Here is a 115,343-nt window from a genome sequence, read left to right as displayed (position 1 = left end):
AGGCTTTGCTAAGAAACAAGTTATTGAGCGGATCGCCAACACAATGGACAAGCCTATAGAAGATGTTGAAAAGATCGTTGATGATCCTAAGGCTATTGGGCTACCTGATGAAGCTCAAGGGAACGCAGAAGGTTGGTTAGCTCCAGCTACCTACACTGTTCGAACCAATGCTACTGTGCAAGAAGTTGTTTCAGATATGGTTGCTAACCGTATCCATGGTTTAGAGAAGATTGATCTTCCACGAGACCAATGGCAACGTACAATTATTGTGGCATCGATTGTGGAGCGTGAAGTTAATTGGCCAGACTATTACGGCCAAGTCGCGAGAGTTATCGAGAATCGTTTAGTGGATGACAGCCAAGTCAATGGCAAGCTCCAAATGGATTCGACTACGTTGTATGGAGTTGGCAGATTTGGTGGCATTCCTACCGAAGATGAGCTAAAAAATGACAATCCTTATAACACCTACTTGAATGCTGGTTTACCGCCAACACCCATTTCGAATCCGAGCTTGAAGGTTATCGAAGCAACTGCAAATCCGCCAGCGGGTGACTGGTTATTCTTTGTTACGACTAATTTAGACACTGGCGAAACTCTATTTGCCAACAACATTGACGATCATTCGAAGAACGTTGAAGTGTTGCGTAAATGGTATTCGGAGCATCCGCATAGCTAATGACACATGGATTTATTGGCCCGTCCTGGCTATACGATATTTTTAGTAGCCTTGTTTCTGGTAGTCGGCATGTTGATTTTAGTGAGCTTAATGCATGCGCAATAGATCCGAATATTCAGTCTATTTGGGCTCCTACAAGAGTGCTAGGCAATGATAAAGCTGATCTTTTAGACGGTATGGCGAAACTTACGGGTGCTTGTGATCTGTTGGTCCGCCAGCCCACTGGTAGCAGCTCAATGCTTATTGGCTTCTCCGTCGTTTCGCGGGCAGTGTCTTCAGCACTCCGTGGCTTAGCTATTGCTGATGCGGACCGTATTTTAATCCTCGGTGGTGGTTACAATGCAGGGGCAACAATAGCAAGCGCCGTTGAACTAAGCTATGACGAAATTGTTATCGTTAGCGACCCATGTGGTGGGCCTGGCTCTGCTGTTGCGGCTGCACACAATATGGGCGTCGACGTTCAATTTCGGCGTCCAGAACAGGTTCAAATCCGCGATACCGATACTATTGTCGACACAGATTGTGCCGTTGCTGAACGCATCCCTATGCTTCCGGCGTCCGCATCTGTTCTCCGGTTGTACCGACATTCTTTAACTGCACACAACAGCTTGCTATTTCCCCAGTTTTTAGTGGGATATTTGCGAGAAGTGATTCTACTTTCTTCGGGAATCGACCTTCCTTTCCACATAATCCAAGAGACTGTGGATAACAAAATAGGGTGATTTTTCTTTCGTCTTAATATGTGTCCTGTGGACAAGAAGATGATCCAGTTTTCGAATTATGCTGGAATGTTTAGCGCTTGTGTGAGTATTGGTCTCGCTATTCTCAGCGATGGTTACTCAATATCTGCACTAGCAATTGGCGTGTTTTACGGTTTGCTTTTCGCAAATGCCGTCGTCGATGCGTATACCCATACCCTTATTGTTTGGGTTACCAACGCCGCGCTAGTAGCTGCGATAGCTTATGGGCTATGTATTTATGGTCTCGACTGGTCATGGTGGCAACAGGTTGCACAATCTTTGATACTAGTATGCGTTCCGCTAGGGCTTGCATCCGTGATTTCAGGTGGACGATATGTGGGGAGAGGCGATGTGCGGCTTTTGGTTGCTATGTGCTTCTTTCACGGACGTGAGGCGGTAGCGTGTTTCGTTGTAGCTACTATATGTGCCGGGGCTATCAGCCTGGTTGGACTGGTGTTTCGTAGACTGCATTTTGACTCATCAGTGCCCTTCGGACCGTTTCTTGTAGGTGCTTCATGGAGCGTCTGGGCAAGCATGAGTTCATTATCTTTGGCACAATCGGTTATATGATGCGTTGGAGTACAGCAGGTGAGTCACATGGTTGCCGCCTCGTCGCAATTATAGAAGGCATGCCCGCGGGGATTGAGATTTCTACCGTTGGGCTAGCAGCGGAGTTGCGACGACGGCGGACTGGATATGGTCGAGGTGCGCGACAAAAATTTGAGCAAGATTCCTGCCGAATAATTTCGGGAGTTCGGCATGGGAAAACTCTCGGGAGTCCGATTGCTATTGAAATAGATAATAGTGAGTGGCCGCGTTGGGAAACTGTTATGAGTCCCGACGTCGTAGACCCGGCCGAGTTGCGAAAGTATTCTGGTAGTGGAGACTCTCACGAACTAGCAAGGAATAAAAAGCTAACTCGTCCGCGGCCCGGTCACGCTGATTATGCTGGGGCAATAAAGTTCCGCTTTGACGATTTACGAAATGTGTTAGAACGCGCGTCCGCTCGTGAAACTGCTGCCCGGGTTGCACTCGGCTATGTTGCGAAAGAATTTCTGCGACAAGTAGCTGGTATTGTGATTGCTGGGCGTGTGGTGGCTTTAGGGACTGCTACCGCGGTAAACAAGACGATTACTCTAGCTGACATCCAGACTATCGAGGCTTCGCCAGTGCGAGCTTCGGATCCGCATTCCGAGCGGCTTTTTATGGAACAGATAGACTACGCTCGAAAAACAGGGGACACTATTGGTGGCATAGCCGAAGCAATTGCTTGGAACGTGCCGCCAGCTCTTGGCACATACACTGTGTGGAGTGAACGGCTTGACGGCCAAATAGCACAAGCGATGATGTCTATACCTGCAGTTAAAGGTGTTGAAATAGGGGATGGATTTGCCAATGCTATAAGGGGAGGTTCTATCGCTCATGACGAACTCGCACTAGAACATGGGATGATTACTCGTGAATCGAACCATGCCGGGGGAATAGAAGGCGGGATGACTAACGGGGAACCAGTTGTTGTTCGTATTGCTGTTAAACCTATCCCGACCGTCCCACACGCCCTAAAAACCGTTGACCTTGCAACGGGAGAGCCAGTAGCGGCTAACCACCAGCGCTCCGACACTAGCGCAGTTGTACCTGCAACAGTTATCGCAGAGTCTATGTTGGCATTAACACTGGCATCGGCAGTGTTAGAGCGAGCGTCAGGTAACCATCTACAAGACATCCAGATACATCTGGAAAATTTGGCTGACCAGCATGGGGCTTTTTTTGAAAACGAGTTGGGGTTATGAGTCTGCGCGCTGTTATCGTGGGCATGCCAGGTGCCGGAAAGACTACCGTTGGTCGAATTGTTGCCAACCGTTTGCACGAAGAGTTCACCGATTCCGACCGTTTGATAAGTCAACGCGCAGGCATGTCGATTTCTGATATTTTTGCAACTTTTGGAGCAGACCATTTTCGTCAGCTTGAGCACGAGGTTATTAAAGAGGCTTGTGAGCTACGCACTGGAATCCTGTCTATCGGCGGTGGCGCTCTGCTGAATTCTCAGACGCGACGGATATTAACTCGGGAGCGTGTTTTTTATATCGATGTAGCGGACGAAGTCCTTGTTTCGCGACTGCGTCGTTCCCGCACAGTCCGGCCAGTTCTCGGTGATGATATCGCAGCCTCAGTTGCACGCCTGCGTCAAGAACGTAGTGAATTTTACTATGAGGTTGCGTCAGATATCGTGATGTCAGATGAACGTGGGCTGAATGTTGTGGTAGGAAACGTATTAGATAAACTCGGACAATCACAAACACAGATAACAGTTGATGGACCAAACCCTTACGATGTCGTTGTTGGGACTGACCTAGTGCCACGGATAGTCCGCGCGTTGCGTCCAGCAAGTAAAGTCATGCTCATCCATAGTCCTCATCTGACTAGCTATGTTGGCCGGATTGATGAACAGATCACGTTAGCTGGTTTGCATTCTGTCGCCGTTGAAGTCCCTGATGGTGAAAAAGCAAAATCATCGGACACAATCGAACAATTATGGGATATCGCAGGCCAAGCACATCTTGGCAGAGATGCCGTGGTGCTGGCAGTTGGCGGTGGGGCAACAACCGACGTTGCTGGTTTTTTCGCTTCCACCTGGATGCGCGGTATTCGGTTGGTTTCCGTACCGACGACGATTTTGGGAATGGTAGATGCTGCGGTCGGGGGAAAGACAGCTATCAATACGGCTCAAGGAAAGAATCTCGTTGGTACATTCTGGCCGCCGTCGTATGTATTCTGCGATCTCGATGTACTTGGAACATTGCCGGAAGAACAACGTCAGAGTGGGTTAGCTGAAGTCGCCAAGTGTGGTTTTATTGCCGACCAGAATATCTCTACAATGCTGGCCCAGCCTAGCTATGATCTTCACGAACTCATTGCGCGAGCTATTCGAGTGAAGGCCGATGTGGTAAGTCAGGATTTACGTGAATCAAGTTTGCGTCAGGTACTCAATTATGGGCATACTTTGGGGCACGCGATTGAGCTGGTAGAAAACTATTCTTGGAAACATGGTCAAGCCGTAGCGGTAGGTTGTATTTTCGCGGCTTCGCTGGCCGTTAGTGCTGGTTACGCAACGCCAGATTTCGTGACAGAGCACAGGTGCATCTTAGAGCAGTTAGGATTGCCGACGACGTACCCCGCTGATAAGCGAGAACAGATCGAGCGCGCAATGCGCAGTGACAAAAAAGTTAGAGACGGACAGTTGCGCTTCGTCGTCGTCGATACGGAACGAAATATGCATATTATTCGTGAGCCTTCCCAAGAAATGCTAGATTCTGCATGGGAGAGTATCCGACCATGACCGCTATTGTGATTATTGGCCCTGACGGTGCCGGGAAAACGACACTCTTAGCTGGTCTGGAAACCCATGGTTACACAGTGGCTGATGCTGATACGATTGTGGCTGAGCAACTTGGCGTGTCAAACGAAGATCTTTTTACTGAGATTCCGTGCTCACAGAGACACGTTCTCGTTGGCGACCTTGTACGGGACTTATTCACCGATATTGCAGCAGAACCAGAAACAGACTTTGCGGTAGCCCTCCCGGCTGATTTTTTCGAGCATGAATATTTATCATCGATGGTGTTTGATGTTAAACGTGAAGAACGTGTTTTTGTTTTGAGTTTAGAGTGTTCTGTTGCAGAACTGGTCAAACGATTAGGACTATTCGGGCCACGAGCAACGAACATCGTGTTACCTCGGAAAGAACTGAGAATGTGGCTCAATGAGCGAATGCCGCAGTACCAGAAATACGCCGATTGGACGCTAGACACTACAGGTTATACTCTTGCAGAGATGGTAGATGCGGTGCCTAAACACGTAATTATGCTCATAAATAGCGCATCTTCACCAAGTTAGCCAAGAAAAACAGTTAAAATCCAAAAGGAATCATTGACGCTACAGATTGGAAAAACGTGGCAACCACAAACGATCTCAAAAATGGTATGGTGCTTAAAATCGACAACCAGCTTTGGCAAGTTGTTGAGTTTCAGCATGTGAAGCCGGGTAAGGGCCCAGCATTCGTTCGTACGAAGCTGAAGAATGTGCTTTCCGGTAAGAATGTTGATAAGACATTCAACGCTGGCGTGAAAGTCGAGACAGCTACCGTAGACCGTCGCGATATGCAGTACCTATACAACGATGGTAGCGACTTCATTTTTATGGATCTCGATACCTACGAGCAACTCCCCGTAAGCGCTGAAGTCGTTGGTGACGCGAAGAACTACATGCTCGAGAACTCCAACGCCATCGTTGCTATGCACGAAGGTGCTGTACTGTTCATCGAATTGCCAGCTTCCGTTGTTCTAGAGGTAACTTACACGGAGCCAGGTTTGCAGGGCGACCGTTCTAATTCCGGCACCAAGCCAGCAACAGTAGAAACCGGTTACGAACTACAGGTTCCTCTCTTCCTAGAGCAGGGAACCAAAATCAAGGTTGACACCCGTACCGGCGAGTACATTAATCGCGCCTGATGACTGCTGAAGAACGTTCTCATGACCGGCGGAATAAACGTCGGAAAGGTCGCTCATTGCAGCGGCAACGTGCGCTTGATGTTCTTTATGAAGCTGATGTGCGGGACGCTGGTGAAGATTTAGCTACTTTGTTAGCTGAGCGTAGCCAGATTTCTGCTTCGCAACAACCGATTCAAGAATATGGGCAACTCATTGTGTCCACCTATGTTGAGTGGGCAGATGATGTCGATTCAATGATTGAGGCTGCTTCGCCGCAATGGTCGCTTTCTCGTATGAGCATCGTAGATCGTAATCTTTTACGAATTGGTGCGACTGAGATAATGTACCTGGATGTGCCAGTAGCAATCGTTGTTAAGGAAATTACGTCACTTGTGCGCGATTTCTCCACAGATAAAGCAGTAGGTTTCACGATGGGAGTACTTAACCGAATCGCAGAGATTCGTGCTGAGGAAACATCGGGGCGGTAAACGTCTTTTGTACGTAAAGTGAGCCAAGAACAAATCTGTTCTTGGCTCACTTTTCATTGCGGCTAGTCGATAGGTAACCAATCACACCACTTAGCCACGCATTGGTGTCGTAATCAGATTCTGGCACGATAATAGCTATGACTGATTTTCACGGTAAAGCATTTGTCGTTTGTGGGCCTACTGCGGTGGGTAAAGGTACTGTCCTTAAAGAAGTTTTGGCAAAAGATCCTAGCCTTTGGTATTCCGTATCTGCTACAACACGGGCTCCTCGTCCCGGCGAAATCGATGGAACTCACTATTATTTCGTGACGCCAGAAGAGTTTGATGAGTTGGTAGCTAATGACGGCATGCTGGAGTGGGCCATAGTGCATAAAGTTCACCGGTATGGAACTCCCAGAAAGCCGGTAGAAGAAGCAATGGCCAGAGGGCAACATGTCATTCTCGAACTCGATTTGGATGGCGCTCGGCAAGTGCGCAAAGCGATGCCAGAAGCTCAGCAAATATTTATCGCACCACCATCATGGGAAGAACTTGAACAACGCCTTAAAGGGCGTGGCACGGAAGGCGAGGAAGAACAGGAACGACGCCTGGCTACTGCTCGTACTGAGTTAGCCGCCCAAGATGAATTCGACTACGTTATTATTAACGATACAGTGGCTAATGCCACCGAAGCGCTACTGCAAATTTTGTTGCAATCCGCGGTAAAATAAGAACCTGTATAAGAACCCGGCTGATCCAACCATAGAAGAGGTATATATGTCTGGAACCACCGCCAACCCAGAGGGCATCACGTCCCCGGCAATCGACAACTTGTTAGAAAAGGTTGATTCGAAGTACACGTTGGCTGTTTTTGGAGCCGCTCGGGCACGCCAAATCAACTCCTACCGTCAAGAACTCAAGTCTGGTGATGGCAACATCACGAGCATTGGTCCGCTTGTCTCTGCTTCACCCGAAGACAAGCCGTTATCGGTGGCGCTCCAAGAAGTTGCTGACGATAAGCTTAAGTTCACCCGAGAGTAATGATGGGCGGTAACGTCAATCTACGAGCCTCCCAATTGGGAGGCTTGTCTCATACGCCTCGAATATTATTTGGCGTTACGGGAGGCATCGCTGCTTACAAAGCAGTAACTGCTGTTCGTAGGTTGCGGCAGTGGGGTGCGGACGTCGTCGTCGTTCCTACTCCCGCTGCACTGGAGATGGTCGGTATAACAACTTGGGAAGCAATCTCCGGAAATCCCGTACATGTGCACGTATCGGAAGATGCTCATGCAGTGGTACATGTTAATACTGGTGCACGTGCTGACCTTTTCGTGGTGGCTCCAGCAACGGCAAACACAATTGCTAAATTCGCCCACGGTATTGCCGATAACTTGTTAACGGCTTCAGCACTTGTCGCAACATGCCCGCGATTAATTGCGCCAGCAATGCATACCCAAATGTGGGAACATCCAGCAACACAAGCAAACGTTGAACTCTTGCGTCAGCAAGGATGGGAATTGATTGGTCCAGAAGCCGGACAGCTCACCGGTAAAGATACTGGTGTCGGGCGTATGAGCGAGCCGGAAACAATTGCGGAACGCGCGATCGCGCTATTGCAAGACCGTAGTTTCGACGCAGAACGGGGCAATACAGATGCCGATGGGACATGGGTTATTTCTGCTGGCGGGACCCGGGAAGCTATAGATCCAGTGCGCTATATTGCGAACAATTCTTCGGGGATTATGGGGGTCGAACTCGCTAATGCGGCTTATCGCAATGGACACCGCGTCATCCTCGTGGGCGCCAATTTAGCTACCGATGTCCGTGCACGGTGTCAACCAGGAATTGAGATTGTCTCCGCGGTAAGTGCACATGACGTTCAAGTTGAAATGCAACGGTTATCTCCAACAGCCGATGTCATGATCATGGCCGCTGCGATTGGCGATTTTCATGTCGTGCAGTCCCAAACGAAGATCAAGCGTAGTGAAAATTTCCAGCTCGAATTAAAAGCTAATCCTGATATTTTGCGTGAGCTTGCGGCACATCGCCAGAAATCTGGGCAATACATTGTTGGTTTCGCTGCTGAGACAGGTGACGAAAATCAGACATATATCGAGTACGGTATTGCCAAAGCCCGCAGAAAGGGTGCCGATTTACTCGTCATCAATCAAGTCGGTGAAGACATCGGTTTTGGTGATGTACATACACGGGTTTCAGTCGTAACCGGCCAAGGAAAACTGGTAGACACTCATCAGGGGAATAAACCAACGGTTGCTCAAGCCATTGTGTCTACGATAGAAAACCAGATAACGAAATAGCTTGTTGACATCGCAACCGGACGGTTTGCGCAATACTATAAGGAAGAAAGAACACTCGAATGACGCTACAGCCTTTTACTTCGGAATCGGTGACCGAAGGTCATCCAGACAAAGTATGCGACAAAATCGCTGATTCAATCCTTGACGCCCTGTTGGCTCAGGACCCTCAATCGCGAGTAGCTGTTGAGACTATGGTGACGACGGGACTTGTTCACGTGGCAGGTGAAGTGACCACTGAAGGCTATGTTGAAATTCTGGATATTGCGCGCGCCGCGATTAAAGATATCGGCTACACTTCGTCGCAAATTGGTTTTGACGGTGCCTCGTGCGGTATTTCTGTCTCAATTGATCAGCAGTCGCCGGACATCGCTGGATCAGTGGATACCTCACTCGAAGTTCGTTCCGGCGAGGAAACCGACGAACTTGATCGGCAGGGTGCGGGAGACCAAGGCCTCATGTTTGGTTACGCATCCAATGAGACGGCGACCTTAATGCCACTACCAATTTTCTTGGCGCATCGGTTATCTGAGCGACTCACTTTTGTTCGTAAACAAGGCATCGTCGCTGGGTTACGCCCGGATGGTAAAACTCAGGTCACTGTTAATTATGATGGTGTAGTCCCAGTAAGTATCGATACGATTGTTGTGTCGACTCAGCATGACCCGGATATTACGTTGCGTGACATCCAAGAGGCGGTCATTGAACATGTTATTCGTCCAGTTTTGGCTGAGCATGCTGGACATGTATCCTACGAGAATGTTCAGTTCTTGGTCAATCCTTCGGGCCGGTTTGAAATTGGTGGTCCGATGGGAGACGCTGGTGTTACCGGGCGCAAGATTATCGTCGATACATATGGTGGTATGGCGCGGCACGGTGGCGGTGCTTTCTCTGGTAAAGACCCATCGAAAGTTGATCGATCTGCATCGTATGCTGCCCGTTGGGTAGCGAAGAATGTTGTTGCTGCGGGTCTTGCTGACCGGTGTGAGGTTCAGGTTGCCTATGCGATCGGAAAAGCTCGCCCAGTCTCTATTCGGGTAGAAACATTTGGAACAAATAAGGTCGCTGAGAACGTTATCTCTGCTGCAGTAAAGAGCGTGTTCGATCTGCGCCCAGCTGCCATTATCAAAGACCTTGACCTCCTGCGTCCGATATATGCGCTCACCTCAAACTATGGCCATTTTGGTCGCGAATTGCCCGAGTTTACGTGGGAAAAGACTGATCGCGTTGAGCAGTTACGGGCGGCTGCTGGACTGCTGTAATGAGATGTTTTGTTGATGCACCTAGCCTTCGCTAGGTGCATCAATCTGTTTACATCATGATGGTGGAGGCATATGATTGACTATTAATTATGAGCGACTTGTTTTCTTTACCTGAGTATTCACAGCAAAATGAATTGTTGCACCTAGAACGTCATTCGGTAACGATTACTTCTGGCGTTCCGAAACCTGTTGCGCGCGTTGTTGTGGATTCACCGCATGTTCATGGTGACTCGTTGTTCGATTATGAGATTCCGGAAAAGTTTGCTGATGTCGCGGTTGGTAGTCGAGTCATGGTTGATTTTGGATCTGGCCGGGTACAAGGATTTATTGTTGATCGTACAGATAGTACAGAATATGTTTCGACTCTCCGGCCGTTGCGTCGGGTGGTTTCTCCGCATCCAGTGCTTGACCCAATGGTCTATAAGTTGGCGCAGTTAGTGTCTCGGCGTCAAGCATCGTCAGTGTCAAGCTGTTTACGGCTCGCTATTCCACAGCGCCATGCACGAGCCGAGAAGAATTTTTTAGAAACTGAGTATGTCCAGTCAACAGCTGTAAACAACGAGCAGACCTATCCGTGGGACGCCTATACCGGTGGCCTAGATTTTTTGGAAAATTTGCGCTCTGCACACTCGTCTCAAGCTGTTATTTATATGCGAAGTATTGATCGCGTACTTGATACTATTGAGCAACCCTTGCGGACGGTGCTTAGCCAGGGACAAGGAGCAATTTTTGTTGTTCCGACTGCTCAACAAGCAAAAACGTATGCATCAGCGCTAGCGCGTTCACTAGGTATTCGTGTCGCGACCGTACTTTCGGAGCAGAATCCTGAAGAACGTTATCGCCAGTTTTTAGAGATCAAATCTGGTGTGACGAAGCTCGTCATTGGGACCCGTAGCGCGGCCTGGATGCCAGTTCAAAATCTTGGTTTGGTTGCTCTTTTAGATGATCATCATCGTGCACATATCGAGCCCCATAGCCCGTATATTCATACTCGCGATTTACTCGCGTTACGTAGCTCAGTAGCAGATTGTAGTTTCCTCGCTTTGAATTATGGGCCATCAGTTGAATTAGCGTATATGACGACGACGCACATGCAGGCGATTGTTCCGCAGGCGAGGCGTGACCGCAGTGCGGGACCTCAGGTACTGCCTGCATCTTCGTTAGCCTATGAAGGTGAGCACTGGTCGCGGATGCCGTCGTCGGTTTTCACTGTTGCACGTGCTGGGCTGGAACGCGGAGATGTAGCTATTATTGTTCCGCGCACTGGCTATATTCCCATCATCGCATGTGCGCGATGTCGGGAACTCGCTACGTGTCATGTCTGTGACGGAACGTTGACGATTTCTGGTCCAGATCAGCCACCGCGCTGTTCTCGCTGCGGTACTCTTATTGCTGATTTCACTTGCCGCCACTGTCACAGTCATCGTCTTAAGCCAGCTCGTATTGGTTCGCATCGCACGGCGCACGAAATTGGTCGCGCTTTTCGTGATACTCCAATTCATGTCGCTGGTGTAGGCGAGTCATTTTCGCCGTCCAGCGCGGAACACCGAATCGTCATTTCGACCCCAGGACAGATTCCGAAACCAGAACATGGATATGCGGCTGGAATTGTATTAGATGCGGGATTCATGTTGCGCTCTGAAAGCTTGGATGCTGAGGTCCATTTCCTGCGCAAACTTGCACATATTTCGACGACGATTCAGCCGTCCGTTGCTGGTGGCCAGTTGCTCGTCGTTGGCGATGTTCCTGCTTCACTGCTACTTACGGTAAAGAATTGGGATATGCATGGGTGGGGAACACGTGCCTTGCGGGAACGCGAAGAATTATCGTTACCGCCGGCATATGTCTGGGCTCAGGTGACGGGATCAATTGATGCATTGCGTCATTTTTTGGCGATTGTACAGGCGTTAGCTGGGGACGCTGGATTAGCCAGCCAACAACAGTCGCTTGCCGTATTATTAGGAACAGGTGCTGAGGAGCTTATCCCTGGAATGCGAATTGTTGGGCCTTATCCAGGCGAACAAGATGGAGATAGGCAGTTGTATCTGTCATTTCCCGAGCATGATAGATCAGTTATTACAGAGATACTGTCTCGCGCTTATCGAAACGTATCACTGAATAAACTCGGCCGAATCATTATCAAGATGGACACATCAGTGTGAACCATTGAGGTTACTTACTAAAGAAAGATAAAATAGCGACGTGCGTATTATTTTTGCTGGAACTCCTGCTACTGCCTTACCGTCTTTGCATCGGCTTATGGAAGATCATGAGGTTGTTGCTGTGCTCACTCGGGCCCCGGCTCCAGTGGGGCGGAAGAAAATTTTAACCCAATCACCAGTCCATCAGGTTGCCGAGCAACTCGGCATTCCGGTTTTGACACCGAGATCGTTACGCGGTGACGATATTGAAGAACAACTCACGGCACTTGCTCCGGAAGCGATCGCCGTCGTTGCCTACGGATTGTTGATTCCGCAAAATCTGCTTCAACTGCCAACCCATGGCTGGATAAATTTGCATTATTCTTTATTGCCACGTTGGCGTGGGGCAGCACCGGTTCAGTATGCGATAGCAGCGGGCGATACCGTTACTGGCACATCAGTATTCCAGATTGAGGCTGGTCTTGATACTGGTCCAATTTATGACGTTGAAGAACACGAAATCGGTAATCATACCGCCGGCGAACTGTTGGATATTCTTTCGGATTCCGGTGCTCATCAGCTTGCGCGGGTATTCCAATCCTTAGAGTCTGGCACAGCACAATCGCACGTGCAGCAAGGCGATGTTACCTTAGCGCCACAGTTATCGACGAAACATTCGCGGGTCGACTTCACCATGCCGGCCCACGTGATTGATTCTCGTATTCGTGGCTATACTCCTGAGCCTGGTCCGTGGACTCGCTATAACGGTCAACGAATTAAGCTTGGTCAGGTTCGAATAACGTCAGTGGACGGAATAGAACCTGGCAAGATCGTCATTGGCAAGCAGATACTTGTTGGAACATCAACAACTGCGATCGAGCTCACCACAGTTACTCCAGCAGGGAAGAAGACCATGCTGGCAACAGCCTGGGCTCGTGGCTTAAATGATGACGATCCAGCTTTTGAAACGGGAGATGATCACGAGTGAACTCGCACCGCCCAACAAATTGGAAACCCGGACGTGGTAAATCTGATCGTGCCCGGCTCGTCGTTTTTGATGTGCTCATGGCAGTTGAAGAAGAAGAGGCATACGCTAATCTAGTTTTGCCTCGTGAAATTCGTCGTGCTCATCTGAACAAGCAGGATGCAGCTTATGCGACTAATCTCTGCTACGGCACTTTGCGTCTGCAAGGACGATGGGATGCCATACTTTCCCATTGCATTAGTGATCGTTCGATTGCGGATCTTGATAGTGCAGTTCGTGTGTTGCTTCGCATGGGGGCCCACCAGTTGCTGGATTTTAGTACCCCGGCGCATGCCGCAATTAACGAAACAGTTGTGATTGCTCGCAATGAGTTGTCGCAGGGCGTTGCTGGTTTTGTTAACGCTGTTCTACGACGAGTAAGCGAACGCTCGCTAGCTCAGTGGAAAGAGCAGCTCAAGGCGGATGCTGGAGGCAAAGTTAATACAGTTGCTTTCTTGTCTACATGGTATTCGCATCCGCAGTGGATCGTGCGTGCTCTCGATAAAGCCTTGCGCCATCACGGTAGAGCGCATAAGGACATTCTGCGGGTTCTCGAAGCTGATAACACCCCAGCGGCTGTGACCCTTGCTGCTCGCGGTATCAGCGTAGAAGACCTGCGTGAAGACATTTCTCGTGGCCACATGGGGTCTGCTGAAGGCCAGTTGGTCGACTCCTCTGTCGTTTTGCATGGCGGCGATCCTTACCGGGTATTTGCGGTTAAGGATCGACTTGCGGGGGTGCAAGATGAAGGCTCGCAGCTTGTTGCTCGTGCGCTAGCTGGTGCCCCTATTGAGACAGAAGACGATATCTGGCTTGATATGTGTGCTGGTCCAGGCGGTAAAACTGCGACGTTAGCTGCGTTGGCAGTGGACCGCGGTAGCCAGATCCATGCCAATGAGCTTCATCCGCATCGGCTAGTGCTTGTGCTTGATTCGATTCAGCCATGGGACGATATTGTCTCTGTTCGCCAGGGAGATGGGCGAGATTTCGGTTCGCCGGAACACACGGATCTAGTGCCGACCAACGGTTATGCTCGTATCCTGATCGATGTGCCGTGTACCGGTATTGGTGCGTTACGACGTCGTCCTGAAGCTCGTTGGCGTAAACAAGCCGGAGATGCTCTGGATCTGGCAGTCATTCAAGCTGAACTACTGGAAGCTGGATGGAAAGCATTACGGTCTGGCGGAGTACTCGGCTACTCAACCTGCTCGCCGTATTTGACTGAAACATCAGCAATAGTTGAGGAATTTATGGCAAACCATCCGGACGCGGTCAAACTAGATACACCAGCGATCGCATCTGGGGAGTCGCTGGTTGAACTATCTGGCAGTAACGGGGAACTTCAACTCTGGCCGGATATTCATAACTCGGATGCAATGTTCCTTAGCCTTATTGCAAAACAACCCTATTCGTCATAATCCGCTTAGACCTGCTCACCGAATAATGGAGATATTATGGGAATCCGAATCAGCCCGTCAATCTTGAACTGTGACTTCTCGCAGTTAACAGCTGAACTAGACAAAATCTCGAATGCCGATTGGGCGCATGTTGACGTGATGGACAACCACTTTGTGCCAAATCTGACCATGGGCGCACCAATTGTGGAAGCTATTTCTCGCGTATCTCCGATTCCGATTGATACTCATTTGATGATTGAAGATCCCGACCGCTGGGCGCCTACATTCGTTGAAGCTGGTGCACAATCGGTGACGTTCCATGCGGAGGCTGCTCAGGCACCGTTACGTCTAGCTCGCGAGTTGCGGGCAATGGGAGCTAGGGCAGGACTCGCAGTAAAACCAGCAACTGCAATCGAGCCGTATCTGGAAATTTTAGATGAGTTCGACATGATTCTGATCATGACCGTAGAACCAGGATTTGGCGGGCAATCTTTCATTAAGTCGATGATGCCTAAGGTGGAACGGACTCGTGAAGCAGTGCGCAAATCTGGTTTAGACGTATGGATTCAGGTTGATGGCGGAGTATCACGTTCTACCATCGAGCACGCTGCTAAAGCTGGAGCAGATACATTTGTTGCTGGTTCAGCGGTGTATCGATCACCAGATACGCATGCGGAGATTGATGCATTACGTTCCCTTGCTTCAGCGCACGTTCACTGAGCATAGCTATTGGCTCTTAAACGAGAAACGTGGAATAATAGTAGTTACGTGCTCCGGGGTCAGTGTAAGTCTGAACCGGCGGTTATAGTCCGCGACCCACGAAAGTGGTTGATTGGGTGGAATTCCCAAACCGACGGTTAAAGTCCGGATGGTAGGAGCAACGTGGATGCCTCAATGAGGTGTATTTGCGTTATCCCCGGTGCCTACTGGGGAAGGAAGATATGCGAGGCAATAGAGTTATTGCGCCGCTAGCGGTTGCGATACTACTTCTTGTGCTGTGGCTATGCGTTTCCTATTTTGAACTCGTTAGTACGTTTGCGTTGCCCGATCCGAGCGATGTCTTTGTCCGTCTTATCCACGGGCTAAATGACGGATACTTGTTATCGTCAGCTTGGCAAACGCTACATGTCGCAGTTATTGGATCTCTTATAGCTGCGCTTATCGGCATTCCCGTAGGCTTTGGCATTACCCATTTTGCGCCATTCAGCGCTGCTTTAGAGCCATATCTGGCTGCGTCACAAGCAATTCCTGCAGTTGCTTTTGCGCCGTTACTAGTTTTGTGGGTCGGATACGGAACGACGCCGATTGTGATCTTATGTATTTTGATGGTTATTTTCCCCATCATTATCAATACCGCAGTAGGTGTTCGCGACGTAGACACAGACATTATTGATGCCGCTAGGTTAGACGGTGCGCATGGTATTCGGCTAATGAAGGATATTGAGTTTCCACTTGCATTGCCCGGAATTCTCGCTGGTGTCCGTACCGGTTTTACGCTGTCAGTAACCGGGGCAGTCGTTGGCGAATTTGTCATCGGTGGGCAACGGGGACTCGGTATCGAATTATCCACTGCGCAACACCTAACTGATGCGCCAGGAATGTTTGCCACAATCACATTATTGGCTCTGCTAGCTGTTGGCATATATCTCGCATTACGGGCTGTTGAAACCCGTGTGCTTGCCATAGTTTCATAAAAGGAAGCACCATGAAAAAATTATTAGCCCTCATCAGCGCAGTCACTGCTGCGTTAATTATGACTGGCTGCAGTCAAGCACCTGCTGAGCAAGCTCAACCAAAAAACACTGAGCCCGATAAAGTGACCATCGGACTGACATACATTCCCGATGTACAGTTTGGACCGCTCTACGTGGCACTGGATAAAGGATATTTTGCAGACGAAGGCCTGGATGTAACCTTGCGGCATCACGGTGCACAAGAAGCCCTCTTCGGAGCGCTTGAGGCTGGAGAAGAAGACGTTGTTTTTGCTGGGGCTACCGAAATGATGCAAGCCAGGACTCAAGGTCTTGATGTTGTTAACTGGGCGACGCTCTATCAGAAATATCCGGTGACGCTGATTACGACAGCCGATTCAGGGATTAAAACGCCAGCTGATTTGGTTGGCAAAAAAGTTGGGCTTCCTGGTCCGTATGGCGAAAACTATTACAGCCTGCTGGCAATGGAAGAAAGCTACGGCCTGAAAGACAAGATGACCGTGGAATACATCGGTTACACGCAAGCAGCTGCAATGGCTGGTCACCAAGTTGACGCTATCATCGGCTTTAATAACAATGATTCAATTGCGATAGAAAACGCTGGTCTCGACGTCGTCGAAATTCCGATGGTTAAAGGCGGCCAGATGCCACTAGTAGGAGTGGGCTTAGGATCGTTGAAGTCGAATCTTAATCCACAAGTCTATGCTCGTGTGCTGTCTGCGATCGAACGTGGTGTCAACGAATCAATAAAGGATCCTGATGCTGCAATGGATATTATTGCTAAGCATGTTCCACCTCTAACAGACCCAGATCAACGTGCGTTGGGCCGTAAAGTTTTTGATGCCACCCTCAAGTTGTATACCAGCGACAGCGAATTTGGTCACCAAGATTCTCAGCTATGGGAAAAGATGAGCACTTTCTTAGCTGAATCTGGGATTGTTGACAAAGCAGTACCACCACTAAGCACATTCACCGCTGAGGTTGTTAAACTCAGCTCTGCAAACAAGTAGTCATCAATCTGGCTGGATCATACCAGTAGCATAACGACCAGCGGCCGCTGCTGCGATGAAGGATGAAACGTCCTCATCCAGTGTGCGGCCCATTGTGCGCAAACCAACTGGCGAATGTGTCAGAGCCTCGTATAAACCGTCACAGTTTACGCTAGCGAGTGTGACATGCCGATATGATTCCAGTTCGCGGGTTTGAGCATCGACGACGTCAAACCAGGATCGCGGAATCAGATCCTTAGGCAAAGTGGTGGACTGGGGAAGTGGCACATAGCAATTGACCTTTACGACATCACGCAGGACTCGCAGCGTATGGTGTGAAACTCCGTAGTGTCGTCCGCGTTGATCGGCATTCGACATCCGTACGCACGCAATTGGAATTCCGCCTAAAGTTTCGACAGCGTTCAGGGCATCGCCGCAGGCGACTCCAGAGAATCCCCAACGCGTTCCAGTTCCAAGGTTTCCGGGTCCCTGTGCCACGATGGCTATGTCTGCTTGCCAGACGTGCCGGGCAGCTAAGAGTGCACTGTGTACATTGACTGCTTCTAAGTCACCGCCAAAAGCTTGACCGCACGTGATCGTGCCTACGATATGTCCTTCTTGGCGTAAACCAGCGGCTGCCATAGAGAACCATGCTGGTAGTGCACCACCGTCGGTCATAATGTAGGCGATTCGGGCTTCTGGCTTACGTGAGCGAATACCGATAGTAATTGCAGGTAGCGCAGAATGTAGGTCAGCTACGACGACGGGCATACTGTCAATCGAATCGGCGTTTTCCAGTAGATCATGGTGCGGAGATTCTTGTTCATCAACCCCTTGTACCATGAACTGTTGCGGCAGATAGCGAGCTTTAACGATGTGACCCGGCTGCGGCGGGGGATCTGCAGGCAAGTGTTCAGGGGCTAGGACGATCATCATATATCCACCGGTGCCCAACCCACGTTCATAGGCGGAGGCAGATAAAATAACCCGATCGCCGGCTGATAACTCACCGACGATTGGTACATAACCTAATGCTTTGACTTCGCGTCCGTCATCTAGTTGTACGAGATATTCGGCCGCCGCACTCCAGCTGCGACGAAGTGTGAGAATAACGCCTTGTCTGTAGATCATCATGTCTTAACCATAGTGCACTAGAGTAGGAGTATGCCTACGTCTGCTGAAGAACGTCGTTTTACTCTTCTCACTTTGTTGTCTCGCTCGGCAGTTTCGGCTGCCCGCATTGCTGAGCTTCCGGCATATCGTGAGCACTCAGGAATTGCCTTACAACGCATGATTGAGCGCGATATTCAGATACTCCGACAATCTGGAAACGTGATTGTGGTGGATTCTCAGTATCGCTACCAGCTCGATAAGTCCGGGACTATCCCTATTGATTTGTCTGGAGTTGATGTAGGCGCGTTGCGGAGAGTCCTAGGCACCAAACGGCGGAATAACGTTGAGGCATTCGCTCAGTTCGGCGCAACAAAAGCACTGGGGAATGGGCTAGTTTCTGGTGCTATTAATCCATATCGGATCAAGGTCCCCGTGGGGGACAGCGTTGTTGATGTGGCTCAAGCTATTGTGACGCGGCGTCAGATTCGATTCAATTATTCTCGGCAAGGCTCACCAGCCCGTTATGTGATTGAGCCGTGGCGCATTGAAGTACATTTTGGTGCCTTTTACGTCTCTGGGGCAGTTGTTCAACGAAATAAGTCTAAAGCGGATGGCGACGTACGAACGTTTAGACTTACCCGCGTTATCGGTTCAGTTCGAGTTCTCGAATCTGGCTTTCTCTATGACCAGCAACCAACTATTGATTCTGACCTCAATACGATTGATGTCCGGCTTTTTGTTTCCGATCCGGCGATGCCGTTAGCTCGCCGTGGCCGTATTGTTGGCCGTCGTAACGGTGGTGTTATCGTGGAGTTCTTAGCGGTTGATCGTTGGGATATGATCGACGACATCGTTTTCCACGGCTCGGCGGTTGACGTTCTAGAACCGGAATGGCTACGCGACGATATCGCTGATCGGTTAGCCCATGCGCAGGAGGTTCTCGATGAGCTTCGGTGATCTATCATTAGCCCGCAAGCGTGCTCTTGCGGATTTTTTGCTACGCGAGCCTAACGTTACAGTGGGCGAATTAGCAGACCGGTTCGGGATATCGTGGCAGGATATGGCGCAAGAAATTGCGCAACTATCGACGGTGGAGCTGGTTGCCGGTTCATTTTTTGAAACGCCTTTCGACGTCTGGATCGACGACGAAGACGTATCTGTCGACTCGTTGGTACGGGTTTCTCAAATTGACAGTGAGCCGTTGTCCGGGCTGTCTTTACCAGAGGTAGTGGCATTACTGGGAGCGACGGACGTGGCTATGTCCTCGTCCTCGCGATATGAGGCGGAGGCACTTGCTGCCGTCCGCGAGCGCATTGCTGAGGCTGTTGAGGCGCACGGCTATGGTTCTGTCTTATGGCCTGCTCCGCAGTTACAAGCTCCACCAGTAGTTCTCGATGCCGTGCACGAGGCGTTGGCCACGCAGCACAAGATCGCTATAGATTATTGGAAGCGTGGAAAAGATCAGCCATATATGTCGACTGTTATTGTTTCGCCTGTTGATATTTCCTATGTTCCGTACCCTTTACTTATCGCGGCAAATGAGGCAGGCGAGGTCCGGCGGTATCGGTTTGACCGGATATCAGATGCGCAACTGTGTGATGACCGTATTTCGGCTCGCTTTGCGCGCCGAATGAAATCTACAGCTGAAAAAGATACTGAGGTCGAGGGCTATCATATTCAGCTATGGTGTCACTCTGGGGCACGCTGGGTAGCAGAAGAAGTACCGGGGGCAACTCTTCGCCAGGAGGATGACTACGACGTTATTGAATTACCGGTACGCTCAGAACAGTGGCTGTTATCGTTGCTTGTTCGGCTCGGGCCAACTGTAGAACGTATTGAGAAAGTTTAGGGTTAATCTGTGTTAGATCTTGTTGTTAAACATATCGTCGATCAATATGCTGATCGGGGGATTTTCCTTGATGACTTTCAGCTTCAGGCGCTAAACGCTCTCGCTCGGGGAAAAGACGTTTTTGTTAGTGCGCCTACGGGGGCCGGTAAAACTGTTGTTGCCGAATGTGCTGTTGAGTGCGCATTAGCGACCTCCTCGCGGTGTATCTACACAGCTCCGATTAAGGCGTTATCGAACCAGAAGTTTAAGGATTTACAGCAGCGCTATGGCGAAGAATATGTCGGTCTGATTACCGGTGACGTGGTGATCAATCGGGATGCGCAAATCCTCGTGGTTACCACCGAGGTCGTTCGCAATATGCTGCTCACCCGCGATTCCGACGTCGATGATATCGGTTACGTGGTGTTGGACGAAGTCCATTTCCTTGGTGATCCATTTCGTGGTCCGGTATGGGAAGAAGTCATTCTGCAGTTGCCGCGTTCGGTTCGGCTCGTATCGCTTTCGGCAACCGTAGCGAATATTGACGAGTTTGCAAGCTGGCTTCGCTCTATTCGTGGAACTACTGAAATCGTAACAAGTACGGTACGTCCAGTGCCGTTAGAACAGTTTGTTGCGACCAACCGATCGCTAGTCCCGTTGTTCGAATCTGATGGCACGGTTGCGTACGTTTCGAATAATCGCCAGCCATCTGATCCGCGACGACGTCGTGGCAATGCTGCTGGACGACGTCGGAAGGTATTACGCACATTAAGCGAACGCGATATGCTTCCTGTGATCCATTTTGTGTTTTCGCGTAAAGGATGTGATACCGCAGTCTCCGATTTGCTGGATGCTGATGTAGTTCTAACATCCAAAGCTGAGGCGGCTGAGATCCGGCGTCGTACCGATATACTTCGGAAAAATCTGAGTAGTACTGACGCTCGAACAATTCGGTTAGGATTTTGGGCGAAGGCGATGAGCCGCGGATACACAGCTCACCATGCCGGTATGTTTCCTGCGTTAAAGGAACTCGCAGAACAACTCATGGATGCGGGCCTCCTGAAACTGGTGTATGCCACGGGGACGCTTGCTCTAGGGATCGATATGCCGGTACGGACCGTTGTTATTGAAGATCTCATCAAATGGAACGGCGAAGATTTCGTTCCGCTCTCAGCCACGGAATATACCCAATTGATTGGCCGAGCTGGGCGACGCGGTAAGGATACGCACGGTAACGCCGTCGTCGTGGCAACTCCAGAACTAGATGTGGACTATCTAGCGCATATCGGTTCGGGACATGTAGATCCGCTGGTTTCGAAGTTCTTCCCCTCATATAACACCGTGGTCAATCTGCTGAGCTACCACAGCATCGATGAAGCCCGTGCCATTATGGGACGTTCTTTTGCGCAGTATCAGAAAAATGCGGATTTAGGTGAGATTGAAGCAAAACTGGCGCGGGTTGAAGCTCGACTAGCGACCGAGGAACACGAGCTGGACGGGATATGCGAGCACGGCTCAGTGACAGACTATGTGACAGTGTTGAAAGCTGCCGGGCGGGCGTCTAAGGCGCAACGTCGGCGCGCCAAAGAAGCGTACAAACGTGATATCCAAGACTCGTGGAATAACGTGGTGACGGGAATGCTTTATGCATTTGCGGTTGATGGCGACGTGAATTATGGAATTGCGCTATCTGTATCCGGTCGACGAATCCGGATTATTGATGTCTACGGTGATCTTTTCTGGTTGCGGCAAGATGATTTGTCCTCGCAAATGCGCGAGATTGGGTTTATCGATGTACCGTTCGGACGTTCGATTCGAGACTGGCGAGTACGTGAAGATTTTGCGGTGGCGATTAACGCTGCAGTTGAAGAACGAGTAGATCTAGGGCTTGACGAAGATCTGCAAAAGTCCTGGGACAAATACGCAGTGAACGCCACTCCTATAGTAGAGGCACACCCGGTTCATTCATGTCCGGATCGCGCTGTACATCAGCGACAAGCTGCGCAGTATGTTACCTTGATGGATCGACGCCGTGAGCTGATGGAGTTACGCGACTCGTATGACGGGTCCGTAGCACGAGAATTCGATGCTACGCTCAGCGTGCTCACTAAATTAGGTTATCTCCACGTCAAAGAGGGGCAAGTGCGGCTTGGACCTGGGGGAGCACTGCTCCGTGGTATTCACAGCGAAGCAGATGCGTTGACGGTCATGTGTATGTCTGAGCCTATTTTCGAGCAACTATCGCCCGCTCAATTTGCCGGAATATGCTCTGCATTGTTGTGCGATCGTCGCTTTTCTTCCCGGGCGCCCGGCAATCCTCAGCTGAGAGCTGCATGGCGACGCATCGAGGCTAACATGGAAGATTTGGTTAGCCGCGAATCGGCAGCTGGGATCGTTCGCACGGGGATACCAACGTCAGGCGGAATCGATGCCTTTACCTTGTTGGCAAGCGGAGCTGATTTGGAAACCGCTGTCAGTCTTTCTAAGGTAGCTGTGGGCGATTTGATCAATGCTAATCGACGGTTAATTGATATTTTGGGACAGCTGGTTGAGATCGGCAAAGATATCTGGTTAGGGGAGAAGGCATATCAAGCACGAGAACTATTGCGCCGCTGGGACTGGAACTAAGTTATGTGTGAAATATGGCACAGTATTGGGAATTAGGGCGAAACTGATAACAGTAAAATTTGACAACTTGTTGAAGTTGGATGTCAGTAATCTTGTCAATTAGGCTGATGCTTATACACTTCAGATGTAAGCAAGGCTCTCATTTGCGTTCGATAGAAAACGACTCTAACGGTCGGTCCGAGGTTCGCGGATGGGAGCCTTTGCCTATACTCAGAGTGTGGAGAATCGGATGTCTTTTCTAATACGTGCTGTGCTTGCCAGTGGTAGTGGATTGCTCATGTGGCTAGCACAAGCTCCAGTATCGTGGTGGCCACTAGTTTTTCTGTCCCTTGGAACGCTATGGATCAGCGTTTATCGAACGACTATTCCGCGTTCAATAATCTTCGGATTTCTATGGGGCTTGTGCTTTTTTATACCGCACCTAGATTGGGCAGCAACATCAGCTAATTCCACGTTGGCTTTGATAGCTCTCGCAGTGAGCCAATCTCTGTTCCTAGTTGTTCTTTCGGTGGTTTGGAGTCAAATCTCTTATTTACCCCATATTTATGCGTGGATTAGTGGTGCCGTAGCGTGGGCTAGTATCGAACATCTTCGCGGGATAATGCCATTTGGCGGCATGCCATGGGGGAAGATTGCCTTCGCAATGAACGACAGTCCATTTATTCGTTTAGCACCCATCGGATCCACGTTATTAGTTGCATTAGCAGTGAGCGCAGTATCAATTTTGATAGCAAGTTCCATTTGCACGCTTAGAAAGAATCCGTATCGAGCGGCTTCTTCGCTTGCTTTGGCATGCCTGCTTTTTTGCGCACCGTTGTTTTCGCCGATCGGCGGTAAACCAGAAGCAACCGTTAACGTTGGTATTGTTCAAGGAAACTCGCCTACAAAAACTGAGATTCCGGATGGATGGCTCAGAGCACTACAAGTGACACGTAATCACGCTCAGATGGCAAGAACTCTCAATAAAGCAGATCTCGTCGTCTTCCCAGAGTCGACGTCCGATAGAGACATTAGAACAGACCCAGAAGCCCAAGAACTCATCAACGAGATGTCCCACCAGTTGGGCGTACCAATCGTTTTAGGAACGCAACAGTATCTGGATAATGGCAGATACAATGATTATCTCGTTGTTGAGCCAAGCGGTTCCATTACCGCGCGATATTCAAAACAGCATCCAGTACCATTTGGCGAGTATATTCCGCTACGATCATTCTTATCCGACCTCTCAAACACTACCGCAGAGCTGATCGAACAAGTTCACATTGACATGCTGCCAGGGGAGAGCTTGGCGCAGTTGGCTGTTACCACGGCTACTGGCGAGTTGCGTATGGCTACTCCAATTTGCTTTGAGGTTGCTTATGATGACATCGTTGCTGCTGGTGTGATGGGAAATTCTGCACCGGCAGATATTATCGTTGTTCCAACGAATAATGCATCATTTGGGGATTCTGGAGAGCCGTACCAGCAGTTTGAGATGACACGCTTTCGAGCGGTCGAGCATGGCAGGAGCGCCATCCAAGTGTCAACTACTGGTGTTAGTGGTTTAATAGATCCGAATGGAGTGGTCAGATATACAACGAAATTGGCTGAACAACATGCAGTCACGCTGCCAGTAATGCTTCGGCACGAGCTAACTTTTGCAACGCGCACAGCAACATATCGCTACTACTGTGGTCATATACTGGCAGTTCTCACGTTTGTATTAGCGGGTTTTTCACGCCGGCGCAATAATCGCTAGGATGCTGCGCCGGCGTAATGAATTACGAATGCCGACGAGAATAAAGACGACCAGTGCGTAGTAACTCAAGCCGTTCGTTTAACAAGACTTGTAGTTCTTCTTCAGAGCGTCGTTCCAAGAGCATATCCCAGTGAGTACGAGCTGGTTTAACAACTTTTTCTTCACCATCTTCGCCGTGGTCACCAACTAGTTTCGCTTCAGCGCCGCATCTGCATTCCCAGGTGGCTGGGACTTCGGCATCCTGTGCAAGGGTCACTGTGAAGCGATGTCCACGTTCACACAAGTATGTTTCGTCATGGCGTTCGACTAGCGCTACGCCGATATCTGATTCGAGTGAGTTAGCGCCGATTTTCATTCCGCGTAACGAACGTTCTACCATTATTAGCCTTTCAGAGATTGTTGAATATAGTTTATCAGGCGGTACAAGAGGGGTATTTAATGCTTGATAGGGCGCGATATCAGTTGTAGCGATGATCCGATAATGTACATTATGTCAAATTAAATGGGTGGGAATATTGATAGTTGTTTCCCACTCCTCTTACACTTGTTTATTGCTTTACCTGTTGACACGTGTGCCAACAAAAAGAAATACCCCAGCACTCCGTGTGCTGAGGTATTTCTGAACGCCATTAGTTTGCGGAAGCGAGCCGTGCTTTGCGCCGAGCAGCAAGTTCGTCAACAACTTCATCGTGTGCGCGCATCGTTGGAATTTCACTCAGCGAACCTTCAACTTCGCGCCATACCTTGCCTAGCGCAATACCGAATACTCCCTGGCCGCCATTGATCAGATCAATGACTTCATCGTTTGATGTGCACAAGTAAACCGATGCGCCGTCGGACATTAATGTCACTGATGAAAGATCATCAACACCATATTCAGCAAGCTGTGTTATTGCTACGCGAATCTGTTGCAACGAAACGCCGGTATCTAGCAACCGCTTAACGATCTTGAGAACAAGCACGTCACGGAACGAATACAAACGCTGTGACCCAGAGCCAAGTGCATTTTGGATTGACGGTTCAACTACCCCAGTACGTGCCCAATGGTCTAACTGTCGATAAGTAATGCCGATAGCTCGGCATACCGCCGGACCTCGGTAACCTGTTTCAGTGTCAAGATCTGGCAATGTGTCCCCGAACAGCATTTGTTGTGCACGCTGTGGGTGTGTGCTGTGTGCAGTTCCGTCAGTCACGGACCCTCCTCATGGAATGTTACTTCTTATAGACTATTCCTCTGCGAGGCATTTGCCAACGACATCCTTGAAGTTTTTTCGGCGTGTCGCTGTGCCGTGTCTCAAGTTCTCCTTGAACTTTTGGTTATCGGAGCTCGACGTCTATACTTTCCAGCAATAATGCTCGATAGAAGTTTGTAATTAATGTTGCAAATTCACCAGATTCTGCAATAACTCGCTCTTTCGCCAGTGGAGTGTTCTTCGCCCGCTCGGTAGCAAGCATTGAAACCACGTGAGCTGCGTGAGAATGAGCGGAATGACGAACAGCACGCAATTGACGAATATCCATCCCCTTCTCTTCTAATAACAGGACATATCGAACAATATCCACTGCCTGCGCTGTCAGCCTGCCGCGTGAATCAGGTGTTAGAACCTTCGCATCAATCAAACGCTCAATATCTGAATACGAAGCACCAACTAATGCTGCAAGTTCATGGATATGCAAACGTGTTCCGGGACTCGGCTTAGAAACTTCGTTCTCACCTACTGCTCGCATTCTGCCAGGATGATCTGCACTCCCCTCGCCCATATCAAGTTGACGTAGCATCTCTTTGATCTGCGGCAACGCTACATAGCGATCGCGCTGTTCAATAAGAATGAAACGTAAGCGTTCGACGTCGGCCAGCGAAAACAACCTCTGATTAGAGGCAGTGCGCTGCGGCTCAATCAAGTTCTGGGACTCAAAATAGCGAATTTTTGATGCAGCCAGAAACGGGAACTCGCGAGAAAGTAAATCAATAACCTCCCCAATTTTTAAGGTTCCCTCATGCGAAACATCCTGCGGCCACGATAATGTTGTAGCCGGCGAAAGTTCAGAATGCTGTGCTCTATCAGCGCTCATTGAGCCGCCTTTGGTGAGCTATAGAAAGTAAGCTGGTATTTGCCAATACGAACTTCATCCCCATCGCACAGAGCCGCTTCATCAACCTGCTTCATGTTGACGTACGTGCCGTTAAGCGAGTTTTGATCACGCACTACGAAACCTTCTGGTGTACGGGCGAAGAGAGCGTGTTTACGCGAAACAGTAACGTCATCAAGGAAGATATCAGCCTTAATGTGACGACCGACAAGAACGTTATCAGCGTTGAGCAAAAAACGTGCGCCAACATTTGGTCCGTTCAATGCGATAAGAATAGCAGACGACTCCGGTAATGCATTGATGGTTGCAATGTCTTCGGCGTCTAGGCCACGGCCAGCAAGTGGAGCATCAGGATGCTGCGAGATAGCACTGAATCGTGACGTCGCAGTTGGATCTTGCCACTGATCTCGGGTGTTGAACTCGTTATCCATCATCTTCTCCTTGTGTCACATTTATATAACATATCTTAGCTTAGGTTTGTTCCTAGAGTCATTCCCAGATGAATAATCTCAGTGTGCTTGATTGCGTAACGAACGGATATGGAAGTCACGTTTATCTAGGATGATTTTACGAAGTGCGGCAGGGGCTTGCGAAGCTTTGTCTAGCCATTCTGTAGCAACCTGAATATCTGCATTATTTTCTGGGAGTGTTCCTGGCTCTAGATCGGAGTGCGGATATAAACCGTAGATAAGCCGTTCAGCCAATTCTTGGGACTGTGTGCGCCAGATATCCTCGATCCGATCGAAATAATCAGGCAAAGCAGTGCGTGCTTCATCAGCATGGAGATACTGCGTAAACCCATCAATCAGAGCAGACAGATGATCATTGGAGAGCTTAGTATTGAGGAGTTTGTCGAGCGTCTCCTGACGTGTTCCTGGGCGTGAAGCCAGTGCGCGTAGATGCGCGACGACGTCGGACGCTGTGCCGGTACGTTCAAGTTCAGCATCCAGTTCTGCCGCATCAATTGCACCTGATGCAGCCCGCGCCGTCAGAAGCATCCATCGCAGATCGGTATCGCTCGTTTCCTTCAACGTCTTGACAATATCAGCATCGCGGTGTGGCAACATCGCGCCAATGGTGGCAAGGGTGCGAGTCCAGATTGTGAATGGATCCGAGCCCTCTGCTGCTTGCGCGCGTGCTGCTAGCGCAATATCGAAGAATTCATTAAGTGACTCATCGCGTTTGCGTCCGGCAAGGAAATAACGCATTGCCTGCATGACGGACATAGTGCGTTGCGATAACAACGAAGCTGAGGATAATAGCGGCTCGCGGGCAACAAAGGCCGCGTAGCTTCCGGGCTGTAGTAAGCCGTCGTACACCATTTGCCACAGCTGTCCCGAGACCACGGAACGTGACAGTGGTTCACCGATCTTGTTATGCAACGCTGAGTCGAGTGAACGCGCATCGAATGCTACTTTCAGATAGGACAGGGCATCATCGTTCGGCAAAATAAGATCGACGTCTTCTCCCCCGATCTCATTCCAGGAGACGACGACGGAGTCGCGCAGATCGACGTCGTACGAAGAAACCCGTTGTAAGATGCCATCGGTGAGCGCAAAACCAGATACGCGGATCCGGTGAGGGCGACGAATCGGCTGTCCAGATACGCTGTCGGTTCCGATCTGGGACAATCGTGCACCTTCCGTAGTGCGCTCAACCATCACGGTGGAAACGCCGGTGGTGTGCAACCATTCATCAGCCCACTCATGTAGATCGCGCCCTGATGAGGATTCGAGAGCCGTAAGAAGATCGTCCAAAGTCGCGTTAGCAAAAGAATGCTGAGCAAAGTACTCACGTAGCCCGGCAAAGAACTTATCTTCGCCCACGAACGTCACGAGCTGGCGCAACACAGCGGCACCCTTGGCGTAGGTAATACCGTCAAATGCTTGGTCAGCCGCTTCTAGGTCTGGGATGTCGGCCACGATCGGATGGGTTGTTGGGAGCTGGTCGGTGCGCAACGCCCAATTGAGCCGAGCCCCAGCGAAATCAACCCAGGCTTCGGTGTACTGAGTTGCTTTAGCACTCGCCCACGCACCCATAAATTCGGCAAACGATTCCTTGAGCCACAGATCGTCCCACCATACTGGTGTGGTGTAGTCGCCAAACCACATGTGCGACATTTCGTGCAGGATTGTGTTTGCGCGGGTTGCGCGTTGAGCACGGGTTGCTAGGCCCTGGAAAATGTAGTGATCTTCGGAGAAAGTAACGCAGCCTGGATTTTCCATGGCGCCTAAGTTGTACTCTGGTACGAATACCGAATCATATTTGCCCCATGGATATTCGCACCCGAATGCGGCCGGGAAGGTGTTGAGACCCTGCTTCGTTACAGTGGAGATATCTTCTAAGTCAAAATGCTCCGCTAAGGTTGCCCGGCAATAGAAACCGAGATCAATTGTTCCTTGAGCAGTGTCAGCGGTGTCGCGGAAAGCGGTGTATGGTCCGGCGATGAAAGCTGTTAAATATGTAGATTGCCGTTGCGTTGGTACGAAAGTGACTTCAACGCATTCAGTTCCGAGCGAGTTTGCGCCGATGGCCTGGCGATGATTTTCTACGCTGTTGGATAATATAGTCCATTCAGCCGGGGCCGCGATAGAAATATGGAAGTGAGTTTTCAAATCTGGCTGCTCGAAGTTAGGGAATACTCGACGTGCGTCTGCCGGCTCGAATTGCGTGTAGAGGTAGGTCTGGCCATCTTGCGGGTCGCGGAAACGGTGTAAACCTTCCCCGGTGGTTGAGTACTGTCCCACGCCGTCAATAGTGAGTCGGTGAGTGCCTGGTTGTAGCTTGGGCAGGTAAACGCGCGCGCCGTCGAATCGTGGATCAACTGCTTCCCCATCGATGCTTAGACGCGCTTGAGTACCGATAAAGTCAACGAATGTTTCGATCGGCTTGCGCACAGTGATATCGATGCGCGACGTAACTGTAAACGTATCTGTTTGTGCCGGCGCCTCCGTTACGTTGAGGTCAATAATATGTTTAGTGACCTCAAGGGCTTCAGAGCGCGCACGAGCTTCGGAACGAGAGAGATTTTCGGTATTCATACATCCCATTCTGCCACTGCCATGGCTGGGAACCTAATTATTGACGACGACGATATCGTGGTTTTCTCAGGCGTGTCATTGGCGTAGAACCGGTCTGTGTTGTAATCTTGAAACGTTGCATTTAAGCGACCGGGCTATAGCGCAGTTTGGTAGCGCACTTGACTGGGGGTCAAGGGGTCGTGGGTTCAAATCCCGCTAGCCCGACATAGAGAAAACGGCTCCACCACAACGAAAACTGGTGGAGCCGGTTTTACTATATTTCTTGGCAGAATCCCTAGTAAGGAAGTGATATAGGATGCCAACCCAACAACCAGCTGGGAGCGCGCCGGTGTCTCCTAGCAGTCAAAGTAGCCCTAATACTATACGAAATTTGTTGTTGGCAATCCTGGCGGTATTGGTTGCTTGTTCAGCTCTAGCTGTCTGGCTAAACTCAGTTTCTTCTCGAGATGGTGACAAGGAAAGTAACTCATTACAAAGAGAACCAGTAAAGGTCGAGAATGATGGCCAACCAACCGATCCAGAAGCTCGTGTCTTTGACTCTGAAGCATTAGCAAAGGGAGACTTTTCATCTGCCCAGGGACGGTGGATTGGAAAACAAGGACGCGAAATTGTAATTAGCGGTAATATCCTGCGTTGGTATGAGGATCATACGCTCTATCTGGAACTTGACGGATTAACCGTAACAACGCAGTCGTCTCAATTGCCGCCCGAAGTCAATGACGACAACCGTACCGCCTTTGTACATCACGATAGCAATAGCGTCTCATTACAATGGCCTCCAGCAGAGTCCGGTGCGGTGCACGGTACTGCTCTCATTTTGATCCCTAAGAATACTCAACCAGACAATCCTTTGGTTAATAGTTCCATCGGTTTAGACCCCGATAATGATCGTATTGTGATGCTTGCGGGCATTGGAGTTGGTCGATTAACGCCGGTGGATGTCACTCCATATGTTGCAGTGCGAGAAAATGCCGTCAGTTCCGGCTCATCACAGGCGGAAGCACGCAATAATCCGCCATCGGAACATTCTTCTGTGTTAGCAGGCGGACCGCGTCCAGCTAATGCGCAGCCAGCTGAGTCAGTAATTGAGTCTCCATATGGAGGGATGAAGACTGCGTCCTTTGTTACCCCGAGTAAAAATATTGGATGCGACATTATTGTTACTGATAATGAACCCGACCTTATGAATTGCAATGTTTCTTCATGGAAAGATAATCCTCCAGTCCAGCCAATAAATATAGATCCGGTGCATGGTGGTTCCCCGATTATTTCTTTTGGCTACGGCGATATGATTCCTGAATATGGTGGAGCTAAACATGATGGTTTTTGCTATATGGAAGGATATTGCGAGCCCGGGAGTAAACCACAAATTCTTAACTATGGTCAAGTATTATATTTTGGAAACTTTGTTTGTGCATCGGAAGAAAGCGGACTTAGCTGTTGGAATGAGGAAACTGGTCACGGAGCATTCATGAGCCGAGAACACTTCGAAGCGTACTGATTTCCATGAGTTTTCGTCGGAACTATCAAGAATCACCGTGTTTGCAGAGCACATAGTTCAATGTAGCGAAATTGTGCGTCACTTAGATTCGTTCAAGTTAGTTGTCGTAGTGGGTGGGGGCGGTTAGCGAGTTCAAATACGCGAGGGCTTGCGGGTTATTGGCATAAAACTCTTGATGCGAAGTATGCTGGGCTTTTCCGTTAGGTGGACGAGGAAGTTTGGGCTATGTTTACGAAATATGATAAAGAGACAACGGATCGGATTATCGCAGAGGGACTCTCAATGAATGTTACGTGCTAGAATGTGGCTCTGAAACTACTGGTCTCGCTATGCTCGGCTTCCCAGTGAGCTCGAGAACCAGACAGGCAAGTCGGAATTCTGGAACTAAAGAAGATCTGATTGTATTGCATTCAAGGCTACAGTGAGAAAACTAGGAGTTGCACGATACAAACAAGTTCTCGAAGACAACTTCGACCTTTTCACATCGGAACTGGAACTTAACTGTTGAAAATGATCCAGTTGGTTGATTAGTGTAGGTATCGTTTTTCTATTGAGTTCATGCGTGTGATGTTAACTGCCCAAAGTAAGTGAGGATTCGGCACTTTCCTGGGCATAGGGATTGAAAAATGATATACGCTTGTCCTAGCTGAGTTCAAGATTACAGGGGACAGACATTCAGACTCGCGTGCTGAGTGGAACAATCGGGTAAGAGCTAAAGCCCGGGTTGCTGATCGCGCCTTGTCAAGGAGAGCTGAAATAGACCGGTCTGAGCCCTATTTGTTGGGAGTTTCGCGCCAGTAGATCATGCCGGTTGTGGGTTTGCAGATATAACCTAGATGGACGCCTTTCAAAGCCATGTATCTGCTACTTTCGTTACTGACGTAGTCTTACGCAAGATTATGGAAAGGTCGGTGTGGATTTCATGAGCACTGAAGTCTTGGTACGCAGCAGTTCACAAAGCGATCGTCAGGACGAGTGAAACAAGAAGGCTAGTACACTATTCCGATGATGATCGCTAGTACGTGTTAACTCGTTTATAATGAGTGGGTATCGGATGTGATTATTGCACCATCGAGAAGAATAGTTTGGGATTGTTACTGTAGTGCGTTGGCTAAGATAGTCGATGGCTCATAGGGGAACGCGCTAATCCGCACTCGCAAGTGGTGCGATGTACTTGATATTGAGATCTTGACTTTTTTGAGTGGACTGCCTGTGACGGAACCCAGTCGTCTCAACCATTGTTTCCCGCTCGAGACAGAAAATGACGCTGACACTTCCAAAGCTAATAGGAGCTGGAGTAAACGACTAGGAAGCAAACCTAGGGCATCTCAATTATGTGTTACGTATTGTAGATTTTGGAATTCGCTTAAAGAGTTGCAACAGGCGATCTTCGAGCTTTTCATCGCATCTAGTGGCAAGTAAATGTTTAAAAGGTCTTAGTATTCGTTAGAGCGCAACCTCAGCACTATTATTACGGGCCGGATTAACTATCGTACCAATCAATTTAGCATACATTAACGAAAGTGGACATTATTCCCACTTCCTAATTAACTATAGCAAAATTCTATAGTCGCACAGAAGTGCTGCTTGGTTAGTGACTTGACGGTTCTATTTGCCCTTAGTTTACTCAATTGGCCGACTTAACGGTATAGTTCACGTTATAGCTCCTTAGGTGATCTTCTCTTTTAAAATATAATAGTTGTAATCTCTATTACGAGGAAATAGCGCATTTTGTAGTGTATAGTTTAATTGTTTCTATTATTCTGCTAAACAAGGATGTAAATATGGAAAATGCATGGGTGGTTAGAGCTGGCGGTGCGGGCGAAAACGAAGAGAATTCTCTTAATTCGGGTAGGATTTACGTTAACTGGCCCGGAGTTGGTGATATTTCACAGGCTCGAAGTTTTGACGAGGTAAGGGATATTGTCAGAAATTCCTTCCCGGAGGAAAGCAATCATTTAATCGGCAACTGGGCGGGGCAGTTGAATAAATTTAAAAACGAAATGCAGATTGGTGACCTAATAGTCCTGCCACTCAAGAATTTAGACAAGTACGCAATAGGGATAGTCTCAGGGGAATATATATATGACGAAAGTGATGATATAAGTGGTTTTCGACACTCCAGAAAAGTTGAATGGAAGGATAAAGGAGTTGATAAAAATAGAATTAAACCAGACTTAAGGCAATCGCTCGGGACTTTGCTTACAGTGGCTCGTATCGGTAGGGTTAACGCGTATAAACGATTACTAGCCGTGTCTCTCGGGGGGATGGATGCTGGTCGCGGTGGGGACGATCAGTATACTATTAAATCCTTAAAAGAAAGTGTGCCAGTTGAAATTCCTATTCGGAGTCTTTTGGAAATATTTAATTTAGAGCGACGTAGTCCAAGTGCTATTGCTGATATAGAGTCTGTCCTCACAGATAATGATTTAACTACAGTATCGCCGATAGCAGAAGGCACTCTAGATTCTCTTATTGGAATCAAAACGTTAAATTCTCATGCAGCAGAGAGCCTTAAGGAGGATCAGCATGAAGAATCCAAATCTTCGCAGTTTACGAAATTTACATTTTCTGTTATTCCAAGCGCAACGACTAATGTAATATCGGTCTCACAAGAAACCTTGCTCAAGGAAGCGATGTTCTTGATGATGAGATATAACTTCTCACAGCTACCCGTTCTTGATGAAGGCGCACTACGCGGTACCATTTCATGGAGATCAATTTGTAATAGCCTGTCTAATAGTGACCCAAAGCTTGTAAAAGATGTGATGGAAGCGGATACTCCACTCGTATATCTGCATAATGATTTACAGAGTAAGGTAGAAGAAATCTCTGATCGTGGATTTGTACTTGTTCTAGGTGATAATAATGATCTTTCTGGCATTGTAACTGCTAGTGATTTAACGGATTTCTTCGGAAAAGAAAGAGAACCACTTTCGCAGATAGAGGAAATAGAATTACGAATTAGAAGACAGTATAAACAGAAAGTCCTGTCCGAGTTGGAGACAGGGCAATCGTCACGTAGTAATCCGTCTCTTGGATATTATGTAAATAATCTAAAAAATCAGCAACAATGGGAACTTTTCGGTTGGAATAGTGTGCCACAAGACATGTTTACAGACATGCTTGATAGAATACGCGAGATACGGAATGAACTAGCTCACTGGTCCCAAGATCCAATTGAGGAATCGAAGCGTGAAGAAATTCGGCAAATGTTGCGAGTGGTCAGAGCTTTAGATGGCGCTGACGATGATGACGACGAGTGACTTCTGCGTTTGCCTTAGGTGTGAGGGGCTGAAAATTTGCCCCTCACACTAGCATACCTTACTTCTTTCGTGCTCGCTTTTGGCGTGGGCGCACCGATATTTCTACCGGCGAGCCAATGAATCCGAACTCGCGACGTAACCGGTTTTCGATAAAACGACGGTAGCCGTGATCGAAGAATCCGGAAGTAAACAGCACGAAGCGTGGCGGACGATTAGCGACCTGGGTCGCAAACAAGATGCGCGGCTGCTTGCCCGAACGCACCGGATGCGGATTCGCTGCCTGTAGTTCTCCTAAAAATGCGTTGAGCTTTCCAGTTGGGATGCGCTTATCCCATGATTCGAGTGCAGTGTTCATCGCTCTAGTCAGTCGGTTAGTATGCCAACCAGTTTTTGCTGACAGGTTGATTCGCTCCGCCCACTGAATCTGGACAAGTTCGCGTTCGAACTCACGATCAAGCTCTACGCGTCGTTCCTCTTCAACTAGGTCCCACTTGTTCATGACGACGACGACGGCGCGTCCAGTATCAATCACTTGTTGCAACACGCGAATATCTTGTTCCGCAATAGGTTCAGAAGCATCCATGAGTACGAGGCCAAGTTCGGCTTTTTCAATTGCAGACTGGGTGCGCAAGGTTGCGTAATAGTCGGCACCTTTAGTGAGATGAACGCGACGACGAACGCCTGCAGTATCGACGAAAGTCCACGGTTGACCATCTAGCTCGATAACTTCGTCGACTGGGTCGCGCGTTGTGCCAGCTAACTCATTAACAACAACGCGGTCAGCACCAGCGAGCTTATTCAGGAGCGATGATTTTCCAACATTTGGTCGTCCAACGAGTGCTATCCTGCGCGGGCCTTGATCCGGGCGAGCAAGCGCCACTTCAGAGACTTCAGGAAGCATCTTGACAGCAGCATGGAGTAAATCTCCGGTACCGCGTCCATGCAACGCAGAAATCGGGTATGGCTCGCCTAAACCTAGATTCCATAATGCCGCCGCGTCAGCCTCACCTTGCGGAGAATCCACCTTATTCGCTGCTAAAATGACTGGCTTACCACTGCGGCGAAGTAACCGAACCATGCGTTCATCAGTATCAGTGGCACCCACTGTTGCATCGACGACGAGCATGACGACGTCGGCTTCATTGATCGCCATTTCTGAAGATTCAGAAACTGACTTATCGATACCCTCAACAGCGGCTTCCCAACCACCAGTATCCATAATTGTAAAATCAACACCTGCCCACTCAGCGTCGTACTTGACGCGATCGCGGGTGACACCTGGAGTGTCTTGAACAACTGCTACCCGCTTGCCGACGATACGGTTCACTAATGTTGACTTACCAACATTGGGTCGTCCAAGAATAGCTAAGACCGGCTTGCCCCATTGCTCGGTAACTGGAGCAAGCTCAACCTCGCCATCTAGGAGGGCACGGTCTTCGTCGTCGAGCTCAAAATCGTCCAAGAACGAGCGCATCACATCGGCTTGGTTCGCTTCCTCGACGTCGTCCTCAGTAACCTCGGTGAATTCTGCGTTAATATCAAAGGAATCGTCAAAAACGTACTCGTCGCTCATGAACGTGCCTCCGCAACCAGCTGCAACACTGCAGAGACAACGTCATCGATCCCTAAGTTTGAAGAATCGATCGTTGTAACGCCGTCTTGTGCCGTCATAAATTCTGAAACTGTGGAATCATCTCGATCGCGGCGAATTACTTCATCGCGTGTTTGTGCAAGTGCGGTCGCGTCAGCACTACCCCGCACTTCTAATGCACGCCGCGCCAACCGTGCTTCCTCAGATGCGGTTAGTAGAACACGCACCTGTGCATCCGGCGCAACAACCGTTGTAATATCGCGACCTTCAGCAACAATGCCTCGTCCAGCTGAATACGAATCTGCGGAATCCTGAGACTCAATAATTGCGCGCTGGCGACGTAGCATTTCCTTGCGCACTGGAATATTCACCGCAACTTTAGATACGACCTTAGAAAGGTCAGATGTTCTAATAGCAGAAGTAATATCCTCTCCACCGCACACAAAACGTTGGGCTTGTGGGTCAAGCACAATCTCTAACGGCATGGACTGAGTTGCGGCAAGTACCGCGTCAGGGTCATCCAGATTAACGTTCTCGTGCAGTGCCCACCAGGTAGCGGCCCGGTACATAGCACCCGTGTCTAAATAGCCTAACCCAAGTTCTTGAGCGACTTTGCGAGCGACCGTTGATTTACCAGAACCAGACGGTCCATCAATTGCAATACGTAAAGCTGTCATCACATACCTACCATCGACATCAACGCACCAAGTTCCGATCCAGCAATCTGGCGAACCTGGCCTGGCTTCAAATGTCCAGCAACAATGTTGCCGAACTGCATACGTACGAGTTCCATCACCGGGTGCCCAACTTCTTCCATCATCCGGCGCACAACCCGGTTGCGTCCCGAATGCAGAGTGATTTCCACGATCGAATTCTTTCGAGCTACCTCGCGGATGATAAAACGATCTGCATGAACTGGCCCGTCTTCCAAGGTGATTCCTTTTTCCATCACCTTTTGCAAACCGCGAGTAACAGAACCTTCAACTCGGGCAATATACGTCTTGGGCACCTCGTAGGATGGGTGAGTCAATCGATGAACGAGTTCGCCGTCGTTTGATAAGAGAATAAGACCCTCAGTGTCAATATCGAGTCGTCCTACATGAACTAAGCGTTGCGGATAATCCTCAACATAATCTGCCAATGTCTTACGCCCTTGGTCATCCGACATCGTCGAAACAACCCCCGGTGGTTTGTACAAGGCAACAGTAATTAAATCTTGATCCAACTGAACGCGATCACCATCAACGTGGATAACGGCGGACTTTGGATCAACTCGAATACCGAGCTGGCGCACAATCACGCCGTCAACGCTGACGCGGCCAGCTTGGATCATATCCTCAGCTGCGCGGCGGGAAGCCACACCTGCGTGGGCCAACACCTTTTGTAGACGTTCGCCGGTTGGATCGTGAAGATCTTGGGTTTTTCGGCTCATGCCATCTCCTTTACTACATCGTCAAACTCTTCATCATCAGGCAAATAAGGTGCCAATGGGGCAAGTTCTTCGAGGGAATTCATTCCCATTTTTTCTAAAAATAATTCTGTTGTTTCATACAAAACTGCGCTGGAATCTGGGGCTGTCCCGGCTGGACGAACAAGGCCGCGGGTTTGCAACGTACGAACCACAGAATCGACATCGACGCCTCGGATAGCAGCGATTTGCGCGCGAGTCACTGGTTGGCGGTAGGCAATAACGGCCAATGTTTCTAAAGCTTGCACCGACAGTTTGGCTGAGTGACCAGAAGTGACAAACTTACTAACAACGTCAGCGTATCGTGGGTCTGAATAAAAACGCCATCCGCCGCCAACTTTCCGTAACTGAAAACCTCTAGGCGGCTCATCATGCGAATACTCAGTAGCCATTGAGGCGAGCATTGATTCAATATCTGCTGGGCTCGCATCTAATACTGATGCCAGTTGTACGGCGGTAACTGGTTCGGAAACAACCATTAAAATCGCTTCAAGAGCGCCACGATAGTATGTATCGTCATTCATTAAGTACTCCGTTCTGCATCACTGCGATCGATAGATTCCCAGCCTACCGCATTATCCAGTGCAACGCGAACGATAAATAGGGGCTGCAAAGGACCTTCTTGGTCTATCTCCACTTCCCCATTACGTAGCATCTCTAAAACCGCCAAGAAGCGTGAAACCACCGTCGGCACATTTCGGGCATCCGCGCATAGCTGTGAAAATGAAACGCGTTCGCCATGAGCAAGACGTTCCCGAATCACCGTAATTTGAGAAGCCACGGGAACAAGTGGATCGTGAATATGATCAATCATGACCTCATCGGGCCGGCGGAACAGCGCTCCTGCAGCCAAAATAGCCAGATCCACTGTCCCCAGACGCAGATCAACCTCTGGCAAAATACTACGGAAAGACTCCTCAAGCGGTACATCACGCGGAAAACTCAACGATTGTACACTCATCTTCTGAGCCAATTCCGCGGCGACCTTTTTGAACGCGCGGTACTGCAATAATTTCGCGAATAATAGGTCGCGAGCTTCAAATATAGCCTCGAGTTCGTCGTCGTCATCGTTGGTACGAGGAAGTAACCGAGCAGCTTTAATATCAAGGAGCGTTGCAGCAACGACGACGAATTCACTCATGTGTTCCAAAACTGCACTGTCTTGGCGCTGAATAAACGCGATAAATTCATCTGTAACCTGAGACAACGCAACATCTGTCACATCGAGTTTATGCTTACCAATCAACGACAAGAGTACGTCAAACGGGCCAGAGAACACGTCTAAATTGACCGCGAAGCTCGACCCGTTTGAAAAAAGATCCTCGTGTGCAGACATCAGCGTTTAATCAGGCGCTACCGCCACGAGAAATCAGTTCACGTGCCAGCCGCAAGTACGCTTTCGCGCCAGCATGACCAGGAGCAAACGTCGTGATTGGTTCGGCAGCGATCGTCGCATCCGGGAACTTCACTGTACGGCCGATCATGGTATCGAACACTTGGTCTCCAAAGCGCTCCTTGATAAGCGAAATGACTTCGCGCGCATGCAAAGTTCGGGTATCGACCATAGTGAGGAGGACGCCGTCGATATGCAATCGAGGATTCAAGCGGTCTTGAACCCGTTCAATTTGCTCAACTAGCAAAGCCACTCCACGCATCGCAAAATACTCGGCTTCCAACGGAATAATAACGCCATGAGCTGCAGTCAATGCGTTAACGGTCAACAAACCAAGAGACGGTTGGCAGTCCACAATGATGACATCATAAACATCCATCACAGGACGCAACACTCGCATCAAAGACTGTTCGCGTGCTACCTCGTTAATGAGCTGAATTTCCGCAGCTGACAATTCGATATTTGCCGGTGCCACATCAAGATTAGGCGTTGAAGTATGGTGAATAATTTGGGTGATATCCGGCTTCGTAGCGACCATTTCATCGTAGATCGTGCGATCTAACGCCATCGCATTCACGCCCAAACCAGCCGATGCTGCACCTTGCGGGTCAAAATCAACTATCAGCACTTTACGGCCGTATTCTGCTAGGGCCGCGGCAAGATTGATTGATGTTGTTGTCTTGCCGACTCCGCCTTTTTGGTTGCACATAGCAATAATCCGTGCCGGGCCGTGGGCATGCAATTCCTGCGGAAGAGGGAAATCCCGTTCCGATCCGATATTAATCAATGATGGTTGTTCTGCAGTCACAGTACTAATCTACCGGAAAATCACTCGTGCCATGCACGTGGATGGGCTGTTGCATAGATTTCTTTCAGTGTCTCCCGCGTCACCATTGTATAAATTTGCGTTGTCGTCACCGAAGAATGCCCGAGCATCTCTTGAACAACACGCACATCTGCCCCGCCCTGCAACAGATGAGTGGCGAAAGAATGCCGGAACGTGTGCGGAGTGATATGCGGTAACTGGGCTTCCTCGGCAACCTGTTGAATAATTCCCCATGCGCTTTGCCGGGACAACGGCTTACCTCGTTTATTGAGGAATAACGACGACGAACCGATGGAACTACGGGCGGCCAGCGACGGCCGACCTCGCACAAGATAGCTCTCAATCGCATCTATTGCGTATTTGCCCAATGGCAAAATTCGTTCCTTGCGTCCTTTGCCAAAAAGTCGAATAGATGCGTTATCCAGATCGATATCGTCCGCAGCTAGGCCTACAGCCTCTGAGATTCGTGCACCTGTGCCGTACAAAATCTCTAGGAGCGCGTGGTCTCGAAGACCAATCGGATCGGTCGCGGAAGCCACAACGTCAAGTAAATGTTGCATGTCCGAAACGCTGATTGCTTTGGGTAACCGCATTCCAATTTTGGGTGGATGAAGGTCAATAGTCGGGTCCGTCGTCGTTATGCCTTCGGAAACCAGAAAAGCATGAAAACGACGGATAGAGGTCACCATTCGGGCAACCGACGTTGTTGCCATGGCTTTGCCCGCACTACCATCGCGCAAAAACTCAACAAAAGAGGCGGAATCCTCAGGACAAATATGGCCAATTGACGTTACCTGACGCGATTCCAAATGCTGCTGGTAGAGTCCTAAATCTCGGCGATACGCGGCAACAGTATTGCTGGAGAGCGCGCGCTCGACGCTCAAGTGAGCAAGATAATTGTCTACCGCCCGCGTGAACTCATCAGTAAAGGTCACATTCGCCTCCAAAAATAGGTACCAACCATAAGCCCCTGGCACGCTAAAAACATATATCCTATATATGAATAGTAATTCACAGGAGAAAGATGAGTCAGATGACATCACTCAAATGGACAGACTTAGATGAGCAAGCCGTGCGATATGGGCGTGTTCTTGCCGCTGATGCTGTACAGAAAGCCGGTAACGGTCACCCCGGAACTGCGATTTCGCTTGCCCCGTTGGCGTACATGTTATTCCAGAAAGTTATGCGCCACGATCCGCAAGATCCACATTGGCTTGGTCGCGATCGGTTTGTGTTATCGATCGGACACTCATCATTAACTCTTTATACTCAACTTTTCTATTCGGGTTATGGTCTAGAAATGACAGACCTAGAAGCCTTGCGAACCTATGAATCTAAGACTCCCGGGCATCCGGAATATGGGTGGACGCCAGGCGTCGAAATGACTACTGGTCCACTCGGGCAAGGGGTTGCATCAGCTGTCGGTATGGCAATAGCTGCACGACGCGAACGCGGTTTATTGGACCCGGATACAGCGCAAGGTGAAAGCCCCTTTGACCACTATGTTTACGCAGTGTGTGGAGAAGGCGACCTCGAAGAGGGTATTACATCAGAAGCCTCCTCGCTTGCTGGCACCCAGAAACTAGGGAATCTGATTCTTTTCTTTGACGATAATCAGATTTCGATCGAAGATAATACAGTCATTGCTTTAAGTGAAGACGTATTGGCACGTTACGAAGCATACGGCTGGCACACCCAGCACGTGGCATGGCGGCAATCGGGCAGAGACTATAAGGAAGATCTTGATGCGCTTTACGAAGCTATCGTACAAGCCCAAAATGTAACGGACCGTCCTTCCATTATTAAGCTATCAACGATTATTGCGTGGCCGAGCCCCACCAAGCAAAATACTGGAGCTTCACATGGCTCTGCTTTGGGCGAAGCTGAGATCCGTGGGTTGAAAGAAAATCTTGGTTTAGATCCGGACGAAAACTTCCAGATGCCTGCTGAGGTCCTAGAATACGTACGATCCAACGCGGCGCAGCGAGCTGCAACTGCACACGAAAGATGGGACCACGATTTCGCACAGTGGCAGGAATCAAATCCGGAAAACGCAAGACTACTTGAGCGGATGCTTAAGCGCCAATTGCCATCGGGGTGGGAGACTAAGCTACCGTCATTCGAAGCGGGTGCGTCGATGGCGACACGTGCTGCCTCCGGCAAGGTCTTGACAGCAATTAAAGACGTGTTACCTGAGCTGTGGGGTGGTTCAGCTGACCTTGCTGGTTCTAATAACACAACTATGGTTGGCGAACCGTCATTCCTGCCTGCTGGTCGCTCATCCAGTTTGTTTGCCGGCAACGAGTATGGCCGTACCCTACATTTCGGTATTCGTGAGCACGCGATGGGAGCTATCCTTAATGGTATTTCTCTACACGGCTTAACCCGACCATACGGCGGAACCTTCTTCGTGTTTTCTGACTATATGCGTCCCGCTGTCCGCCTTGCAGCACTCATGCATGTGCCATCGATTTTTGTTTGGACACACGACTCTGTTGGAGTTGGCGAGGACGGTCCAACGCATCAGCCAATTGAGCACTTGTGGTCCTATCGTGCAATTCCTGGTCTAGACATTGTTCGACCCGCAGATGCGAATGAAACAGCATACGCATGGCGCGGAATTCTGGAGCGAGACAGCAACCCAGCGGGTATTGTGCTATCGCGCCAAAACCTTCCGGTTCTTGATCGCGACGAAGTCGCTTCTGCAGAAGGCGTTTTGCGTGGTGGATATGTATTGGCTGATAGCGAAAAAGTAGATGTCATCTTGATCGCAACCGGTTCTGAAGTGGCAGTTGCCCTTGAAGCTCGTTCGCTATTAGCTACTGAAGGCATTGGAGCTCGTGTTGTATCTATGCCATGTATCGAATGGTTTGAGGCTGAAGGGTCTGAATATCGCGAGTCGGTTCTCCCCCACAGCGTAAAAGCTCGTGTCTCGGTTGAAGCTGGCTCGACATTCGGCTGGCGTTCACTCATTGGAGATGCTGGCGTGGCAGTCGGTATTGATCATTACGGTGCATCTGCCAACGGCAATTTCTTGCTGAAAGAATACGGGATGACTCCAGAAAATATCGCGGCTGCCGCAAAGAAGTCATTGTCGCAAGTAGGCTAAAAGTTTAGTGCGGTGCTGATTTGATTACGTTTCAGCACCGCACACAGAACGCGAGTAATAGTTGGGGCTAGGTCAGTTATGACCTAGCCCCAACTATTAAAACAAATACGGGTTTAGAAATTTACTTTGGTAATCAAGCCAAGCAAGATTACGCAGGTAATCCACACCAATGCCACAATAACCGTGATTCGGTTAAGATTTTTCTCGGCGACTCCAGATGAACGCATTGCGGTTGAAATACCACCGCCAAACATATCTGAGATACCGCCGCCGCGTCCTTTATGCAAAAGGATCGAGCCGATAAGCAATAGACTGGAGATAACCAGCAAAACGGTGATGATAATTTCGAGAATCGCCACGATATGAACTCTTTCTAACGAATAAGGTACCTGTTACAGCATACAAGAATGCGCGGGTAAGAAGAAAGTTCTTACCCGCGCGATTCGTCACGAAAACGACTACTTAACTGTATAAGCCGAAATCATGCCTGCTTGTAGGTGACAATCTTGGCAAATTCTTCTGCCTTGAGAGAAGCACCGCCGACAAGTGCGCCGTCAACATCTGGCTGTGCCATGATCTCAACAACATTCGAAGACTTGACCGAGCCACCGTACTGGATACGAACAGCTTCAGCTGTTGGGGCATCAAACATCTCAGCGATCTTACCGCGAATTGCACCGCACACTTCTTGCGCGTCAGCTGGCGTTGCAACTTCACCGGTGCCGATAGCCCAGATTGGCTCGTAAGCAACAACAAGCTTTGCTACTTCTTCTGCAGTGAGCTTTGCAAACATGGCTTCAATCTGACCGAGGACGTAGGCAACGTGCGTGCCTTCTTTACGAACTTCGAGGGCTTCACCACAGCACACGATTGGGGTCATGCCAGCGTCGAGAACCTTCTTAGCCTTCTGGCCGATCAATTCGTTTGTTTCACCGTGGTACTCGCGTCGCTCAGAGTGACCAACGACGACGTATGTGACGCCTAGCTTGTTCAGCATACCGGTTGAGATTTCGCCGGTGAAAGCGCCTTCGTCGTTGATGGAAACGTCCTGTGCACCGTAGGTGATCTTGAAGTTTTCTGCCTCAACGAGAGTCTGGACGGAGCGGATATCGGTAAATGGTGGAACAACAACACACTCAACTGACGAAAAATCGTGCTTGAGATCGTTGAGAGTCCAGCCAAGCTTCTGAACCAGAGCGGTTGCCTCGAGGTGATCGAGGTTCATCTTCCAGTTGCCCGCCATAATTGGGGTACGTGTCATAATTATCAGTCCTCCAGAACTGCAATACCAGGTAGCTCTTTACCCTCGAGGTATTCGAGAGATGCGCCACCGCCGGTGGAAATGTGGTTAAACTTTGTCTCATCGAAACCGAGGAGACGAACAGCAGCAGCAGAATCGCCGCCACCAACGATTGTGAAGCCAGCTGCTGACTCGAGTGCAGCAGCAACAGCCTTAGTGCCTTGTGCGAACGCTTCGAACTCAAAAACGCCCATTGGGCCGTTCCAAGCTACCGTCTTCGATGATGCGATGGCATTCGCAAAGAGTTCCGCAGTCTTCGGACCGATATCTAGACCCATCTTGTCTGCCGGGATAGCGTCAGCTGCAACGACAGTTGCAGGAGCATCTGCCTTGAATTCTGGAGCAACGATTGTATCAATCGGCAACAGGAACTCGATACCCTTTTCAGCTGCCTTATCGATGAAAGACTTGGCGGTTTCAACTTGATCTTCTTCTAGAAGAGATGCACCGACTTCGTAGCCCTTGGCCTTAAGGAAGGTGTAGGCCATTCCGCCACCGATAATCAAGCGATCAGCTTTTTCCAGTAAGTTAGCGATAACGCCAAGCTTATCCGAGACCTTAGCACCACCGAGAATGACTGTATATGGACGCTCTGGTTCAGCTGTTGCCTTGGATAGCGAATCAATTTCCTTGAAAACGAGTTCGCCGGCTGCTGATGGCAAGACTTTAGCAATGTCATAAACCGAAGCTTGCTTGCGGTGTACCACGCCAAATCCGTCAGAAACGAAGGCATCAGCAAGTTTTGCGTATTCGGCAGCTAGCTCTTCGCGTTCAGAGTCGACCTTAGAGGACTCGCGAGGATCGAAACGGACATTTTCTAAAAGAACGATGTCGCCATTTGCCATATCTGCGGTGACTGCATGTGCGCTTTCGCCGATTGTGTCGGATGCGAGTACAACGTCCTTGCCGAGCAACTCGCCGAGGCGCTTAGCTACGGGAGCAAGCGAGAAATCAGGATTAACTTTGCCCTTCGGACGGCCGAGGTGAGCAGCAACGATAACTCGTGCACCTGCATCGGCAAGACGCTTAATTGTAGGCAACGCTGCCTTGATACGGCCATCATCTGTAATGTTCTTATCGGCGTCGAGCGGAACGTTGAAATCCGATCGCACAAAAACCTTCTTGCCGGCGAGATCGCCAAGCGTGTCAATAGTCCTCATAAATGTCCTTCTGTGGTGAATCGATGATGTCGCAATGGACATCGGTTGTAAATTCGAGGGTCTGATATGGCAACTGCAAGGCCCGGGCACACTCACGTATGCCCGGGCCCGCTAGTCATTACTCAATCAATTCTTGAGAAATCAGAACTTGGAAGCAACGAGTTCGGCAAGGGAAACGAGGGCGTTGGAGTAGCCCCATTCGTTGTCGTACCAGGAGATGATCTTAACCTGACCATCGATGACCTTGGTGAGGCCAGCATCGAAGATCGAGGTGTGTGGATCGTGTACGATGTCAGTGGAGACGAGTGGCTCTTCGGAGTATGCAAGGATACCCTTGAGTTCGCCTTCAGCAGCTTCCTTGATAGCAGCGTTGATTTCTTCAACGGTGACATCGGACTTCTCGGACTCGAAGGTCAAGTCGACAGCGGAACCTGTTGGGACTGGAACGCGCATTGCGAAACCGTCGAACTTGCCCTTGAGCTCTGGGAGAACGAGAGCAACAGCAGCAGCAGCACCGGTCTTGGTAGGAACGATGTTGATAGCAGCTGCACGTGCACGACGAAGATCCGAGTGAGGAGCATCGAGGATGCGCTGATCACCGGTGTAAGCGTGAACGGTGGTCATGAGACCCTTGACGATGCCGAACTTCTCCTGAAGAACCTTAGCTACTGGAGCCAAGCAGTTCGTGGTGCAGGAAGCGTTCGAAATGATGTTGTGCTTTGCCGCATCGTAATCGGTGTGGTTAACACCCATGACGAAGGTAGCATCTTCGTTCTTGGCTGGAGCGGAAATGATAACCTTCTTTGCGCCAGCTTCGATGTGTGCCTTAGCCTTGGTTGCGTCGGTGAAGAAACCGGTGGACTCGATAACGATGTCGATGTCGAGTTCGCCCCATGGAAGATCAGCAGGGTTGCGCTCTGCGAAAGCCTTGATCTTACGACCATCAACAACGATTGAATCCTCGTCGTGGGAAACTTCGTGATCCCAAGCGCCGAGAGTCGAATCGTGCTTAAGTAGGTGAGCGAGGGTCTTGTTGTCGGTCAAATCGTTGACTGCAACAACCTCGAAATTAGCTCCACGCTTGTATGCTGCGCGGATAAAGTTACGACCAATACGGCCAAAGCCGTTAATAGCAACGCGAATAGTCACTGCGTATCCTCCTTGTGTACACAAGTACACATTGTAGATTTTTCAGCGAGCTGTACTCGCTGACTCACGAACGCACCTTCTTTTCAAACACGTGGCGTTCGATCCTTTTCTATTGTACAAGTTTTTCTGCCCCTATTGTCTAGGTAACTTCGCGCGTAGGGGAAAATTTCTGGAAAGTTTTCACAGAATAGTAGATATTCCAGTGACTTTGGGCCCGCCTTAGAGTGTGCGATCCGTGACACCTGTCTGCTCGCGTACGGCATCCATCGTGGTAGGAATTCCTAATTCACTAGCATGCTTATCTGCCATAGTATTGAGGCGGCGCAACCGCCCAGCTACTGCATCTTTTGTAGCTGGTGGTGTTAGTCGTTCACCAAGCAGATTCAAAGAATCTTCGGGATACTTAATTCTAAATTCACCGGCTTGTCGCAGATTATCAGGAATATCATCACCGAGTATCTCAAATGCTCGTTTTACTCTAATGACGGCTATGATTGCCGCATCAGCACTGCGCCGCATATTTGCGTCATCAAAATTAGCTAGCCGGTTAGCTTGACCATGTACCTCGCGTTCAGTGCGTAGTTCTTCCCACTTCAGCACAGCATCATGAGCGCCGATTCTCGTGAGCATTGTAGAAATAGCGTCGCCTTCTCGAATATCTGCACGGAAAGCACCTCGTGATTCACGCGCTCGATACGGCACATCAAGACGGCGCGCTAAGCCGCCAATCGCATACGCCGCTTCCATCGATGGGCAAGTAACTTCTAAAGCGGCATTTCGGCCAGGCTCTAGTAATGTACCTCGTGCTAAGAAAGCACCACGCCAAGCGGCCGCTGCGTCAGCTTTCGATCCACCGACAATCTGTGGAGCTAAACCACGAACTGGGCGACCTCTAAGATCCAGGAGGCCGGCGCGTCGTGCTAGCCGCTCCCCCTCATTTACAACTCGCAATAAATACGTATTTCCTTGTCGCATGGGCTTGTTAATTGCTACGACATCGGGCTCAATTGAGTACACCCGTCGCACTAGCTCTGAGAGATGATGAGTAGCACCGGGGTGTGTCAGCTCAGCTTGGAGAGACACAATTCCGCTATTAATCTGCAGACCACCAGCAAACCGAAACATTGTAGATAGCTCAGCCACCATGGCAGACAAGTTTGTTGGATATACTGCTGAGATTTCGTCCTTTACAAACGTTGTCAAAGCTGGCATATGTTCCGCCTTCCCTGCTTTCGTTAACAGCATTGAATAATTCTGGCATTTTACACTTAGTAAAACTTACTTTTTGATGGTACAAGCATACCCACTATCTGCGGAGCTATTGCGGAAAACTATCAATAACCTCACGAAAAGCGGTTGCTAGGAATAACGGATCGTGAACTTCCGCATTGCCGTTTTTCGCTACGTGATAATAAAAAGGTTCTGCGCCTAATCCATAAGCTTGTGACGATAACGCTGTATCGCTGGTCGCCGAAGTCGGATCAACGATAACTCGGTCAATCATGAAGTCCGGCGCATACTTCTTAAAAGCTGCGATAAGTTCGCTGGGTAATAAATGCGATGTTTCAGCGTCTGGTGCGAGATTCATGACCAAGATCTTTTTGGCCTTTGTACGGCACAATGCCGAATATATTTCGGGCACTAATAAATGCGGAATAATCGAAGTAAACCAAGATCCTGGACCGAAAATGATCCAATCGGCTTCTTCGATCGCTTCCAGTGCAGCCGGATGAGCAGGTGGATTAGACGGCAGTAACCCCACACGTTCTACACAAGCATGAGCTTTTGCTACTGCAGCTTGTCCACGAATGCAGGTAGTCAATCCCGAATCGTCACGAACGTCCGCTTCAATTTGCAGTGGAGCAGTAGACATTGGCACTACGCGACCGTGTATTCCTAAAAGTCGTCCTACTAGATCAAGTCCGTCAAGCTGATCGTTCAGCAGATGCCAGGTAGCAACAATGAGTAAGTTCCCGACTGCGTGCCCACCCAAGGGTCCTTCCGACTCAAATCGATACTGTAAAACATCTCGCCACGTTTGTCCCCACTCGGTATCATCGCACAGCGCGGCCAGCGCCATACGTAAATCTCCCGGAGGTAGGACATCCATTTCTTCACGAATACGACCAGACGACCCACCGTCATCGGCAACCGTCACCACAGCAGTAATGCGTGGCGTTAAAATGCGTAACGCCGATAGCGTTGCATACAAGCCGTGCCCACCACCTAGGGCAACGACTTTAGGCCCACGTGTTGGGCCATCGTTGTATATTGCCATTACTCACGTCCTAGATCGCGGTGGATGGTACGTACCGAATGGCCGAGAGCACGAAGTTGTTCGGATACGAATTCTGTCATAGCGACGGAGCGGTGTTTGCCTCCAGTGCATCCGATTGCGATCGTGACATAAGGTTTCAGCTCACGAACATACCCATCCAAAATTGGGTGAATGAGCTCAACATATTTTGTCCCAAACTCTTTGGCGCCATCAATACCTAGAACGAAATCACGCACTGGAGCATCACGGCCGGTTAAATTACGCAACTCAGTTACCCAATAAGGGTTCGGCAAAAAGCGTACGTCAGCCACATGATCGGCATCCATCGGCAAGCCGTACTTGAAACCAAAGCTCATGACCGTTACGTGTGGGTCAGTATCCGAAACAGATGCGACAGCTTTCCGGATTTGGCGTGATAAATCGTGAACTGAGAGATCACTGGTATCGATAAGGGTATCGGCACGACGGCGCAATGGTGCAAGTATTTCACGTTCTTGCGCGATGCCGTCGAGCAACCGGCCATCTCCTTGCAGCGGATGTGGACGGCGAACTGACTCGTAGCGTTGAATCAACGCTTGGTCGGAAGCATCGAGAAAAAGAATACGGTAATCCACTGAGTGATCTTGAAGTGTTTCCATAACACCTTCAAGTTCTTGAAAGAATTCCCGGGAACGCACGTCAACCACAGCGGCCAGACGTCTTACACCGGAAGTTGGTGACACCAGTCCTGCAAGAGCAGACAGAAGCCGGGGAGGAAGGTTGTCAACGACATACCAGCCAAGATCTTCCAGGGTCGCAGCAGCTTTTGAGCGGCCTGCGCCAGACATACCAGTGATAATAAGTATCTCTGGGATCTCAGCTACCGGGAGCTTAGCTGTGGCATCGTCAATCATGATGCCAAGGGGAATATTTGCGGTGTCGTTGATGTTGTCCATATCACTATCCTGCCAGTTCTTAATCATTTTTGGCTAGTTGCGAGCACAACGCATCAGCCAGAGCTGGGCCGATGCCCGGTGCCCTAAGTAATTCTTCTCGTGAGGCTGCCTTAATCTTCGCAAGCGATCCAAAATGCTTTAATAATGCTTTCTGCTTTGCCGGTCCCAGGCCAGGCACATCATCAAGTGCCGATCTGGTCATCGCCTTGCTTCGTTTTTTGCGATGGAAAGTAATCGCAAAACGGTGAGACTCGTCGCGCAAGTATTGCAACAGTCGTAGAGCCGGCGACGAACGCGACAAAATAACCGGGAACTCCTCCCCTGGTATCCAGATTTCTTCGAGTCGCTTTGCCAGCCCAATAATCATGACGTCTGCCCCGAGTTCATCGACTACTCGTTGAGCCGCATTGACCTGTGGCAATCCACCATCAACTACGATCAAATCAGGACGGTAAGCAAATCTGCGGGGCTTATTGTCGGTGACATCGTTACCAGATGTCAGTGGCTCATCATCTGAGGCGTCATCTGCCGGTGCACCTGCAGTTAAGCGACTGAGCCGACGTCGTAAAACTTCGTCCATGGCGGCAGTATCGTCGCGGGCGCCGTTACCGTCTGGACCACGCACGATAAAATGCCGGTAGTCTGATTTTTTCGCTAACGCATCTTCAAAAACCACCATTGAGCCGACTTGGTGGGTCCCTTGAGTATGCGAGATGTCATAACATTCGATCCGTAATGGAGCACGCTCAAGTCCCAGACCATCTCGCAGCTCTTCGAGGGCCTGCGAACGTTCCGTAATGTCACCAGCGCGTTGTATTTTATGCCGTTGCAGCGCTTGGACCGCATTGGTATGAACCGTTTCAGTTAGTTGTGCTTTGGGCCCGCGTTGCGGAGTCCGGATACGCACTCCAGCTCCACGCAGTTCGCTGAGCCAAGCCGTGAGTGCTTCACTATCGGTTGGTTGTGACGGTACCCAAATCTCACGTGGGATCGCATCTGTTGCGGTGTGTTCGACGTCGTCCACTGACCGCGCGTGGCTACGTTTTGACGACGACGGCGACGCCGCATACATGCCGTAGACCTGCAATAACAGCTGATTCAACAGCTCGGGCTCACCGAGGTCTTCTACCGTGGTGACCCAGCCGCGCTGTCCACGGATCCGCCCGCCACGAACGAAAAACACTTGAACTGATGCCTCAAGATCGTCAAACTCCAAACCGAAAATATCGGCGTCGACATCGTGCTCAAGAACAACAGTGTTGCGTTCGGCAACAGTAGTCAAAGCCGAGATGTCATCTCGTAACCTTGCTGCGCGCTCGAAGTCGTAATCTGCGGCAGCTTGATTCATCTCAGCAGTCTTTTGCTTAATCAGTTTTTCGCCGCTGCCGTCTAAGAACGAGATCATATCCTTGGCAATTTGGCGATGCTCTGTTTCGCTAATCCGTCCAATACACGGAGCTGCACACTTGTCTATGTAACCGTTGAGGCAGGGACGCCCCGTTCGATGAGCACTATTAAAAACGCCTTTCGTACATGAACGCATGGGGAAAACACGCAAGAGAAGATCGAGGGCTTCGCGTACGGCCCAGACTTTCGTGTATGGACCGTAGTACTTGTCTTTTCGCCGATGAGCGTTACGGGTAACAAGCACACGTGGAAACTGTTCGCTCATCGTGATGGCTAAATACGGATAAGATTTATCGTCGCGGTACATCACGTTGAAGCGTGGTGCGAATTCCTTGATCCAGGCGTATTCGAGGGTTAGTGCCTCGATTTCCGAGCCGACGACAACCCATTTAACCTCGACGGCGGTAAACACCATCGCCCGGGTACGTGGATGTAGCTGCGCGGGATCCTGGAAATAGTTACTGAGCCGGTTACGCAATGACGATGCTTTACCGACGTAAATAACTCGACCTTCGTCATCGATAAAACGGTAAACCCCAGGGTTAGAAGGGATATCCGTTGGTCGATAGCTCTGTGGATCTGCCATTGTTATCGTTCAGAGGTGGCCGATTCGAGGATCGGTTTTAAGAACCGACCAGTGTGAGATTCGGGAACCGCGGCAACGTCTTCCGGAGTGCCTTCGGCAATCACCAAACCGCCGCCTTTTCCGCCTTCTGGACCAAGATCAATAACCCAATCTGCTGATTTGATGACATCAAGATTGTGCTCGATCACAATAACCGTATTCCCCTTGTCAGTAAGCGACTGCAACACGCTCAGGAGTTTGCGCACGTCTTCGAAATGAAGCCCGGTTGTTGGCTCATCCAGTACGTAGACGGTACGTCCGGTTGAACGACGATGAAGTTCGGACGCGAGCTTCACTCGCTGTGCTTCACCGCCGGAAAGCGTGGTGGCCGGCTGACCTAGCCTGACGTATCCCAAACCGACAAGCTCAAGCATATCGAGATATTTTGCTATACGGGTGACATTACCGAAGAACTCACGTGCCTCGGAAATCGTCATATCGAGGACTTCGGCAACGTTCTTGCCCTTGTAGTGAACCTGGAGAGTCTCGCTGTTATAGCGCGCACCATGGCACACTTCGCAGGGAACATACACATCCGGCAGGAAGTTCATTTCGATTTTAATAGTGCCATCGCCGGAGCATGCTTCACATCGCCCACCTTTGACATTGAACGAAAAACGTCCCGGCCCATATCCGCGTACTTTTGCTTCTTGGGTTTCGGCGAATAGTTTACGGATAGGATCCCACATTCCGGTGTAGGTAGCAGGATTCGATCGCGGTGAACGGCCAATCGGCGACTGATCCACGTGCACGACCTTATCGAGGTCCGCTAAACCGCTGACTTTCTTGTGCCGGCCAGGCAATGACCGGGCGCGGTTGAGCTGATTGGCCAACACTTTATACAAAATTGTGTTGACGAGCGATGACTTGCCCGACCCAGATACCCCAGTGACCGCGGTAAACACGCCAATTGGGAACTTTACCGTCACGTTCTGAAGATTGTTCTCCTGTGCTCCGGTAACGGTAATCTGGCGCTTTTTATCAACCTTACGCCGTTCTTGCGGGACTGCAATAACGCGTTTACCTGTTAAATACTGACCGGTAATAGAACGCTCCGCATTCACGATATCTGCGGGCTTACCAGAGAACACAATCTCACCGCCGTGCTCCCCTGCGCCTGGTCCAATATCAACAAGCCAATCTGCTTGTCGAATGGTATCTTCGTCGTGCTCAACCACGATTAGGGTATTGCCTAAATCGCGCAATCGAGTCAAGGCTTCTAATAATTTTTCATTGTCACGCTGGTGCAGCCCGATCGATGGTTCGTCGAGAACATACAGTACACCAACGAGCCCAGAGCCAATCTGGGTAGCTAGCCGGATTCGTTGAGCTTCACCACCAGACAAGGTACCAGCCGCGCGAGATAATGTTAGATAGTCCAACCCAACAGAAACCAGGAATGTTAGCCGTTCAATAACCTCACGCAAGACTTGTTCCGCAATTTTTTGGGATCGTTCCGAAAGCTCAATATGTGTAACGTAGTCCAGAGCTTCACCGATCGGTAAGTCCGTGAGTTCGGCGATATTGAGTTCTCCAACTCGTACGGCTAAAACCTCAGGGCGCAGACGTGCACCATGGCAAACAGGGCACGCAACTTCACGCATAAAGCCAGCAAACCGCTCTTTAGACCACTCGGATTCAGTCTCATTGTGCTTGCGCTTGACATAGTTCAAGACGCCTTCAAATCCCGAGGAGTAGACTTTTTCGCGTCCCCAGCGGTTCCGGTACTTCATTTTTACTTTGAAATCCCGGCCCCGCAATATCGCTTCCTTTGCAGCTTTGGGAAGCTTCTTCCAGGGTGTAGAGAGCTCAAATCCCATATTTTCTGCCAGGCTAGCAAGCTGACGTTGATAGTAGTCACGTGCCGATGCTGAAGCCGTAACCGACCATGGAACGATTGCTCCGTCCTCGATCGAAATGTCCTCATCTGGGATAACCAAGTCCGGATCAACTTGCAATTTGAAACCAATGCCGTCGCATTCGGGACAGGCACCATAGGGCGCATTAAATGAAAATGTGCGGGGCTCTATTTCTTCTAGTTCTAATGGATGATCATTCGGGCAAGCACGATGCTCAGAGAATCGCCGTTCCCGAGTTGGGTCATCGGCATCGCGATCAACAAATTCCACGACGGTAACGCCTTTTGCTAACCGCAACGCATTTTCTACCGAGTCATTCAGACGGGAACGGATACCATCGCGAATAGCTAAGCGGTCTACAACGACGTCGATATCGTGCTTATATGTTTTAGCTAATGCTGGTGCTTCATCCAAACGATAAACAGTGCCGTCAATGCGGGCACGCGAATATCCATCAGTTTGCAGCTGTTTAAGTAGTTCAAGATGTTCGCCCTTGCGGCCACGAACAACTGGGGCCAAAATATGCAACCGGGTTTTATCTTCTTCTTCCAGCAGTCGGTTGACAATCTGTTCGGCTGACTGCGCTTCAATTAGCGCACCGCATACCGGGCAATACTGCGTACCAGCACGGGCATAGAGTAAACGCAAATAATCATATACTTCGGTAATCGTTCCTACGGTAGACCGTGGATTACGATTTGTAGATTTCTGATCGATCGAAACAGCCGGTGACAGTCCTTCAATAAAATCAACAGCAGGCTTATCCATCTGCCCTAAGAACTGGCGAGCATACGCTGATAAAGACTCGACGTAGCGGCGTTGCCCCTCGGCAAAAATAGTATCGAATGCTAAGGACGACTTACCAGAACCTGACAGGCCAGTGAACACAACCATCTTGTCCCGCGGAATATCTAGCGTGACGTTACGAAGATTATGCTCTCTAGCACCTTGAATATGTATTGAATCATGCACGTCTACGATAATACCGACCACATCCGACACGTTTCCATATCAGTTTTCGGTTAGCACAACGTAAGATAGTACACATGAGTACATTTGCTGTTATTTATACATACGATCCAGCCCAAACTGCTCTCACGACGGAGGTACGTCCACGTCACCGTGAGTTCTTAAAAATGCTCTTCGATAAGGGCGCTCTCAAGGCTTCTGGTCCAATGGCGGGCGGACGCGCACTGATCGTCGTCGACGCCGAATCAGAGAACAAAGCACGGGAGCTACTCGCCGATGACCCGTTCAACAAAGCTGGCGTCTTAGCCAACGTTGAGATAGGTGAATGGACTGTCATTTACGGCCCGTGGGCGTAATGTGCGCAAAGATCCGCTGATTATCGGGATAATTCTTGCGCTCTGCGCGGGATTGTTTATTCCGTTTTCACGTGAAGTCGCAAACGGGTTTGGAATTGCTGCCGATATTGGAGTTGCACTTGTTTTCCTCTTATATGGGATGCGGTTGCCTACTCGCGAGGTTCTGAGCGGTTTAGCTAATATCCGCCTGCAAGGTTCGATTCTGTTGGCGACGTTCGCGATTTTCCCGCTGGTAGGGTGGGGAGTCGCTTCGCTTGCGTCTCCCCTGCTCGGCCCGGAACTTGCTCGCGGGATTTTTTACCTGTCATTATTGCCGTCTACGGTTCAATCTTCGGTGACATTCGTGTCTATCGCGAACGGTAATGTTGGTGCCGCAATCGCCGCTGCGACCTTATCAAACATTGCCGGAATGTTTATCACCCCAGTTTTAGTTGCGGTTTTCATGAGCGTTCCTGGTGCAGATACCGGCGGGTTTGGCTCGATCCTTGTCAAACTGCTGTTGCCGTTTATCGCCGGGCAGCTTCTGCAACCCTGGTTTGGTGCGTGGATGCGCTCCCGGCGTGACTTGACCAAGGCGACCGATACGGGCGCAATTATTCTCGTGGTTTTGACGGCGACGACGGTGGCGACGCTCGACGGCTCGTGGAGCGTTATCACAGCCTATTCGTTGGTTGTCCTTCTGATCGTGCTGGCATTGTTCCTTGCTTTAATGCTGACTCTGACGTGGTTCGGATCGCTCGGCTTAGCCAGGAAAGATCGGATCGTGCTACTGATGTGCGGTTCGAAAAAATCATTGGCCACTGGGCTACCAATGGCTAACGCCTTATTCCCCGCGTCCCTCGTTGGGACGATCGGAATCCCGTTAATTATTTTCCACCAGTTACAACTAATGGTGTGCGCTGTCATCGCTCGGAAGTTAGCCTCAAAGGCTGAGAACATCTGACTGAAGCTTATCAGAAGCTAACAAATACGATTGAGCTCAGATTCTCTGTGGTTTCTAACATTACTTTTATCTCAGTGGCTTATCCAGCACTCGTCTGAAAGCGGCATGATCCATGCAAAATCTGCGTTCTTTCTTAAACAAAAATGGACTCTCTATAAGAACTTATTGTTCTGCCCGAAGTTTGCGTGCTCCAATAATAGAGGCCACCACAGTCACAATAATGATGCCCAGAATGATCCCTACCGAGACACCTGGTGTTGGCTCAGTGATTGCGGTGAGCATATCGTATCCGTGGAAGGCGTGGAGCAAAAGCTTCAAACCAATGAAACCTAGGATTGCCGCCAAACCGTAGTGCAGATAGATGAGACGATCGAGCAGGCCATCAACGAGGAAGAACAGTTGGCGCAAGCCAAGCAACGCAAACGCATTCGATGCGAACACGATGAACGGCTCCTTCGTCAAACCAAAGATTGCTGGAATCGAATCAAGGGCGAACAGCAAATCGATCGTGCCAATGGAGATAATGCAAATAAGTAGCGGAGTTAGATAGGTCTTTCCTTGTGCCCGGTGGAATAGCTTATCGCCGACGAACCCAGCTGTAACAGGGAATACCCGAGAAATGAAGCGGGTCAGCGCAGTCGGTTTATACTCATCATCTTCTTTAACACCATTTTTGCGGTCACGCGCTTCTTGTAAACCGTCCAAGACCTGCTTGGTTGCGGTGTAGATCATCCATACACCGAAAGCGAAGAATACCCAGATGAATTTTTCAACAAGGGCTGCACCGATCATGATGAAGATAAATCGCAGCACAAGGGCAATAATGATGCCCCACATTAGCACTTTTTGCTGGAACTTCCGAGGTACCTTAAATGCCGCGATGATGATAATGAAAACAAAGATATTATCGAGCGAGAGTGAATACTCGGTGATATAGCCGGCAAAGAATTCGGTGGCGAACCGGCCACCGTGGCGGAAGTATGTTGCTAAGCCGAAAAGTACAGCAAGCGAAACATAGACTCCGGTCCAGCGTGAGGCTTCACCAATAGTTGGTTCGTGGGCTTTACGCACATGTCCGAGGAGATCAAAAAGAATCAACGCGACGACGAACAATCCAAGAATTACCCATTCCCACGCATGAACAACCATCGTTGCATCAGAGCTGGACGAGTTTGCAACAGTTACAAGCATAGAGTTAAGCAAAGTTAGCCTTTCGGTTCAGAACATGACCGAAGGTCTCTTCCCGCCATCTCTAATGAGAGTAGTGGCCTCGGCCCGGGCTGAACAGCCGCGATGACGAACCGATATTTCGTGGGAATACTCCCCTTCGCTATTTCTAGCTTACGCGAGGGTAGCTAGAAGGTAACATCTCTGGCGTTATGATATCGCGCTCAGTTCGCTACAAGCACTATTGAGCTTGTTTGATGGCACGTAGCTCACGTTTAACATCTTCGATTTCGTCACGCAAGCGTGCAGCGAGTTCGAACTGCAGGTGTTCTGCCGCAACATGCATCTGTTCGCGCAGATCTTGAAGCAGTTGCTCGATTTCGGCACCGTCTTGAGGTAATCGTTCGGCAACTGACTTTTCTTTGCGGTAACCGCCGTCAAGCAGTTCGCTTGTATCGAGGTCCTCACGCGCGAGCATGTCAGTCACGTCAGCGATCTTCTTCCGTAATGGTTGCGGGTCAACGCCGTGCGCAGTGTTGTATGCTATTTGCTTTTCACGACGACGATTAGTCTCGTCGATAGCCTCTTTCATATTCGGAGTAATCGAATCAGCGTACATGTGTACCTGTCCAGACACGTTTCGAGCTGCCCGGCCAATGGTCTGGATAAGCGCCGTCGTAGAGCGCAAGAAGCCCTGCTTATCGGCGTCGAGTATCGCAACAAGTGAGACCTCGGGCAAATCCAAGCCCTCACGCAACAGGTTAATGCCGACCAGCACATCGAATTTGCCCATGCGTAATTCGCGCAAGAGTTCTACGCGCCGTAGAGTATCGACGTCGGAATGTAAATACTCCACCTTTACCCCGCGTTCGGCAAGATAATCGGTGAGATCTTCAGCCATTTTCTTTGTCAGCGTGGTAACCAAAACGCGTTCATCACGTTCGACGCGGGCACGCACTTGCTCTAATAGATCATCAATCTGGCCCTTTGTTGATTTCACAATGATTTCTGGATCTACTAAGCCGGTAGGACGAATTATTTGTTCAACATACCCATCAGATAGTTCCATCTCGTATTTACCTGGAGTTGCCGAAAGGTAAACCGTTTGGCCGATACGCTCTAAAAATTCTGCAAACTTTAAGGGGCGGTTGTCCATTGCTGATGGTAAGCGGAAACCGAAGTCTACTAGCGTTCGTTTACGCGACATATCCCCTTCGTACATTGCTCCGATTTGCGGTACTGTCACATGCGATTCGTCAATAATCAGCACAAAGTCTTCCGGGAAATAATCGAGCAAGGTATTTGGTGGCGTTCCAGGACCGCGGCCATCAATATGGCGTGAATAGTTCTCAATACCTGAGCAACTCCCGATATTGCGCATCATTTCCAGATCGTATGTTGTTCGCATCTCGAGCCGTTGAGCTTCCAGCAGCTTATCTTGATCGCGTAACTCTGCTAGGCGCTCAGCTAATTCTTCCTCAATAGAAGCAATTGCACGTTTCATGCGTTCTTCACCGGCGACATAGTGGGAGGCAGGGAAAATATAGGCATGGTCAGTTTCGCGCACCACATTGCCAGTTAATGGGTGCAGTAGCGCGATGGAATCAATCTCATCACCGAAAAATTCGATCCGGATAGCGAGTTCTTCATAAACCGGAATGATCTCCACCGTATCGCCACGTACCCGGAATGTACCGCGAGTAAAAGCCATATCGTTGCGCGTATATTGCATGGTTACGAACTGCTTGAGTAGCGCATCGCGGTCGAGTTCTTGCCCAACATGGACGTCCACCATACGATCAACGTATTCTTGCGGCGTTCCCAAACCATAGATACACGAAACCGAGGCCACCACGACGGTATCGCGCCGGGTTATAAGCGAGTTCGTTGCCGAATGACGCAGCCGCTCAACTTCGTCGTTAATAGAGGAATCTTTTTCAATAAACGTATCAGTTTGTGGCACGTAGGCTTCTGGCTGGTAGTAATCGTAATAAGATACGAAATATTCCACCGCATTATTCGGTAATAGTTCGCGAAACTCCGCCGCCATCTGAGCGGCAAGCGTTTTGTTTGGCTCGATGATCAACGTTGGGCGTTGGATTTGTTCAATAAGCCATGCAGTTGTTGCCGATTTTCCGGTTCCGGTTGCGCCCAACAAAACGATATCTTTTTCTCCAGCGTTAATCCGCTCAGCGAGTTCCGCAATTGCGGTAGGCTGATCGCCAGAGGGGGTGTATTCGGAAATAACTTCAAACGGCGCTTCTTGGCGGACAATATCAGTAACAGGACGCATATTCCTAGCTTACCGGCTGTCTCCCTCAAGGTTTGAGGTCTATCGCTAGGAGCGTTACCAGTTTAACGTATAGTGCTGTGCCGGGTTTGCCGTGGCTGCTTGACGGGCGCCGGTGAGGATCCAACCAGCGTCAAGTAAGGTGTCTGCACCCGGATTAGCCCGTAGTTTGATATGCGTTCCTTGTATTTCAACGACGTCACACCCAGCGTCTCGTAACCGAGTAGCTTGCAGGTGAGTATCAGATCGGAAAACCACATGCTCGATGGGCGTCGTCGGCTCACTTACTCGCTCGTGGCTTAACGCCCAATCATAAGGAATAACCCAGTTATCCCAAAGATTCTCGGCGAGGGACACGAAATCTTCTTCACGCGATGTATTAGTGATAACGACGTCGGAAATCGCCGTACGAGCCATATCACCTGGCTGTGAACTAATCCGGCTTTTAGCTTGCGCGATAGTCATTGAACGGTGCTGCACCATCCGCGAAATCCGAACTCTATCTGGGGTGTGGATGGATATCGTTGACATGAACGAAAACTGATTTGCGCTACCAACTAATAGTGGGACATCATAAACCACGATTTGTGTGGGATGGGCGGTACGGAGCTGAGTGGCAACTTCACGAGCGATATAAGGATGAATGATTGCATCAAGCTGAGCTCGTGCCCGTGAATCGTTAAAAACAAGGTTAGCGAGAGCTCCACGATCCAGCTGCCCATGCGCACGCATAATATGCGGTCCGAATGTTTGTCCGATTCGTTCGAGGGCTTGACTGCCAGGTGCAACGACGTCGCGGGCAACCTGATCAGCGTCGATAATCATTGCGCCACGAGTGGCGAAAACGTGCGTCAGCGTAGACTTTCCTGAGGCGATACCACCCGTGACTGCAAGTTTGAGCATATGTTTGCACGTTCAGCTACGAACGCGCTCCCCTTTCAATAACGCAAATAATTCGTTACCTATTTAGGTTAGCGCATCTGTGCCCAGTTATCTATGTTCAACGCGGCCAGTTACGGCATGCGCATAACTCGTACCGGGTCACGGTATGCGGCAAAAATAGCGGGCGGAATTGCTGCTACCGCGGCTGCGCATAGAGCCAATATAATGCTGGCAAGTGCGAAGTCGAGCGGTACCGGAGTGTGTGCAAAATACATCACCGTATAGCCGAGTTTGACGCCTGAAACAATGCCGATAAAGCTGATGACTACGATACGTAGAACCACGAAACAAATCAGCGCAAAACATCGGAGGTGCTGATCCGAGCCAGCTCAACGATCCGGGTCTTGTTCGTTTCGAACAAACCCATCATGATCATGATCGTTCAGTAGCGCAGTGTCTTAACGACCGCGGGTTTAAAGCTCACGCACTACTAACTGGCTGTATTCAATTTGACCCTCATCCGCAGTCCCAGGAATCAGCATTACAAATTGCTGACTTGGAATGTCGTGCTATGTACACCCCAGAACCGGCGTTGTTGACTGAGTGGTCTGAAGATCAACTGTCTTTACTTTATGATTATTGGGATCAATATTTTATACCGTGCTTAGCAGACCACAATATTAATGTTGATACGTCTCATAAAACCAGTAAACAAACATGGGTGAGCTTATTCCACACACCAGATAGCATATCGTGGCAACCAGATGGGTACCTTGAAGGTCTTGATCGCTATCCTGGTGGTGAACAAGTCCAAAAAGACTGCCCTGGAATGCCACCAACCAACGTATTCTACGGAACAGAAGAATGAAATAATACTCATGAAATAAGGCTGTGGCCCGAACAATTACGTTCGGGCCACAGCCTTTAGATTAACTAATTCGTGAGTTTAGCTAACTCACTATGCTCAGTTATTGGTGAGCTTGTCGCGCAAAGCAGCAAGAGCTTCGTCAGAAGCGAGAGTGCCAGCAACGTCGGCGTCCGAGGACGAGTAGTTAGCTGGAGCAACTTCTTCGGTTTCTGAGGTAGCAGCTGGTGTAGCAACAGCGGCAGCAGCATCAGCTTCGGCTGCAGCAGCAACCTGAGCCTTGTGTGCTTGCCAGCGAGCTTCAGCAGCAGCATACTCTGCTTCCCAAGCAGCCTGGTTCTCTTCGTAGCCTTCGAGCCATTCGTTGGTCTCAGGATCGAAGCCTTCTGGGTACTTGTAGTTGCCCTCTTCATCGTATTCAGCGGACATGCCGTACAGTGATGGATCGAAGTCTTCCGAATTCGGATCCACACCTTCGTTAGCCTGCTTGAGCGAGAGCGAGATGCGACGACGATCGAGATCAATATCGATCACCTTAACGAAGACATCATCGCCTACCTTGACAACCTGCTCTGGCAGATCAACGTGACGCTGTGCGAGCTCAGAAATGTGAACGAGGCCTTCGATGCCGTCCTCGACGCGAACGAATGCGCCGAATGGAACGAGCTTGGTGACCTTGCCTGGCACGACCTGGCTAATTGCGTGGGTACGTGCGAAGGTCTGCCATGGATCTTCCTGGGTAGCCTTGAGCGAGAGCGAAACACGCTCACGATCCATATCGACTTCGAGAACTTCAACAGTCACTGGAGTACCAACTTCGACAACCTCTGATGGGTGATCGATGTGCTTCCAGGAAAGCTCAGAAACGTGAACGAGGCCGTCTACGCCGCCAAGGTCAACGAATGCACCGAAGTTAACGATGGAGGAAATAACACCTTCGCGAACCTGGCCCTTCTGAAGGGTGTTGAGGAAGGTAGAGCGGACTTCAGACTGAGTCTGCTCAAGCCAAGAACGACGGGAAAGAACAACATTGTTGCGGTTCTTGTCCAGCTCGATAATCTTAGCTTCGATTTCCTTGCCAATGTATGGCTGAAGATCGCGCACACGACGCATCTCAACGAGAGATGCTGGCAGGAAGCCACGTAGGCCGATGTCCAGGATGAGACCACCCTTGACAACTTCGATGACGGTACCGGTAACGACGCCGTCGGCTTCCTTGACTTCTTCGATCTTTGCCCAAGCGCGCTCGTACTGTGCACGCTTCTTGGAAAGAATTAAACGACCCTCTTTGTCTTCCTTCTGGATGACGAGGGCTTCGATCTTGTCACCAACTTCGACGACATCATCAGGATCGACATCGTGCTTGATGGACAGTTCTTTTGAAGGAATAACGCCTTCGGTCTTGTAGCCGATATCGAGCAGGACTTCATCCCGATCGACTTTAACTACGGTGCCTTCGACGATGTCGCCATCGTTAAAGTACTTGATGGTTTCGTCAACGGCAGCAATAAGCTCTTCCTCGGTACCAATATCGTTAATGGCAACCTCGGTAGTAGTGTTGTTCGTGGTCATAGAGTTGGTGACTCCGAATTTATAATAGTTACTAATATGGACAGTTGGTTCACATATGTGCATGCACATAGATGTACCAAGCCCTCAGTTTACGGGGTTTTACCGCGAAACTGCAACAAATAACCGGCGAGTTGCTATGCCATATTCGCCACAGCATGAAAGGCGTGCCATGAAATACGGACATCATCAACTTTCAGCCTTGGACAATCCCATTGCTGCCAATGAAAAATGGTGGTCCGATAATGCTAGCGAATACCTGGCAGAGCATGGGTCTATCCTAGGCGACGAAGATTTTATTTGGGGCCCAGAGGGCCTGCGCGAAGCTGATATTCAATTCCTTGGGGATCTGAGCAACCAGCGCGTCCTAGAAATTGGTGCCGGCGCCGCACAATGCTCACGTTATTTAGCGCGCAAGGGTATCGACGTCGTCGCCACCGATTTAGCCCAGGGCATGCTCGATCAAGCACGCGAGATCAACGATACCCACGGCGTAACTTTTCCTTTAGAACAAGCCGATGCACGTCACCTACCGTATTCAGATGATAGTTACGACGTCGTCTTCACCAGTTTCGGAGTTTTGCCGTTCGTTCCTCACCTTAACGAAGTACACCAAGAGATCTATCGGGTTTTGCGTCCCGGCGGGTTGTGGGTATACTCAGCGCTTCACCCAACCCGATGGATGTTTCCTGACGATCCAACAGCTACCGGTCTAACCGCAGTGAACTCATATTTTGATCGCACTCCCTACATTGAACGCTCACACAAGAGCCTTGAATACGCCGAATTTCACCATACATTAGCTGACCACATCAACTCATTGATCGAATCCGGGTTCACCATAGATGAGCTATTCGAGCCCCCATGGCCAGCCGGTCGCACAGTGATCTGGGGCGGATGGGGGCCAGAGCGCTCCCCTATTATCCCCGGGACGCTTATGGTTCGGGCGCGTAAGCCGCGTTCTTAGTGAGCCGCAGCGCGCCAGTTCCGGCCGATACCTACTCCTACCGATAAAGGTACAGAGAGTCCTGGCCACGCATCACCCATCTCCTTACGCACGATGCTTTCGACGGCTTCAGCTTCCGCAGCAACAACCTCCAGCACGAGTTCGTCATGCACCTGAAGGAGTACTCGTGAGGACAAACCAGCACGAGCTAATTCTGCTTCCACATTGAGCATAGCGATCTTGATGATATCGGCAGCCGAGCCTTGGATAGGTGCATTCAGCGCCATACGTTCGGCAGATTCACGTACCTGACGATTAGCAGACGAAAGCTCCGGCAAATAGCGCCGGCGACCCATAATGGTTTCGGTATACCCATCTTTCCGCGCTTGGGCCACTAATCCATCAAGATACTCTTTGACCCGTCCGAACCGAGAAAAATATCCATCCATCAGGTTTTGTGCTTCTGGTACCGGAATCTTTAGCTGTGCAGACAAGCCAAAAGCCGATAGACCATAGACTAGCCCGTACGACATCGCCTTGATCTTTGACCGTTGGGCCGACGTAACATCAGTTTCCGCTACCCCATAGACGCGTCCAGCAACATACCGGTGCAGATCGGCACCATGATTAAAGGCATCAATTAATTCTTGGTCACCTGAAAGATGAGCCATCAAGCGCATTTCAATCTGCGAATAGTCCGCCGTCATCAAGTAGTCGAATCCAGCACCGGGGACAAACACTTCCCGAATTCGTTGGCCTTCTTCGGTACGGGCATGAATATTTTGTAAATTCGGGTCAGTGGACGACAGCCTGCCAGTTGCTGCCACGGTCTGCTGATAAGTAGTGCGAATACGGCGATCTGGTTGGACAGAGCGCTGGAGCCCTTCAACCGATTGACGTAGCTTGATGGCGTCTCGATGATCAAGCAGTGCCGTCAAAAACTCTTGTCCGGCAATAGCCTGATCGTCTTCACGCAGACTAATTTTGGCCAACAAACCGGCCAACGCATCCGCATTCGTGGTGTAGCCGGACTTCGTTTTCTTCGTCTTTGGTAGGTTCAGCTGATCAAACAACACGGCCTGTAGCTGTTTGGGGCTAGACAGATTCACCGAATTGTCTCCGATAGCATCCCATGCTCGCTCGGCAGCATTATTCACTTTACTGTCAAAATCGCTGTGCAAAATATCGAGCTGGTCAACATCAACGTCAACTCCGCGCTGTTCCATCCGGGCTAACACCTCTGTTACCCGTAGCTCCATTTCCACGAGCGTTTCGCTAGCATGATGAAGATCAAGTTCGCTGCTAAATGCATCGCGGAGATCGTGGAGCGCAATGGCTCGCCGGCCAATATCATCTCCAACAAGCTCACCGTCAAGGCCGATACCTAAGGTATCGGTGGCGCTACCTGTGAGATCGATAGCCAGATAGCGCTGGACGAGTTCTGCAAAATCATATGAGCGTTGATCCGGATGCAAGAGGTAGGCATCAATTTCGGTGTCTGCCGAAATTCCACTAAGCGCATAGCCTTCGGCAGCCCATGCGTGAATCTGCGCTTTCATACCGTGGCCAAATACCGCAATCTCCGGGTCTTCTAAAATCTGGCCCAACACGCGCGAATCATCATCAGACAGCGTTGCAACATCGCCCACAAAAACGTAGCCATCTCCAGCTCCGAGCGCAAACCGGCTGACGTTACCTTCGCCGGGCTTTCCGTTGCCGTCAATCACAATCGAATACGGGGCGCTGTGAGCCTGTGCAAACTCGGCCATTGATTCACTCACAACGTGCACGTCGCGAACTGATGGTTCACTCGTATCGTTCGTTTCATCCGAGCCATTGCGGGCTGGTAGCTCTTGCAAAACACGCGTACGCACTGTTGTAAAATCAAGCGTATCGAACAACTCGTGCAACGCGGTTCGGTCAACTCCACGTGGTTTAAGCGTGTCAATATCGGTGACCAGATCAAGATCGCGAATCAGTTGGTTGAGCCGGCGGTTGCGCCGTACATCGTTACTGTGATCACGCAAAGCTTGTCCAGCTTTTCCTTTAATTTCATCAGCGTGTTCTAGCAAACCTGCTAAATCGCCATACTGCGCCAGCCACTTTGCTGCCGTCTTCGGCCCAACTCCAGGAACTCCCGGCAGATTATCTGCTTTTTCTCCAACTAACGCCGCTAAATCAGAATACCGTTCAGGTCTTACACCGCTACGCTCGGCAACACCATCGGGGTCAAGTAGAAGCATTTGTGAACGCGGCATCGGATAGACCACCGAGGTTTGGTCTGTCACCAGCTGATATGAATCTTTATCCCCGGACGCGATATAGATTCGCATGCCAGCCTCTTCGGCGCGTGCTGAAAGCGTAGCAACGATATCGTCTGCTTCATAGTCCTCATAGGTGAACCACGAAATACCCATCACGTCGAGCACTTCTTGGATTACCCCGATTTGCCCTTTGAACTCTTCTGGAGTTTTTGCCCGTCCGCCTTTGTACTCACCATATTCTCGGGTACGGAATGTTCCGCCTGGTAGATCAAAAGCCACCGCGATATGAGTTGGCTGATAGTCATGAATAAGACGCAGAAGCGTATTAACGAAGCCATGAACTGCGTTAGTGTATTGGCCTTGCGCGGTTCGGAACGAATCTGCCGGCAACGCGAAGAAGGAACGGAACGCCATTGAATGGCCGTCGAGAAGAAGCATCGTATTTTTAGTCACGTACTAAGCCTACCGGGTTATACCGACAGTTTCTTCTAACAGGTAGACTTGTCACCATGATCAATTCTGTTACCGAAATTCACGACGACGAACTTGCCGGCCGGCTAGGCGCAGTTATCACAACTGCCACTAAACAAGAAGTTATTGAAACACTACCTGTTGTGGGAAACACTCAGCCCTTTGGCGTGTTACATGGTGGAGCTAATGCGTTCTTGGTTGAAGATGCCGCATCGCGCCTCGCTCAGCTCAACGCACCCGCGGAACACATCGCAGTCGGAACAGAATTAAATATCTCGCAACTAGCACCGAATACAACAGCATCCGCGCAAGCCCATGCGCAGGTTATCAAGCTGACAAAAAAGACACTAGTTGCACAGGTAGATATCTACGATGCCAACAATATGCTTACTGCAACTGGCCGAATGACGTGTGTGTTTATTCGCCAACCTGGTCAATAACAGCGTCGGCAACCTCACGCATAGTGAGCCGGCGATTCATAGATGTCTTTTGTATCCAACGGAAGGCTTCTGGCTCTGTCAAGCCCATTTTGTCTTGCAACAGACCCTTGGCACGATCAATGCGCTTGCGAGTCTCAAACTGCTCAGCTAATGAAGAAACTTCTGCTTCAAGTGAGACGATCTCTTGGTGACGCGATAGCGCAATCTCGATCGCTGGTAACAGATCATGCGGGCTAAATGGCTTGACCAGGAACGCCATCGCACCAGCGTCTCGTGCCCGATCCACGATTTCTTTTTGGGAAAAAGCGGTTAGCATGACAATTGCACATCGTTGCTTAGCCAAGATTTTCTCTGCAGCGGAAACGCCATCGAGACCAGGCATTTTTACGTCCATGACCATCAAATCAGGTTCGTGTTCAGCAGCCAACGCGATTGCTTCTTCTCCGTTTGAGCCTTCAGCAACGACGTCGAAACCTGCTTCGCGTAATGTTTCGACGATATCCAACCGGATCAGTGTTTCGTCTTCCACAACAATGGCGCGGACTTCGCGTGGATTAGTACCTTGTTCTAAATCCTCAAACTGAGAATTATCTATTACTGGTTCCACGGCTGCCTCCTTGGCAAACAAACTGTTAACAATGAAACGCCTAGTTGCGCGCCTTCACGCAAATAAAAGTGCTCCCGGAGGGACTCGAACCCTCATGCCTTTCGGCGCAGCATTTTGAGTGCTGTGTGTCTGCCAATTCCACCACAGGAGCGTTGGACAACAATGATTCTACACGAATTATCGCTGCCCTGCGATCTTACACGAACACGGTAAGAATCACAAAATCCAATTTCCTATCGACGGCGCGTCTCACCCATCTTATGGATCCGGATTGTGTTAGTAGAGCCAACGACCCCCGGTGGCATACCGGATACGATAACCACTCGATCACCGTCAACAGCGAAGCCTTCCTTGTGCAGGACGTCATCCACTTGATCCACCATTTCGTCCGTCGACGAAACTTGCGATAGCGTGAGCGTCTCTAGACCCCAAGATAGCGCCAATTGACGCTGAACTTCTTCATTATCGGTAAACACGACGAGCGGAATACGGCCACGCAATCGGGACATACGCCGTGCAGTTTGACCTGACGAAGTAAACACCGCGATAAATTTCACGCCGATAGCTTCACCAATATCCATCGCAGACTTCGTGATAACGCCATTTCGAGTACGGTGCAAATTAGCGATCCGTGGAATGGACTCAATGCCGTGTTCCTCGGTGTATTCAATAATAGAAGCCATCGTCTGGACACACATAATCGGATACTTGCCGACGGATGTCTCGCCAGAGAGCATAACTGCATCAGCACCGTCAAGAATGGCGTTTGCACAGTCAGAGGTCTCTGCACGGGTTGGCGTTGGTGAAGAAATCATGGACTCAAGCACCTGAGTTGCCACGATAACTGGCTTAGCATTACGACGAGCAATCGTAATTGCTCGCTTTTGCACAATAGGAACCTGCTGGAGTGGCAGTTCCACACCCAAGTCACCACGAGCAACCATCAGGCCGTCGAATGCGCGCACGATGTCTTCGAGAACGCTCACAGCCTGTGGCTTTTCAATCTTTGCAATGACTGGGATGCGACGTCCTACGCGATCCATAACCTCATGGACATCCTCAATATCCTTCGGTGAACGCACGAAAGACAATGCAATGAGGTCTGCACCGTATTCAAGGCCCCACTCGAGATCTTCCTTATCCTTTTCAGACAAGGCCGGAACCGAGACAGCTACTCCAGGAAGGTTAACGCCCTTGTTGTTGGACACTGTGCCGCCAACCAACACCTGAGTGCGCACATCGGATCCTTCTACAGACAGTACGCGCACTTGCACCTTGCCGTCATCAATCAAAATCAGGTCACCTTCAGAGCAATCTCCCGGCAGACCCTTAAATGTAGTAGATACCCGATCTTTGTCTCCCAGAATATCGTCTGTTGTGATAGTGAAGATATCTCCACTTTCGAGAAGAACCGGACCTTCAGCAAAACGACCCAAGCGGATCTTTGGCCCTTGAAGATCAACAAGAACTGCGACAGGTTTACGCAATTCTTCAGAGGCTTGACGCACCCAATCAATTCGTTCCTCATGTTCTTCGTGAGAACCGTGAGAAGCATTGATGCGGGCTACATTCATACCTGCTTTTACGAGTTCGAGAATTTGGTCCTTGGAGTTAACCGCCGGACCTAAAGTACATACAATCTTGGCTTTACGCATAACCCTAATCCTACCTGATTACTTTCGGTTCGTCTGTCCCTTGTTCTTTACCGAGAAAAATATCTGCATTTTCTGGTTGTGCCGCGAGTACTCGCTTGCGCCACACTAATGCAATTATTCCGCCCAAGCACACGATGATAGAGGTCCAAATATTGAGCCGCAGACCTAAAATCAAGGTGGCATCATCGATTCGTAACGCCTCGATCCATACGCGCCCCAAGGTGTAAATCACAATGTAAAGCGCAAGGAGCTCTCCCCCGCGAAGCCTAAACTTTCGTTCCGCTGCCAACAGAACAAAGAATCCGGCCAGACACCACAGCAGTTCATACAAAAATGTTGGATGGAACGTTGTCCCCGGTGCGTATCCGGCAGGCAGATGCGCGCTGTCTATCTCAAGCCCCCATGGCAGATCTGTAGGCGCGCCGAAGAGCTCTTGGTTGAAATAATTTCCGAGGCGCCCGATCGCCTGCGCGAGCATAACTCCTGGAATAAAGGCATCCGCAAATGGACCGAATCGCAAATTCTTACGACGTAACACGAGCCAGGCAGCGACTGAACCAAACAGAACAGCTCCCCAAATCCCGAGCCCACCTTCCCAGATTCGAAAGATTTTCGTCCAATCCCCGTGTTCACCGAAGTAGGCGGCTGGGGAGGTAATGACGTGATAGGTTCGAGCACCAAGAATTCCCGCTAAAACCACCCACATAGCAACATCTTCAGAGACATTTTCCGGTCCGCCCTTTTTGACATATCTTTTGTCACCCAGATACCACGCGATGAGGATCCCAGCAAGGATAAACATCGCATAGGCACGAATCGGGATAGGACCAAGCATCCACACTGACTGCGGAGGCGAAGGAATCGAGGTTAGCACAGGTTCTCCTTTGAATTTCGAGAGCATGACAGGATAATCATATAGTCACACATTCGTCGATTTACTAGTGGGTTGTTTATCAGCGAGTGCCAAAATGTCAATCACTATAACAACATCGGAATCCCCCTGCGCCTGCGCAGACGGGACAGCAACAGCAATTCGCGAACCGACACGTTGGTCTACCAACCCAGCTTGTAAGCCTGCGAAGACCTCGTTGACAGCAATATACGCTGGTGGATTGCCGTTGGTAAAAGTATTTTCAATTTCGGTTCCATCGGTTTTCGCCAATATATAATTTGCATAAACGACGTCGTCCTCTGATACTTGAGCACCAGATCCTGCGATAACGGGCGTTACTTTAACATTGTCAATCGCACCGTCCATTGTTCCCACAACTGGAATTCCATCTTCAGTCGCAGTCACATCAGGTACTTGAACATCAGTTTTTTGCGATTGCGGCTCACCTATAATTCGTGATGGCAAAATATCGACGATGGTGATTGACACTCGCCCATCTACGGGACGGACGACGGCCAGTCGCGATCCTTCTTTTTTACCGACGACGACGTCGGCTAACTTTCCTACTGATTCGGAGGTTGCAACGCCACTAACTATCGTGGGTAAGTCGGCGACCTGTGACCATTCGTCACCCTGGGCATTAAACTTTGTCGCACGCATAAGGACTTGCTCATCAGCTCTAATCGTGCGACCGTCGCCACTGATCAATTCTTTAATTGACTGCTTTTCAGTAGTTGGATGTCCCGTCGTCGTCACCGTGACTGCGGCACCAAAGTTCCCTTCAACGTGCATTGAAAATTCTGGCACATCGTTGCTCGACCGCCACCACATTGTTGATATGCCTATGCCGACGAAGAATGCCACAACTGCCATCGCCGCAGCTAACACCTTGTTCATTGCTTCTCCATAGATTCGATTAATGAGTCAACAGCTCCATTTTCCGGGGCAAACGGATCGGTCAAAGATATCGTCGTTCCGCTTCCATCGTTAAACAAACGCACCAGTCCCCAATCGACTGCATAGTCGCGATGATGACGCTGTGCAGCCTGAATAAACTTTGCACGAATAGACGCCCGCGAATCATTCGGTGCCCAATCGAGAGCACTTCGAATCATCGAGGGTGTAGTTCGACGTGCGAGAATCCCTATCTGTTCTAATCTGTCGCGTAGTCCGCCTGCAGAGATATCGTGCCACGCCAGTTCAAGACGAGTAATTCGATCGTCACTGAGGGCAACGTTATGCCGGTGGCGATAGCGAGTGATCAGTTCGTATTTCGCAATCCACTCGATTTCAGTGTGCACCGTTGAAAAGTTACTCGTTGCAAACGCATCAAGAGCACGGCCCCATAAGTCAAAAACATACCGTGTGGTTTCATCGAGACCAGCGAGCCATCCCTGACGAGTATAGTGCTCAAGAACAGTATCGAATATCTTTCGTTGAATATCGATGGCACGAATCGTAGAGCCGTCAGCCAACGGTAGCAAAATATTTCCAGACAAATCTTGGGCAACACTTCTGATTGCTTGCATTGGATCTGCCAACGAAAATGCTGGTAGCCGAACACCATCTTCCATGACATTGAGCACTGCATGAGTCATTCCGGTTTTCAGCAAAGTAGTCGTATCACTCATGTTTGAATCCCCGACGATCACATGCATCCGGCGATATTTATCTGCATCTGCATGCGGTTCATCACGAGTGTTAATCATTGGTCGGGTACGAGTGGACGATGTCGAAATGGAATTGTGCATATGACGGGCACGCTGAGAAACTTCAAAACGTACTGTGCCCGGTTCACGATGAACATAGCCGGCACCAACTAGCAGCTGGCGTGTAACGAAAAACGGAACTAGCTCTGCTAGCCGATCAAGAAAATCGCGCCGTCGTCGAACCAGATAATTTTCATGACATCCGTACGAATGTGAAGCTGTATCAACGTTATTCTTAAATAGGTGGATATGACAGCCCAAGGTAGCGGAAGCTTTGTCCGCCATATCCCGCAGGAGTTGATCGCCAGCACGATTTTGGCTTGCAAGATCGATAATGTGCTGGCACTCTGCCGTCGCATATTCTGGATGATCGCCGACATCTAGATATAACCGACCACCGTTAGTTAAAAATGCTGATGTAGCACCGGAAGCCTGTTGCATATCGGCGAAAAGACTTCGAGCAATCTCGCTCGGATCTATATTAACATGGGCGCCTTGAGAGTCTGAACACGCCAATCCGTACTCTGTCTCAAGGCCGATAATACGCCGATTCACTGGCCGCCCTTTTGTACAAAACCTTGGACAAAAGCCGAGGCATTTGTTTCGAGGATATCGTCAATATCATCTAATAATGCATCGACATCAAAAGGGGCGGCTTCACTCTGTCCAGCAAAGACGTTGTCCTCGGTTACTGACTCAGTTTGGGGACGGATAAATTCTTGTTCGCTCATTGTTACTCCTCGAGATCACATAGTAAACGTATCAATAGTAGACATAGCACTTCGCGGCGAGGTAAAGAAATCGCGGATCTGGTGCTGGTTCGGATACTGCGGCTCGTTAAAGTTCAATCGCTGCGAGCCCGCAGAAGTGGCCAGTTGTGCTGATGTCCATCCCAGCGTAAGAACATCGGAACCATAATGTTTTAGCAACTCGCTACGGAAGAATGCTCTGGTATCAACAGGTGCTGTGTGCATTGCTCGGAGAACGTCGTCGTGATCAAACAACCGATCGACTTGCCCAGCCGCATCAAGACGGTTGACAATCGATACGTCCGGTCGCAAATCATGCCATTGGAGATCGAATGCGCGTAGCTGGTCTGCATCCCAAGCCAGCTGACGACGAACCCGCATGCGGTCGAGCATACGGTACTTCGCTACCCATTCAACACGAGAAGCTGCCACAAAAAGATCCCGCCTCAAGGTATCTATAGTGTCTTGCCATAACTTAATAAATTGATTCGTTTCTTGATCAGCAATTCCGCATCGTTCTAATGTTGTTCGAACGGCATCAAGATATATTTCTTGGATATCTAGTCCAGTTCGCGTTGAACCATCGTGCATATCAACCGCTCTGCGTAATGTGGGGTCATGAGAGATTTCCCAAGTCGCCGCAACCGGTTCAAATAACACTAACGCCTCGAGATCAAGTGGCATTGCGTCTTGCTCAAGCATCCACAAAACAAGATTAGTCGTACCAATCTTCAACAAGGTGGAGTAATCAAACTGGTTGGCGTCACCACCGATAACATGAAGTCTACGGTATTTGGTCGACGGCGCATGTGGCTCATCGCGGGTATTAATAATCGGCCGGTTATACGTTGTTTCCAGCCCGACTGCGTTTTCTACATAATCGGCTCGTTGCGAGATCTGAAAGCCGACGCCTTGCGAACTTTGTCCCAGACCGACCCGGCCAGTTCCGCATAGGATTGGGCGAGACACAAAGAACGGCGTGAGATAGCGGATGATGTCGTTAAAAGGTACGTTACGATCTACCAGATAGTTTTCGTGGCTCCCATACGCTGCGCCTTTACCATCCACATTATTTTTATACATAACGATATGGCGGCCACGACGAGACAACAACGACATCGCACGACGAGCGATCTCTTCCCCAGCTCGGTCCCATAGCACCGCATCATAAGGATTCGTAACTTCGGGACTAGAATACTCTGGATGCGCATGGTCAACATACCAACGCCCGCCATTGCTCACTGCTGTATTCGTTGCGGCAACATGAGAAGGCAGAGTTGACAGTGGCGGAACCGGATTATTTGTCAGTTGGTCAGGGCGAACCACGTGCGGGCCAACTCGAAAACCACGTGCGTCATTGAGTGGATCTTCTGAGTAAAAATCCCACGCCGCAACTGGCTGTCCGGATTCTCTGACGTAGGCATCAACGATGTCAGCACTGAGCTTGAATGGATCTTGAATAGTAGCATCGGCATCAAGAATGCCAAATTCCGTTTCCAGACCAACGATGCGTTTAATCGTCATAAAATCTCCATTGTTACGCTTGCCGTAGGCGGTGTACCGCCACAACATCGTGCCGATCATGTACTCGTGCCCATTCGCGGGGATTATCCACGTGGGCTAGAGTCTCATTCTCAGCGAGGTCAGCACGCACTGCCCTAAGCAGATGTTCAGTTCGTACTCCTTTTTCGCCTGTTGCCAAAACATCTTTAATAGCAAACGTTTTGGCACGCTCAACAATAGCTGCCAACATAGCACCAGAAACCAAATGGTGGGCATACAGTGTTTCGCTCGTGCCATCTTGATAGGTAACATCAACATACGCGTTTTGCGGACCCTCATGCCATAAGTTATCCACAGTTGCCCGAATCATTCCGGCGATTGCTGCTTCCACAGACCCATACTGGGCAAGTTCTGACTCATGAATCGGGACCGTGGGAACTAAATACTTCCCCAAGATATCGATTGCGTCATTGTAGGTAGGACGCGAAATATGAATTTTTACATCCAAACGCCCGGGACGCAAGATAGCTGGGTCAATCATGTCTTCACGATTAGACGCACCGATAATAATGACGTTATCGAGTGCTTCCACACCGTCGATTTCAGCTAATAGTTGCGGAACGATAGTCGTTTCGACGTCGGACGAAATACCCGATCCGCGGGTGCGGAACAACGCTTCCATTTCATCAAAAAAGATCACCACCGGTATTCCACTGGTAGCTTTTTGACGTGCTCTATCGAAAATCTCCCTAATCTGCCGCTCGGTTTGTCCAACGTACTTATCGAGCAACTGTGGGCCTTTAATATTGAGGAAATACGCGCTGTCTTCGCCAAACATTCGAGATAACGAGGTCGCTACTGCACGCGCAATTAACGTTTTGCCAACTCCAGGAGGACCATAAAGAAGGACTCCTTTAGGTGGCTTCAAACCGTGTTCGCGGTAAAGCTCTGGGTAGCGGAATGGTAGCTCAATAGCGTCCCGTAGTTGCTCAATTTGGGAAGCCAATCCACCAATATCGGAATACGAAACATCTGGAGTTTCTTCTAACAACAAGTGGGATACATCCGCACGATCAAGTTTTTCGAGAGCAAAACCAGATGTGGGATCTGCGAGGACGAGATCGCCAACGCGCACACCTTGCTCGAGCAAACGCCCGGCAAGCTGAACAATCCGGCTTTCGCCACCAGCTGCAGTAACAGAAACCCGATCCGTGCCAATCAGATGGTCAATTGTTACGGCCTGCCCTACCTTGCCATATGAGCCCACACCAACAATAACTTGACGTTCATTGAGCAAAACATTTTGCCCAGGACGAATATTATCAAACGAAATCCACGCCGCTGCAGTAACTTCGATTCGCTTTCCGGACTGGAAAACGAGAGCAGTGTGTTGCGAGACGTTAGCAGATATAAACACCGCAACAGTGTTCGGCGGTTTAGACAAAGATTCGAGATGATTACTTAGCTCTTTTATCCGGTCTCGAGCGCTTCCTAAGGCTTTACTCAGCTCACGATTCTGTTGAGCGAGCGTGCGTAGATCAGGTTCTTGAGTACTCATACATCTCTCTAGTCGTCAGCTTGTTGTTTCCTAGCGGCCAAACGAGCTTGCGATTCTGCATCCAGCTTGGCTTGCATCGCCACACTATGGTCCCCAGCAAGCGAGGTTCCGGATAATTCGGTATCTGCCCGCCGTGCGACATCGCGCCGAACCTTACGAAGCTTTTTCTCCGAAATAGTTCGTTCTTTAAAATCGTCACTTTCCCAAGCTAGAGGTTCCGAATGTGCAGCCGGAGCTGGGCGTTTCGTCGGAACCAGTGGCGCAGAGTCGCGTCCGATTCGCCGTGCTACAACGAGGAACCCAGTATGCGCCACCATGCGATGATCTGGGCGTACCGATAGACCGTCAAGATGCCATGTGCGAACCATTGTTTCGGAGGACTCCGGTTCGGTGAAGCATTCGGATGCGCGCAGATCTTCAACGAAGCGAGACATCTGGGTAGTCGTAGCTACATATCCAATAATGACACCGCCAGAGCGCAAAGCATGCGCTGCGGATGAAATGTTCTCCCATGGCGCAAGCATGTCGAGTACGACAGTATCGATACTGCCTTCATCCATGCTGGCAAGTACGTCGTCGAGATCTCCTAAAACGACATCCCACGGTGGTAGCTGCGGGCCGAACCATGATTCCACATTAGCTTGTGCGATTTCGGCAAATTCAGCACGTCGTTCCACAGATGTCAGATGCCCATCCATACCAATGGCAGAGAGCAATGACAGTGCTAATGCCCCCGAACCAAGACCTGCCTCCACCACGTGTGCACCTGGAAAAACGTCTGCCTGCTGAATGATCTGGCCTGCGTCTTTTGGATAGACAACTGTTGCTCCGCGCGGCATCGACAACACATAATCATTGATCAGCGGTCGAAGCGCTAGTAAGCGATGTCCAGAATCAGTGTCTAAAACTGTTCCTTCTTCCTTGCCGATCAGCTCAGAATGACGAAAACTTCCACGCTGGGACTGAAAATACCCATCTTTCGTGAGCATAACGGTGTATTTCCGGTTTTTGGTATCGGTCAGCTGTACACGTTCGCCAGCACGAAAGGGACCACGGCGGCGCTCAGCGCCTAAAGGATGAGGATAATTATTCACCACTCCATCTTATGTGACAATAAAACTTTCTGGCAGAGCCAAAAATGTGGGATACATTAGCCGTGCTACACACTAGGTCTGATATTATGGAAATGTCGTCAATAAATTTGGGAGCACACAATGTTATTCAAGGTAATGCGAATCTTAGGGTTTATGTGTTTCGCAATATCGTTTCTATGCTTTGTTGGCGCAGCTAATAACGTCTATTTGTTGGATGTTTTTGTATCGCAGCATCCACGACTTGGACCAGAAAACGGCATAACTCTGGCAGAATTCGAGAAGCTCACCGGAGCACTCGTTTATTTTTCATACTCGCTAGGGTTCAGTTTCGTCGGAATCGTTTTTACCGCGCTCACCAAAAAATTTGCGCGTTAATTTCATATCGCCGCTGGTGTGAGAACTTTTTGGAGTTATGAGTTGCCCTGATGATGTGGGGGTCACCGGGTAAAGTGGCAGTTATGTCATCACATCATGCTGCTATTTCTCCGTCCCGGGCATCAGATTTTCGTACCTGTCCCCTGAAATTCCGGTTCCGCGTTATTGATAAGCTGCCAGAGCCGCCGTCACGTGAGGCGTTACGTGGCACGATCGTGCATGCTGTTTTGGAGCATTTATATGACCGGCCGGCTGATGAACGGCACGAAGCGGTTGCTCAAGAATCGTTAATCCCTACGTGGGAAGCGCACGTGGAGCGGTCTCCCGAAAATGCCGAGCTCTTTGAAGATCATGAACACCTGACACAATGGCTGGAATCTGCCCGACCGCTTATTTCGTCTTATTTTATGCTGGAGAATCCGCAATACTTACAGCCAGCCGGACGCGAGCAGTTCGTTAATGCCACCTTGCCGTCTGGATTGGCAATCCGGGGAATTATTGACCGGCTGGACAAAGCACCTAACGGAGCACTACGCATTGTGGACTATAAGACGGGTAAGTCCCCTGCTCCTCGCTTCCAAGACGGCGCGATTTTCCAGATGCGTTTCTATGCCACCGCACTTTTTTATGAGCAAGGCACGCTGCCGTTGCGCACGCAATTGCTTTACCTTAAAGATCGTCGCGTACTGACATATGACCCAGTCGAAGCGGATATCACGACGACGACGAACGAGCTCAACCAACTTTGGTCAGCAATCCGTGGCCGGATCGACGATGGTCATTTCGAAGCGAAAAAGGGTCCGTTGTGTAACTGGTGCCATTTTTCGTCGCTGTGCCCGGCGTTCGGAAATGTTGCTCCACCAATTGATGAGACCGGTATCAAGCAGCTACTCACTGCCGAGCAGCCAGTAGCTTCTCCAAACGTGGAATCGAAAGATCAGTCAGCGAATCTACAATAACCAACCCATCCAGTGGTGGGATTGGAACTTGGAATGGAATTGCTACTGTTAACGCTCCCGACGCATGAGCAGAACGAATTCCCGGATCTGAATCTTCGAAAGCAACGCAATCACGAATATCGACGCCAAGTTTTTCTGCAGCCAACCGGTATGGCAATGGATCTGGTTTACCTCGTCCAGTAGGCACCTCATCCCCGGTTACTGCAACAGTCAGATCTGGGCATGCGTCTAACGTAAGTTGGGCGAAATCAGCGTACGACGATGTCACTAAAGCCGTAGGGATCCCAGCCTGTACACATTCATCGATGAGTTCACGGGCGCCAGGGCGCCACGGCATTCCGCGAGTTTTTGCTTGATGAATAACTTCATCTACCAAAAGTGGAGCAAGTTCCGCTGGTGTCAACGGTAAATTTAAGCGTGATACTAACAGTCGGCAAGAATCCTCGATTGCGCGCCCAATAAGATCATTTTGGTCACCATCATTCCACGATTTTCCATACCGAGCAAAAACGGCTTTTTCTGCCTCAAACCAGAGAATCTCCGAATCTGTCAGCGTCCCATCCATATCGAATAACGCGGCAGCAACACCCATCTGGTTCTCCTTAGTAGACGTGCAGTAAACCTTGGCTGAGGAGAACAACCACAGCCCCTGACAACACTAGCCGATAAACGACGAACGGCATATACGAGTTTGTTTCAACAAGCCGTAAGAACCATACGATGACAGCATATCCCACTGCGAACGCAGTTACCGTTGCGATCAGTAACGGCATTGCGGAGACTTGCGGGCCGGTTCCGTCGTCGGAAAAAAGACGATAAAAACCAGAACCAAGAATCGCTGGAATGGCAAGCAAGAACGAAACTCTCGCAGCAGCACTGCGGGTGTACCCCAAAAGCAAACCGACTGTAATGGTTCCACCAGAGCGTGATACGCCGGGGACAAGCGCCATGGCTTGTGCAAAGCCCAAGACGATTCCGTCACGCAACGACATATCTGTTAAAGCAAGCCGTCGTTTGGAGAATCGATCAGCAAGTCCTAGGAATAAGGCAAATAGGGCCAGCATCAACGCAGTAAGATACATATTTCGGAAAACTGAGTCAATCGCATCTTCCAGCAACAGGCCTAAAACAACAATCGGCATCGTTCCTAAAATGACGATCCACCCTAGCCGGACATCTGGATGTGTCCGTGCGACTCTGTTTTTCCACGGGCCGAACGGCAAGGCTTGGAACCACGCGCTAATAAAGCGGACAATATCTTTCCAGAAATATAGAATGACTGCGGTTTCGGTTCCGATTTGAGTCACCGCAGTAAACGTAACCCCTGGATCGCCAAGGCCGGGGAACAAATCGCCGACGATACGCAAGTGCGCAGAGGACGAAATTGGCAAGAACTCTGTCAGCCCCTGCACGATACCTAAAATAATTGCTTCAAAAATACCCACGTGTCAACATTACCGCTCGCCACGAAAGTCTATTAGGCTGACACATGTGAAGAAGAACAAGGTTGGACTTTCTGGATTACACGTAGGCCACATCGGGCTCGGCACTCTTACCTGGGGACGAGACACCGAATACGACGACGCAGCGCTGATGTCCCAAGCATTGCTGGATGCCGGGGGCAATCTTATTGACATCTCCCCTCTCTACGGCGAAGGACTCGCCGTTAGCGTACTTGGGCACATACTTCAGGGAAATATTGATCGCGACGACGTCATAATCTCCGTACACCTCGGTCTAGCAATAGAAGACGGCCGTGTTAATCATGATCCTTCGCGTAGCGGCCTACTACGATCCTTAGACCACGTCCTCAGCGAGCTTGGTACCGACCACGTTGATATCGTGTCTTTGGCTGCTCCGGCTCCGGATGTTCCATTCCGAGAAGTCATCGATACCTTAGCCTCTATGGTGTGCGACGGGAAAACCCGATATCTTGGATTAGCTAACCATCCAGCTTGGGAGATTGCCCGTATAAGCCAGTACCTTACCGACATGCACCTTCCGGAGCTCACGAGCATCAATGCTGATTACTCCTTGCTCAACCGCGTGATAGAAGAAGATGTCACGGCTGTTGCCAACGCCTTTGGGCTCGGCATCATTGCTCAATCACCGCTGGCTGGCGGAGTATTAACTGGAAAGTACCGCCGGACAATTCCGGCCACCTCGCGGGCAGCTACTGAGCATCTATCGGCAACAGTAGACCGCTATCTTGATGCCGAATCGCGACGTCTAGTTGAAGCTGTCGTTAAGGCAGCTGATGGTCTTGGGCGAACCCCATCAGATGTGTCGTTGGCGTGGCTGCTAGCGCAAAAGCATGTGGCAAGCGTTCTGTCAGGTGCCCGCACAGTGGCACAGTTCGATCAGCTTCTGGCATTAGATCTAAGTCCGCTCCCAGCACAGGTTGCTGATGTTTTGAGCGAAGTTACTGCATAAAACACATGTGCGGGAGCCTCAGATTTTAGCTCCCGCACATGGTTAAGAATTTTATATTAACGAAGAGTTACAATTCTTCGTCCTCATCGTCCTCATCGTCTTCGTCGTAGTCATCAAGGTCGTCATCGTCGTCGTCGAAATCGTCTTCCTCATCATCGAAATCGTCGTCGTCAAAATCATCGTCATCGTCCACGTCATCTAAGTCGTCGTCATAGAAATCGTCTTCATCGAAAGTATCAAACGGCGCTTCAATACCATAATGGGTGAACAACGAATCGTCATACATGATGTACGCGTCTGCAAGTCTATTAGCATAACGCATAACCTCAGGTGCATCGGCATCCCGATAGGTGACAGCAGCAGCGTGGAACTCATCAAGAGCTAACCGCAGTTTTTCGAAAGCAAGACGTGGATCAGTAGCCATACGTTAAGCCTATCTCTCTTCACTCAAATAACAAACCTCAATGAGAAAAATGCTCAGATTCATCCATGATGTGATTGAAATGTGTAGCCGAAAGCTTCCTTCCGAGCCAAAATTCTTCGGCAAGAAGTGCTTGCGACACCAGCATGTGTACCCCGTCAAAGACGGTAGCTTGTACAGTCAGTGCATCTTGGACTAGCTGAGTACGACGTGGAAAGTAGACCGCGTCTGCAACAACATGGTTGCTACGAATCCAATCATGCGGGATAGGAGAAACCCCTGTATGTGCCGGCGCCATACCAACTGATGTACAGTTCAATACGATATCGCTTCGAGAAATAACATCCTGAGCCGTTGGGGAGACCATAGAACACACGTCTATTTGAGGGGTCGCAAGTTGCGGTTGCTGACTAGCAATACGATCAGCCAGTTCGCGAGCTCTACGCAGCCCAGCGCCTTCCCGGTTAAGGAGTGTAATCGCGCCTGCCCCGTATTCTGCTGCCGCCAGAACAACTGCTGTGCCAGCTCCCCCAGAACCGATTACCGCAACGCTCGCTGCACTAAGATCATAACCTGCCTTTATCAACGGATAGAGCATTCCCATACCGTCAGTCGAATGTCCAATCTTTTTATCCTGATCAAACAGAATCGTGTTGACCGACTGAGCCAACGCAGCCGATGGAGTTATAACATCAAGATACTCGATGACATCACGTTTATACGGCATTGTTACGTTAATTCCGGTATACCCATCGTCAGCTAGTCGATCCAACGTTGCTGCGAGTTCAGAACGCCCAAATGGCAGCAGCTGATATGAGGCGTGAATGCCAAGAGTTAATAGCGAACGCGAATGAATAGCTGGCGATAACGAATGCGAGATTGGATCCCCAATAAGGCCAAGTTTGATATCCACGGACAAGCCTCACTTTGTATACAATGATTAGCAATGCTAACGGGATAATGAAAAGGTCTCATCCGAAAAATCAGATGAGACCTTGTCTGTGCGCGGAGGGGGACTTGAACCCCCACCCACTATACGTGGACTAGCACCTCAAGCTAGCGCGTCTGCCTATTCCGCCACCCGCGCAGGTGGTTGAAACTCAGCTCCAAGAAGCCTTGCCTCAAGCGACGGATTAAAATTTATCATTCCCAGAGCCAAGATGCAAAATATCGATGCTATTTTTGGTGTGATCTGAAATACTATCCGCTTTTGGTTCCACTTTTGACCTTGTTAGCGAAAATCTGGGAGTACATATAAGGTTGATGTATGACTTCTAAAAACCTAATGCCAGATCCACACCGACCAGAAGACCTCGTTCGGCAGTTCCACGAGGTTTATCATCTTCCAATCGTTGATGACGCACCAAATGCAGATCGTGAACGCGTGCATATGCGCTTGGCTTTGATCGCCGAAGAATTTAGTGAATTAGTAGGTGCCGTTTATGGGAAGCAAGCTCGCTCCGATATTGAAAGCGCTTGGGCATGCGCTCAGTCCCACGATGATCTGTCCCGTGACACAATCGAAGTTGCAGACGCTCTTGGCGATCTCGTTTACGTCATCTACGGTATGGCCCTCGAACTAGGTATTCCGTTGCCTAAAGTACTCGAAGAAATTCAAGCATCAAATTTGTCTAAACTTGGGGCCGATGGCGAGCCTATCTTCCGAGAAGACGGGAAAGTACTGAAAGGACCAGACTATTTTCCGCCACGCATCGCTAGAGCACTTGGATTTGAAAGCTAACAGGCCTCCGCGTAAGCGTACAAGATTCGCTATCTGATACGCCGGAGTGTAAACAAACTCAAGATAATTCAGTCCTATGCAGTGTCATTGCATAGGACTGAATCTTGATCCCAACTTATCTAAACCGGTACAGAGTACAGCTTTGTTTAACGATTGCGGTCTACTCGTCTCGCTTAGTATCGGTGACGATTTCTGCGTCTTCGATATCATCCTCAAGTGTTGCCTGCACAATCTTGTACGCAAGATCATCGACATGTTGTTCCAGATTTTTACGTGTTTTCTTGCGTTTACTACGATCAAGCTGATGGAGAACAGGAATTGCTTTGGCAATGTTTTCTAATTCATCGCGCCACTGTGCAGCCTGTTGGGCGGTATCAACCTTATTCGCAGCCCCGTATAGGTAAGCAGCTTGTTCGCGAAGGACGTCTACTCGATCCGCCAAGTGTTTAAGAGCTCGACCATTACTTGAGGCCAAAACGCCTAATCGTTGTTTAAAAACATTGAAATATTCCGGATTAGAGTTTATCAATTGACGAATCTGTGGCCCGTATGTTTGAACCAGCTTCACAACCGTTGGGCCAACAACCGCTGCAACACGAATGAGCTTTTTAAATTTCCCCATGTTTCCTGCCCTTCCTGAACAGCTTTTATCTTATCGTGTGAGTTCACCTTTTACTGTTTGAGTATAATTTTTAGTCAATTATTATCGAAAATTCCTTGATTTAAAGGGCACAAACGCGTGGAGTTTTTCAGCTTTATCTGCAAGAAAATTTACCGCACCGTCTTGTCCTTCAAGTACGCCTCGAATAACAACTATGTTACTGTTCAGGTGGTCTTTGTATGCAGCCCAAAAGCCCTTTGAGCACACAACATTTATCATTCCTGTCTCATCTTCGAGAGAAATGAAGGTTACCCCATGAGCAGTACGTGGTCGTTGCCGGTGGGTTATGCATCCCGCTATATAAATTCGAGTCCCCACAGGCTGTTGAACCGCTCTGCTAATCGTCACAATGCCAGTTTCTTCTAGTTCTTTTCGATAAATTTCTATTGGATGGCTGAATGGCGTTATTCCAGTAGATATAAAGTCTGCGACTAACTCATCTGTACTCGACATACGAGGCAAGCCTTTAGTATCTATCCCAGTTTCAGTTCCAGGAATAGTAGGTTGAAACCAATGGGTACTTCGCAGTCCAGAAAAAGCGCTGCTTTCGGCTGCCCATATTCCTTCTCTACGAGTTATCCCTAATGAAGCTAATGCTCCTGCAGACGCTAATAATTCAATATTTTCTGCCGACAATTCTGCACGATAAGACAAATCAGCTAGAGATGTGAAGGGTTGTTCCTTGCGAGCCTGAATAATACGAGTACTAGCCTTTCCTAACCCGGAAATATGTTCGAGACCTAGCCTGACCCCACTATCGGGATGATTATTTACTAGTTCAGTTCGCTTTTGGTCACCACTGATTAACGTTCCGTCATACTTTTGCACAGTAGAATACTCAGCAGAAAATGAAACGTCTACTGGCAAGATATTAATACTATGCAAGCGTGCATCAGCCACCAGCGATTGCGGCGAATAAAATCCTAATGGCTGAGAACGAAGTAGTGCAGCATAAAAGTGCTCTGGATAATAGACTTTCAGCCATGCACTTGCATAGACAAGATACGCAAACGAAAATGCGTGCGATTCTGGGAAACCAAAATCAGCAAACGCATCAAATTTATGGAAAATTTCTTCCGCAGTTTGACTATCAATCCCTCGGCGGCGCATTCCTTGTATAAGCTGATCGCGAAGCTGAGCAATACGTTCGTGGCTCCGCTTAGCACTCATTGCCTTACGTAGCTCATCAGCTTGTGCCGGAGTAAAACCTGCCGTGTCTATTGCGATTCGCATGAGCTGTTCTTGAAACAGCGGTATTCCAAGTGTTTTTTCTAACGCTGGACGTAATAGTGGATGGGCATAAGTAACTTTTTCTCGACCACGACGCCGCGCAATATACGGATGAATACTTCCGCCTTGAATAGGGCCTGGCCGAACTAATGCCACCTCAATAACAATGTCATAAAAAGTACGGGGCCGTAACCGCGGCAAGGTTGCCATCTGCGCTCGCGATTCTACTTGAAACACCCCTACAGTATCGGCAGCGCATAGAAGATCATAGACACGTGGATCATCCTGAGCAATATTGTGTAGGCCGATAGGCTCACCGTTGGTACCATACACTTTTTGTTGCTGTATTTGGGTAAACGCAATCCGCAAAGCGGTGAGCATTCCAAGTCCTAGCAGATCGAATTTAACTAATCCGGCGTCTGCACAAGACTCTTTATCCCACTGCACTACTGTACGCCCAGCCTTCGTAGCCCATTCAACTGGGCAAACATCAAGTATCGGTCTATCGCACAACACCATTCCGCCAGAATGAATACCCAAATGCCGGGGCAAATCTTCCATCTGCCGTGAAATATAGCTGACTTCCTGTGGTATCGCTGCAGACAGATCTTCCTTATTTTTTCCGCTGCTCCAGCGAGTTATATCAATAACTCCATAACCTAACGCACGAGCCGAATCACGTAGCGCGGATTTTTGACGATACGTAATAACATTCGATACTTGCGCAGCATACCTGCGTCCATAGCGCTGATAGATATGTTGAATAACTTTTTCACGTTGACCAGCCTCAATATCTACATCGATATCTGGGGGTTCTTGCCTGTCCGGAGAGAGAAATCGTTCGAAAAGCATTTTATGTTTAACCGCATCAACAGCGGTTATGCCTAACGCAAAACACACTGCAGAGTTTGCTGCTGAGCCCCTCCCCTGACACCAAATACCCTCATTATGGCAGAAATTAACAATCTCATCGACGATAAGAAAATAGCCAGCAAAACCGAGCTGATTAATAACATCCAGTTCGTGCTCAATCAGTTGCCAGGCTTCCTTATTATCGCCGTAACGTTTTTTAGCTCCACGCATGACAAGCTCTCGTAGCCAGGTTTCCTCAGTATGCCCTTTCGGTACTGGAAAGAATGGAAGCTTGGGCGTGATGAGTGAAAAATCAAAAGCGCATTCGTTGCCTAACCTAGCTGCGTATTCCACTGCTTGTGGAAAGTCGCGGTGCAAAGACATCATCTGTTGATACGAGCGAAGCATCTGGGGCGTTGGAGATAACTGCGGGCGCAACTGCTCCAGCGTTGTATTATGCTTGGTTGCCGCTAAAACATCAGCTAATGGTTTTTGCCTATGATACGCCATATGAACATCGCCAGTTGCTGTATAAGCGATCCCGGAACGAATCGCAATCTCATGTAAAATTTTACGTCGTTCCCTGTCTAGTGGGTCTCCGTATGCAATCATTTCAATAACGATATTTTCTTTTCCGAAAAGATCTGCCAGCTTAGTTAACGATTGATAAGCGGCCTCTTTACCCCAAATTCCTTCACGTTTTTCCAGAGTCTGATAAAGATGACTGTGGCGACTGCCCGTCAAAACGTACCATGACTCATCGCTTATCTTTGCGAGAGACCGTAGATCATACGTAGCTACACTTTTCTTCTGGGAAGCTAGTAAAGACTCGCCAATCGCATGTGATAGAGACCGATATCCATGCGCAGATTTTGCTAGAACTACTAAATGTGAGTTGTCATTTTCTAGCCGAACTTCTGAGCCAATAACAGTAGGCATATCATGGTTCTTAGCTGCATTAACAAAGCGAATCACTCCGGGGAACCCATCGTAATCTGTCAATGCTAACGCAGAAATATCAAGTTCTTTAGCTCGCCTGACTAATTCTTCCGGATCAGCTGCGCCAGTGAGAAAAGAATACGATGAGTGAACATGCAGTTCAGCATACTGACTCATTGATATATCCCATCCAACCACCAGCTCCCTTTTTCCCTAAATATTAAAAAAGCGAAATCGCGAGACACACATTGCATCCAAGCACGATAGTAGTTTTCTTCCTGAGACCACCATCCTTCCCATTGGATCCATGGTCCAGCAATTTTTGTGATCGCAAATTGGTCCTCCTTATAGAGCAAGGTCAAAGAGTCTATCGACTGGCATTTTTCAGCGCAGGCAAAGATGCCATCGTTATCCACCAAAAGCTCATGCCCTAACCGATCTTTAACCGCTATTCTTTGGGGTTTTTCTAGCAAAGTCGTAGGCCATGGTTTAGGCAGCTGACCGATCCACTCGTTGCGGGAGTCACCTTCTGGTTTTGTTCCCCATTGCTCTATCAGATAAGCCTCCCTAGGATAGCGTCCGCCTCGAGGAAAAGCCGTCAGAACTGAAGACTCTCCAATTAGGCTCCGTACCCGTTCTATTGCACGCTGCGCATCACGGTATTGGGCGTTTTTGTCTCCCCATAAAGGTTTTTGCGCAACACCCGATGGCAACAGATGAAGAGCACGTAGAATAATAGAGGTAATCCCAAAAGGTTCTTCCATTGGTTCTTGTTTCTCAGATTCCCATTGCCGTATCCAGGAAGAAATTTGCCACCGAACTCGTTGAGATATGTCCTTGACCTCTGCCGCGTGTATTTGCCAATGTCGCTTCTGCAGATTTCCGTTAGACATCATGATCGTTACTTCTAGTTCTTCTGCTATGACATTCCGCTGAATAAGCTGATCAACCAACTTTTGTGCCATCGATTGCGCAAGAAACGCAACATGATCTATCCGAGTAACAGGTTCCTCACACTCGTGAATTACCACTTCAGTCTGGGTACCAGTGTAAGCAGGAGGAAAAACATCTTTACCATCGATAAGATCAAGAACTTCTTGCGCTGTTTTGCCAAATCTTTCGAAAAAAGAGCGCCGATCTAAACGCCGAATATCAGATATTCGTTCAAGCCCTAACAGATGCGCCAGAGCAATGAAATTTTCAATACGATGATGCTTTTCAGTCGAAAAATATGAGCATAAAAGTGTATCTACTGAGCGCTCATCGAGAATGTCGAATACCGTATCAACATCTAAATCTTTATACGCAGCTTGAACTGATGCATAAACCCCAGGCGCAAAACCGATATGGGCCTCTGCCCCAGTTTCTGCTGCTATCTCACCGATAAGAGTCTCTGCCAAAATAGATCTATCGCTTATCCGCGGCACAATAAATACAGCCAATCCAGGTTCAAGGATCGCGCAATGAAGAACATGCGCGCAAAGAACATCCATGACATCATCAAATTTTCCCTTAGTCAGCACCCGATCCTCGTTGACTATTTTTACATTTGTATAACGGGAGGCATACGCAGCAGATATGCCAGTTTTAAGACCTTGTCTATGTGCCGCGTCATTTACATCAGTAACGTTTTTACCGTGAACCACTGCGATTGGTTGTGTCGCATCATAGCCTCTACTATGCGCCATAACTGCCACGCTCCACTGTGGAATCCAAATAGCTCCATACATCACACACTGCCCCATCCGGTATGAGAAAATCTCACCAAAGCAGATCCCCACCATGACGAAACTTCATAGTCCATATGGCTGATAGGACAGATCTCTGCAACACGTCGCTCATTTTTCAAAATTTCACCGCTGGCATCGCGCATGACTCCATGCACTTGGTCTGTACTCCCAGCCCAAGATCCTAAACTGAATAAAACACCGGACCGAGCTCTTACTCTGCGTTCTAAAATTCGTTGTTGCCGATGCGGAATGAGCGTACTAGGAGCAATAACAACATCAAATCCATCGATAACAGCTGACATCACTTGTGCAGAATGTTGCGAAACGTAAGGAATCGTCACGCATCTATGCAACGATATACCACTAGCATCTGCGAGGGACCACCCCCAAGAAGGCATTCCTACGCATGCTACCCAAGCTCCTTGCCGTGCAACTATGCCGGCCAGCATCACGCCAATGCTCAAGGATCCAGCAATCTCAACAATGCTTCCTTTAGCGATTCCATGCGGGAAAACTGGAAGAAGATACTGCGGAACATCATAAACATTGTGGTACACCACAGGTTCCTTGACCGGACGTACCCCAGCATTACGCTCCGCTTCAGCAAGAACACGTTGTGCCAATGCAAGACGATTATTCACAACTCCCCTTTCGAACATCTGTTCGATAGATTATCCTACAGCTCCCACATAAAATTCATGACACTTTTGCGCTAATCTTAAAAGGTGTTAAATTTTGTATTCCATGAACCAAAGATTCCAGGCAACACCGGCAACGCCATACGTTTAGCAGCATGCACCGGTGCTCGTCTACATCTCATTGAACCGCTCGCTTTCAATTTTGCCGACGCGCATCTACGCCGTGCCGGTCTCGATTATCACGATCTAGCCGACGTCGTCATCCACCCCAATTGGGAAGCTGCAAAAGAATACTTCGGAAATGATCGACGCATCTTTGCATTCACATCGCACACTGAAAACAGCTACGCAGATGAACGATACCAAGACGAAGACGTTCTACTTTTTGGAACCGAACCAACAGGCCTTCCCAGCGATGTCCTCGACGATCCGTACATTACCAAGCATCTGCGGATCCCTATGCTCCCCGGCCGACGCTCGCTCAATTTAGCCAATTCAGCATCAATCGCAGTTTATGAAGCATGGCGTCAACTGGATTTTATAGCCGCGGCCGACATATCCTGAGCCCTCCAGCTGTGCCGGGTATACCCTCCTGACTTTAGCCGGGCATACCTCAATCCTTGAGGTATGGCTGAATACTCATATGCAGAACGGGTTTTAGGCAGCGTTCTTGGTAAAACATTGGCTCGCCGTCGTAAAGAACTCGGGAAAACACAGGAACAGGTAGCAAACGAAGCACAAATCAATCGGGAACACTACCAACAAATGGAGTACGGGCGCTCAGACCGCAAACGCAATTCGCCGCTCAATCCGCGGCTGAGCACGCTGCTCAAGCTCTCTGCCGTGCTTGACACGGAAGTCGAGGTTCTCCTGCGAGATGCAATTGCGGCTTATCGCTATACTCAAGCACATGAGGAGCAACTTTAACGGATCCGCAACTCCCATGCGGCCACTGCTCCGGCAGCTGCAACATTGAGCGAATCGACTTCGCCTGCCATCGGAATAATAACTGCATGATCGGCATGCGCAATTGTCGCCGCGTTCAAACCGTCACCCTCGGTACCCAAAATAAGAGCAACTTTCGAATCTGGAGCTGATACTTCTGGAAGACGAGCAAACTCGTCAAGCGTCAGCGCATCTTTTCGCAACGCCAAAGACGCAGTAATCCACCCGTTGTCCTTCAAAGTTTGCATGGAACGTGGCCAATGAGTGATACGGGTCCACGGCACTTGGAAAACTGTGCCCATCGATACCCGTACAGAACGCCGATAGAGCGGATCAGACGCCGAATCCGTCAGTAAAACCGCATCAAATCCCAACGCGGCCATCGAACGGAACACTGCCCCAACATTCGTGTGGTTGACAAGATTTTCCAAAACCACTATTCGCCGAGCAGAACTATGCTTACCAATAAAGGTTTCTATCGGCAGCAATTCTGGCCGATTCATTGCCGCCAAGGCGCCACGATGGACATGGAAACCAGTAAGTTGCTCAAGCAGTTCTTCACTAGCAAGATATACCGGAACTGTGCCACCATCCACCGAGCCTGTAGCCTGTTCAATAATCGGCTGCATTGCGGACAACCAACGTGCAGTCATAATAAACGACCGTGGCGTATGCCCGGCGGCAACTGCTCGCCGAATAACTTTATCTCCCTCTGCCATATACAGCCCGCGCTCCGCTTCAAGACTTTTACGAAGGGCAACGTCAGTGAGTGACGTGTAGTCAGTTAGCCGTGGATCTTCTAATGAATCTAGCTCGATAATCACGCCTACTAGTGTACAAGAATCCCCACTGCACCAGCATGCAGTGGGGATTCTTAACTAAATTATGCAAATTTCTAGCTATTTTGACTAGATTCTTCTGCTACTTCAGTTGCCTTATGTGCTTCGCCTTGCGCATCAGCTAACGCCTCATCCGTGCTTTGCAAAATAGTATTTGCTAACGAAGTAGCCAATTCACCGTCGTCAAGTCCGCTGAAATCCACTTCGGTGTTTTCTTCAGTGGCTTTTCCAGTGAATCCAGCGGTCACTGCGTTCAACGCAGCGGTAAGTTCAGTTGGAACAATCCAGAGCTTCGACGACGACGATTCCGCAATCTGCGGCAACATCTTCAAGTATTCGTACGATAGCAACTTCGGATCTGCATTACCACGATGAATAGCATCAAAGACCTGTAAAATCGCGCGAGATTCGCCTTGAGCCTGCAGAATTGCGGCTTGAGCTTCACCTTCTGCACGTAAAATCTTGGATTGCTTTTCACCTTCTGCAGTAAGAATTGCTGATTGCTTAATACCTTCGGCGGTCAAAATTGCGGCACGACGATCACGTTCTGCTCGCATCTGCTGTTCCATCGCAGACTGTACGGTCGTCGGTGGATCAATAGCTTTCAGTTCTACGCGAGATACTCGAATGCCCCACCGGCCAGTTGCTTCGTCAAGAACGCCGCGTAGCTGACCATTTATTTGGTCACGGCCAGTCAGTGCCTGCTCCATATCCATTGACCCAATGATGTTACGTAGAGTCGTTACTGCAAGCTGCTCGATCGCTGCCATCGGGTTAGCGATCTCATAGGTCGCAGACTCTGGTTGAGTCACTTGATAGTAAATGACCGTATCAATATTGACCACAATGTTATCCGAGGTGATCACGGGTTGTGGCGGAAATGGAACCACCTGCTCACGCATATCGATACGCTGACGAACCGAATCGATGAACGGTACCAAAAAGTGCAGACCAGGTTTAAGCGTTTTATGATACTTTCCTAGACGCTCCACGATAACGGTGAATCCCTGATGCACCTGAAGTACCGCACGCCAAATAGCCACTACGATAAATAACGCTAAAATTGCAAGAACAACTAGCAACACCATAGAGGCGATATCCGTTTCGTTTCCCATAGTGGAAACCTCCTTTTATTAGGCCCGCCCTAGGCAGGAACCACGATAGCTTGAGCGCCTTCCACTGTTGTAACAACAACGTTTACACCAGCTTCGATTGGATCACTACCTGTTTTAGCGCTCCAAGTTTCGCCATTGATTTTAATTTGTCCAGATGAGCGGTCTATCCGAGTCAAACTAACTGCTTCTTGGCCGGACATGGCGTATACATTTGATTCGCCGGCAGAAGAATTATTGATATGACGGCGTGCCCACGGACGGACAAGGAACAACAATACAGCCGAAACTATCGCAAATGTGACAACCTGAAAAACCAAGTTTCCATCGATTGCAGACACTCCTGCTGCCGCTAATGCACCGCCAGCCACCATTGTGAATGTGAAGTCAACTGTGAGCATTTCTAAAATCAGCAACACTGCAGAAATTATTGCCCAAATTCCCCAAGCCATCTGCGCCCTCCTAAGGACGATTAATTTTATTCATTCTATCAGGAATCAGACATGGAAGGCGCCTAGTAGCTAACGACGGGCAGCAGCAAAATAACGGCCGTTTTCTTTGCTTATGTGAGTAACGAGCCCAAAAACTTCGGTCATATTTTGGTTGGTTAATACGTCGTCGATCGGGCCACTGGCAAAAATCTTACCTTCTTTCATCAACAATGCGTGAGTAAACCCGATCGGAATTTCTTCCACATGATGTGTTACTAGCACGATCACGGGCGCGTAAGGAGCTTGGCTAAAATCCTCGAGCGTCATCATTAATTGTTCCCGACCGCCAAAGTCAAGGCCTGCTGCGGGTTCATCAAGAACAAGGACTTCCGGATCAGACATAAGCGCTCGAGCGATTCCAACTCTCTTACGTTCCCCAGAAGAAATCCTATTAAACGGTTGATCAGCTAGTTGATCAACCCCTAACGAAGCTAGTAGGCCCAAAGCCCGCTGTGTATCTTCTTCATCATACGCTTCTGTCCATGACGAGCTTCGCCCATAAGCTGCCGTACGAACAACATCGAGCACAGTTTCGCGCCCACTGATCTTCGCATCGACTGCTTGTGAGGCAACTCCGACCAAGGCTTTTAATTCACTCATATCTGCAGTTGCTGGTGACTCCCCAATTATCGTTACATCACCATCCGTTGGGAGCATCCTACCCGTGGCCAAAGCAATGAGAGTGGTCTTCCCTGCCCCATTTGAGCCTAATACAACCCAGCGCTCATCATCATGAACCTGCCACGAAACATTATCCAAAATTTTTTGACCATGCCGAACAACAGTCACATTAGATACGTTTAAAACTTCTCCCATAGTCCTAACCTAGTTCGTTCTTCCTGTACTTTTGTTTCAGCGAGCTAAAATCTTGCCGTAGAAATCCATAGTTTTAACCGCAATATTTTCCCAGGAGAAGTGCTCTTCTACCCGACGCCGACCAGCTTGGCCCATCTGCGCAGCACGTTGCGGATCAGAGACAATTTCTGCTAGAGCATGTCCCAAATCGCGCTCGAATGTTTCCGGATCTACCGGTGTTCCGGTACCATCATTCACCTGCTCGATGGGAACAAGGACTCCGGTAACGCCGTCGTCAATACAATCTGGGATGCCTCCCGTATTAGTGCCAACGACTGGTAATCCCATAGCCATTGCTTCTAAATTCACGATACCAAGCGGCTCGTAGATTGATGGGGTGACAAACGTCGTCGAGCAGGCCAAAAGTAGCTGGATCTTATCCCGTGACAAATGCTCATCGATCCATACAACGCCATCGCGCTGTTCTTGCAAATGCTGAACTAGCCCACGCGTCTCCGCCAAGATTTCAGGCGTATCAGGAGCTCCAGCGCACAGGATAACTTGAACATCAGCAGGTACGTAAGCCAACGCACGTAATAACCCTGGAACCCCCTTCTGCCGAGTAATCCTCCCGACAAAAGCAATCGTTGGCACATCGGGATTCAGACCGTAAGACCGCACGAAGGCTCGAGCTTTAGCCTTATGTTCATCAGTTTGCGGGGCTTTCCATGCCTCAAGATCAATTCCGTTATGAATAACGTGAACCTTCTGCGGGTCTAATCCCGGGTAGCACCGAATGATGTCTTCACGCATGGCGTGTGAGACAGCAATGATACCGTCGGCTGCTTCATATGCAGTTTTTTCTGCCCACGATGAGAGGTTATAGCCGCCCCCAAGTTGCTCACGCTTCCAGGGACGTAGCGGTTCCAAGGAATGAGCAGAGATAACGTGCGGCACCTCATGTAAAAGAGACGCCCAGTGCCCAGCCATATTTGCATACCAAGTATGCGAATGGACAATATCTGCACCCGCGGTCTTCTGCGCCATAGCAAGATCTACGCCAAACGTCTTAATCGCACTGTTTGTCTGCGCCAACTCGTCAAGATAATCATAGCCTTCTACATGAATTGAATTATCACCAGTAGCAGGACGCGGTCCGTCAAAAGCGTGCACGTGCACATCGGCGTGAGCCGACAGGACTTTCGATAGCTCAGCTACATGGACACCAGCACCACCATAGATATGTGGCGGATACTCACGAGTCAGTAGATCAACACGCATGACTGTCCCTTCATTAGAGAAATATTCTGCTCTAACCTTAGCCTGATTTTGGGATCAATGGGCAAAGCAAATCAAAATGTTCTGGTAAAAAGTTGCAGGATTACGGAAACTTTTTGCAGGTTTTGGAAATTGCGTTGAAAACCCATAAATACCGCACCAACGCCGAAACTCTCCGCTAAAGTTAGACTCATGCATGGAAGAAAAAGATCAAAACCTCGTGTCCTAGCCATTGTTCTTGCAGGTGGCGAGGGCAAACGTCTTATGCCGCTTACTCAGGACCGGGCCAAACCAGCAGTTCCTTTCGGTGGTATTTATCGCCTTATCGATTTTTCATTATCAAATCTAGTGAACTCGGGTTACCTCAAAGTCGTGGTACTCACCCAGTACAAGTCACATTCTTTGGATCGCCATATTTCTCAAACTTGGCGCATGTCCACCCTTTTGGACAATTACATCGCACCAGTTCCTGCCCAGCAGCGTGTGGGCAAGAGCTGGTTCTCCGGATCTGCAGACGCGGTCTTCCAATCCCTCAATATTTTGGATGATGAACGCCCGGATTACGTTGTTATTACAGGTGCGGATAACATCTACCGGATGGACTTCTCCCAAATGGTTGAGCAGCACATTGACTCTGGGCACGGATTAACCATTGCTGGATTGCGTCAGCCGCTCCATATGTGTTCGTCATTCGGAGTTATCGACACCGACCCCTCAGATTGCACTAAGGTCCGCGAATTCCTCGAAAAGCCTGAGCATGTGGATGGGCTTCCTGATTCGCCTGGCGAATTTTTGGCATCCATGGGCAATTATGTTTTCAGTGCAGATGCGCTCGTTAATGCCCTCCATGCAGACGCGGATAACACTGATTCGAATCATGACATGGGTGGTGATATCGTCCCAATGTTTGTGTCGAAGGGGGACTGTGGAGTCTACGACTTTACATACAACGATATCCCCGGTTCCACTGAGCGCGACCGCAACTACTGGCGTGACGTCGGTACAATCGACATGTTCCACGAAGCTAATCAGGATCTTATTGCTATTAACCCAATTTTCAACCTGTATAACACAGACTGGCCACTCTACACCGGCTATACTGGCCTTCCGCCGGCCAAATTCGTGTATGGCCACCATGAACGATTAGGGCACGCTCTCGATTCAATCATCTCTCCCGGTGTTATTATTTCCGGTGGTGAGGTTATTGCTTCGGTTCTTTCACCACATGTTCGAGTTAACTCATGGTCCTCAGTACGTAACTCAGTCATATTTGATGGAGTTAACGTGGGTCGTAACGCCACGGTTGTTAATGCAATCGTTGACAAGTACGTCCAGATTGACGAAGGTGCGCAAATTGGTATTGACCATGAGCACGATCGCGCACGTGGATGCTGGATATCCGAAGGTGGAATCGTCGTCGTACCAAAGGGTGTTCACATAACTCGCGATTAACACATTCATGTTGTATAGGTTCAGTGGCGGTCTCGATTCTTTGCGAGACCGCCACTGACTATCTAATCTAAGACGTCAAGCGATTGCTATCAGTTCAAGGTAATCATCAGACCACAAATCTTCGTCCCCATCTGGCAAAATAAGGACACGTTCCGGATCAAGAGCTTCAACAGCACCCTCGTCGTGAGTCACGAGAATAACTGCGCCTTCATATTTCCGTAGCGCGTTCAATATTTCTTCACGCGAAGCAGGATCAAGATTATTAGTCGGCTCGTCGAGCAACAGAACGTTCGCAGCTGACACCACAAGCATCGCCAAGGCTAACCGTGTTTTTTCGCCGCCCGAAAGCACACCAGCAGGTTTGTCTGCATCATCGCCAGAAAAGAGAAACGAGCCGAGTACGGATCGCACGCCCGTATCGTCGAGTTCTGGGGCAACATAACGCAAGTTTTCGACAACAGTCTTTTTGGAGTCAATAGTCTCGTGTTCCTGTGCATAATAGCCAAGTTTCAGCCCATGACCAGCAACTACTTCACCAGTATCAGAGTCTTCTACTCCAGCGAGTATTCGTAACAGCGTCGTTTTACCAGCGCCGTTATAGCCAAGCACTACCACTCTTGACCCTCGATCGATTGCCAGGTCAAGTCCTGCGAAAATTTCAAGTGAACCGTAGGACTTTGAAAGTCCCTTAGCCATCAGTGGCGTTTTCCCCGACGGCGCTGGCTCTGGGAAGCGCAGATGAGCTACCTTGTCCGCAGCACGTGTTTCCTCGAGATTACTAACAAGTTTTTCTGCACGCTTGAGCATGTTTTGGGCAGCAACTGCTTTAGTTGCTTTAGCACGCATTTTGTTGGCTTGCGCAGTAAGCGCAGCGGCCTTCTTTTCTGCGTTTGCACGTTCTCGACGACGACGCGCTTCATCGCTCTCACGCTGTTTGAGGTAGGCATCCCAGCCCATCGAATAAATATCAATAACGGAACGATTCGCGTCCAAATACCAGATCTGGTTAACAGTCTCACGCAGCAATTCAACTGAGTGAGAAATTACGACGTATCCGCCCGAGTATGTCTTTAGCCAATCCCTTAACCAAAGAATCGAGTCATGGTCAAGGTGGTTTGTTGGCTCATCAAGAAGGAGTGTATCTGCGCCAGAAAACAGAACACGTGCAAGCTCTACACGGCGACGCTGACCGCCTGAAAGAGTATGGAGCTCTTGATCGAGCACACGTTCTGGTAGGCCGAGGGAGGCTGAGATCTGCGCAGCTTCAGCTTTTGCTGCGTATCCACCAGCTGCAGTAAACTGCATATCCAAACGCACATACTTTTCCATAGCTTTTTGCTGCTTCGTACCAGTAAGTGTGGACATATCATGTTCGGCACGTTCTAAAGAACGTAGCATCTGCTCGATTCCGCGAGCTGACAAGATACGATCGCGTGCCTTCTGGTTCGGATCGCCAATGCGCGGATCCTGTGCCAAGTAACCAATGGAGCCTTTTCGGCTAATCAAACCGGTATGCTCTACTACTTCAGATGTTGTTCCTTCACCGGCAAGAAGTCTGAGTAGGGTTGTTTTACCAGCACCGTTACGGCCAACTAGTCCGATAGCTGAGCCTTTATCCACGTGTAATGTGGCTCCAGACATGAGCGTACGCGTGCCGATATTCATGGAAAGATCTTGGGTATGAATCACTCTCCTAGTTTACCCGTCCATAATCATTACCCCTACGCCACCGTTGGTGTAGCTCCCCACACCAACAGACATGATACGAAGCGTTTCTGCTGAGCATATTCAGACCTAACAACAGATGAGGCTGGCATCAACAAGATGTTGATACCAGCCTCTACAACTGCCATGTTTTTGGAAAACATGGTTTTTAGACATTAAAGCCAAGCGCCCGAAGTTGATCCCGGCCATCTTCGGTAATTCGATCCGGGCCCCACGGTGGCAACCATACCCAGTTGATCCTAAAATCATTAACCAGGTGCGCAACAGCTACTGCGGCTTGCTCTTCGATTACATCTGTCAACGGGCAAGCTGCCGATGTCAAAGTCATATCGGCGACTGCGGAATCGCCGTCGATAGTAAGCCCGTATACCAGGCCAAGGTCAACGATATTGATGCCGAGTTCCGGATCAATAACATCGCGAAGAGCTTCTTCGAGCTCCTCAACGGTGACGGGAGAGTCGGTCATATTTTTACTCCTTAGCAAAACAGGCAAGTGAACGTACATAAACTAATCTTAAGAATGATGATGCAACGCTTGATCCGTAGCATCGCGTAATGCCATCCATCCTAGAAGAGCACACTTGACGCGCATCGGGAACTTGGACACGCCTTGGAAAGCAGAAGCATCATCGAGAAGGTCTGCTACGTCGTCATCGATTTCGACACCACGGCTATCCATCATGTTACGGAATGCCTCGTAGAGCTGATCAAAATCCTCAATCGAGTGTCCATCTATTAGATCGTGCATGATCGATAGCGATGCCTGAGATATAGAACATCCCTGACCTTCCCATGCCACATGCTCGAATCGCTTACCATCTTCGGAAAGTACCACACGCATTGTAGCCTGATCTCCACAAGTGGTATTAACTTGAAACGATTCACCATCAGCATGGTCTAAATGTCCTTCACCGTGGCGTTCGCGAGAAGCATCGAGAATTATCTGCTGATACATCTGGTCTAGATCACTCATATTTATCCTTTCACTCCGAAATACGAGCGCACTCCAGAAAGCGCTTCTATGAATACGTCGATGTCCTCTTTACTATTATATGGCCCGAAAGAAATACGCGACGAAGCAAAAACTCCAAAATGCTGATGAATTGGCTGCGCACAGTGGTGTCCTACCCTGATAGCAATTCCTTGAGCATCCAGAACCTGGCCCACATCATGCGGATGAACGCCTTGAACGTCGAACGCAATGACACCAACCCGATCAGTTGCTTCAGCTGGTCCAAGGATACGGATACCATCGATGGTTTTTATGCTTTCGAGTGCGTAAGCTGTCAGCTCGTGTTCGTGCCGCTGAACATTCTCCATACCTAAATTTCTTAGGTAGAGCACTGCTGCATCCAAGCCTACAATCTGTGTCACCGGTTGAGTTCCGGCTTCAAAGCGAGCCGGCGGCATCGCAAACGTTGCCTTTTCCATAGTGACAGTTTCAATCATTGAACCACCCGTAAGAAATGGTGGAACACTATCTGCGATATCACGACGAGTATACAAGACTCCAATCCCGGTTGGACCAAGCATCTTATGCCCAGAAAAGACGGCAAAATCTGTGCCGAGCATATGGAAATCAACCGGAATATGAGGAACAGATTGACACGCGTCAAGAACTGTATAAGCACCATGCGCGCGAGCAGCTTCGACAATTGCCGGCACCGGAGATACTGCGCCAGTAACATTCGACACATGCGCGAATGCAACAATCCGGGTACGCGAATCGATAGCATCCAGTGTGTCGATGTCAATCTGCCCATCAGGTAGAATATCTAGCCATCGCAATTCGATACCAACTTTGCGGCATAGATCCTGCCATGGAAGAAGATTCGCGTGGTGCTCAGCGCGGGTCACCACAATATTGTCACCGGTATGCAATGCAAGCGGCGACTCTATCCCTGATTGTTTTTCGGCAAGCGTCGCATTCAAAAAACTATATGCAACTGAGTTTAGAGCTTCCGTAGAATTCTTCGTCCACGACACCTCCGAACTATCAGCTCCAACAAACGCAGCAACGTCAGCGCGAGCGTCTTCAACAGCAACCGTTGATTCTGCGGCTAAAACATGCGAGCCACGGTTTACAGCACCATTATGAACCTGATCCTGGGCCACCATCGCATCAATAACAGACACTGGACGTTGTGCTGTCGCAGCCGAGTCTAAATAGACAAGCCTGGTCCCGCTATGAACGTCACGTTGGAGGATCGGGAAATCCGTACGCGCAGCTAGAGCAGTATTCACCGATTAGCCTTCGTACTTCTCATATCCATGAGCTTCAAGAATATCAGCTAGCTCCGGACCACCAGACTCTACTACCCGCCCATCAACGAAAACGTGTACAAAATCTGGCTTGATGTAATTCAAAATACGAGTGTAGTGCGTAATTAAAAGGACGCCATTGTTAGTCTTATCATGAACTCTGTTGACGCCTTCAGAAACAAGTCGTAATGCATCAACATCTAACCCGGAATCTGTCTCATCTAAAACAGCAAACTTCGGCTTAAGCATTTCCAGTTGGAGAACCTCGACTCGTTTCTTCTCACCACCAGAAAAGCCAACATTGACATCACGAGAAGAAAAATCTTCATCGATCTTTAAGTCGTGCATAGCTTGTTTCATGGATTTGACCCATTCGCGAAGCTTAGGTGCTTGTCCATCAACAGCAGCTTTAGCAGAGCGCAAGAAGTTAGTAACAGTAACACCAGTTACTTCAACCGGGTACTGCATTGCAAGGAAGATACCGGCTCGAGCGCGCGCATCTGCAGGCAACTCGGCAATATTTTGACCATCAAGCAAGATCTCGCCCTCAGTGATGTCGTACTTTGGGTGACCTGCGATGGCATACGAAAGGGTTGATTTTCCGGATCCATTCGGGCCCATAATAGCATGAATTTCGCCAGAGTTAATCGTCAGATTAACGCCACGCAAAATCGGCTTCGGACCTTCAGCGGTGTGAACAGAAACATGCAGATTCTTAATTTCAAGGGTGGACAATGATTTCTCTTCTCTATTTAAAACATTCTTTTAAGATTGAACAGTGATGTAGACGTCGTCGCCGTCTACGCGGACAGGATACGTAGTGACTGGAGCAGACGCAGGTGGCGTCAAAGCTTGACCAGATGCCAGATCAAATGCCGCACCGTGGCGGCTACATTCGATTGTTTCATCCTCTACCCATCCTTCAGAAAGTTTTACTCTTCCATGGGAACACCGGTTATGCGTCGCAAACCAACTTCCGCTTTCTGCGTGGATAACAGCTACCGGAATAGTCTCAATGTCATCAATCACGATCTCAAAACCTGCGACTGAGCCGGGGGCTACATCGGAGACTGCACAGACTCGGTGATCAGACATGTGCCGCGACTCCCATCGTAAGATCCAGCTCCGATTCAATCGCAGCCATAAGTTTATCCTCAACAGTTCCGACTCCGATTTGATGAATCAATTCCGCGAAGAAACCACGAACTACAAGTCGGCGAGCTTCGTCTTCTGAAATCCCGCGAGACATGAGGTAGAAAAGCTGCTCATCATCGAAACGGCCGGTGGCCGAAGCGTGTCCTGCACCTTCGATTTCACCGGTTTCAATCTCAAGATTTGGCACCGAGTCAGCTCTCGCCCCCTCAGTAAGCAAAAGATTTCTATTTAGTTCGTATGTATTAGTGCCTTCTGCCTCTGGGCGGATCAGTACATCGCCAACCCATACTGAGTGCGCATCGTCGCCCTGTAATGCACCTTTGTATGTCACGTTAGAGAGTGCCCGTGGAACACTATGGTCAATTAGCAACCGGTTTTCAATATGCTGGCCACCATCAACAAAATAAGCACCGAGCATATTAACGTCTGCTCCTGGTGCACTATATTCTACTGAAGTGGTCACCCGGACCAATTTCCCACCAAGTGAAACGACGATATGTTTCAATGTCGCATCGCGTCCCATCTTAATCCGGTGCGAAGCCGTATGGACAGCATCGTCATCCCATTCTTGTACAGTGACAAGCGTCAGATGAGCTCCGTCGTCGACGACGATCTCGACTGCTTCGTTTACATTTCCTGACCCGTGATGTGCGAGCACTACGGTAGCATTTGAATATTGCTCGGCATGCACGTAAAAATGCTGCGGAGAAACTTTGCTTGAAGCTTGCCCAGTTACGGTTGCCAACACTTCACGAGTTAACGAAGTACCCGAAGGAATCGTAATAGCATGAGCTTCCTGAAAACTATTCCATTCGATCACAGATGTTCGGTCTTCAGGAGGAAACACTTGGCCTAACCGTGGGTCGTCCCGACCAACAACTTCGTAGTTGGCTTCTCCGGTTACAGTAACTTGCGGTTTAGCTCCATCTGCCTGGGCGAAAAATGCTGCTAGTTTCTCAACCGGAGTAAAACGCCAATCTTCTTCGCGTCCGCTCGGAACTGGAAAAGTGTCAATATCAAATGACAATGCGCGATCTGCGCGTGAATTCATAACAGGTGCCATCAGCCGACAGATCCTTCCATCTGAAGTTCAATAAGGCGATTGAGTTCGAGTGCGTATTCCATGGGCAACTCGCGTGCAATTGGTTCAACAAATCCGCGGACAATCATCGCCATTGCCTCAGTTTCTTCAATGCCACGAGACATCAGGTAGAACAACTGATCTTCGGAAACCTTTGAAACTGTTGCTTCATGTCCCATTTCGACGTCGTCAACACGCACGTCGACATAAGGATAAGTATCCGAACGCGAAATGGTATCAACTAGCAAGGCATCACACAGGACATTCGACTTAGATTTCTTCGCTTGCGGGTCAATCTGGACTAGTCCACGGTAAGCTGACCGCCCACCACCACGTGCAACTGACTTAGATACAATCGACGATGATGTGTTCGGGGCCATATGAACCATCTTGGAGCCAGTATCTTGGTACTGGCCAGCACCGGCGAATGCAATGGACAGTGTCTCGCCACGAGCATGCTCGCCCAGAAGGTAAACGGCTGGATACTTCATGGTCACTTTTGAACCGATGTTTCCATCGATCCATTCCATAGTGCCACCTTCTTCTACCATAGCTCGCTTGGTCACAAGATTGTAGACATTGTTCGACCAATTTTGAATTGTCGTATACCGGACACGTGCACCTTTCTTCACAAAAATTTCGACGACGGCCGAATGCAATGAATCGCTCGAATAAATTGGCGCAGTACAGCCCTCAACATAGTGAACGTAGGAATCTTCATCAGCAATGATCAGTGTTCGTTCGAACTGCCCCATATTTTCAGTGTTGATGCGGAAGTATGCCTGGAGCGGAATATCAACATGGACTCCCTTAGGAACATAAATAAATGAGCCACCCGACCACACCGCGGAGTTAAGGGAAGCGAACTTGTTATCGCCCAACGGGATAGCTGTTCCAAAGTACTCTTGGAAAATTTCCGGATGCTCACGCAAACCAGTGTCAGTGTCTAAGAAGATAACACCTTGCTGTTCAAGATCCTCACGAATTTTGTGATAGACAACTTCAGATTCATACTGCGCTGCCACTCCGGCAACGAGACGAGCCTTTTCAGCCTCCGGAATGCCTAATTTATCATAAGTACTCTTAATTTCTTCTGGAAGATCTTCCCATGTATCGGCTTGGCCTTCAGTGGATTTAACGTAGTACTTGATTGAATCAAAATCAATGCCAGATAAGTCTGCGCCCCACTGTGGCATCGGACGGCGTTCAAACAGCTTGAGAGCTTTTATACGCTTCTTCAACATCCATTCTGGCTCGTTTTTACGAGCAGAAATTTCCCGCACGACGTCCTCATTTAGACCTCGCTTAGCAGTAGCCCCAGCCGTATCAGCATCATGCCACCCGTATTGGTACTTGCCACCGATCGCATCAATAGTTTCTTCTTGGGTCATCTGTTCTGGTGAGCCCGTTCCCGTTTGGGTCATTTATTTCCTTCCCGATCGCCAGCATTGTCTGGCGCGATATTTTGCGATATAGCACGACTGCGTAAGTTTTGCGGAATGCCCAATAAAATATTTGTGGTGCATACGTGGCCTCCGCTTGCTAACGTAGACAACCGCTGAATTGGCACCCCAAGTAGCCGTGCAAAAGCTTGCGTTTCTGCTTCGCACATTTCTGGAAAGTCCTTAGCTACCTCTTGAATTGGACAATGACCTTGGCATAGCTGGATTGCCAACGCGTGGGGTCCGCCACGACGCAAAGTCGCTACAAATCCGTCTTTCGACAGCGCCTCTGCAAGCGTGGCTGTTTTTTCAGCAGTAGAGGTCCCTGACTGGCTGAGAATAGAACGATAACGATCTTCTAATTTATGAATACGTGCCTGGACAAATTCATCGACTCCCTCATCGCCAAGTTCAGCTCGCAAAAAAGCCAGAGCTTGGTTGGCTAGATCAGCATATCCTTGTCCTAAAAGCTCCTGACCAGAAGCCGTTGCGACGTACTTCCGCGAAGGCCGCCCACGACGGGCAGGGCCAGAATTATGGCCCTCATATATTTCGATCATATCGTCAGCAACAAGCGACGATATGTGGCGACGAACGGCTGCTGGTGTAAGGACCAGTATTTTTGCGAGTTCACCGGCAGTGATTGGTCCTCGTTCTACGATGAGTCGCAAGATCTGTTCACATGTTCCGGCATCGTCATTGTCTGCCATATCCACCTCCTGCAACTAATAAAATCCTTTACACAACATCTTTGTTGCAAAATTAAACTTTTGCAAGTTGATGAGGCAGATTTATGCCACACTCGAACAGAAAAGTGTCACTAAAGCATTCTATGGACGAAAAGTCTGGCTCTGCAGATACTCATTGGCAGCTAACACTCCAGCAACAAGCGCCGGACTAGTTAGATCGCCGCGGAAAATTGCCTGAACAATTTTGCGAATATCTACCCAATGGACGGTAATTTCACGCTCTTCTTCAATTTTTTCAAAATTAATGTTGCTGCCAGTCGAAACATCAGAAGCTAAGAAAACTGTCACTTTTTCATCACTCACTCCGGCAGAGGCGTAAAAACTGATCAATTCCAGCCACTCATTCGCAGCATAACCAGTTTCTTCAGCTAGTTCACGCTGCGCAGCGCGCTTCTTTTCCTCGCCCGGAACGTCACATAGCCCGGCGGGGACTTCCCACATCAGTTGCCGTGGAGCATGCCGATATTGATTAATGAGCAGAACCTCCCATGACGGACCAGAAGGTCTAACCGCAACGATAGCCACTGCGTCATCATGGGTCATATATTGACGGTTAGCAGTATCACCAGCAGCAAATTTAATCTGATCATCGTATATATCAAAAATTGGGCCGCCGAACTTATGCTCCGAAGTGAGCGTCGCAACATGTTCGGGTGCTTGAAGATCTTTGAGTGCGATGTCACCTACCACTGTTGGATAGAGACTCATGCTTTTTTCCTTCCATATAGATCATGACGTAAAACCACCAGCATCGGAATAATGACAACGAGTCCGCCCAAACCCGCAGCGATAAAAGATCCCAATATGCCACCGCCACAATGGTACTGAATATACGGGACCCCGAACCACGCTGGTATTCCAATAACCGCAAGCACCACAACTGAACGTATAAACCCACCTGCATGCTCTTTTAAAACTCGTGCTCCACTCGCTTTGCGCAATAGCACCAAAACTGTAGCGGTCCCGAAAGTCATCCCGATCGATAGCGATAGCCCTACCCACAACAAAGTGGCTTCCCGGCCAGAAATCCCCACAATATGCGCACCTACAAGCGCAACAATCACCGATGCCCACGCCAGCGAATTAGTTCGTACAACATATCGTGGTCTGCCCAATGCATATAAAACGCGAGCACCATGGTATAAAACAGAAAAGCCTACCGCACCAAGTGCCATTGATTGTAGCGCGATATCGAGTCCCAAAATTGGATTGCCAAGTTCGACCACAGTTTTTGCTGGCACCGATAGAACTGCGATCAAAACTGCAGCTGTTGCTCCCATTACGATGACAACAAATGTCGAATGTGAAACTAAACCGCGAACCTTATCATGCTCCCCTAGCTCGTGAGCTTCAGCAATACGCGGAAATACCGCAGTTGCAATAGGAACAGCCAACACTGCGTATGGAACCATAAAAATCGCATAGGCATAGTTAAAAGCAGCGAAGGTTCCGGTATCAGACAAAGCATTCGTCGAATACATAATCATGATAATAGCCAGTTGTTGTGCTCCGAGAGCAGCTAAACCTGCGCCGCCCATTCTGACTGTCGCACGGCCTACACCGTCAGGAAAAGACCAGCACGGGCGAATAGTTACCAGCTTGACAACCGCAGGGAACTGCACAAGGGAAAAGACTGCAACCCCAGCGGTAGTCCCCCAGCCTAGCAATGCAGTCGCTGATCCAGTGATAGCGTCAGGCTCAGCATACGGACCAACCGTGAGCGCATACCATACAAAAACTCCCACCACTACTACCGAAGATAACAATGGCGCAAGCGCCGGAAGAACAAAACGTTTATGTGCTTGTAATACGCCAGAAAATACTACCGACAAACCATAAAGAGGAATCTGTAACGCAAACATTCGTAGCAGGCTAGTCCCAAGTGCAATATGCGAGATCGGGGCATCACCCAGTAAGAACTGCACAATATAAGTAGCTGTCAGCATAACAACAGCAGCCAACGGCACTGAAACAGTAAGTATCCAGGTGAGCAAGGCAGATACGGTCTTCGACTCAGCACTGCGCATGTTCCGTGCGATAAAGCGCGATACTATCGGAATTACTGCTCCGGCTAATGCGCCACCAGCAGCGACCTCAAATAGTACGTTAGGCACCGTATTTGCAGTGTCATACGTTCCAGCAATAGTGCCATCGGACATCGCCCACGACTGCGCGAGTTTGCGCAATAGCCCCATAATACGTGAGCCGAGGGTCAACAAGGCGATGAGCCCAGCAGCTCCGGCAACTGATGAGACTCTCTTCATGGGATTCCTTCAGTGACGACCTAATTGATCGATCGCATTGAGGAACTTGTTACTCTCAATCACGTGCGAAAATGAAATCTTTTCCGAGGCCAATGTAAGACCAATAGTTCCAGCTAGCCATGCACTGCGCGCCGGCAATGGCAACACACTTGAAAGAATAACTCCCAATTGTGCTCCTGCTGTATTAGCTCCAAGATCGCCGAGCATCGTATCACCGTTAAGATCAGAAGGAAGCCCGGCCAAGCCAGAACCTAACAATGCACTGGCTGGAACGGCTGTTTTTTCTTTACTTGCGCAGAGAATTCCGGCAAGTAAGCTGGAAACCTTTAGTGCCCGACCGGGTCGAAGGTCAAGTAGGTTGATCAAATTAGCACTACCCGCAATCAGGGCGGTATCGATACCAACCGCAGCAAGATCTCGTAGGCTTCGGGGGCGCTCTAACACCAAACCCGATGCCAAGGCGCCAGAGCCGATAATCGCAATCTTAGCAATTCCAGAAGTCAGATGACCCGATTTCAGGGCACCAAGGTGGCCATGAAAACCCTTTCCTTGCGACTTGAAAGCACCTTCCAAATGATCATCAATATAACCAGCAAAAGCGCCAGCAGTTCCAGCGATTAAACTTGCTCGGCGTAGCTTGTTCGACCGTGTGAATAAAGTTCCGACGACGATCCCGGAAGCGACTTGCAGTCCCCCAGTAAGCGATACCATAGTCCCATCAAAAGACTTCCGATCCCAAGAATCCATTATTCGGTGCTTTGTTAGCTGTTTTACTCCGTAGACGCTAGCAGCACCAACTGCACACCCAAGAACTCGTCGTATCATGCTGCAGGATGACCTTCAGCTGGTTGTTCCTCTGAATTCGATTCCGATGGTTGTGCAGCTTCGTCAGGCTTTGGTGACTCAACGCGTGGCGACAGCGCAGTGCTAGCTCCGTCGTCGAAACCAAGTTGCACGACGGAGTCATTTAATTCAGCCGCTACTGCCATAACAACATTCATTGTCCCCACGGACAACGAATCAGCAACATTATCAACGGTCGAGACGTTTCCCGCATCACGTACAACTCGAGTAACATCAGCAGGTGAATCAGCTGCACCTACAACAACGGTTGGCACATGCTGACCGAATCGAGATGCGAGCTCAGCATATGTTTGAGCGTCATAAGTTGCTTGAGCTTGTACTTCAGCGTCCTTTGCTGCACGAGTATCAATCGCCGCCTGGTCTGTGTCAGGCGCAATGATAACGACAGCCTGAGCTTCAGCACCCGTAGAGGAAGCAATAGTCATCATCGGGTGTTCGGAGCCAGTGAAAATATCGCGAAGCGTTGCATTCTGTCCAAAAGACTCGCCACGAGTGGCAAGCTGACGAAGCGCGTCTGCCATAAGTTCGTTAGCATCTGCGTCTTCTTTAGCTCCGTCGATATATGTCGCCAGTTGGCTAGCAAAGGTTGTCCGGTAAGCTGTTTCATCGGCCGCGGTCCATCCACTATTGAGCGAGATCTGGACGTTAACCGAAGCTCCAGCGTTATCGAGACGATCCGTGATTGCAGTAATCTGCTCAGTTTCCACACCCGGCAAGGCCACGATTGCAACAGTGCGTCCAGTTAAGATATCCGCGACAAGCGTCGGTGCTATATCAGCCCATGCCTCCTCATGGTGCGCCAGAGCTGTTTTATAATCACTTGACTCCGTCTTAAGTTTTGCATTGGCATCAGACAATGCTTGGACTTGCGAATTCAGCACGCTACCAATTGAATTCTGTAGCGGTCCGGCACCAAGAATAATACCAACTGCTAAGGCTATAAAAACTGCACCTAGTGACACGAGGTGATAACGAAAGTCAACCATGGATCCACCTAAAAAAGACTCTTAAACCAGAAAATTGCGTCTGAGAACCAGACCTTAAACAAACCAAACAGAATCTGTCCAGCATCAGTGACTGCTAACGAAGCAGCGATAACGAACAACCCAGTAACGAGCAAAAATGCGATTTGCCAGTTCGAGATACGCGAACGGTAGAGCTGGCTAACGCCTTTAGCGTCGATGAGCTTAGAACCAACCTGCAAGCGCGTGAGGAATGTGGAAGCCATTCCGCGTCGTCCTTTATCTAAATATTCGATCAGGGTGGAATGCGTTCCCAATGCCACAATTAGATTCGCGCCTTTAGCATCAGCCAACAACATCGCGATATCTTCCGAGGTGCCGGTTGCTGGGAAAACTACGTGCTCAATGCCTAAGTCTTCCACACGTTTACGCCCTGGAGCTCTGCCATCACGATACGCATGAACAACAACTTCTGCCCCGGATTTCAGTGCTTCATCAGAAACTGAGTCCATGTCGCCGACGATCATGTCAGGCTTGTACCCTGCCTCAATTAGGGCATCGGCTCCACCATCAACGCCGATAAGCACTGGCCGATACTCGCGAATATATGTTCGCAAAGCTTGGAGATCGTCTTTGTAGCGGTAACCACGGACGACGATAAGCGCATGACGACCAGCAAACGATGTAGTGACATCTGGCATGCCGATGCCATCCAGAATCAAATCCTGTTCCCGTTCGACGTACTCCATCGTGTTTGTCGCAAACGCCTTTAGCTGGGTAGACATTCCAGCCCGTGCGGCTTCACGGTCTTCTTGGATCGTTTGCGCAGTTTGGACTATACCCTCAGCAATAATATCGCCGTTTTGAGTCACTACCCCTTGAGAATCTACCTTGACCATTGATCCTTCACGGATATCCATGATTGCTGACCCTAAATCATCGATTAACGGGATTCCAGCTTCATTGAGAATAATCGGGCCAAGGTTAGGATATCTACCCGAGGTAGATTTAGCTGCATTAAGCACTGCCGTCGGCTTACACTCGACAAGTGCTTCTGCGGAGACACGATCGAGGTCCTCGTGGTCAATAATAGCGATATCGCCCGCCACCAGACGCTTCGTTAAGTTCTTTGTCCGTGAGTCAACTTTAACAGGTGCCTCACAGTTACCCGGAACACCTGCTACTGCATTCTTACGCCGTTTGAATACCATACGAATATCATGACACATGAGCCGAGCTAAGTAGCTCAGCTGCGTGTGCGAGTGCCGCTTCGGATTCGGAGTGTCCGGAGAGCATCCGAGCTAGTTCTGCGACGCGTTCCGTCTCGGCTAACACCGAGACTTTAGTATCACCACCGGACTGAGTAACGTTCTTCCGAACGTTTATGTGACGAGACGAGTACGCCGCGACCTGCGCCAAATGGGTAACAGCAATAACCTGGCATTGCTTACCTAATACGGCCAGCCGCTCACCGATAGAAAGTGCTGTTTTTCCGCCGATTCCTGCATCAACTTCATCAAAGATAAACGTGTGCTCTCTGGTGGAAATTCTTGATGCAAGTACTACTTCCAAAGCAAGCATCACACGCGACATTTCACCTCCAGAAGCGGTTTGCCCTAACGGCAATAATGGACTACCACGGTGGGGTGAAAGCTGAAATTCAATATGGTCAATCCCATGAATTTGTGGCGTATCAGACGCTTCGACGAGTACCGAAAATGTGGCATCTTTCATTGCGAGCTGTGCGAGTTCTTTCGTCACATTCTTACTCAATAAGTGCGCATACTTGACTCTGCATTTACTCAGTGCCGCTCCAGCATGCTTAAGCTTGTCTTTTTCTTGAGCAACTTGAGCTGTGAGTGCGTCTAATGATTCTTGCGGATTGGCAATAGCTGCTAACCGTTCGTCAGCGGCAGCACGACGGGCAAGTATTTCTCCTATATCCATCCCAAGATCTCGTTGTAGCGTCTTCAACTGCGCGCGCCGTTCATGAATGTTGTTAAGCTGCGCTGGATCTGCATCGAGTGATGACAGTTGCCCACCAACTTCATTAGAGACGTCCGAAGCTTGAGCACTTACTTCATGCAAAACACTGACTAACTGAGCAACACGAGGATCATTGGCAGCAATTCTAGCTAATGCGTTAGCTGCCCGATCAAGCTGTTTCAGTGCACCGTTTTCTTCTGAACCTAAAGCCTCGGATGCCTCAGCCAAGGCATTTCGCACATCTTCAATATTTTCCAGCAGCATAGCTCGCGCTTTCAATTCATCTTCCTCACCTTGTTGAGGATTGACTGCATCGACACGAGAGATAAGGGCTTCCAACGCCAGGCGTTCGGTCCCCGCCTGAGCAACCTTTGCAGCAAACTCTTCGCGTTCGGTCACGAGATTTTGATATTTCTGCCATTGATCATGATATTGGGTGGCTAGTTGTGCGATTTCGTCGCCGCCAAAAGAATCTAGTGCATCTCGTTGCGCTTTGGGAGATTTCAAGCGTAACTGATCAGTTTGGCCATGAATAGTTACTAAGTATTCACTCAGCTCTTTGAGGACAGCCAACGGAACAGAGTGCCCGCCAACATAAGCACGCGTTCTTCCTGAAGCAGGCAAGTGACGGGAGATGTATATAATAGCTCGGTTATCATCAGTATCTACATCGCCTCCAGCGTTACGCACGATATCTACTGCTGGCGAATTAATATCGACGACGAATGTACCTTCGACCACTGCTGCTTCGGCTCCAACGCGAACTTTCGCGGAATCGATCTTGTTGCCCATTAACATCAGCAACGACGTTAGTGCCATTGTTTTTCCGGCGCCAGTCTCGCCTGTTAACGCGTTAAGCCCAGTGCCTAATTCTACGTTCGCGTGTTCTATGACTCCAAGGTCTCTAATCTGTAGCTCTTCGATCATGATGCTTCTCCACTGTTTCGCCAGCCATGAGTTGGAAGATTAAATTTGCGTACAAGCCGATCCGTAAATGGCATCTCATTTAGCCGAGCTAATAAGACTCGGTGCGAATCACGAGTCACAGTCACCCTTGTGCCAGCAGGTGCAGGGAATAGCCGCCGGCCATCACACCAAACATGGGCATTATTGCTGTTAATCGTCACAGATACCCGCGAATCGGGGCTAACCACCAGTGGTCGAGCGAATAACGCGTGGGCCGCCACCGGAGTGACAACTAACGCATCGACGTCGGGCCAAACTACTGGACCCCCTGCAGAAAATGAGTAAGCTGTCGAACCTGTCGGCGTCGAGACTAAAACGGTGTCACAACTAAACGCTGACACAGGCACTTGGTCAATCGCAATATCAGCTTCGACCATACGAGAAACTGGGTCCTTTTCAATCGACGCTTCGTTTAGCGCCCAGCTAGAGGTAACATCTCCATCTGCAGTTTCAATGGTTACTTGTACAGCCATTCTTGACTCTACTGTCCATTGTCCCTGTTCGATAGCAGAAACGACATGGGCAATGGACTCTGGATCGGCTTCTGCGAGAAAACCCATGTGCCCGTAATTTATTCCGAGGATCGGAATTGAATGTCCATAAGCTAGCTCCGCAGCCCGAAGAATAGTACCGTCTCCGCCCATGACAATAATAAGTTCTACCCGAGCTAGTTCGTCAATTGACAAAAGCTCAGTATCTACTGTGTTACTAGATGATGGAAGCGTTGGAAGCCAAAACACATCAACACCAGCTAGTTTAAGGGCCTGGGCAACTCGGGAAGCAGATGCAATAATCTCAGGATTCTTGTCATGAGACAACAGAGCTACTGTACGTTTCACCGGAACTCCTTAAATAGTACTTTGAATGCCTATCATAGTCCTTAGAGCAAAGAACCAGCAGGTCCGGCGGCGACGGCTTCACGGATAGAGGACTCCAGATGATCTCCGAGCCTGTCTGCCGTTGCTCCTTTCATATGAACAAAGTATTCCACGTTTCCAGCTGGACCAGGTAGCGGCGAAGGAGCTATAGCAAGGATGCCGAGACCATTATCTCGTGCACAGTGAGCTACTTTCATCACAGTTTCCACATGGTGTTCCGGATTGCGCACCACTCCACCTGCGCCTAGACGATCCTTTCCGATTTCAAACTGCGGCTTAACCATTAATAGAAAGTCTGCAGTGGGACTTGCACAATTGACCAGAGCAGGCAACACCAAAGTAAGCGATATAAAAGATAGATCTCCTACCACTAGATCAGGGGCAGGCTTCACTAAGTCTGGGTCCAGCGTGCGCACATTTGTCCGTTCGTACACTTCAACTCGGGGGTCTTCGCGTAGCCGCCAGGCTAATTGCCCATAACCCACGTCTACAGCCGCAACAGAAGCTGCGCCGCGGCGTAAAAGCACATCAGTAAAACCACCGGTAGAAGCTCCTGCATCGAGCGCGCGAACGCCCTTGATTTGCGGCGCAGTATCACCAAGGTAATCTAACGCACCCAAAAGCTTGTATGCGCCACGAGAGGCATAGTCATCGCGCTGATGGTCGGCCACAATCAGGGCCTGCGCCGGGTCCATTTGCCGAGACGGTTTGGCAACAACATTTTTATCAAGTAGCACTCGTCCTGCTTGGATCAATTCTGTTGCTTCGTTTCGGGAACGTGCCAAACCACGGCGCACTAGTTCTGCATCGACACGAATGAGCTTAGCCATAAATACTTAACCTCACATTTTTGCTCGACCAAGCATGATGGTCAGTTCCTGGTGAATCTTTTCCAGTTTATCGATCCGGGTAGCAATGCTTTTCTCCGCTAACGATGTCAGAGCTGTCTCTGGATCGATTGCGATGCGTGGTTTAGGCAAAGAACGCGGATTCTCCGATGGAATATTGGAAACCATGATTATTCAGCAGTTTCACCCCATCGGGGTGAAAACTCAGGTAGCCAGGACATGTCATGTCCAGCATCAACTTGTTTCCACGCCAACGCAACGAGAGCTTGATACTCGTTCAGAGTGAGTTCCACGGTAGCTCTACCAAGTGCCATATTGTTAATGACGATTGAATGATCACTGATACTAACTGTTGTGCTTCCAACCGTTGCAGTTTCGTGTGTTACTTTCGGCTTCTCAAATGAGCGAGTTAAGTCACGTAAATCAAAAACTGGGTAGGTTGGACGTTCATCCTTTTCCGCTAGCATAACTTGCTTCATGGTAGTCACACCAGTCAGCACATGAGCTGAGTCATAGCCAGCTCGGTTAGCACCGAGAATATCAGTATTGAGACGATCTCCCACTGCTAATGGACGCAACCCGCCTGATTTTTTCAGTGCAAGCTGGTACATTGTCGGCTCAGGTTTTCCTGATGAGACAGGAACAACTCCGGTAGCGTGGGATACTGCAGCCACCAAAGACCCGTTACCTAAGTACTCACCGCGCTCTTTTGGAAGAGTAGCGTCGATATTCGTGGCTACGTAGGTGGCGCCCGCGCGAATAGCCAAAGCCGCTTCGGATAAATCTGCCCATGTTGCATCAGGATTCAAACCGTGCAATACCGCATCTGGCCTATCGTCAGCCGAATCTACAAGAAGAAATCCAGCTTCTGATAGAGCTACGCGCACTCCTTCAGCACCCAATGGCAGAACTTTCGCTCCAGCTGGTACCAATGTAGAAAGTAGCATCACACCAGTGATAGCACTCGTAACCACGTCTTCGGGCTGAGTAGGAATGCCTAAACGAGTCAGCTGACGAGCGGTTTCGGCAGGAACACGCGCCGAATTATTTGTCATATAGACGACGCGCACACCGCTGTTTTTTGCCGATTGGTACCCCTCTACCGCACCGATTGCAGCATCCGCTCCCCGGTATGCAACACCATCTAGGTCTGACAAGATAACGTCATAGGAAGACAGAATGGCGTGTTCATTCATTGGCATCATCTTCGTCGAAAAGTTCATCAAAAGCTTCTTCGAACTCAGGGTCTACTTCGCTGTCTGGTTCAAGATCGGTGTCTTCAATGTCATCTTCAATGTCATCTTCAATGTCATCTTCAACGTCATCATCGATAAAATCGTCTCCAAACTCATCCTCAAATTCGTCTGAATCGAAACCTTCGGAGGACGGCATCTGTTCTGATTCGTCAAGTTCGAGATCCGTGTCAGTATGGTCAAAGGCTTCATCAGCGGAATCAGCAGAATCATCCTCAGGCAGGTCATCGAGAACGTCGTCCAAGTCCACCATCATAGAGAAATCTTCATCGTCTTCCAGCAAATGTTGCCACTCAGCGCGAAGTTCTTCGGCTTCGTCGGTACGTCCTAGTTCTTCAAGACGGTCTGCTTTGGTGAGCTGTACTCGAGCGGCTAGCTCCGAATCGAGGTTCTCAACCAGAATCTTTTCAAGCACAGCCAGACCGCCCTCATGGTCGCCCGTTTCTGCTCGAGCGCCAGAAATTACAATGACTAGCTCTATTTTAGCTTCAGCATCAAGTCTAGTTAGCGGCACACCTTCGATAAAACGCAAAGCTTTCTCTGGACGGCCCAACCCACGCTCCGAGTCGGCTTCGATCGGGATATGCGAGTAGTCATCACTCATTCGACGATACGTACGTAGCTCGCGCAGTGCCTCCGCATATCGGCCAGTAATATATGCGGTCAAACCGAGTGCTTCACGTACAACGTCCACTCGTGCAGCGCGCTGATAGGCTGCATACGCGTGTTGGTAGGCGACTTCCGGATCAATATCCATCATCTCACCGGCATAAGCCAAATGTCGTGCTACACGCTCACCATTTTCTTTATTAAGACTCATTAGCCGACGACGGACATCCCCATCTAATGACTGAGCTGTAATAGATTCTGGGATTTCAGCAAGTAAGTCCCGCGCATCTTCATAGTTATAATTTCCCTCAGGCGTGTGTTCAGAGCCACGACGGTCGTTATCCCACTTGCGAGGACCACGATCATCACGTCGATTATCCCGACGATCGTTATCCCAACGACGGCCTTCGCCACCACGGCGGTCATCACGACGGTCGTTATCCCACTTGCGAGGACCACGATCATCACGACGGTTATCCCGACGATCGTTATCCCAGCGACGGCCTTCGCCACCACGGCGGTCATCACGACGGTCGTTATCCCACTTGCGAAAACCACTAGAACGGGCAGATTGCCAACCCGAGGAATCGGTATCACGATGAGATTGATGATCGTTATTATTACGGTAGTCTGACATATATTCCTCGAGTTAAGCTGTAAAAAATCAAATGCGTAAGTCGCGCATACTGCAACTAGTTTACACCACAGACACCAGAGTGAAACACTAAAATCGAGCACGCTCAGAGTGATTTACAATATGTAATCTACTAAGCACCAAAGTGGACATCAGCAGCAACGCCTGGTTGGTGAGCGGATTCCAGTTTAGCTGTTGGCGAGGGTGTTCGCGGGTGCTGACGGGTGTCCCAACCCCTTGCCTAGATATAGTAAGCGGGAGGGGCCTGGTCGTGGTGACCGGGTCCCTCCCGTTATCAGATGTGTGACGGCGGTGTCCTACTCTCCCAC

At 49.5% G+C, this 115,343-nt stretch carries 107 protein-coding genes, 3 tRNA genes and 1 riboswitch (1 of these 111 running past the window's edge); of the genes, 38 read left to right on the top strand and 72 right to left on the bottom strand.

What is annotated here, in order from left to right; translation table 11 throughout:
* From mltG to KSO86_RS07270, 18 genes are all read left to right on the top strand, one after another.
* Positions 1-676: the 3' portion of an endolytic transglycosylase MltG gene (mltG, locus tag KSO86_RS07355; protein ID WP_216379298.1), read on the top strand. It extends 446 nt beyond the left edge of the window; only the last 676 of its 1,122 coding nucleotides appear in the window; its start codon lies beyond the left edge, outside the window; its stop codon occupies positions 674-676.
* Positions 676-1,398 (top strand): hypothetical protein, encoded by a 723-nt coding sequence (locus tag KSO86_RS07350; protein ID WP_216379299.1) that lies wholly within the window; start codon positions 676-678, stop codon positions 1,396-1,398. The genes mltG and KSO86_RS07350 overlap by 1 nt, the downstream gene beginning before the upstream one ends.
* A gap of 27 nt (positions 1,399-1,425) precedes the next feature.
* Entirely contained in the window at positions 1,426-1,986 is a 561-nt protein-coding gene (locus KSO86_RS07345; RefSeq protein WP_216379300.1) for a prepilin peptidase, read from the top strand.
* Positions 1,983-3,206 carry a chorismate synthase gene (gene aroC, locus KSO86_RS07340; protein WP_216379385.1) on the top strand — a complete coding sequence of 408 codons (1,224 nt, stop codon included), beginning with the start codon at positions 1,983-1,985 and terminating at the stop codon, positions 3,204-3,206. The genes KSO86_RS07345 and aroC overlap by 4 nt, the downstream gene beginning before the upstream one ends.
* Positions 3,203-4,753 carry a 3-dehydroquinate synthase gene (gene aroB, locus KSO86_RS07335; RefSeq protein WP_216379301.1) on the top strand — a complete coding sequence of 517 codons (1,551 nt, stop codon included), beginning with the start codon at positions 3,203-3,205 and terminating at the stop codon, positions 4,751-4,753. Before aroC ends, aroB begins: the two co-directional genes overlap by 4 nt.
* Positions 4,750-5,310, top strand: coding sequence for a nucleoside/nucleotide kinase family protein (locus KSO86_RS07330; protein ID WP_216379302.1), 561 nt, complete (start codon positions 4,750-4,752; stop codon positions 5,308-5,310). The genes aroB and KSO86_RS07330 overlap by 4 nt, the downstream gene beginning before the upstream one ends.
* A gap of 56 nt (positions 5,311-5,366) precedes the next feature.
* Positions 5,367-5,924: an elongation factor P gene (efp, locus tag KSO86_RS07325; RefSeq protein WP_091281509.1), complete on the top strand. Its 558-nt coding sequence runs from the start codon at positions 5,367-5,369 to the stop codon at positions 5,922-5,924.
* The gene (gene nusB, locus KSO86_RS07320; protein WP_216379303.1) at positions 5,924-6,391 is read left to right on the top strand and encodes a transcription antitermination factor NusB; all 468 of its coding nucleotides are present in this window, start codon (positions 5,924-5,926) and stop codon (positions 6,389-6,391) included. Before efp ends, nusB begins: the two co-directional genes overlap by 1 nt.
* 137 nt (positions 6,392-6,528) lie before the next feature.
* Positions 6,529-7,101 carry a guanylate kinase gene (gmk, locus tag KSO86_RS07315; protein WP_216379304.1) on the top strand — a complete coding sequence of 191 codons (573 nt, stop codon included), beginning with the start codon at positions 6,529-6,531 and terminating at the stop codon, positions 7,099-7,101.
* A gap of 46 nt (positions 7,102-7,147) precedes the next feature.
* Positions 7,148-7,411: a DNA-directed RNA polymerase subunit omega gene (gene rpoZ, locus KSO86_RS07310; protein ID WP_091281503.1), complete on the top strand. Its 264-nt coding sequence runs from the start codon at positions 7,148-7,150 to the stop codon at positions 7,409-7,411.
* Entirely contained in the window at positions 7,411-8,688 is a 1,278-nt protein-coding gene (coaBC, locus tag KSO86_RS07305; protein WP_253280629.1) for a bifunctional phosphopantothenoylcysteine decarboxylase/phosphopantothenate--cysteine ligase CoaBC, read from the top strand. The genes rpoZ and coaBC overlap by 1 nt, the downstream gene beginning before the upstream one ends.
* 59 nt (positions 8,689-8,747) lie before the next feature.
* Entirely contained in the window at positions 8,748-9,947 is a 1,200-nt protein-coding gene (gene metK / locus KSO86_RS07300) for a methionine adenosyltransferase (protein ID WP_216379305.1), read from the top strand.
* An 89-nt stretch (positions 9,948-10,036) separates the two neighbouring features.
* The gene (locus tag KSO86_RS07295; protein WP_216379306.1) at positions 10,037-12,109 is read left to right on the top strand and encodes a primosomal protein N' family DNA-binding protein; all 2,073 of its coding nucleotides are present in this window, start codon (positions 10,037-10,039) and stop codon (positions 12,107-12,109) included.
* 40 nt (positions 12,110-12,149) lie between these two features.
* Positions 12,150-13,076: a methionyl-tRNA formyltransferase gene (gene fmt / locus KSO86_RS07290; protein WP_216379307.1), complete on the top strand. Its 927-nt coding sequence runs from the start codon at positions 12,150-12,152 to the stop codon at positions 13,074-13,076.
* A complete protein-coding gene (locus tag KSO86_RS08715) occupies positions 13,073-14,530 on the top strand; it encodes a transcription antitermination factor NusB (RefSeq protein ID WP_216379308.1) in 1,458 nt (485 codons plus the stop codon). The genes fmt and KSO86_RS08715 overlap by 4 nt, the downstream gene beginning before the upstream one ends.
* 36 nt (positions 14,531-14,566) lie before the next feature.
* Positions 14,567-15,229 (top strand): ribulose-phosphate 3-epimerase, encoded by a 663-nt coding sequence (gene rpe / locus KSO86_RS07280; RefSeq protein ID WP_091281475.1) that lies wholly within the window; start codon positions 14,567-14,569, stop codon positions 15,227-15,229.
* A gap of 45 nt (positions 15,230-15,274) precedes the next feature.
* Positions 15,275-15,393: riboswitch (FMN riboswitch) on the top strand.
* A gap of 57 nt (positions 15,394-15,450) precedes the next feature.
* On the top strand, positions 15,451-16,203 hold the full coding sequence (locus KSO86_RS07275) for an ABC transporter permease (RefSeq protein WP_091281474.1): 753 nt from the start codon (positions 15,451-15,453) through the stop codon (positions 16,201-16,203).
* An 11-nt stretch (positions 16,204-16,214) separates the two neighbouring features.
* Positions 16,215-17,231 carry an ABC transporter substrate-binding protein gene (locus tag KSO86_RS07270; RefSeq protein WP_216379309.1) on the top strand — a complete coding sequence of 339 codons (1,017 nt, stop codon included), beginning with the start codon at positions 16,215-16,217 and terminating at the stop codon, positions 17,229-17,231.
* A 3-nt stretch (positions 17,232-17,234) separates the two neighbouring features.
* Here the strand turns inward: KSO86_RS07270 and KSO86_RS07265 are convergent, their stop codons facing one another.
* On the bottom strand, positions 17,235-18,344 hold the full coding sequence (locus tag KSO86_RS07265; protein WP_366493593.1) for a DUF3866 family protein: 1,110 nt from the start codon (positions 18,342-18,344) through the stop codon (positions 17,235-17,237).
* Between the two features lie 30 nt (positions 18,345-18,374).
* Here KSO86_RS07265 and KSO86_RS07260 point away from each other — a divergent pair, with 30 nt between their 5' ends.
* The 4 genes from KSO86_RS07260 to lnt all read left to right on the top strand — a co-directional run bounded on the left by KSO86_RS07260 (position 18,375) and on the right by lnt (position 24,517).
* Positions 18,375-19,280, top strand: a complete 906-nt coding sequence (locus tag KSO86_RS07260) for a helix-turn-helix transcriptional regulator (RefSeq protein WP_216379310.1) — start codon at positions 18,375-18,377, stop codon at positions 19,278-19,280.
* Positions 19,267-20,172 carry a helix-turn-helix transcriptional regulator gene (locus KSO86_RS07255; protein WP_216379311.1) on the top strand — a complete coding sequence of 302 codons (906 nt, stop codon included), beginning with the start codon at positions 19,267-19,269 and terminating at the stop codon, positions 20,170-20,172. Before KSO86_RS07260 ends, KSO86_RS07255 begins: the two co-directional genes overlap by 14 nt.
* A 9-nt stretch (positions 20,173-20,181) precedes the next feature.
* Positions 20,182-22,779 carry a DEAD/DEAH box helicase gene (locus KSO86_RS08710; RefSeq protein ID WP_216379312.1) on the top strand — a complete coding sequence of 866 codons (2,598 nt, stop codon included), beginning with the start codon at positions 20,182-20,184 and terminating at the stop codon, positions 22,777-22,779.
* A gap of 229 nt (positions 22,780-23,008) precedes the next feature.
* On the top strand, positions 23,009-24,517 hold the full coding sequence (gene lnt, locus KSO86_RS07245) for an apolipoprotein N-acyltransferase (RefSeq protein ID WP_216379313.1): 1,509 nt from the start codon (positions 23,009-23,011) through the stop codon (positions 24,515-24,517).
* A 22-nt stretch (positions 24,518-24,539) separates the two neighbouring features.
* Here the strand turns inward: lnt and KSO86_RS07240 are convergent, their stop codons facing one another.
* The 5 genes from KSO86_RS07240 to pepN all read right to left on the bottom strand — a co-directional run bounded on the left by KSO86_RS07240 (position 24,540) and on the right by pepN (position 29,649).
* Positions 24,540-24,896 (bottom strand): RNA polymerase-binding protein RbpA, encoded by a 357-nt coding sequence (locus tag KSO86_RS07240; protein ID WP_216379314.1) that lies wholly within the window; start codon positions 24,894-24,896, stop codon positions 24,540-24,542.
* Between the two features lie 250 nt (positions 24,897-25,146).
* The gene (locus KSO86_RS07235) at positions 25,147-25,662 is read right to left on the bottom strand and encodes a MerR family transcriptional regulator (RefSeq protein WP_091282676.1); all 516 of its coding nucleotides are present in this window, start codon (positions 25,660-25,662) and stop codon (positions 25,147-25,149) included.
* 172 nt (positions 25,663-25,834) lie between these two features.
* Positions 25,835-26,590, bottom strand: a complete 756-nt coding sequence (gene ftsR, locus KSO86_RS07230; RefSeq protein WP_216379315.1) for a transcriptional regulator FtsR — start codon at positions 26,588-26,590, stop codon at positions 25,835-25,837.
* Positions 26,587-27,039: an FHA domain-containing protein gene (locus KSO86_RS07225; RefSeq protein ID WP_216379388.1), complete on the bottom strand. Its 453-nt coding sequence runs from the start codon at positions 27,037-27,039 to the stop codon at positions 26,587-26,589. Before KSO86_RS07225 ends, ftsR begins: the two co-directional genes overlap by 4 nt.
* A 78-nt stretch (positions 27,040-27,117) precedes the next feature.
* On the bottom strand, positions 27,118-29,649 hold the full coding sequence (gene pepN / locus KSO86_RS07220; protein ID WP_216432010.1) for an aminopeptidase N: 2,532 nt from the start codon (positions 29,647-29,649) through the stop codon (positions 27,118-27,120).
* A 130-nt stretch (positions 29,650-29,779) separates the two neighbouring features.
* Between pepN and KSO86_RS07215 the strand changes: the two genes are divergently transcribed.
* The 3 genes from KSO86_RS07215 (at position 29,780) to KSO86_RS07205 (ending at position 34,416) form a co-directional block, all read left to right on the top strand.
* Positions 29,780-29,853: transfer RNA gene (locus KSO86_RS07215), tRNA-Pro, on the top strand.
* A 91-nt stretch (positions 29,854-29,944) separates the two neighbouring features.
* The gene (locus tag KSO86_RS07210) at positions 29,945-31,150 is read left to right on the top strand and encodes a DUF6287 domain-containing protein (protein WP_216432008.1); all 1,206 of its coding nucleotides are present in this window, start codon (positions 29,945-29,947) and stop codon (positions 31,148-31,150) included.
* A 1,784-nt stretch (positions 31,151-32,934) separates the two neighbouring features.
* Positions 32,935-34,416, top strand: coding sequence for a DUF8426 domain-containing protein (locus KSO86_RS07205; protein ID WP_216432006.1), 1,482 nt, complete (start codon positions 32,935-32,937; stop codon positions 34,414-34,416).
* Positions 34,417-34,474: 58 nt separating this feature from the next.
* Here KSO86_RS07205 and der read toward each other — a convergent pair whose 3' ends face one another.
* From der to xerD, 7 genes are read right to left on the bottom strand one after another with little or no spacing between them, the layout of a single operon-like run.
* Positions 34,475-35,989 (bottom strand): ribosome biogenesis GTPase Der, encoded by a 1,515-nt coding sequence (der, locus tag KSO86_RS07200; protein WP_216432000.1) that lies wholly within the window; start codon positions 35,987-35,989, stop codon positions 34,475-34,477.
* Complete coding sequence (gene cmk / locus KSO86_RS07195; protein ID WP_216431998.1) at positions 35,986-36,684, bottom strand: (d)CMP kinase; 699 nt, start codon at positions 36,682-36,684, stop codon at positions 35,986-35,988. The genes der and cmk overlap by 4 nt, the downstream gene beginning before the upstream one ends.
* Positions 36,684-37,439: a pseudouridine synthase gene (locus tag KSO86_RS07190; protein ID WP_216431996.1), complete on the bottom strand. Its 756-nt coding sequence runs from the start codon at positions 37,437-37,439 to the stop codon at positions 36,684-36,686. The genes cmk and KSO86_RS07190 overlap by 1 nt, the downstream gene beginning before the upstream one ends.
* On the bottom strand, positions 37,436-37,999 hold the full coding sequence (scpB, locus tag KSO86_RS07185) for an SMC-Scp complex subunit ScpB (RefSeq protein ID WP_216431994.1): 564 nt from the start codon (positions 37,997-37,999) through the stop codon (positions 37,436-37,438). The genes KSO86_RS07190 and scpB overlap by 4 nt, the downstream gene beginning before the upstream one ends.
* Positions 37,999-38,811 carry a segregation and condensation protein A gene (locus KSO86_RS07180; protein ID WP_216431992.1) on the bottom strand — a complete coding sequence of 271 codons (813 nt, stop codon included), beginning with the start codon at positions 38,809-38,811 and terminating at the stop codon, positions 37,999-38,001. Before KSO86_RS07180 ends, scpB begins: the two co-directional genes overlap by 1 nt.
* Before the next feature lie 10 nt (positions 38,812-38,821).
* Positions 38,822-39,676, bottom strand: coding sequence for a ParA family protein (locus tag KSO86_RS07175; RefSeq protein WP_091281432.1), 855 nt, complete (start codon positions 39,674-39,676; stop codon positions 38,822-38,824).
* A 20-nt stretch (positions 39,677-39,696) separates the two neighbouring features.
* Complete coding sequence (gene xerD, locus KSO86_RS07170) at positions 39,697-40,629, bottom strand: site-specific tyrosine recombinase XerD (RefSeq protein WP_366504505.1); 933 nt, start codon at positions 40,627-40,629, stop codon at positions 39,697-39,699.
* A gap of 98 nt (positions 40,630-40,727) precedes the next feature.
* Here xerD and tkt point away from each other — a divergent pair, with 98 nt between their 5' ends.
* The gene (tkt, locus tag KSO86_RS07165) at positions 40,728-42,803 is read left to right on the top strand and encodes a transketolase (RefSeq protein ID WP_216432025.1); all 2,076 of its coding nucleotides are present in this window, start codon (positions 40,728-40,730) and stop codon (positions 42,801-42,803) included.
* Between the two features lie 113 nt (positions 42,804-42,916).
* Here tkt and secG read toward each other — a convergent pair whose 3' ends face one another.
* The 9 genes from secG to uvrA form a co-directional block, all read right to left on the bottom strand.
* Positions 42,917-43,162, bottom strand: coding sequence for a preprotein translocase subunit SecG (gene secG, locus KSO86_RS07160; protein WP_091281421.1), 246 nt, complete (start codon positions 43,160-43,162; stop codon positions 42,917-42,919).
* A 122-nt stretch (positions 43,163-43,284) separates the two neighbouring features.
* Positions 43,285-44,064 (bottom strand): triose-phosphate isomerase, encoded by a 780-nt coding sequence (gene tpiA, locus KSO86_RS07155; protein ID WP_216431987.1) that lies wholly within the window; start codon positions 44,062-44,064, stop codon positions 43,285-43,287.
* Between the two features lie 5 nt (positions 44,065-44,069).
* Complete coding sequence (locus KSO86_RS07150; RefSeq protein WP_216431985.1) at positions 44,070-45,263, bottom strand: phosphoglycerate kinase; 1,194 nt, start codon at positions 45,261-45,263, stop codon at positions 44,070-44,072.
* Positions 45,264-45,404: 141 nt separating this feature from the next.
* Positions 45,405-46,412 (bottom strand): type I glyceraldehyde-3-phosphate dehydrogenase, encoded by a 1,008-nt coding sequence (gene gap / locus KSO86_RS07145; RefSeq protein ID WP_091281415.1) that lies wholly within the window; start codon positions 46,410-46,412, stop codon positions 45,405-45,407.
* 219 nt (positions 46,413-46,631) lie between these two features.
* Complete coding sequence (gene whiA / locus KSO86_RS07140; protein WP_231699918.1) at positions 46,632-47,657, bottom strand: DNA-binding protein WhiA; 1,026 nt, start codon at positions 47,655-47,657, stop codon at positions 46,632-46,634.
* A 73-nt stretch (positions 47,658-47,730) separates the two neighbouring features.
* Complete coding sequence (locus KSO86_RS07135) at positions 47,731-48,690, bottom strand: gluconeogenesis factor YvcK family protein (RefSeq protein ID WP_216431983.1); 960 nt, start codon at positions 48,688-48,690, stop codon at positions 47,731-47,733.
* Complete coding sequence (gene rapZ / locus KSO86_RS07130; protein WP_216431981.1) at positions 48,690-49,625, bottom strand: RNase adapter RapZ; 936 nt, start codon at positions 49,623-49,625, stop codon at positions 48,690-48,692. The genes KSO86_RS07135 and rapZ overlap by 1 nt, the downstream gene beginning before the upstream one ends.
* Positions 49,626-49,644: 19 nt before the next feature.
* Entirely contained in the window at positions 49,645-51,618 is a 1,974-nt protein-coding gene (gene uvrC / locus KSO86_RS07125) for an excinuclease ABC subunit UvrC (RefSeq protein ID WP_216431978.1), read from the bottom strand.
* A 2-nt stretch (positions 51,619-51,620) separates the two neighbouring features.
* Positions 51,621-54,488: an excinuclease ABC subunit UvrA gene (uvrA, locus tag KSO86_RS07120; RefSeq protein WP_216431976.1), complete on the bottom strand. Its 2,868-nt coding sequence runs from the start codon at positions 54,486-54,488 to the stop codon at positions 51,621-51,623.
* A 74-nt stretch (positions 54,489-54,562) separates the two neighbouring features.
* On the opposite strand from uvrA, the gene KSO86_RS07115 reads away from it, so the two are divergent.
* Positions 54,563-54,841 carry a YciI family protein gene (locus KSO86_RS07115; protein ID WP_216431974.1) on the top strand — a complete coding sequence of 93 codons (279 nt, stop codon included), beginning with the start codon at positions 54,563-54,565 and terminating at the stop codon, positions 54,839-54,841.
* A complete protein-coding gene (locus KSO86_RS07110; RefSeq protein ID WP_366504503.1) occupies positions 54,807-55,784 on the top strand; it encodes a bile acid:sodium symporter family protein in 978 nt (325 codons plus the stop codon). The genes KSO86_RS07115 and KSO86_RS07110 overlap by 35 nt, the downstream gene beginning before the upstream one ends.
* A gap of 162 nt (positions 55,785-55,946) precedes the next feature.
* Here the strand turns inward: KSO86_RS07110 and KSO86_RS07105 are convergent, their stop codons facing one another.
* The 4 genes from KSO86_RS07105 to KSO86_RS07090 all read right to left on the bottom strand — a co-directional run bounded on the left by KSO86_RS07105 (position 55,947) and on the right by KSO86_RS07090 (position 60,467).
* A complete protein-coding gene (locus KSO86_RS07105; RefSeq protein WP_216432021.1) occupies positions 55,947-56,933 on the bottom strand; it encodes a TerC/Alx family metal homeostasis membrane protein in 987 nt (328 codons plus the stop codon).
* Positions 56,934-57,192: 259 nt separating this feature from the next.
* Complete coding sequence (uvrB, locus tag KSO86_RS07100) at positions 57,193-59,244, bottom strand: excinuclease ABC subunit UvrB (protein WP_216379331.1); 2,052 nt, start codon at positions 59,242-59,244, stop codon at positions 57,193-57,195.
* A 54-nt stretch (positions 59,245-59,298) separates the two neighbouring features.
* Positions 59,299-60,144, bottom strand: a complete 846-nt coding sequence (gene coaE, locus KSO86_RS07095) for a dephospho-CoA kinase (protein WP_216379332.1) — start codon at positions 60,142-60,144, stop codon at positions 59,299-59,301.
* A 110-nt stretch (positions 60,145-60,254) separates the two neighbouring features.
* A complete protein-coding gene (locus tag KSO86_RS07090) occupies positions 60,255-60,467 on the bottom strand; it encodes a hypothetical protein (protein WP_216379333.1) in 213 nt (70 codons plus the stop codon).
* Between the two features lie 227 nt (positions 60,468-60,694).
* Between KSO86_RS07090 and KSO86_RS07085 the strand changes: the two genes are divergently transcribed.
* Positions 60,695-60,991, top strand: coding sequence for a hypothetical protein (locus tag KSO86_RS07085; protein ID WP_216379334.1), 297 nt, complete (start codon positions 60,695-60,697; stop codon positions 60,989-60,991).
* A 96-nt stretch (positions 60,992-61,087) separates the two neighbouring features.
* Here KSO86_RS07085 and rpsA read toward each other — a convergent pair whose 3' ends face one another.
* The gene (gene rpsA / locus KSO86_RS07080; protein ID WP_216379335.1) at positions 61,088-62,560 is read right to left on the bottom strand and encodes a 30S ribosomal protein S1; all 1,473 of its coding nucleotides are present in this window, start codon (positions 62,558-62,560) and stop codon (positions 61,088-61,090) included.
* A gap of 169 nt (positions 62,561-62,729) precedes the next feature.
* On the opposite strand from rpsA, the gene KSO86_RS07075 reads away from it, so the two are divergent.
* Positions 62,730-63,524: a class I SAM-dependent methyltransferase gene (locus KSO86_RS07075; RefSeq protein WP_216379336.1), complete on the top strand. Its 795-nt coding sequence runs from the start codon at positions 62,730-62,732 to the stop codon at positions 63,522-63,524.
* Here the strand turns inward: KSO86_RS07075 and polA are convergent.
* Entirely contained in the window at positions 63,521-66,220 is a 2,700-nt protein-coding gene (polA, locus tag KSO86_RS07070; protein ID WP_216379337.1) for a DNA polymerase I, read from the bottom strand. The two genes, KSO86_RS07075 and polA, sit on opposite strands and share 4 nt — an antisense overlap.
* 56 nt (positions 66,221-66,276) lie before the next feature.
* On the opposite strand from polA, the gene KSO86_RS07065 reads away from it, so the two are divergent.
* Positions 66,277-66,678 (top strand): PaaI family thioesterase, encoded by a 402-nt coding sequence (locus tag KSO86_RS07065; RefSeq protein ID WP_216379338.1) that lies wholly within the window; start codon positions 66,277-66,279, stop codon positions 66,676-66,678.
* On the opposite strand, the gene KSO86_RS07060 is transcribed toward KSO86_RS07065, so the two are convergent.
* The 10 genes from KSO86_RS07060 to KSO86_RS07015 form a co-directional block, all read right to left on the bottom strand.
* Positions 66,656-67,273: an ANTAR domain-containing response regulator gene (locus KSO86_RS07060; protein WP_216379392.1), complete on the bottom strand. Its 618-nt coding sequence runs from the start codon at positions 67,271-67,273 to the stop codon at positions 66,656-66,658. The genes KSO86_RS07065 and KSO86_RS07060 overlap by 23 nt on opposite strands.
* A gap of 81 nt (positions 67,274-67,354) precedes the next feature.
* A tRNA-Leu gene (locus tag KSO86_RS07055) sits at positions 67,355-67,436 on the bottom strand.
* An 82-nt stretch (positions 67,437-67,518) separates the two neighbouring features.
* A complete protein-coding gene (pyk, locus tag KSO86_RS07050; RefSeq protein WP_216379339.1) occupies positions 67,519-68,940 on the bottom strand; it encodes a pyruvate kinase in 1,422 nt (473 codons plus the stop codon).
* A gap of 10 nt (positions 68,941-68,950) precedes the next feature.
* The gene (gene lgt, locus KSO86_RS07045) at positions 68,951-69,814 is read right to left on the bottom strand and encodes a prolipoprotein diacylglyceryl transferase (RefSeq protein WP_366493605.1); all 864 of its coding nucleotides are present in this window, start codon (positions 69,812-69,814) and stop codon (positions 68,951-68,953) included.
* A 45-nt stretch (positions 69,815-69,859) separates the two neighbouring features.
* The gene (locus KSO86_RS07040; protein WP_216379341.1) at positions 69,860-70,729 is read right to left on the bottom strand and encodes an FKBP-type peptidyl-prolyl cis-trans isomerase; all 870 of its coding nucleotides are present in this window, start codon (positions 70,727-70,729) and stop codon (positions 69,860-69,862) included.
* Positions 70,726-72,096: a proteasome accessory factor PafA2 family protein gene (locus tag KSO86_RS07035; protein ID WP_366493608.1), complete on the bottom strand. Its 1,371-nt coding sequence runs from the start codon at positions 72,094-72,096 to the stop codon at positions 70,726-70,728. The genes KSO86_RS07040 and KSO86_RS07035 overlap by 4 nt, the downstream gene beginning before the upstream one ends.
* On the bottom strand, positions 72,093-72,272 hold the full coding sequence (locus tag KSO86_RS07030) for a ubiquitin-like protein Pup (RefSeq protein WP_216379342.1): 180 nt from the start codon (positions 72,270-72,272) through the stop codon (positions 72,093-72,095). The genes KSO86_RS07035 and KSO86_RS07030 overlap by 4 nt, the downstream gene beginning before the upstream one ends.
* A 15-nt stretch (positions 72,273-72,287) precedes the next feature.
* Entirely contained in the window at positions 72,288-73,814 is a 1,527-nt protein-coding gene (dop, locus tag KSO86_RS07025; protein WP_216379343.1) for a depupylase/deamidase Dop, read from the bottom strand.
* A gap of 13 nt (positions 73,815-73,827) precedes the next feature.
* Complete coding sequence (gene arc / locus KSO86_RS07020) at positions 73,828-75,351, bottom strand: proteasome ATPase (RefSeq protein ID WP_216379344.1); 1,524 nt, start codon at positions 75,349-75,351, stop codon at positions 73,828-73,830.
* A gap of 8 nt (positions 75,352-75,359) precedes the next feature.
* A complete protein-coding gene (locus KSO86_RS07015) occupies positions 75,360-76,445 on the bottom strand; it encodes a tRNA (adenine-N1)-methyltransferase (protein WP_216379345.1) in 1,086 nt (361 codons plus the stop codon).
* A 120-nt stretch (positions 76,446-76,565) separates the two neighbouring features.
* Between KSO86_RS07015 and KSO86_RS07010 the strand changes: the two genes are divergently transcribed.
* Together KSO86_RS07010 and KSO86_RS07005 are read left to right on the top strand one after the other, a co-directional pair.
* Positions 76,566-76,820: a hypothetical protein gene (locus KSO86_RS07010; RefSeq protein ID WP_216379346.1), complete on the top strand. Its 255-nt coding sequence runs from the start codon at positions 76,566-76,568 to the stop codon at positions 76,818-76,820.
* 83 nt (positions 76,821-76,903) lie between these two features.
* Positions 76,904-77,779 carry a RecB family exonuclease gene (locus tag KSO86_RS07005; protein ID WP_216379347.1) on the top strand — a complete coding sequence of 292 codons (876 nt, stop codon included), beginning with the start codon at positions 76,904-76,906 and terminating at the stop codon, positions 77,777-77,779.
* Here KSO86_RS07005 and KSO86_RS07000 read toward each other — a convergent pair.
* On the bottom strand, positions 77,712-78,371 hold the full coding sequence (locus KSO86_RS07000; protein WP_216379348.1) for an HAD family hydrolase: 660 nt from the start codon (positions 78,369-78,371) through the stop codon (positions 77,712-77,714). The two genes, KSO86_RS07005 and KSO86_RS07000, sit on opposite strands and share 68 nt — an antisense overlap.
* Before the next feature lie 10 nt (positions 78,372-78,381).
* Positions 78,382-79,224 carry an undecaprenyl-diphosphate phosphatase gene (locus KSO86_RS06995; protein ID WP_216379349.1) on the bottom strand — a complete coding sequence of 281 codons (843 nt, stop codon included), beginning with the start codon at positions 79,222-79,224 and terminating at the stop codon, positions 78,382-78,384.
* A 46-nt stretch (positions 79,225-79,270) separates the two neighbouring features.
* On the opposite strand from KSO86_RS06995, the gene KSO86_RS06990 reads away from it, so the two are divergent.
* Positions 79,271-80,212, top strand: coding sequence for an aldo/keto reductase (locus KSO86_RS06990; protein ID WP_216379350.1), 942 nt, complete (start codon positions 79,271-79,273; stop codon positions 80,210-80,212).
* 67 nt (positions 80,213-80,279) lie between these two features.
* On the opposite strand, the gene KSO86_RS06985 is transcribed toward KSO86_RS06990, so the two are convergent.
* From KSO86_RS06985 to KSO86_RS06975, 3 genes are all read right to left on the bottom strand, one after another.
* On the bottom strand, positions 80,280-80,636 hold the full coding sequence (locus KSO86_RS06985) for a hypothetical protein (RefSeq protein ID WP_216379351.1): 357 nt from the start codon (positions 80,634-80,636) through the stop codon (positions 80,280-80,282).
* Positions 80,637-80,673: 37 nt separating this feature from the next.
* Positions 80,674-81,546, bottom strand: coding sequence for a shikimate dehydrogenase family protein (locus tag KSO86_RS06980; RefSeq protein WP_216379352.1), 873 nt, complete (start codon positions 81,544-81,546; stop codon positions 80,674-80,676).
* A gap of 89 nt (positions 81,547-81,635) precedes the next feature.
* A tRNA-Leu gene (locus KSO86_RS06975) sits at positions 81,636-81,720 on the bottom strand.
* Positions 81,721-81,900: 180 nt separating this feature from the next.
* Between KSO86_RS06975 and KSO86_RS06970 the strand changes: the two genes are divergently transcribed.
* A complete protein-coding gene (locus tag KSO86_RS06970; RefSeq protein ID WP_216379353.1) occupies positions 81,901-82,374 on the top strand; it encodes a pyrophosphohydrolase domain-containing protein in 474 nt (157 codons plus the stop codon).
* A 160-nt stretch (positions 82,375-82,534) separates the two neighbouring features.
* Here the strand turns inward: KSO86_RS06970 and KSO86_RS06965 are convergent, their stop codons facing one another.
* The 4 genes from KSO86_RS06965 to imuA' all read right to left on the bottom strand — a co-directional run bounded on the left by KSO86_RS06965 (position 82,535) and on the right by imuA' (position 88,427).
* Entirely contained in the window at positions 82,535-82,996 is a 462-nt protein-coding gene (locus KSO86_RS06965; RefSeq protein ID WP_216379354.1) for a hypothetical protein, read from the bottom strand.
* An 81-nt stretch (positions 82,997-83,077) separates the two neighbouring features.
* Complete coding sequence (locus tag KSO86_RS06960) at positions 83,078-86,233, bottom strand: error-prone DNA polymerase (protein ID WP_216379355.1); 3,156 nt, start codon at positions 86,231-86,233, stop codon at positions 83,078-83,080.
* On the bottom strand, positions 86,230-87,786 hold the full coding sequence (locus KSO86_RS06955) for a DNA polymerase Y subunit UmuC family protein (protein WP_216431972.1): 1,557 nt from the start codon (positions 87,784-87,786) through the stop codon (positions 86,230-86,232). The genes KSO86_RS06960 and KSO86_RS06955 overlap by 4 nt, the downstream gene beginning before the upstream one ends.
* Positions 87,786-88,427: a DnaE2-dependent mutagenesis accessory factor ImuA' gene (imuA', locus tag KSO86_RS06950; protein ID WP_216379357.1), complete on the bottom strand. Its 642-nt coding sequence runs from the start codon at positions 88,425-88,427 to the stop codon at positions 87,786-87,788. Before imuA' ends, KSO86_RS06955 begins: the two co-directional genes overlap by 1 nt.
* A gap of 84 nt (positions 88,428-88,511) precedes the next feature.
* On the opposite strand from imuA', the gene KSO86_RS06945 reads away from it, so the two are divergent.
* The gene (locus tag KSO86_RS06945) at positions 88,512-88,988 is read left to right on the top strand and encodes a tRNA (cytidine(34)-2'-O)-methyltransferase (RefSeq protein ID WP_216379358.1); all 477 of its coding nucleotides are present in this window, start codon (positions 88,512-88,514) and stop codon (positions 88,986-88,988) included.
* Between the two features lie 63 nt (positions 88,989-89,051).
* Complete coding sequence (locus KSO86_RS06940; RefSeq protein ID WP_216379359.1) at positions 89,052-89,351, top strand: helix-turn-helix transcriptional regulator; 300 nt, start codon at positions 89,052-89,054, stop codon at positions 89,349-89,351.
* Here the strand turns inward: KSO86_RS06940 and KSO86_RS06935 are convergent.
* The 5 genes from KSO86_RS06935 to glgA form a co-directional block, all read right to left on the bottom strand.
* Positions 89,348-90,193, bottom strand: coding sequence for a TrmH family RNA methyltransferase (locus KSO86_RS06935; RefSeq protein ID WP_216379360.1), 846 nt, complete (start codon positions 90,191-90,193; stop codon positions 89,348-89,350). The two genes, KSO86_RS06940 and KSO86_RS06935, sit on opposite strands and share 4 nt — an antisense overlap.
* A gap of 71 nt (positions 90,194-90,264) precedes the next feature.
* On the bottom strand, positions 90,265-91,323 hold the full coding sequence (locus KSO86_RS06930) for an SPFH domain-containing protein (RefSeq protein ID WP_216379361.1): 1,059 nt from the start codon (positions 91,321-91,323) through the stop codon (positions 90,265-90,267).
* 29 nt (positions 91,324-91,352) lie between these two features.
* Positions 91,353-91,772 (bottom strand): NfeD family protein, encoded by a 420-nt coding sequence (locus tag KSO86_RS06925; protein WP_216379362.1) that lies wholly within the window; start codon positions 91,770-91,772, stop codon positions 91,353-91,355.
* A gap of 69 nt (positions 91,773-91,841) precedes the next feature.
* Positions 91,842-92,627: an ABC transporter ATP-binding protein gene (locus tag KSO86_RS06920; protein WP_216379363.1), complete on the bottom strand. Its 786-nt coding sequence runs from the start codon at positions 92,625-92,627 to the stop codon at positions 91,842-91,844.
* 36 nt (positions 92,628-92,663) lie between these two features.
* Entirely contained in the window at positions 92,664-93,887 is a 1,224-nt protein-coding gene (gene glgA / locus KSO86_RS06915; protein ID WP_216379364.1) for a glycogen synthase, read from the bottom strand.
* Between the two features lie 189 nt (positions 93,888-94,076).
* Between glgA and KSO86_RS06910 the strand changes: the two genes are divergently transcribed.
* Positions 94,077-95,336: a glucose-1-phosphate adenylyltransferase gene (locus tag KSO86_RS06910; RefSeq protein WP_091281283.1), complete on the top strand. Its 1,260-nt coding sequence runs from the start codon at positions 94,077-94,079 to the stop codon at positions 95,334-95,336.
* 75 nt (positions 95,337-95,411) lie between these two features.
* On the opposite strand, the gene KSO86_RS06905 is transcribed toward KSO86_RS06910, so the two are convergent.
* The 20 genes from KSO86_RS06905 to KSO86_RS06810 form a co-directional block, all read right to left on the bottom strand.
* Entirely contained in the window at positions 95,412-97,025 is a 1,614-nt protein-coding gene (locus tag KSO86_RS06905) for an ABC-F family ATP-binding cassette domain-containing protein (protein WP_216379365.1), read from the bottom strand.
* Positions 97,026-97,209: 184 nt separating this feature from the next.
* On the bottom strand, positions 97,210-97,527 hold the full coding sequence (locus KSO86_RS06900) for a metal-sulfur cluster assembly factor (protein ID WP_216379366.1): 318 nt from the start codon (positions 97,525-97,527) through the stop codon (positions 97,210-97,212).
* Between the two features lie 48 nt (positions 97,528-97,575).
* Positions 97,576-98,034: a Fe-S cluster assembly sulfur transfer protein SufU gene (gene sufU / locus KSO86_RS06895; RefSeq protein ID WP_216379367.1), complete on the bottom strand. Its 459-nt coding sequence runs from the start codon at positions 98,032-98,034 to the stop codon at positions 97,576-97,578.
* Between the two features lie 2 nt (positions 98,035-98,036).
* A complete protein-coding gene (locus KSO86_RS06890; protein WP_216379368.1) occupies positions 98,037-99,305 on the bottom strand; it encodes a SufS family cysteine desulfurase in 1,269 nt (422 codons plus the stop codon).
* Positions 99,306-99,308: 3 nt separating this feature from the next.
* A complete protein-coding gene (gene sufC / locus KSO86_RS06885; RefSeq protein WP_216379369.1) occupies positions 99,309-100,058 on the bottom strand; it encodes a Fe-S cluster assembly ATPase SufC in 750 nt (249 codons plus the stop codon).
* A 30-nt stretch (positions 100,059-100,088) separates the two neighbouring features.
* Positions 100,089-100,418: a Rieske (2Fe-2S) protein gene (locus tag KSO86_RS06880; RefSeq protein ID WP_216379370.1), complete on the bottom strand. Its 330-nt coding sequence runs from the start codon at positions 100,416-100,418 to the stop codon at positions 100,089-100,091.
* Positions 100,411-101,541 carry a Fe-S cluster assembly protein SufD gene (gene sufD / locus KSO86_RS06875; RefSeq protein ID WP_216379371.1) on the bottom strand — a complete coding sequence of 377 codons (1,131 nt, stop codon included), beginning with the start codon at positions 101,539-101,541 and terminating at the stop codon, positions 100,411-100,413. The genes KSO86_RS06880 and sufD overlap by 8 nt, the downstream gene beginning before the upstream one ends.
* Positions 101,541-102,983, bottom strand: coding sequence for a Fe-S cluster assembly protein SufB (gene sufB, locus KSO86_RS06870; RefSeq protein WP_216379372.1), 1,443 nt, complete (start codon positions 102,981-102,983; stop codon positions 101,541-101,543). The genes sufD and sufB overlap by 1 nt, the downstream gene beginning before the upstream one ends.
* Positions 102,980-103,711 carry a helix-turn-helix transcriptional regulator gene (locus tag KSO86_RS06865; RefSeq protein WP_216379373.1) on the bottom strand — a complete coding sequence of 244 codons (732 nt, stop codon included), beginning with the start codon at positions 103,709-103,711 and terminating at the stop codon, positions 102,980-102,982. Before KSO86_RS06865 ends, sufB begins: the two co-directional genes overlap by 4 nt.
* A gap of 120 nt (positions 103,712-103,831) precedes the next feature.
* On the bottom strand, positions 103,832-104,458 hold the full coding sequence (locus KSO86_RS06860; RefSeq protein WP_216379374.1) for an NUDIX domain-containing protein: 627 nt from the start codon (positions 104,456-104,458) through the stop codon (positions 103,832-103,834).
* Entirely contained in the window at positions 104,455-106,014 is a 1,560-nt protein-coding gene (gene murJ, locus KSO86_RS06855) for a murein biosynthesis integral membrane protein MurJ (RefSeq protein WP_216379375.1), read from the bottom strand. Before murJ ends, KSO86_RS06860 begins: the two co-directional genes overlap by 4 nt.
* A gap of 9 nt (positions 106,015-106,023) precedes the next feature.
* Positions 106,024-106,839: a hypothetical protein gene (locus KSO86_RS06850; RefSeq protein WP_216379376.1), complete on the bottom strand. Its 816-nt coding sequence runs from the start codon at positions 106,837-106,839 to the stop codon at positions 106,024-106,026.
* Positions 106,836-107,864 carry a copper transporter gene (locus KSO86_RS06845; RefSeq protein ID WP_216379377.1) on the bottom strand — a complete coding sequence of 343 codons (1,029 nt, stop codon included), beginning with the start codon at positions 107,862-107,864 and terminating at the stop codon, positions 106,836-106,838. The genes KSO86_RS06850 and KSO86_RS06845 overlap by 4 nt, the downstream gene beginning before the upstream one ends.
* A gap of 8 nt (positions 107,865-107,872) precedes the next feature.
* Positions 107,873-109,057, bottom strand: a complete 1,185-nt coding sequence (gene steA / locus KSO86_RS06840; RefSeq protein WP_436231422.1) for a putative cytokinetic ring protein SteA — start codon at positions 109,055-109,057, stop codon at positions 107,873-107,875.
* A gap of 1 nt (position 109,058) precedes the next feature.
* Complete coding sequence (gene recN, locus KSO86_RS06835; protein WP_216379379.1) at positions 109,059-110,753, bottom strand: DNA repair protein RecN; 1,695 nt, start codon at positions 110,751-110,753, stop codon at positions 109,059-109,061.
* Positions 110,750-111,631 carry an NAD kinase gene (locus tag KSO86_RS06830; RefSeq protein ID WP_216379380.1) on the bottom strand — a complete coding sequence of 294 codons (882 nt, stop codon included), beginning with the start codon at positions 111,629-111,631 and terminating at the stop codon, positions 110,750-110,752. The genes recN and KSO86_RS06830 overlap by 4 nt, the downstream gene beginning before the upstream one ends.
* Positions 111,632-111,672: 41 nt before the next feature.
* Positions 111,673-112,500: a TlyA family RNA methyltransferase gene (locus tag KSO86_RS06825; protein WP_216379381.1), complete on the bottom strand. Its 828-nt coding sequence runs from the start codon at positions 112,498-112,500 to the stop codon at positions 111,673-111,675.
* Positions 112,501-112,512: 12 nt separating this feature from the next.
* Entirely contained in the window at positions 112,513-112,686 is a 174-nt protein-coding gene (locus tag KSO86_RS06820) for a hypothetical protein (RefSeq protein WP_216379382.1), read from the bottom strand.
* A gap of 2 nt (positions 112,687-112,688) precedes the next feature.
* The gene (locus KSO86_RS06815) at positions 112,689-113,741 is read right to left on the bottom strand and encodes an HAD-IIA family hydrolase (RefSeq protein WP_216379383.1); all 1,053 of its coding nucleotides are present in this window, start codon (positions 113,739-113,741) and stop codon (positions 112,689-112,691) included.
* Positions 113,707-115,017 carry a motility-associated ABC transporter substrate-binding family protein gene (locus KSO86_RS06810; RefSeq protein WP_216431970.1) on the bottom strand — a complete coding sequence of 437 codons (1,311 nt, stop codon included), beginning with the start codon at positions 115,015-115,017 and terminating at the stop codon, positions 113,707-113,709. Before KSO86_RS06810 ends, KSO86_RS06815 begins: the two co-directional genes overlap by 35 nt.
* Positions 115,018-115,343: the final 326 nt, after the last annotated feature.

Origin of the sequence: Arcanobacterium phocae (assembly GCF_018913465.1) — a bacterium.
GTDB classification, from domain to species: Bacteria; Actinomycetota; Actinomycetes; order Actinomycetales; family Actinomycetaceae; genus Arcanobacterium; species Arcanobacterium phocae_A.
Note: the sequence above shows the minus strand (reverse complement) of the source record. Positions and strands in the feature narration are given on the sequence as shown.

What these genes read in the sequence shown, in the direction of transcription:
- coaE (WP_216379332.1), bottom strand. Translation starts at nt 60,144, where the DNA reads ATGCTCAAACTTGCAGTCACGGGTGGTATCGCCTCAGGAAAGTCTACG.
- KSO86_RS06900 (WP_216379366.1), bottom strand. Translation starts at nt 97,527, where the DNA reads ATGACCGACTCTCCCGTCACCGTTGAGGAGCTCGAAGAAGCTCTTCGC.
- sufU (WP_216379367.1), bottom strand. Translation starts at nt 98,034, where the DNA reads ATGAGTGATCTAGACCAGATGTATCAGCAGATAATTCTCGATGCTTCT.
- aroB (WP_216379301.1), top strand. Translation starts at nt 3,203, where the DNA reads ATGAGTCTGCGCGCTGTTATCGTGGGCATGCCAGGTGCCGGAAAGACT.
- coaBC (WP_253280629.1), top strand. Translation starts at nt 7,411, where the DNA reads ATGATGGGCGGTAACGTCAATCTACGAGCCTCCCAATTGGGAGGCTTG.
- KSO86_RS06820 (WP_216379382.1), bottom strand. Translation starts at nt 112,686, where the DNA reads ATGGTTTCCAATATTCCATCGGAGAATCCGCGTTCTTTGCCTAAACCA.
- KSO86_RS07115 (WP_216431974.1), top strand. Translation starts at nt 54,563, where the DNA reads ATGAGTACATTTGCTGTTATTTATACATACGATCCAGCCCAAACTGCT.
- KSO86_RS07190 (WP_216431996.1), bottom strand. Translation starts at nt 37,439, where the DNA reads ATGAGCCGAAAAACCCAAGATCTTCACGATCCAACCGGCGAACGTCTA.
- ftsR (WP_216379315.1), bottom strand. Translation starts at nt 26,590, where the DNA reads ATGAGCGCTGATAGAGCACAGCATTCTGAACTTTCGCCGGCTACAACA.
- pepN (WP_216432010.1), bottom strand. Translation starts at nt 29,649, where the DNA reads ATGAATACCGAAAATCTCTCTCGTTCCGAAGCTCGTGCGCGCTCTGAA.
- KSO86_RS06960 (WP_216379355.1), bottom strand. Translation starts at nt 86,233, where the DNA reads ATGAGTCAGTATGCTGAACTGCATGTTCACTCATCGTATTCTTTTCTC.
- KSO86_RS06940 (WP_216379359.1), top strand. Translation starts at nt 89,052, where the DNA reads ATGGCTGAATACTCATATGCAGAACGGGTTTTAGGCAGCGTTCTTGGT.
- KSO86_RS06850 (WP_216379376.1), bottom strand. Translation starts at nt 106,839, where the DNA reads ATGATACGACGAGTTCTTGGGTGTGCAGTTGGTGCTGCTAGCGTCTAC.
- KSO86_RS06825 (WP_216379381.1), bottom strand. Translation starts at nt 112,500, where the DNA reads ATGGCTAAGCTCATTCGTGTCGATGCAGAACTAGTGCGCCGTGGTTTG.
- KSO86_RS06985 (WP_216379351.1), bottom strand. Translation starts at nt 80,636, where the DNA reads ATGGCTACTGATCCACGTCTTGCTTTCGAAAAACTGCGGTTAGCTCTT.
- KSO86_RS07255 (WP_216379311.1), top strand. Translation starts at nt 19,267, where the DNA reads ATGAGCTTCGGTGATCTATCATTAGCCCGCAAGCGTGCTCTTGCGGAT.
- KSO86_RS07240 (WP_216379314.1), bottom strand. Translation starts at nt 24,896, where the DNA reads ATGGTAGAACGTTCGTTACGCGGAATGAAAATCGGCGCTAACTCACTC.
- KSO86_RS06810 (WP_216431970.1), bottom strand. Translation starts at nt 115,017, where the DNA reads ATGTCAGACTACCGTAATAATAACGATCATCAATCTCATCGTGATACC.
- KSO86_RS07075 (WP_216379336.1), top strand. Translation starts at nt 62,730, where the DNA reads ATGAAATACGGACATCATCAACTTTCAGCCTTGGACAATCCCATTGCT.
- uvrB (WP_216379331.1), bottom strand. Translation starts at nt 59,244, where the DNA reads ATGCGTCCTGTTACTGATATTGTCCGCCAAGAAGCGCCGTTTGAAGTT.
- lnt (WP_216379313.1), top strand. Translation starts at nt 23,009, where the DNA reads ATGTCTTTTCTAATACGTGCTGTGCTTGCCAGTGGTAGTGGATTGCTC.
- whiA (WP_231699918.1), bottom strand. Translation starts at nt 47,657, where the DNA reads ATGCTGTTAACGAAAGCAGGGAAGGCGGAACATATGCCAGCTTTGACA.
- KSO86_RS07330 (WP_216379302.1), top strand. Translation starts at nt 4,750, where the DNA reads ATGACCGCTATTGTGATTATTGGCCCTGACGGTGCCGGGAAAACGACA.
- KSO86_RS06925 (WP_216379362.1), bottom strand. Translation starts at nt 91,772, where the DNA reads ATGGCTTGGGGAATTTGGGCAATAATTTCTGCAGTGTTGCTGATTTTA.
- KSO86_RS06930 (WP_216379361.1), bottom strand. Translation starts at nt 91,323, where the DNA reads ATGGGAAACGAAACGGATATCGCCTCTATGGTGTTGCTAGTTGTTCTT.
- murJ (WP_216379375.1), bottom strand. Translation starts at nt 106,014, where the DNA reads ATGAAGAGAGTCTCATCAGTTGCCGGAGCTGCTGGGCTCATCGCCTTG.
- KSO86_RS07040 (WP_216379341.1), bottom strand. Translation starts at nt 70,729, where the DNA reads ATGAACAAGGTGTTAGCTGCGGCGATGGCAGTTGTGGCATTCTTCGTC.
- rpoZ (WP_091281503.1), top strand. Translation starts at nt 7,148, where the DNA reads ATGTCTGGAACCACCGCCAACCCAGAGGGCATCACGTCCCCGGCAATC.
- KSO86_RS06910 (WP_091281283.1), top strand. Translation starts at nt 94,077, where the DNA reads ATGCATGGAAGAAAAAGATCAAAACCTCGTGTCCTAGCCATTGTTCTT.
- rapZ (WP_216431981.1), bottom strand. Translation starts at nt 49,625, where the DNA reads ATGGACAACATCAACGACACCGCAAATATTCCCCTTGGCATCATGATT.
- pyk (WP_216379339.1), bottom strand. Translation starts at nt 68,940, where the DNA reads ATGCGTAAAGCCAAGATTGTATGTACTTTAGGTCCGGCGGTTAACTCC.
- scpB (WP_216431994.1), bottom strand. Translation starts at nt 37,999, where the DNA reads ATGAATGACGATACATACTATCGTGGCGCTCTTGAAGCGATTTTAATG.
- KSO86_RS06965 (WP_216379354.1), bottom strand. Translation starts at nt 82,996, where the DNA reads ATGGGGAAATTTAAAAAGCTCATTCGTGTTGCAGCGGTTGTTGGCCCA.
- KSO86_RS06970 (WP_216379353.1), top strand. Translation starts at nt 81,901, where the DNA reads ATGACTTCTAAAAACCTAATGCCAGATCCACACCGACCAGAAGACCTC.
- metK (WP_216379305.1), top strand. Translation starts at nt 8,748, where the DNA reads ATGACGCTACAGCCTTTTACTTCGGAATCGGTGACCGAAGGTCATCCA.
- KSO86_RS07350 (WP_216379299.1), top strand. Translation starts at nt 676, where the DNA reads ATGACACATGGATTTATTGGCCCGTCCTGGCTATACGATATTTTTAGT.
- KSO86_RS07150 (WP_216431985.1), bottom strand. Translation starts at nt 45,263, where the DNA reads ATGAGGACTATTGACACGCTTGGCGATCTCGCCGGCAAGAAGGTTTTT.
- tpiA (WP_216431987.1), bottom strand. Translation starts at nt 44,064, where the DNA reads ATGACACGTACCCCAATTATGGCGGGCAACTGGAAGATGAACCTCGAT.
- aroC (WP_216379385.1), top strand. Translation starts at nt 1,983, where the DNA reads ATGATGCGTTGGAGTACAGCAGGTGAGTCACATGGTTGCCGCCTCGTC.
- KSO86_RS07260 (WP_216379310.1), top strand. Translation starts at nt 18,375, where the DNA reads ATGCCTACGTCTGCTGAAGAACGTCGTTTTACTCTTCTCACTTTGTTG.
- KSO86_RS07225 (WP_216379388.1), bottom strand. Translation starts at nt 27,039, where the DNA reads ATGGATAACGAGTTCAACACCCGAGATCAGTGGCAAGATCCAACTGCG.
- uvrC (WP_216431978.1), bottom strand. Translation starts at nt 51,618, where the DNA reads ATGGCAGATCCACAGAGCTATCGACCAACGGATATCCCTTCTAACCCT.
- KSO86_RS07030 (WP_216379342.1), bottom strand. Translation starts at nt 72,272, where the DNA reads ATGAGCGAACAAGAATTTATCCGTCCCCAAACTGAGTCAGTAACCGAG.
- cmk (WP_216431998.1), bottom strand. Translation starts at nt 36,684, where the DNA reads ATGACAGCTTTACGTATTGCAATTGATGGACCGTCTGGTTCTGGTAAA.
- KSO86_RS07205 (WP_216432006.1), top strand. Translation starts at nt 32,935, where the DNA reads ATGGAAAATGCATGGGTGGTTAGAGCTGGCGGTGCGGGCGAAAACGAA.
- KSO86_RS07270 (WP_216379309.1), top strand. Translation starts at nt 16,215, where the DNA reads ATGAAAAAATTATTAGCCCTCATCAGCGCAGTCACTGCTGCGTTAATT.
- KSO86_RS06880 (WP_216379370.1), bottom strand. Translation starts at nt 100,418, where the DNA reads ATGTCTGATCACCGAGTCTGTGCAGTCTCCGATGTAGCCCCCGGCTCA.
- rpe (WP_091281475.1), top strand. Translation starts at nt 14,567, where the DNA reads ATGGGAATCCGAATCAGCCCGTCAATCTTGAACTGTGACTTCTCGCAG.
- KSO86_RS07180 (WP_216431992.1), bottom strand. Translation starts at nt 38,811, where the DNA reads ATGTCTGCACACGAGGATCTTTTTTCAAACGGGTCGAGCTTCGCGGTC.
- KSO86_RS07105 (WP_216432021.1), bottom strand. Translation starts at nt 56,933, where the DNA reads ATGGTTGTTCATGCGTGGGAATGGGTAATTCTTGGATTGTTCGTCGTC.
- der (WP_216432000.1), bottom strand. Translation starts at nt 35,989, where the DNA reads ATGAGCGACGAGTACGTTTTTGACGATTCCTTTGATATTAACGCAGAA.
- KSO86_RS06845 (WP_216379377.1), bottom strand. Translation starts at nt 107,864, where the DNA reads ATGGTTGACTTTCGTTATCACCTCGTGTCACTAGGTGCAGTTTTTATA.
- arc (WP_216379344.1), bottom strand. Translation starts at nt 75,351, where the DNA reads ATGAGTACTCAAGAACCTGATCTACGCACGCTCGCTCAACAGAATCGT.
- KSO86_RS07295 (WP_216379306.1), top strand. Translation starts at nt 10,037, where the DNA reads ATGAGCGACTTGTTTTCTTTACCTGAGTATTCACAGCAAAATGAATTG.
- glgA (WP_216379364.1), bottom strand. Translation starts at nt 93,887, where the DNA reads ATGCGTGTTGATCTACTGACTCGTGAGTATCCGCCACATATCTATGGT.
- dop (WP_216379343.1), bottom strand. Translation starts at nt 73,814, where the DNA reads ATGACGATTAAACGCATCGTTGGTCTGGAAACGGAATTTGGCATTCTT.
- KSO86_RS07275 (WP_091281474.1), top strand. Translation starts at nt 15,451, where the DNA reads ATGCGAGGCAATAGAGTTATTGCGCCGCTAGCGGTTGCGATACTACTT.
- tkt (WP_216432025.1), top strand. Translation starts at nt 40,728, where the DNA reads ATGACATCACTCAAATGGACAGACTTAGATGAGCAAGCCGTGCGATAT.
- sufB (WP_216379372.1), bottom strand. Translation starts at nt 102,983, where the DNA reads ATGACCCAAACGGGAACGGGCTCACCAGAACAGATGACCCAAGAAGAA.
- KSO86_RS06860 (WP_216379374.1), bottom strand. Translation starts at nt 104,458, where the DNA reads ATGAGTCTCTATCCAACAGTGGTAGGTGACATCGCACTCAAAGATCTT.
- gmk (WP_216379304.1), top strand. Translation starts at nt 6,529, where the DNA reads ATGACTGATTTTCACGGTAAAGCATTTGTCGTTTGTGGGCCTACTGCG.
- KSO86_RS07210 (WP_216432008.1), top strand. Translation starts at nt 29,945, where the DNA reads ATGCCAACCCAACAACCAGCTGGGAGCGCGCCGGTGTCTCCTAGCAGT.
- KSO86_RS07135 (WP_216431983.1), bottom strand. Translation starts at nt 48,690, where the DNA reads ATGGCAATATACAACGATGGCCCAACACGTGGGCCTAAAGTCGTTGCC.
- rpsA (WP_216379335.1), bottom strand. Translation starts at nt 62,560, where the DNA reads ATGACCACGAACAACACTACTACCGAGGTTGCCATTAACGATATTGGT.
- nusB (WP_216379303.1), top strand. Translation starts at nt 5,924, where the DNA reads ATGACTGCTGAAGAACGTTCTCATGACCGGCGGAATAAACGTCGGAAA.
- KSO86_RS06955 (WP_216431972.1), bottom strand. Translation starts at nt 87,786, where the DNA reads ATGTATGGAGCTATTTGGATTCCACAGTGGAGCGTGGCAGTTATGGCG.
- KSO86_RS07010 (WP_216379346.1), top strand. Translation starts at nt 76,566, where the DNA reads ATGTTATTCAAGGTAATGCGAATCTTAGGGTTTATGTGTTTCGCAATA.
- KSO86_RS07265 (WP_366493593.1), bottom strand. Translation starts at nt 18,344, where the DNA reads ATGATGATCTACAGACAAGGCGTTATTCTCACACTTCGTCGCAGCTGG.
- KSO86_RS07235 (WP_091282676.1), bottom strand. Translation starts at nt 25,662, where the DNA reads ATGCTGTTCGGGGACACATTGCCAGATCTTGACACTGAAACAGGTTAC.
- KSO86_RS06865 (WP_216379373.1), bottom strand. Translation starts at nt 103,711, where the DNA reads ATGGCAGACAATGACGATGCCGGAACATGTGAACAGATCTTGCGACTC.
- KSO86_RS07005 (WP_216379347.1), top strand. Translation starts at nt 76,904, where the DNA reads ATGTCATCACATCATGCTGCTATTTCTCCGTCCCGGGCATCAGATTTT.
- sufD (WP_216379371.1), bottom strand. Translation starts at nt 101,541, where the DNA reads ATGGCACCTGTTATGAATTCACGCGCAGATCGCGCATTGTCATTTGAT.
- KSO86_RS07000 (WP_216379348.1), bottom strand. Translation starts at nt 78,371, where the DNA reads ATGGGTGTTGCTGCCGCGTTATTCGATATGGATGGGACGCTGACAGAT.
- KSO86_RS07065 (WP_216379338.1), top strand. Translation starts at nt 66,277, where the DNA reads ATGATCAATTCTGTTACCGAAATTCACGACGACGAACTTGCCGGCCGG.
- KSO86_RS06815 (WP_216379383.1), bottom strand. Translation starts at nt 113,741, where the DNA reads ATGAACTTTTCGACGAAGATGATGCCAATGAATGAACACGCCATTCTG.
- KSO86_RS06920 (WP_216379363.1), bottom strand. Translation starts at nt 92,627, where the DNA reads ATGGGAGAAGTTTTAAACGTATCTAATGTGACTGTTGTTCGGCATGGT.
- KSO86_RS07085 (WP_216379334.1), top strand. Translation starts at nt 60,695, where the DNA reads ATGTACACCCCAGAACCGGCGTTGTTGACTGAGTGGTCTGAAGATCAA.
- recN (WP_216379379.1), bottom strand. Translation starts at nt 110,753, where the DNA reads ATGATCGAAGAGCTACAGATTAGAGACCTTGGAGTCATAGAACACGCG.